The organism is Pseudomonas sp. IT-P395, from assembly GCF_949767675.1.
Lineage (GTDB): Bacteria > Pseudomonadota > Gammaproteobacteria > Pseudomonadales > Pseudomonadaceae > Aquipseudomonas.
In genome coordinates, this window is sequence record NZ_CATKPW010000005.1 from 115343 (window position 1) to 207642 (window position 92300).

Here is a 92300-nt window from a genome sequence, read left to right on the forward strand (position 1 = left end):
GACCTGCCGGCGATGGTCAAGGAACTGTCGAAGTGGAAGTTCAGCGGTTTCGTCGGTCTCAACACGCTGTTCGTGGCGCTGTGCAACAACGAAGGTTTCCGCAAGCTGGATTTCTCTGCGCTGAAAGTCACCTTGTCCGGCGGCATGGCCCTGCAACTGGCTGCTGCCGAGCGCTGGAAAGCGGTGACCGGTTGCGCTATCTGTGAAGGTTACGGCATGACCGAAACCAGTCCGGTGGCCACGGTCAACCCGATCCAGAACATCCAGATCGGCACCATCGGTATTCCGGTGCCATCGACACTGTGCAAAGTCATCGACGATGCCGGTGTCGAGCAGCCGTTGGGTGAAATCGGCGAGCTGTGCGTCAAAGGCCCGCAAGTGATGAAGGGTTACTGGCAGCGTCAGGAAGCCACCGATGAAATGCTCGACAGCGAAGGCTGGTTGAAGACCGGTGACATCGCGCTGATCCAGCCGGACGGCTACATGCGCATCGTCGATCGCAAGAAAGACATGATTCTGGTCTCCGGTTTCAACGTCTACCCGAACGAACTGGAAGACGTGCTGGCGACCCTGCCGGGCGTGTTGCAGTGCGCGGCCATCGGCGTGCCGGACGAGAAGTCGGGCGAGGCGATCAAGATCTTCATCGTTGCCAAGCCGGGCGTCACGCTGACCAAGGAAACGGTGATGGAGCACATGCGTGCCAACGTCACCGGCTACAAGGTGCCGCGTTCGGTGGAATTCCGCGATGCGCTGCCGACCACCAACGTCGGCAAGATCCTGCGCCGCGAGTTGCGTGATGAAGAGCTGAAGAAGATCAAGGCCAAGTCCGCCGCCTAAAACACGAAGCCCCGCAGATGCGGGGCTTTTTGTTGGGGCAGGCTGTAGATTTGCAGTGCTCGGTAAATCTACCCCCTCACCCCAACCCTCTCCCCCAGGGGGGGCGAGGGGGAAGGGAGCTGATCGGGGGCTTTTCAGAATCTGAGTTCGACTCGATATTTCAGGTCGGTGTACCTAGTCCAGACACCTAGGTCAGTTCCCTCTCCCTTGGGAGAGGGCTAGGGTGAGGGGAAAAGGGGACAGCACAAATCCTACTGACGGAACGGCGCAAAATTCACGTTAGTCCCCGCCGGACGCATGTCCTGCAGATACGAATCCTTGTCCGCACTCAATTCCAGGCTCAATGCCGCTTTACGCTTGCCTTCGTTGCGAATCACCAGCCCTTCAAGCTTTTCGCGCAGGAACACCGTCGGCACTTTCAGGTGCAGCAGTTCGTCAGTGGCCGGCGTGTGCATCAGCAAGTGAATCCACTCGTACTGACCGATGGCCAAACGCGACACTGGCAGGTCGAACCACCAGATGTTGCGGTTACGGTTCAGTTCGGCGAAATGGCAGTTGTTGGTGCCGAGCACGGCACCGCCCAGTTCCTTGTTGCGTCGGGCGATGGCCTGCGTTTTATCGAGTTTCATAACATTCCTGCGGGATCAGTTCCTGGCGCTTGGCGCCCATATGTTGCGCATTCTCGGGGCTACGCACGCAAACATAAAGCCCAACCTGCACGCCACGACGAAATGAACCCCTGAAAATAAATGAAACTTGGCGCAAACCCGGCCAGTCAATCATTACGTACTGACTTTTCCCCCTAATTGCACCAAGGAGAAACACCATGAGTAGCACAGGCGATAAAGTAAAAGGCATGGCCAACGAAGCGGTCGGCAACGTTAAGCAAGGCGTCGGTAAAGCCACCGACAACAGCAAGCTGCAGGCCGAAGGCAAGATTCAAGAGAAAAAAGGTGAGGCCCAGCAAGCGGTCGGCAAAGCCAAGGACGCGGTCAAAAAAGGCGTCGACAAGGCGTAATTCAGCCTTGAACGAAAGACAAGAACGGCCATCCAAGGATGGCCGTTTTTGTGTCGAAATTCTGCAGAGACCCGGCAAGGTTCGCCAAACAGGCTACCTTGATGTAAAAAACGGCCCCTGAGTCGCCACGACTTCAACCTGTATTGCGGCGAAAGGAGACGCGAATGATTTTTCCGGACATGAAAGGTCTGCCCCTGCACCGGGTGATGGTGCGCACGGTCACTGAATTCGTCGACGACGAGATGTCGACCTACGCCTCGGCACTGGCCTACCAGATGCTGTTCTCGCTGTTCCCGTTCATTCTGTTTCTGATTGCCCTGATCGGTTTCCTGCACCTGCCGGACTTCTTCTCCTGGCTGCGCCTGCAATCGGAACTGGTCCTGCCGCCACAGGCGCTGGAGCAGGTCAACCCGGTGATCGACCAGTTGCAGCAGTCCAAGGGTGGCTTGCTTTCAGTCGGTATCGTTATCGCCCTGTACACCGCTTCCGCGGGCGTGCGCTTGATGATGAGCGCGATGAACGCCGCGTACGACGTGGTCGAGGGCCGGCCGATCTGGAAGCGTTTCCCGCTGTCGATTGTCTACACCGTCGGCATTGCCGGCATGCTGCTGGTGGCCGCCGCGCTGATGGTGCTCGGGCCGCAAGTGATGGGCTGGATCGCCGCGCAGGTGGGTCTGGAAGACTTCATCGTCACCGTGTGGACGATTGCGCGCTGGCCGGTGATCGTGATTCTGATGATGGTCGCCGTGGCACTGATCTACTACGTCATGCCCGACGTCAAACAGGAGTTCCGCTTCATCACCCCCGGTTCGGTGCTGGCCGTGGTGGTGTGGATCATCGCCTCGTTGGGGTTCGCGTTCTACGTGAAAACCTTCGCCAACTACAACGCGATGTATGGCAGCATCGGGGCGATCATCGTGCTGTTGCTGTATTTCTACATTTCCGCCGCGGTGCTGTTGCTTGGCGCCGAGATGAATGCGGTGATCGAGCACATGTCCAGCGAGGGCAAGGATGCGGGTGAGAAAGTCCCCGGCGAACTCGATGAACATCCCAAACAACACGTCTCGGGCCTGGGCCGCGATCATTCGCTCAAGCCGGACACTGACGAAGTCTGATCATGATTCGTGAAATTCTGAAAATGGGCGACGAGCGCCTGCTGCGTATCGCCCCACCCGTGCCGGCCGAGATGTTCGACAGCCCTGAGCTGTGGCAACTGATCGACGACATGTTCCAGACCATGGAAAGCGTCGGTGGTGTCGGCCTGGCTGCGCCGCAGATCGGTGTCGATCTGCAACTGGTGATCTTTGGTTTCGAACACAGCGAACGTTACCCGGACGCTGAAGCGGTGCCGCAGACGATCCTGATCAATCCACTGATCACACCGTTGAGTCCGCTGACGGAAGAGGGCTTTGAAGGCTGTCTGTCGGTACCGGGGTTGCGCGGTGCGGTGGATCGTTATCAGCAGATTCGCTATGAAGGGTTTGATCCGAAGGGCGAGCCGATTGTGCGCACTGCGTCGGGCTTCCACGCACGGGTTGTGCAGCACGAATGCGATCACCTGATCGGTCGGTTGTACCCGTCGCGGATCACCGACTTCACTAAGTTCGGTTTTACCGAAGTGATGTTCCCGGACCTCGATCCCGCAGCAGACGACTAATCCCCCGAGAACACCACAATCCCCGTGTAGGAGTGAGCCTGCTCGCGATAGCGGTATGTCAGTCACCGAAAATGTCACTGACATACCGCTATCGCGAGCAGGCTCACTCCTACAGGGTTTTGCATCAGATTGACGGTCTCAGCTCCATCGCAATCATCGGCTTGCTCCGCGCATACCGGCTCAAGCGCTCCGCCATCGCCTGGGGCAGCGCCGGGTCGAAGGTGAACCCGCGCCGCTCATAAAACTCACGCAGATCCGGATGGCAGAACAGCCACACCGGCTCGCTCACATTCTGCACCGCCGCCGCGATCAACTGTGCGGCAATCCTCTGCTCACGACATCCCGGATCAACAAAAAGCCCGGTCAACCAGTGCCCGCCCGCGACCGGCCGCAAGCACAGCGCGGCAACAATTTCTCCCCGTCGCGCGACCCACAGCTGCGCATCGCGAACAGCTTTCATCGACGATTGATGGCTGCGGTAAAACTTGTTCATCAACGGCCATAACGACTCGTCGAGCAGGCTGTATTGGGTGTCGGGCATGGGATCGGACTGTCGGCGTTGAAAGCGGCGATTATAAAAGAACGCACGCAACAGGATAGGTGTATACCTGAGCCTACATCCCCTGTGAGTGGAGTACGCATCATGTCCAAAGGTATGGATTCAAAGAAAGCCGCGAAGAAGAAACCGGCCAAGACCGCGATTGAAAAACGCGCAGAGAAGAAAGCCAAAAAGGTCGACATCTTCGGTCACTGATCACGCCTTTCCGGAGCCCGGTTCTCGGGCTCCTGCCTGAACCCGAAAATAATCTGCAAGATTGCGCATCGTCGTTGCACAGAAGGGCAAGAATCCCGTTCCGAGCAATGCCATGCCCCATTACTTCGACGCCGCCCATCGTCAGCAGATCGAAACCCTGCGCCAACGCTTTACCGCCCGCACCGAATGGCCGACCTGGCTGTTGCTGATCGGCGTCTATGGCGCCTGGTTTGCCATTGTTCTCAATAGTCACTGGCTCGGTCGTGGCTTGAGCACGCTGTTGCTGATCCCGTTGCTGGTGCTGTGGCTGTCGTTGCAGCACGAGTTGCTGCACGGGCATCCGACGCGCTGGGTGCGCTTCAACAAGATCCTTGGCTACGCGCCGTTTGCCGTGTGGTATCCGTACACGCTGTATCGCGACAGCCATTTGTTGCATCACCGCGATGAGGATCTGACTGTGCCCGGCGTCGATCCGGAAAGCCGCTATCTGACCCGCGTTGGCTGGCAGCGCAGTTCGCTGTTCGAGCGCAGCTTGCATTGGTTGAACAAAACCGTGCTCGGACGCTTCCTGATTGGCGCCCCGCTAGCGCTGCTAGCGTTGGCCAAAGAACAGTTGCAGCAGCTGAAAAACGGCGAGCGCCAAGCCTGGTTGATGTGGTTGACTCATGGTGCGTTTACATTATTGATGCTGTGGTTTGTCGCCCGTGTCAGCGTGCTGCCGGTCTGGCATTACCTGCTGCTGATCAGCGTGCCGGCGTTGTCGATCGCGATGATCCGCTCCTACTATGAACACCGTCCCCACGCACAACCCGAACAGCGCACGGTGTTGAACGAAGCGGCTTGGCCGTGGCGCTGGTTATTTCTGAATCTGAATTTTCATCTGGTGCATCACGACTTGCCCAAGCTTGCGTGGTACGACTTGCCCAAGGTTTACCGGATGCATCGCGAGCAATGGATCGCGCGCAGTGGCGGGTTTCTCGTGCGCGGGTATGGCGAGTTCTGGCGACGCCATGTTTTGAAGCCAATCGACAGCCCCGAGCATCCTTACCACTAACCCAAGAACACCACAAAACCCTGTAGGAGTGAGCCTGCTCGCGATAGCGGTGTGTCAGGCGCCGAAGATGTCACTGATGCACCGCTTTCGCGAGCAGGCTCGCTCCCCCATTGGCTATTTGTAACTCGGAAAATATGTGTATGGCTCAACACCACACCGAACTCCTGATGTACATCGCCCCCGAGTCAATCCGCGTGGCGAATGAGCGCTGGATTGCGCGCATCCTTGAGCTGCTTGGCCACACTCGCCTGAGCGCTGAAGGCCTGTCGTTGCCCGAACTCTGGTTATCACCCGATCTGCTGCTCACGCAAACCTGCGGCTATCCGCTGATGACCGCTTTGCGCGGACAAGTGCGCATCGTCGGACGTCCTCGCTACGAACTCCCCGACGCCAGCGCCGGCTACCATTGCAGCCTGATCCTCAGCCGCGCTGATGACTCACGCAAAACGCTAGCGGACTTTCAAAACAGTCGAGGGGTAATAAACAGCGAAGATTCCAACAGTGGCATGAACCTGCTGCGTCAGCGTCTGGCGTCGTTGCAGCAAAACGGGCAGTTCTTCGCCTCGGTCGGCATCAGCGGCGGCCATCGCGAGAGCCTGCGCTGGCTGCGCGAAAACCGCGCTGATCTGGCTGCCATCGACAGCGTTACCTACGCCTACCTGGCGCAGCATGCGCCGCAAGAGGTCAGCGCCTTGCGGGTGATTGCGCGCAGCGCCCTGAGCCCGACCCTGCCGTTCATTACCGTCGCCAGCGCCACGGACGAGCAGGTTGAGACGTTGCGGCGGATGATGAATCTGACTTTGCGCGAACTGCCCGAGGTCGCGCAGACCTTGGGGTTGCCTGAGGTGCTTGCTGCCAGCGAAAGCGATTATCAGATCTTGCTCGACTATCAACGTGAGGCTGAAGAATGGGGCTATAGCCACTTACGCTAAAAGATCGCAGCCTTCGGCAGCTCCTACATCGAATGCGTACACCTGTAGGAGCTGCCAAAGGCTGCGATCTTTAGTTTTTATATTCTCGAATAGAATATAAAAATGAAATTTAAATATTATTAAAGAATAAGGCGCCTTGCTACGATCGCGCCACCGGAACACCGGACATTCAGCGACCCCTCATCAAGGAGCCCCTATGTCCGGCGCCGACCTTTCCCATCGTCACACCGTGGACGGCCTGTTTCGCGCCCACTATCGCTGGCTCTGTGCTTATCTGCACCGTCATCTGCATGACGCGGCCGGCAGCGAAGACATTGCCGCCGAAACCTTCGCCCAATTGCTCGAGGCCCCGGCACTGACGGCCATTCGTGAACCTCGCGCCTTGCTGACGACCATCGCCCAGCGTCTGCTGTATCAGCGCTGGCGACGTGCTGATCTGGAGCGTCGTCATCGCCAGTCAATCGACATTGATTACGCCGCCTCGCCTGAAGAATTCGTCCAGCAATCGCAAACGCTCACTCGACTCGACCACAGCTTGCAGCGCTTGCCCGGCAAAGTCCGCGCGACGTTTCTGCTCGCCCGCATCGACGGCCTGACCTACCCGCAAATCGCCACCGAACTGGGTATCTCCCAGCGCTCGGTCAGCGTTTACATGAACCGTTCCCAAGCGTTGTGCGATCGCCACAGCGCCAACCAATTCCTGCAAGACAAGAGGTCCGCATGAGATCGATCAAAACCCTGCTCGGCACGTCGTTGCTGGCTCTGAGCCTCAGCGTTGGTGCTGTTTCGGCTACGGAAAAAACCACGCCGATCCACTTCGGCGACATCACCTGGGAGAGCGGCAGTTTCATCACCGAAGTGCTGCGCCTGATCGTTGAAAAAGGCTATGGCTACCCGACCGACACGTTGCCCGGCAGTACGGTCAGCCTTGAGGCCGCATTGGCGAAAAACGATATCCAGGTGATTGGCGAAGAATGGGCCGGGCGTAGTCCGGCGTGGGTCAAGGCGGCCGCCGAAGGCAAGGTGTTCGGTTTGGGCGATACGGTCAAAGGCGCCACCGAAGGCTGGTGGGTACCTGAGTATGTGATCAAGGGCGACCCTGAGCGCGGGATCAAAGCGTTGGCGCCGGAGTTGAAGTCGGTGGCGGATCTGCCGCGCTACAAAGACGTGTTCCGCGACCCGGAAGATCCGTCGCGTGGGCGCTTCCTCAACAGCCCGACCGGCTGGACCTCGGAGATCGTCAACAGCCAGAAGCTCAAGGCTTATGCGCTAAATGACAGCTTCGTCAACTTCCGCACCGGTTCCGGCGCGGCGCTGGATGCCGAGGTGGCATCGTCGATCAAACGGGGCAAACCGGTGTTGTTCTACTACTGGTCACCGACGCCGCTGCTTGGCCGATTCAAACTGGTCAAACTGGAGGAACCGCCATTCGATGCCGAGGCCTGGAAGACCCTGGCCGATGCCAACAATCCCAACCCCAAGGGCACCCGCTCAATGCCGGCGAGCCTGGCGATTGGCGTATCGGCGCCGTTCAAGGCGCAGTATCCGGAGTTGGTGACGTTTTTTGAAAAGGTTGATTTGCCGATCGATCTGTTGAATCAGACCCTGGCCGGGATGAGTGAAAAACGTTTGCAGCCGAGGGTGGTAGCGCAGGCGTTTTTGCGTGATCAGCCGCAGGTCTGGAAGCCTTGGGTGCCTGCAGAGGTGGCGACCAAGGTGACTGGAAGTCTGTAAGTCGTTTCTGTCGTTTTTGTAGTGTTTGTAATGGCCTCATCGCTGGCAAGCCAGCTCCCACAGAAATTGCGCTGATTTGCAGAAGCGCAGAATCCTGTGGGAGCTGGCTTGCCAGCGAAAGCGTCTGCCCCGCCAGCAATTCTCCCCGCGCTGAACCGTTTCTTGTGCAAAAAGTGCCAGATACTGGCCGACTAGTGGCCTTGCGCAGGTCTTTGCACTGGCTATGCTTCCCGTAACTAACTATGTCGACCGTCATGTCAAAACTTGCCGGACGCACAGCGTTAGTCCGTGAATTCATGCTGCCAGAGTGCGCAACCCAAGGCACCGACACTGAACCAACAAGGAGCGTCGCTTACATGGAAGTTCTTCAACGCGTTAGGGCTGGCCCGCGTGCGGGCTATCAAGAGAAGGATGTCTTGATTAGAGCGTCGCTGCATGGACGCTCCGATTGATCATCATTTATCACCTGACAACTTCCTCCCGTGGAGGAATGCGTGTGCCTGTTCTGTGGAACGTAGTGGTGGATCGTGAAAGAACTGAACTTTCATCAAATCAAAAGTCCGCGCGGAAGGTGATACAACCATGTTCAACCTACATCACAAGGCTGACCTGCAGGAAATCGAGCGCTTCAGCTGCGCCCTGACCGAGGCCAACGCCAAGTTGGCGGCGATCAGCCGCTCGATGGCAATGATCGAGTTCAGCCCTGACGGCATCGTTCTGGATGCCAATGAAAACTTCTGCAAGACCATGGGCTACAGCGCCGATGAAGTGCGTGGCAAACATCATCGGGTGTTTTGTGAAGAGACTTTCTATCGCAGCGAGGAGTACGCCAAATTATGGCGTGACCTGGCTCGCGGTGAGCCGATCAGCGGCACTTTCCTGCGCTTGAACAAGGCCGGCAGGGAAGTCTGGCTCGAAGCCAGTTACATGCCGGTGTATGGCCCGGACAAGCAAGTCCACAGCGTGATCAAAGTGGCTGCCGACATCACCGCTCGGGTGAATAAAGAGCACGAAGAAGAAAGCATGCTGGCGGCGATCAGCCGTTCCATGGCGGTGATCGAGTTCACCCCGGAAGGCAATGTCATTGCCGCCAATGACAACTTCCTCAAGACCATGCAGTACTCGCTCAACGAAATCGTCGGTCATCACCACAGCCTGTTCTGCCATCGTGCCGAAGCCGAGTCTGCGCAGTACAAGGCATTCTGGGCCTCGCTCAACCGTGGCGAATATCACTCGCACCGTTTCGAGCGCAAGAACAAATCCGGGCACATGGTTTATCTCGAAGCGTCTTACAACCCGTTGTTCGACGCCAAGGGCCGCTTGTACAAAGTGGTCAAGTTCGCCAGCGACATCACCCATCAGATGACCACGCTGCAGAACGCCGCCGAATCGGCCCACAGCACCTCGGTACAAAACGACGCCTGCGCGCAAAAAGGCTCACAGGTCGTACAGCAAACCGTGCAGATCATTCAGGACATTTCCCACGATCTCAACGAAGCCGCCGCCAGCATCGATGCAGTGAGCAAACAGTCGGACATCATCGGCACCATCGTTCAGACCATTCGCGGCATTGCCGATCAGACCAACTTGCTGGCGCTCAACGCGGCAATTGAAGCGGCGCGGGCCGGGGAGCATGGGCGCGGATTTGCGGTAGTGGCGGATGAGGTGCGTAGCCTCGCGGCGCGCACCAGTCAGGCGACGCTGGAGATTGTCGAGGTAGTGCGCAAAAACCATGACCTGTCGCTGAGTGCGGTGTCGAGCATGCAATCAAGTCTCAGCCGCACCGGGCTAGGGGTTGAGCTGGCGAATGAGGCGGGGGAGGTGATTCTGGAAATTCAGCAGGGCTCGCGGCATGTGGTGGATGCGATCAGTCAGTTCAATGAAACCCTGCAATTGAACTGATTCCACAAAGTGGCCTGTAGGAGCTGTCGAGTGGAACGAGGCTGCGATCTTTTGATTCGTTGTTGGAAGCAAGATCAAAAGATCGCAGCCTTCGGCAGCTCCTACAGGGATACCGTGCGGTAGCCTGGAATCCGTGGTCTCAGAGCGCAGCGAGAAACTTGCCCGCCTGCTTGTCGCTGTCCTTCACATCGTTGTCTTTCTCCGCCTGCGCCAACTTCATCTTGTCCTGCAAGCGCTCGGCGATCTCTTTGCCGATGGCCAGTTGTTTCTCCGGCGGCATGGCTTTGATGTCGTCTTCGGTCAGCCCCATCGACTGCAGGATACTGTCGCGCAGACGCTGTTCCGGCGTCTTGCTCATGTAATCCTTGAACTCGTCGGTGGCGGACTTTGCCGAGGTTGTGGTGGCATCGGTGGCTTGCAGGTTGACGCGGGTCTTGGCGAACGCTTCGTCGACGTTGTCGCTGATGCGCGTGGCTTCGCTGACTTGCTGAGTGGCAATCTGCGTGGCCGAGTCCTGCACCTTGGCGGTGGCTTCGGCGGTTTGTGCCTGGGTCTGGTTTTGCAGGGTTTGCAGCATGGCGCCGTGCAGACCACCCTGCAGACCGGCGGCAGCAGTGGACGTCGCATCGTCATTCAGCGCTTTGGGCAGATGAATGATTTGCTGTTGTTTGGCACTGATCAACATGATGTGTGGACCTGAAGGTAATTGCTGACTGGCGTATCGGAGCAATTACCGTGCCTTCTAAGTAAGTCCTTTTATTTCAACAAGTTGACCATTGGCCAGGTGTGCGTGGCGGTCATCCCTTGCCGATAAGCGGCAGAGGATGACCGTTGCCACCCTCAGCGATGGGCAATGTTCTCCAGCGCCAGATTGCGTGTACGCGGGCCGAACCAGCCGATGGTTACCATCACGATCAGCATGCTGCTGACGATGAATGCCAATACCCCCGGCGTACCGAAGTTGTCGAGAAACAGGCCGATCAACAGACTGCTGAACACCGTCGACAAACGACTGAACGAATAGCAGAAACCCACAGCGCGGGCGCGGATGTTGGTGGGGAACAGTTCGCTCTGGTACGAGTGATAACTGAAGCTCAACCAGGCATTGCAGAAGGTGATCATCACCCCGCAGAAGATCAGCCCGAACGCGCTGGTCTGCAGGGCGAACAGGGTGCCAAAGGTCATCGCGCCGAGGGCCGAGCCGACGATCTGCCATTTGTTTTCGAAACGATTGGCGACCTTCACGAACAGCAGCGGCCCGAGCGGGTAGGCGAGGGTGATGATGAACGCATACATCAAACTGTGGGTGACACTGACACCCTGACCGGACAGCAGCGCCGGCAGCCAGTTGCCGAAACCGAAGAACCCAATGGCCTGGAAGATGTGGAAGACAATCAGCATCAACGCGCGGCGGCGATACGGCGGCTGCCAGATGTCGGCGAAGCGACCCTTGCCTTCGACGTCGACCGGAACGGTTTCCGGCGTATCCAGCGGTTTACCGTGATCCTTCTCGCATCGTGCTTCGATGCCATCGAGAATCCGCTTGGCTTCATCAAAGCGGCCATGTTGCGCGAGCCAGCGCGGCGATTCCGGCAGACGCTTGCGCAGCCACCAGATAAACAGCGCAAACACCGCGCTCGCCAACACCACCCACCGCCAGCCGGACACGCCGAATGGCGCCTGCGGCACCAGCCACCATGACATCAACGCCACCGCGGGCACCGACAGAAACTGCACGAAAAACGCAAAAGCAAATGCCGAACTGCGCATGCGTTTGGGCACCAGTTCCGAGAGGTAAGCGTCGATGGTCACCAGCTCGATACCCAAACCGATGCCAACCAGAAAGCGCATGCAAATGATGCCCAGCGCCGAGCTCTGAATGCCCATCAACACCGTCGCCACCGTGTACCAGACCAGCGCGAAGGTGAAGATCGCGCGACGACCAAAACGATCAGCCAAAGGGCTGAGCAGGCTGGCGCCGAGGAACAGACCGAGGAACGTCGCCGAGGCGAACGCCGCCTGATCGGAGAAGCCGAACACGCCCTGATTACCGGTGGCGAAGATGCCATCGCGGATCAGACCGGGGCTGATGTAGGCGGTCTGAAACAGATCGTAGAGTTCGAAGAAACCACCGATTGACAGCAGCGCCACCAAGCGCCAAATCGTCGCGACCGCCGGGAGGCGATCGATGCGGGCGGACACCTGAGCGGCGCGGATCGGGTCGATGCCGTCGCTTTGCGCGGCGGCGGGGGCGTGTGCAGTCATGGGCTGATCCATTTTTTATTGATGGAAAAGCTTAGCCTGCTATCGGAGTTAACGGATTGTGATTATCGGCGGTTTAACCGGGTAAACCGCTGATTCCTCGCAATATCTGTTTACGAATTAACGATTTATGCCGCAGCCGCCGAATCTGGCAACGCCGAGGCCGGCAAGCCGAAGATCCGGTCGAACAGCCAGTTGAAGGCAAACGTGTAGCACGGGATGAAAATGATCAGCGCCAGATCCAGCAGAAACGCCTGCACCAGACTGATGTTCATCCACCAGGCGATCAACGGAATCAGGAACACGATCAGCGTCAGTTGAAAGCCGACGGCGTGAGCAATGCGTCGTTTCACCGTGCGGGTGCGCGATTGCTGGCGGCTTTCCCAGTGCTCGAACATCGAGGTGTAAATGAAATTCCAGGTGACGGCGATGGTGGTGATGATCACCGCCAGCGGCCCGGTGCTGCCCGGGGAGGTGCCGGACAACAGCGCCAGACCAAGGGCGGAGAAGGTCATGCCGATCACTTCGTAGAGCGACACATAGACCAGTTTGCGTTTGACGCCTTGCATGGGGATTTGCCTCTTTCTTGCCGTTTGTTGGCCAGTGGGACTGGCGAAGGCGGCGAAAGATAGCTTCAATAGGGCTGACAGAAAAAGTCAGCTACTTTCAGTTCTATTGATAGGTGTTCAGGGTGAATTTCAACAGCGACAGTATCGAGCTGTTTCTTGCGGTGATTGAGCGCGGCTCGTTTTCAGCGGCGGCTCGCGCATTAGGTCGGGTGCCTTCCGCCGTCAGCATGAGCATTGGCAACCTTGAAGCCGAACTGGGTTATCTGCTGTTCGACCGCAGCCATCGCGAACCGCAACCCACGGCGATGGCGTTGTCGCTGGTGCCACACGCGCGGCTGATTGCCGAGCAGCTCAAGCAACTGCAAGTGCACGCGGTGGAGTTGTCGTTGGGGCTGGAGAGCAAGTTGTCGATCGGCGTGGTCGCGGACATCGACCGCCGTCGTTTGCTGGCGGCAATCAAGGAGATCGCCGAACGGCATCCGCTGCTGGATATCGAAGTGCTGACCGCGCCGCAAGATGACGTGCTGGCGATGCTGCACAGCGGCCGGGTCAGCGTGTGCCTGGCGTTCGCCGGGCTGAGCATGAATGTGCTGGAGCGTTTTCAGTTTGTCGGCAGCGAGCGGATGATCGCCACGCTGGCGGCGGACAGTCCGCTGTTGCAGGGGCAGGATGTGTTTCTTGAAGATCTGGTGCATGTGCGGCAGATCATCGTCGCCAGTCGCGACTTGCCGATCAGTGAGACGCGACCGTTGGTGGCGGAGTCGTATTGGCGCACGGACAGCCTTGAGACGGCGATGGAAATGGTCGAGGCGGGATTGGGTTGGGGTAACTTTCCGCTGTCGGTGGTGCAGCCGCGGATCGACTCCGGGCGACTGAAACGGCTGAATTTTCGCAACATCGAAAACGGTCTGGTGATGCCGGTGCACGCGGTGTGGCTCAAGAGCCAGCCATTGCAGAAGGGCGCGCATGCCCTCGTCGAATTGTTGGGCGGTTGATCGTTCCCACGCTATGCGTGGGAATGCAGCCCGGGACGCTCTGCGTCCCATCAAAAGCCGAACGCGGAGCGTCCGTTGAGGCATTCCCACGCAGAGCGTGGGAACGATCGGTGAAGGGTTGTGTTTCAACTCAGCGTTTGTGAAGGGTCAGGTGCTTTCGCGGATCTTCAGTTCAAAGCCCATGTCTTCAACCGGGCGCGCGACGCTGTTACCGGCCATCAACGTCAGCATCTGCTCCGCCGCGCGCCGGCCAATCGCTTCACGCGGGGTGTTGATGCTGCTCAAGCGCGGCACCATGTGTTCGGACATCGGCAAGTCGTTGAAACCAAGAATCGCCACTTGCTCAGGAATCTTGATGCCATTGCGCAGCGCTTCCAGCAAAGCGCCCTGGGCCAAATCGTCGTTACCAAAGAAGATCGCATCGACATCCGGGTGCGCCGCGAGCAACTGCAAAAACAGTTCCCCGCCCAAGCCCACCGATGAAGAGCGAGGCGTCAGCACTTCCAGATCCGGGTCATAACGCCCGGCCTTCTGCAACGCTTTGCGAAAGCCTTCGCCACGCAACAACGTGCGCTGATCGAGTTGCGCGCCAATGTAAGCCAGACGTTTGCGCCCACGGGAGAGCAAATGCTCGGCCGCCGTTTCACCGGCACTCAGTTGCGAAAATCCGACGCAATTCACCCCGGCGGCGCTGTCCAGTTCCATCATGTACACGCAGGGAATGTTGCTGGCCTCGATCATCCGTCGCGAACTTTCGGTGCGGTCAAACCCGGTCAACAAGAAACCGCGCGGCTGATAGGCCATGTAGTTGCGCAGCAGGTTTTCTTCTTCATCGCGTGAATAGTGGAAGTTGCCGATCAGCACTTCGAAGCCTTTGGGCGTGAGCACCCGATGAATGGCTTCCAGCGTGTCGATAAACAAAAGGTTGGACAGCGACGGTACCAACACCACCACCGAATGGCTCTGCGCCGAGGCTAAAGCGCGGGCGGCCGGGTTGACCACATAGTTGAGTTCGAGGGCGGCTTTCTGCACTTTTTCCACTAGTTCTGTGGCCACGGTGCTGACCCCGCGCAAGGCGCGAGAAGCGGTAATCGGGCTGACACCGGCGAGGCGGGCAACTTCATTGAGGGTGGGACGGCCGGTGGTGCGGGTATTTTTATCGTTTTTAGGGGTGGTCATCGACGGCTTGCCAAACAAAAATCAAGGCACTAAGGTAGCGCTGTCCTGATGCAGCTGTAAATGCGTAAGCGAGGTCCTGCCTGATCTTCGCTTTTTGGTGTTGGGAACAAACCTGCTGCAACCCAAAAAAACGACAAGAAGGCGTCGGCAACTTCTGCCTGTGCACTAGAGTCATAGCTAGCAAAGGTAGCGCTGTCTGCGCGCTGAGGTGTTATATGAGTCATCCCATCACCGCCCTGGTCATCATGGGCGTTGCCGGTTGCGGCAAGACGTGCGTCAGCGAGGCCCTGTGCCAATTGAGCGGCGCCACTGCCATTGAAGGCGATACTTTCCATCCGGCCGCGAACATCGAAAAGATGAGCGCGGGGATCCCCCTGAACGACGACGACCGTGCCGGCTGGCTCGACAGCCTGTGCGATGAACTGCGTCGCGTCGATGCATCGGGCAAACGTCCGGTGCTGACCTGCTCGGCCCTTAAACACAGTTATCGCGAAGTGTTGCGCAGTGCCTTGCCGGGCCTGGGCTTCGTGTTTCTCGAATTGACCCCTGAAGTTGCCGCTGAGCGTGTGTCCCATCGTCCGGGCCACTTCATGCCGGCCACGCTGATCGAAAGCCAGTTCGCCACCCTCGAGTCGCCCAAGGGCGAACCGTTGACGTTGGCCCTGAATGCCTCGATCCACAGCGTTGAAGAACTGGCGTCCCAGGCTCACGTCTGGTGGCAGGCCCACGGTCTGAAACAGGCGGTATGAGTGTGTTGAAAGAGATAGCGCTGTCCTCCCGACTTCTGTTTAACCCGCTTTAATAACAACAACAATCCAGGAGACACCCCCAATGTTTGGCATGTCCCACGACGCCTACCTGCTGCTCGATGCAGTGGTCACGGTAATCGGCCTGATTATCCTGATCACCAAATTCAAGATTCACCCATTTATCTCCCTGACCATCGCTGCTGCGTTCCTCGGTCTGACCTCCGGTATGCCGATCGGCACCATCATCAAGGCGTTCCAGGACGGCTTCGGTGGCGTCCTCGGTTTCGTCGGTATCATCCTTGCGCTGGGCACCATGCTCGGCAAAATGATGGCCGAGTCGGGCGGGGCGGATCAAATCGCCCAGACCCTGATCCGTGCGTTCGGCAAAGACAAAGTCCAGTGGGCGATGATGTTCGCCGCGTTCCTGGTGGGCATCCCGCTGTTCTTCGAAATCGGCTTCGTGCTCCTGATTCCGTTGGTGTTCATCGTTGCCCGTCGCACTGGTGTGTCGATCATCAAGATCGGTATTCCGCTGCTCGCCGGCCTGTCCGCCGTGCACGGTCTGGTGCCGCCGCACCCGGGCCCGCTGCTGGCCATCGGCGTGTTCGGTGCTGACATCGGCAAGACCATTCTTTACGGTCTGATCGTTGCGCTGCCGACGGCAATCATTGCCGGTCCGATCTTCGGTACGTTTATCGCCAAGCACATTCCGGGTCACCCGAATCAGGAACTGGTCGATCAACTGGCCCGTGAAAGCGACGACTCGACCAAGCTGCCAAGCTTCAGCATCACCCTGATCACCGTGCTGTTGCCGGTGTTCCTGATGCTGCTGAAAACCTTCGCTGACGTGGCGTTGCCGGACGGTCACTTCTTCCGCACCTGGATGGACATGATCGGTCACCCGATCTCGGCACTGTTGCTGGCGTTGCTGCTGTCGCTGTACACCTTCGGGCACAAGCAGGGCATCGGTTCCCAGCAAATGCTCAAGTGGCTCGACGCAAGCCTGGCGCCAACCGCGGCGATCATCCTGATCATCGGTGCTGGTGGCGGCTTCAAGCAGATGCTGGTCACCAGCGGCGTGGGCGACGTGATCGGCCACATGGCCGTTAGTGCGCAGATCTCGCCGATCCTGCTGGCGTGGCTGGTGGCGGCGGTGATCCGTATCGCGACCGGTTCGGCCACGGTGGCGACCATTACCGGCGCGGGCATTGTGGTGCCGGTGGTGGGGATGATTCCGGGTGTGAACCGTGAGCTGCTGGTACTCGCTACCGGTGCCGGTTCGTTGATTCTGTCGCACGTGAACGACGCCGGTTTCTGGCTGGTGAAGCAGTACTTCAACATGACCGTGGCCGAGACGTTCAAGACCTGGACGGCGATGGAAACCATCCTGTCCATCGTCGCGTTGGGCTTTATCCTGCTGTTGTCGCTGTTCGTTTAAGCGGCTTCTCGCAGACACAAAAAAACCGCAGCGATGCGGTTTTTTTGTGGGTGATCGTTCCCACGCTCTGCGTGGGAATGCCTCAATGGACGCTCTGCGTCCGCTTTGGGACGCGGAGCGTCCCGGGCTGCATTCCCACGCGGAGCGTGGGAACGATCAGATAGGTGTCAGGCAGTGGTTTTCGGGGCCAGGCCATCCGCCCGGAACATCCCGCGAATCCCGCGCACCGCCTGACGAATCCGGTCCTGGTTTTCGATCAGCGCAAAGCGCACGTGATCATCGCCATACTCACCAAAACCAACCCCCGGCGAGACGCAAACTTTAGCCTCGGCCAGCAATTTCTTGGCGAATTCCAGCGAACCCAGATGCGCGTACTGCTCGGGAATCTTCGCCCAGACATACATCGACGCCTTCGGGTTCTCGACCATCCAGCCCAGTTCATGCAGACCTTTGACCAGTACGTTGCGACGCTGGCGATACTGCTCGGCGATGTCGCGCACGCATTGCTGATCGCCTTCCAGCGCAGCAATCGCCGCCACCTGCAGCGGAGTGAAAGTGCCGTAGTCGTGGTAGCTCTTGATCCGCGCCAGCGCGTTGACCAGTTCCGGGTTGCCGACCATGAAACCGATGCGCCAGCCGGCCATGTTGTAGCTCTTGGACAGGGTGAAAAACTCCACCGCGATGTCCTTGGCGCCCGGTACTTGCATGATCGACGGGGCTTTCCAGCCGTCGTAGACGATGTCGGCGTAAGCCAGATCGTGAATCACCAGTACGTCGTACTGCTTGGCGAGGGCGATCACCCGTTCGAAGAAATCCAGCTCCACGCACTGCGCGGTCGGGTTCGACGGGAAGCCGAGGATCATCATTTTCGGCTTCGGAATCGAGCCACGAATCGCTCGTTCCAGTTCATCGAAGAAGTCCACGCCCGGCACCAGCGGCACCGAACGCACCTGGGCGCCGGCAATCACCGCACCGTAGATGTGAATCGGGTAGCTCGGGTTCGGCACCAGCACAGTGTCGCCTTGATCGAGGGTCGCCAGCATCAAATGCGCCAGGCCTTCCTTGGAACCGATGGTGACAATGGCTTCGCTTTCCGGGTCGATATCGACCTCGTAGCGCTGCTTGTACCAATTGGAAATCGCCCGGCGCAGGCGTGGAATGCCCTTGGATGTGGAGTAACGGTGGGTGTCTTCGCGTTGCGCAACTTGCACGAGTTTTTCGACAATGTGCGGCGGCGTGGCGCCGTCGGGGTTGCCCATGCTCAAGTCGATGATGTCTTCACCACGACGACGCGCGGCCATCTTCAGCTCGGCGGTGATGTTGAAAACGTAAGGGGGGAGTCGATCTATGCGCGCAAAGCGGCGCGGCGAACCTTGTTCAGCCATTGTTGCCTCGGATAACGTAAGCGCCCGGAACCGTCCGAGCGACGCTGGTCACTGCGGTGACCTGTGGCGGAAGATAAGGTCAGTGATGGCATACTGTCCAGCCCGTTTGTAAACAATTTTGTCCCAAGGAAATCGGTAGATGGAATTCACCAGCGGCTTCTTGCTGAGCCTTTCGCTGTGCCTGGATATCGGCGTGGCCAACATCGCGATGATCACCCTGGCGATGCAGCGCGGTTACTTTCAGGGCTTCGCGCTGGGCCTCGGTACCTGTGTCGGCGACCTGATTTACGCGGTGCTGGCGCTGGCCGGCATGACGGTTTTGCTGCAATACGAAACAGTGCGCTGGGTGCTGTGGATTGGTGGTTCGGCGCTGCTGATCTACTTTGCAGCGAAGATGATTTACTCGGCGATTCACCACGAGGCGCAGTTGGCGGCCACGGCGGAAGTGGGGCAGAACTCCCATCGCAAGGAGTTCTTCCGGGGGATATTTCTCGCGATGTCGTCGCCGAGCGCGATTCTCTGGTTCGCTGCTGTTGGCGGTACGTTGATCGCCCGTTCCGGTGGCGGTGGGCCGGTGAGTTCGGCGCTGTTCCTTGGCGGATTCCTTTGCGCCGGGCTGCTGTGGTCGGCGGGTTTATGCTTTGCCGCGAGCCATGGTGGCAAGCTGTTGGGCGATAAGCTGTTGCGCTATTCCTACCTGGCATCTGCAGCGATCTTCTGCTATTTCGCAGTGTACGTGATCGTATCTGGCTATAACGAATTTGTCGGTTCCGGCGCCGTCGAGCAGTTGCACGCGCTGTAAACGTGCGAATCGGCTTTGGCTTTCTATACTCCCAGCCGAACCCCTCTTTTGTTCCAGGAGTCGAGTCATGGATGAGCAAAAACGCGTCGAAGTGGCTGAACCTCGCTTCGAACATGGACACTTCCTGCTGATTGCAGGTTTTCGCGGTCGATTTACCCAAGACACAGCCAAAGACATTCCGGCGCTGTGGGAAAAGTTCTTGCCGCACCTGGGAAAGATCCAAGGGCAAAAGAACGAAGTGACCTACGGTGTTTGCTGCAATTTCGACGGCAAGGGTGGCTTCGATTACATCGCCGGGGTGGAAATCAGCAAGCTTGATGACCTCGATCAGAAGGTCTATCAGTGGGTGGAAGTGCTGCCCCGGCAATACGCGGTGTTCGAGCACAAGGGACCGCTCGATCAATTGCCGCAAACCCTGCAATACATCTACAAAACCTGGTTGCCGAGCTCTCACTACGTGGAGCTCAACGCCCCGGAACTCGAGCGTTACAGCGCCGACTTCAACCCGAAGGAGCACACCGGCAAACTGGAAATCTGCGTGCCTGTCGATACCAAGGTTTGAGCGGACAAGCATGAGGCGGATCCATGTCCGCCTCATGCTTTCAACGCTGTTTACGTCGCGCCCGCAACAGGTCGATGCCCAAGGTGATAAAGCCGAAAGTACTGATGCCCAACACCATCAACAGGCCGATTTCAACGCTGCTCATAAGCGGTTTCCCCCAAGGGTGATCAGAGACACACCGCAGAAATAGCCCGCTCCGACCGCGAAGAAAAGCGCTTATACGCAAGCTTTACGCCGCCCGTGCGCATCGATATGCAGGCCTTATTCCTTTATGCTTTCGGCACTTTCTTCAGCTGATTTCCGAGCCGCCATGAACACCCTCATCCGCAACGTCACCGCCGCCGACCTGGACCGCTGCTACGCCATCGAAACCGTTGCCTATGAAGGCGACGAAGCGGCGACCCGCGAGAAGATCGCCACGCGCATCGCCACCTGGCCGGAAGGCTTCGTGGTGGCCGAAGTGGATGGCGTCGTCGCAGGCTTCGTCAATTCCGGCGCGGCGTTTGATGTGCAGATGTCGGACGAGGCGTTCAAGGAACTGATCGGCCACGACCCGAAAGGGCCGAACGTGGTGATCATGTCGGTGGTGGTGCACCCGGATTATCAGGGGCAGGGCTTGGCCAAACGCTTGATGGGCGAGTTCATTGAACGTATGCGCGGGATGGAAAAAGCGACGATTCATTTGATGTGCAAGGAACAGCACATTCCGTTGTATGCCGGGTTTGGCTTTGCCTACATCAAACCGTCGGAGTCGGATCACGGCGGCATGGCGTGGCACGAGATGATCCTGACCCTCTAACCCATTTCTTCCTGTCAATGATCGTTCCCATGCTCCGCGTGGGAATGCAGCCGGGGACGCTCTGCGTCCCAAAATCGTGACGCAGAGCGTCACAAGAGGCATTCCCACGCAGAGCGTGGGAACGATCATTCACGGGAGGGTCAGTAAAGGGTGTCGCTTACCCGTTTCGGCGCTTCGCGGTCGTAGGTCTCGGCATCGAACTGGCCATCGTTCAGGCGCTTGTGGAAGGCGCCAGCAGAGGGCAGGGCCGAGCGCGGCAAGTGCGTTTCCGGGTTCCACGCATCGGAGCGGACGAAGGCTTTCGAGCAATGAAAGAACGCCGCCTCCACTGTCACCAGCAACACCGTTTTCGCCGGTTTTCCATTCACCGCAAAGCTTTCCAGCAACTGTGAATCTGCACTGATCGTCGCTGTGCCATTGACCCGCAACGTTTCACCAATCCCCGGAATGATGAACAGCAACGACACCCGCGAATCCTGCAGCACATTGCGCAAGGTATCGATGCGGTTATTGCCCGGGCGATCCGGCAGCGCGAGCGTGCGCTCATCAATGATCCGCACAAACCCGGCTTTGTCACCGCGCGGCGAATTATCCAGGCCATCGGCGCCCACCGAGCTGACGATCACCAGCGGCGAAACCCGCACCATCGCCTGATAATCCTCGTTGAGAAAACCGATCTGCTTGCGCACCGCCCGCTCGTGGGGCAATCCGTAAATAGCTTCCAGTGCTTCGATTGAATCGATCATCGTGCTTCCCTCGATGACTTAGAAAAACAGCCCCATGCGCCGCTCATAACCGATTCGGCCCTTGTACGCTTCGCCGCTGTCGACGTAACCATGTTTGGCGTACAGCGCGATCGCCGCGTCGTTATCGGCATCCACTGACAACTCTAACCCTTTGATCTCCGGCCACGCCTGACGCGCAACCTCGGGCAGTGCTTGCAGACACGCCTTGCCGAAACCCTTGCCCTGCGCCCTGCGATCAACCTGCAACGCATGCAAGGTGGCGCTGTGTTCATTGGCCCAGGCCGGCAACACCGGCGGGCGTTTGAGCAGCAGAAACGCCACCGGCACTTCATCCGCCAACAGGGCAAAACCCTTCACGCCGGGGCCGGGCTTCGACAGCAGCGTGTGCAACGCACCATGAATATCGCCAGAGAACTTGATCTGCTCGGCATGGATTTCAATCGCCTCGACTTGCTCACGCTGCAAGGCGTTGAGGCTGTCGTACGGCACGAGTTGGGCTGACACGGGAATTTCCTTTTTCCTACAAAGATGAGCCTCGGATTCTAGCGATTTTGTCTTCTGTAGAATTTTTTTGTTTGCTCTGTCGATCTGCCGGTTCACCAAGCGACTAAGAGTGTCTTCACAACAAAAACCACGGAGAACACCATGAGCGCACAATCTGAAATCCAGACCCTGATCAACACCTACCGCGAAGCCGTCATGACCAAGGACGTGGAGAAAGTCATGGCGTTGTATGCCGACGACATCGTCTCCTTCGACGCGATCAAGGCCCTGCAATTCAAAGGCAAAGCCGCCTACCGCGCGCACTGGGTCGACTGCATGGAAATGTGCCCCGGCCCGCACATTTTCGAGTTCCACGAAATCGCCATCGAAAGCGCCGACAACATCGCCTTCGCGCACTGGGTGGCCAACTGCGGTGGCACCAATGAGAAAGGCGAAACCCAGAGCTGCTGGATGCGCGTCACCGCCTGCTATCGGCAGGTTGGCGGGGCTTGGAAAATCGTCCACGAACACTGGTCGGCGCCGTTCGATCCGATGAGCGGCGCGACCCTGTTTGATGTGCAGCCCTGATCTTCAGCCATAGTTGAACCGTCCGCTTCAGGAGAACGCCATGAAGTATTTATGCCTGGTCTATAGCGATGAGCACCTGCTGCATTCGTCGCCCGACAGCCCGAAAGACGCTGAGTGCTGGGCGTACGCCGAGTCGATTCAGGGCAGCGGGCGGATGGTTGCTGCCGAGGCGCTGGAGTCGGTGCAGACCGCCACCACGGTGCGCATGCGCAACGGCAAACTGTCGATCACCGACGGCCCGTTCGCCGAAACCAAGGAGCAACTGGCCGGTTTCTACCTGATCGACGCCAAGGACCTCAACGAAGCGCTCCAGGTCGCCGGCAACATTCCGGCGGCGCGGGTCGGCAGCGTTGAAGTACGCCCGGTTCGACAGTTGAATGTCTGAGGTTCGGGCGCGGGTCGAGCAGGTCTATCGCGAAGACTCGCGGCGGATTCTGGCGACACTGATTCGCCTGCTCGGCGATTTCGACCTCGCCGAAGAAGCCTTGCACGAGGCGTTCTTCGTCGCGGTCGAACGCTGGCAGCGCGACGGCGTACCGGACAATCCGCGCACCTGGCTGGTGTCGACCGGGCGCTTCAAGGCGATTGATGTGTTGCGTCGACGTGCACGCTTCAAAGCTTCACAGCCCTTGCTGTTGGCGCAGTTGGAAGAACTCGAGCAGGCCGACTGGAGTGGCGAGGACGTGGAAGACGATCGTCTGCGGCTGATCTTCACCTGTTGTCACCCGGCGCTGGCGGCGGATGCGCAAGTGCCGCTGACCTTGCGCGAAGTCTGCGACCTGACCACCGAGGAAATCGCTCGCGCCTTTCTCTGTGCACCAGCGGCGATTGCCCAGCGCATCGTGCGGGCGAAAGCCAAGATCCGTGATGCGAAAATCCCTTATCAAGTACCGAGCCTGAGCGAATTGCCCGAACGCCTCGACAGCGTGTTGCGGGTGATTTATCTGGTGTTCAACGAGGGGTATTCGGCGTCGATTGGCGCGGAGTTGATCCGTGAGGATCTGACGCGTGAGGCGATCAGGCTGGGGCGGTTGTTGATGGAGTTGCTGCCGGAGCCGGAGGTCATGGGGTTGTTGGCGATGATGCTGTTGCACGAATCACGGCGACCGGCGCGGACTTCGCCGAGTGGTGAACTGGTGCTGCTGGATGATCAGGATCGTGCCTTGTGGGATGCCGGGTTGATTGCCGAAGGGTGTGCGCTGGTTGAGCGTGCGCTGACCACGCGGCGGTTTGGGCCGTATTGTTTGCAGGCAGCGATCGCGGCGGTGCATGCCGAGGCGCCGTCAGCGGCGGAGACGGATTGGGCGCAGATCGTCGGGCTGTATGACGTACTACTGCGCGCGGTGCCCTCGCCAGTGATTGAATTGAATCGAGCGGTCGCGGTGGCCAAGCGCGACGGGGCGCTATCCGGGTTGAGTTTGATTGAAGAAATTTTGGCGCGCGGCGAATTGCAGGATTACCACTTGGCGCATTCGGCGCGGGCGGAGTTTTGTCGGCAGTTGGGCCGGGTGGAGGAGGCGCGGGCGGCGTATTTGCGCGCCTTGGAGCTGACCCGGCAAGAGCCGGAGCGGCGGTTTATTGAAGGGCGGCTTTCGGCGCTGGAATTGCCCTCACCCTAGCCCTCTCCCAGAGGGAGAGGGGACTGATTGGGGGATATTGGAGAATTTCACCGACTTGAACGATCGGTATTGAATCCAGAATCGAGGTGTATACCGTAGCTATACATCCATAATCGACTCGGTCTTTCAGGTCGATGTCTGACGCAAGACACCTCGGTCGGCTCCCTCTCCCTCCGGGAGAGGGCTGGGGTGAGGGGCTTTTGACTTCAGGCTTGCCAGCGATTGGCAGCGCCGCTATTCCAGCATCTTGCTCAACAACCAGCTCCCCGCCGGCCCCGGTGGATAAAGCCGCGACCACAACGCATCAACAAACACCGGCTTAGGCCAGCCGCGCACTTTCAACTCCACCAGCAAATCATTGCCATAACGCTGCGCCAGCCAACGCGGCAGCGGCGCCCAGCCAAAACCCTTTTCGGCCATTTCCAGCAGCATCAGATAACTTGGTGCCGACCACACGCGACCTTTGCCACGGCTGTCATACGGATTGACGATGGTCGCCAGGCGCAATTCACGGTGCTGTTCCAGGATCTGCTGATCAATGTGACCAAGCCTGGCCAGCGCATGGTCGCGATTGACGAACAAGGCGATTTCCGTGCGCTCGGCCACTGTCGACGTCACCAGATCCGGCGGGTAGTTCTCTTGCATCTCAGCGAAGGCCAAGTGCGCGCGACCGCGTTGCACCAGCTCAATCAAGTCATCGCATTCGGCAATCAGGCATTCCAGTTCCAGATCCGGATAACGCTGCTCAAACCCGACCAGCGCCGCTTCAAAACGGTACGACTGATACGTGTCGGAAATCGCCACCGTCAGCTTCGGTTCGACGCCTTGGGACAACTGTCGTGCGGTCATTTCCAGGCGACTGCTGGCCGCCAGAATCGCCTCGGCGCGTTGCAGCATCACATGCCCGGCCGGGGTCAGCGTCGGTTTACGACTGCTGCGATCGAACAACTGCAGGTCCAGATCGATCTCAAGACTGGCCACTGCCGCGCTGATGGTCGACTGACTGCGCCCGAGTTTGCGTGCCGCTGCGGAAAACGAGCCTTGGGTGGCTGCCTGGACAAATGCCAACAGCACTTCTTGCGAAATCATCAACTATCGCCTTGATCGATGGTTATTGGTTATGAAGTATCGATGCGAGCATAGATCATGGCAACCATCTTCACTCAAGGACTCAGGCCATGACTGCCCACAAATCCATCTCTGAACGTATTTTCCAAGCCGTTGGTTTCGAACTGCTGGCCATCCTGATCTGCACACCGTTGCTGGCGTGGATCATGCAAAAACCGATGCTGGAAATGGGCGCGGTGACGGTGTTGATCGCCCTGTTGGCGCTGGGTTGGAACGTGGTGTTCAACCGCTTCTTTGATCGTATGCTTGCGCGCATGAACGTTGCGCACAATGCTTGGGTGCGAGTGGTACACGCGCTGCTGTTCGAGGGTGGTTTGATCGTAATGGGCGTGCCACTGATTGCCTGGTGGTTGTCGGTCAGCCTGTGGCAGGCGTTTTTGCTCGACATCGGCGTGTTGCTGTTCTTTCTGCCGTACACCTACGTGTATCACTGGGGCTATGACGTAGTGCGCGAGCGCTTCATGACCCGTAATGCCTGCCAGAACTAATCTCGATCCCCGTGTAGGAGCCTTCGGCAGCTCCTACATGTGAAGGTGTTCCAGCGTTGGTTAGAGGAACATGCCGCCGGATGCCTCAACCCGCTGGCCATTGATCCACTGTCCACCCGGCGACAGCAGCAACGCCAACGCCCCGCCAATATCGTCCGGTTGCCCGGCACGGCCCAGCGCGGTGTTGCTGGCGACCATCGCATTCACTGCTGAGTTGTCGCGTACTGCGCCACCACCGAAGTCCGTTTCAATCGCCCCCGGCGCAAGAATGTTCACGCCAATCTGCCGCGCACCCAGCTCTTTGGCCTGATAACGGGTCAGCACTTCCATCGCGCCTTTCATCGCCGCATAAGCGCCATAACCCGGCAGGCTGAAACGGGTCAGGCCGCTGGAAATATTGATGATCCGGCCGCCGTCGTTAATCAGTGGCAGCAATTGCTGGGTCAGGAAGAACGGCCCTTTCAACTGGATGTTCATCAGCAGATCGAACTGCTCCGGCGTGGTTTCGGCAAACAGGGCATGCACGCCGATCCCGGCGTTGTTGATCAGGAAATCAAAACGCTGACGGTCGAACGTCTGCTGCAATGCCTGCTCAACACGTATAGCAAAATCGGCAAAGGTTTCGCTGCGGCCGACGTCCAGTTGCAGCATCACGGCTTTCGCGCCGAGTGCCTGCAGTTCGGTTACCATTGCCTGGGCTTCATCGGCGCGGCTGTTGTAGGTACCGATGATGTCGATGCCTTGAGCGGCAAGATGCAATGCGGCGTTTTTACCGAGGCCACGGCTGGCGCCGGTGATCAATGCGATTTTACGGTTCATAGGGACTTCCTCGATTGCAGTGATTGGTGATGGGCTCAGTTTATTTATCCGTCCTGAGGTGATAAACAGAGTGAATCCGGAATCACTGATCGGCTCAGCCGAACAATCTACGAGTGGCCCATGAACAAACTGGAACTGCTGCGCACCTTCGTCAGGGTCAGCGAGCTGTCGAGTTTCACCCTCGCTGGCGAGAGCTTGGGCTTACCGCGCTCGACCGTGTCCGAACACGTGCAAGCGCTCGAAGCACTGCTCGGTACACGCCTGCTGCAACGCACCACGCGCAAGGTTCAGGCGACGCAGGACGGTTTGGTGTTGTACGAACGCAGCAAGGACCTGCTCTCGCACATGGACGAGATCGAAGGCCTGTTTCGCCAGGACGAAGCGTCGTTGACCGGGCGCATTCGGGTCGACATGCCGAACATTCTCGCGCGGCGCCTGATCATGCCGCGCTTGCCGCAGTTCATGGAGCGTCACCCGAATCTGGAGCTGGAAATCAGCAGCACCGATCGCCGGGTTGATCTGCTCAGCGAAGGCTTCGATTGTGTGGTGAGGATTGGCGCACAGCCGGATCAATCGGTGGTGGCGCGGCACGTCGGTGACTTTCCCATGGTTAACTGCGCCAGCCCGGCCTACCTTGAGCGCTACGGTGTGCCGCAGACCCTGGAAGATCTCGCGCAGCATCGGCTGGTGCATTACGTCGGCGTGCTCGGCTCGCGTTCGGAAGGTTTTGTGTACGAGGAGGGCGGTCAGGTTAAACGCTTGCCGATGGCAGGCAGCATTACGGTCAACAGCACCGACGCTTACGAGTCGGCGTGCCTCGGTGGATTTGGTCTGACGCAGGTGCCGCGTACCGGCATGCAGCCGCATCTGGATAACGGCGAACTGGTGACTGTGTTGCCGCAATTCACCGCGCCGGCGATGGGGATTTCATTGTTGTATGCGCGGCAACGGCATTTGCCATTGCGGGTCAGGGTGTTTATGGATTGGCTCGGCGATCTGATTCGCTCCGCGCTCTGAACCTGATCACCGGTCAAAACTGTAGGAGTGAGCCTGCTCGCGATAGCGGTGTGTCAGTTTAATCAATGTTGACTGATACACCGCTATCGCGAGCAGGCTCACTCCTACAGGGGGTCTTCGTCCGTTAGAAAATTTGGGTGAACAGCCAGTAGAGGCTGCCTGACAGCAGGATCGCCGCCGGCAGCGTCAGCACCCACGCCATCAACAGATTGCGGATGGTCTTCATCTGCAACCCGCCGCCATTGGCGACCATGGTCCCGGCCACACCCGAGGACAAAACATGGGTCGTCGACACCGGCAAACCAAACATGTCCGCCGCACCGATGGTCAGCATCGCCACGGTTTCCGCCGAGGCGCCCTGCGCATAGGTCAGATGGGTCTTGCCGATCTTCTCGCCGACCGTCACCACAATCCGTTTCCAGCCAACCATGGTGCCCAACCCGAGCGCGATGGCCACGGCGATTTTCACCCACAGCGGAATAAACCGCGTGGCGTTGTCGATCTGCTGTTTGAACAACTGCAGTTTGCCGCTGGTGTCGGCGTCGAAATTGCCGACCTTGTTCTTGTCCATCAGGCGAATGCTTTCGCTGGCCAGGTACATGTCGTTACGCACGTTGCCCATGGCTTCGGCCGGGACTTTCGCCAGCGAGCCGTAGCCTTTGACTTCTTCACCAATATGCCCGGTGAGGGCGGCGAGGGCGGGGATCAGTTGCGGCGTGGCGTCCTTGTTGCGCACGTAATCGGAGAGCACTGCACGCGGATCGGCGGGCGTCGGCAGCGGTGCACTTTTCACCAGCGCTTGCTGGGTGACTTGCGCCACGGCGGCAAACTGCAGCGATTGTTCTTCCGGCATGGTGCGGTTCAAGGCGTAAGCCATCGGCAGCGTGCCGACCAGAATCAGCATGATCAGGCCCATGCCTTTCTGGCCGTCGTTGGAGCCGTGAGCGAAGGACACGCCGGTGCAGGTCAGAATCAGCAACCCGCGAATCCACCATGGCGGCGGGGTGTTGCCTTCCGGGGCCTTGTACAGCGAACGATTCTTCACGAATGCGCGTAGCGCCAACAGCAACAGCGCCGCACAACCGAAACCCACCAGCGGCGAGAGCAGCAAGGCGTAACCGATTTTGGTCGCCTGCGCCCAGTCGACACCGCTGGTGCCGTCACGGCCGTGCATCAAGGCATTCGCCACGCCGACGCCGATGATTGAACCGATCAAAGTGTGTGACGACGACGCCGGCAAACCCAGCCACCAGGTGCCGAGGTTCCACAGGATCGCCGCGATCAGCAGGGCGAAAATCATCGAGAAACCGGCGGAAGAACCGACCTGCAGAATCAATTCCACTGGCAGCAAAGCGATGATGCCGAACGCCACCGCGCCGCTCGAAAGCAGCACGCCGAGGAAGTTGAAGAAACCCGACCAGACCACCGCCACGTTCGGCGGCAGCGAGTGGGTGTAGATCACCGTCGCGACGGCGTTGGCGGTGTCGTGGAAACCATTGACGAACTCAAAGCCCAGGGCAATCAGCAACGCCACACCGAGCAACAGAAACGGCGTCCACGTGGTGACCACCGTGCCGAGTTCGTGCATGTCGTGCATCAGGCTGTAGGCGGTGAACAGCATCCCCATGGCCAACACGGCGAAAAAGATCACATAGGTGAACGGACCGGTTTTCTTGTCGAGGGCTGGCCTGCCACTGTGGGCGGACGTGGGGCTGACGGTCAGGGAGGGAGTAGCCATGGCAGGACAATCCTGAGCGAGGGAAGGAATGTCGCCCATGATCGTTGCAGAATGTTACAGAGAGACTGCGCCATGTCAGTGTTTGGCTGATTAGCCCAACCGTCGGTCTTCTGCTCGTTCCCACGCTCTACGTGGGAATGACGCCCGGGACGCTCCGCGTCCCTGTGACGCAGAGCGTCACTTGATGCATTCCCACGCAGAGCGTGGGAACGAGCGTTCAGGCGTCAGTAGTCTCCGCGCTTGCGAAACGCCCAACGCCCGGCAATCACGGTAAACGTCGCCACCAGTGCGACCAAAATCCAGAACCCTTCCGGATCCTGCGACAACGGCACCCCGCCCACATTCATCCCGAAAAAACCGGCAATGATGTTGATTGGCAACGCGAGCACAGTCACCACCGTCAAAGTAAACAGCGTGCGGTTGCTCTGTTCGTTGAGGTTGGCGGCGATCTCTTCCTGCAGCAGTTTGATCCGCTCACCCAGTGCAGTGAGGTCGTTGATGATCAGCGCAAACTCCTCGGTGGATTTACGCAGTTCCTTGACGTCCTCCTTCTGCAACCAGGGCGGCGGCCGATTGAGCAAACGCAATAACGAACCCGGCTCCAGCGCCAACAGCCGTTGCAGACGCACCAGCACCCGCCGGTTGGCACCGAGTTCGGCGCGATTGGTCGACAGCCGCGAGGAGAGCAATTCGTCCTCGACCTGATCGACGCTCATGCTGGTCTTGCGCACGATCTGCGTCAGCACTTCGCCTTGATCGCGCAGCAGATGCACAAGCAGTTCCGAGGGTGAACGAAAGCGCTCGCCGGCCTTCACCGACGAGCGCAGTTTGTCCACCGAATGCAGCGGTTGCAGACGCGCACTGACGATCAGTTTGCTGCGCACACAAACCCACAGCGTCGACACGTCCGAGGAGACCATGCTGCTGAGGTTGAACACCACATCGTTGACCACCGCCAGCAACGCCGAATCGACATGCTCGATGCGCGTCGAGCGCGAGCCTTCGTGCAGCGCCTCGAAAAACTCTTCGGGCAATTGCAGATGACTTTTCATCCAGCGCTCGCACGCCGCATGCGCCAGATTGAGGTGCAGCCAAAGGAATTCACCGCTGTCGCTGTCGTCCTGCAAACAGCGCAACGCTGTGGCCGAATCGACTTCGCGACCACGTTCGCCGGGCAGGAAGCGATAGCCGTAGAGCAGGCCAAACAGATCAGGATCGCGATGACTGATGTCGAGGCTGTGGTTCATGGAGGCTCGCTGCGAGGAGGGTGCGTCGGTACGCAAATGGCAGGTTCACTGAGCCGCATCATCGCAATGTCACATGACGTTTATGTGACAGCAAAGTGACGTCAAATCAGCGACTTACCGGTGGTCGGATTTTCTTCAAGAAGCGCTCTGGCGCGCCGATCACGCTTGGGTTTCGTTGCGCGCGCTTGGCCATGAGCCAAGGCGTGCCGACACGGATGTCCGGCAAAATTTTACGCTCTATCGGGCGTGCCTCATCCTTGTCCTGAGTATCTTTCGATGCTGCAAAAATCCCTGAGAACGCAAATTCTCGCCCTGCTGAGCGGCAGCCTGTTGGCGGTGCTGTTGATTGCCCTGGCCTGTTTTCATTTCCTGTCCAACGGCGTGCAGAGTTACAGCCAGTTGATCGCCGGTCCTTTGCACACGTCGCAATTGATCGATGAGGCCAACCTGCAATTCAAGGTGCAGGTGCAGGAATGGAAAAACGTGTTGTTGCGCGGCAAGCAGCCGGCGGATCTGGCCAAGTACTGGGGGCAGTTCGAAGACCGTCAGCGCGATGTGCAGAACATCCTCGGTGAACTGGCCGGCCAGAAAGGTCTCGAGCCGAGCCTGAAAAACCGCATCGAACGTTTGCGTGATGAGCATCGTCAGTTGGGTTCTGCCTATCAGAAGGGCCGCGATGCCTACGTGGCTGCCGGTGGTGATCCGACGGCAGGTGACGCGGCGGTCAAAGGCGTTGACCGTGCCGCCAGCGATCAGATGAGTGAACTGGTCGCCGAGTTGCACAAGCAAGGCACCGCGCAGTCGGCGCTGATCAGTGCCGAGGCTGATCGCACTGTGTGGCTGGGGCTGTTGGTGATGCTCGCGTCGGGTCTGCTGATCGGCCTGTTGAGCCTGTGGCTGGTCAACCGCAACCTGGTCGAGCCGATCCGCAAGCTCATCGATTACGTCACCCAATTGAGTCGCGGCAAACTGGCCGAACGTGTGGTCAGCGACCGTCAGGATGAACTGGGCAATCTCGCTGCTGCCGCCAACACCTTGCGTGATTTTCTCGCCGAAACCTTCACCCGTCTGCAGCGCAGCGCCAGTGATCTGGACAGCGCCAGCGGCGAGTTGAACGCGATCGCCACGACCATGGCTGGCGGCACCAACGAGCAGTTCAACCGCACCGATCAAGTCGCTACGGCCATGAACGAAATGTCCGCCACCGCGCAGGAAGTGGCGCGTCACGCCGCCGATGCCGCGCGTGCGGCCGACGATGCTGATCAGTCCGCCCAACAGGGTGAAAAGGTCATGCAGAGCACCATCCACTCGATCACGCAAATGCGCGGCGAAATCGCCAATACCGCCACGGTGATTCGTCGTCTGGAAGCCGACAGCGGCCGCATCGGCAAGGTGCTGGAGGTGATTCGCGGCATCGCCGAACAGACCAATCTGCTGGCGCTCAACGCCGCGATTGAAGCGGCGCGGGCCGGTGAGGCCGGGCGTGGTTTTGCGGTGGTTGCCGATGAAGTGCGCAACCTCGCACAGCGCACTGCGGAGTCGATCATCGAGATCAACCAGATCATTCAGAGCGTGCAGACCGGCGCGGTGGATGCGGCGCAAGCCATCGACAGCGGCCAGACGCGCAGTGATGAAAGCGTTGAGCAAGTGACCCAGGCTGGCGCGATGCTGGAGCGCATCACCCACGCGGTGGAAGCGATCCGCGACATGAACCGTCAGATCGCCACCGCTGCGGAAGAGCAGACCTCGGTGGCCGAGGACATCTCGCGCAACCTCACCGAGATCACCTCGATCGCCAGCACCAACCTCGACAATGTGCAGCGCACTGAAAGCGCCAGTCAGAACCTGCATAGCCTGTCGGGGCAGTTGAACGAAGTCACCGCGCGCCTCAGCGCCTGAGGTCATTGAACGTGTACCGATTCGGATACCGAGTCGGTACACAGTCGATCTCAAATTGATGCAGCCATGGTCGATGACCGGTTATCTATCACCGGCATTGGAGCCTTTCCATGGTCAGCATTACTTCAGTTTCGATCAATCAGACCGTCACGACACCCACCAGTAAAACCGCAATCAGCGACGTCGGTGACGAGACCTCGACCACGGCAGCCGCCAGCACTGGCGTGAAAGCGGACACCAGCAAAGTGGCTGCGGGCGGTGGTGCGGCACCCGCGGGTGACAGCGATTCCAGCAGTGAAGAATCGGATTCGGTGAAGGAACTGCGCAAGCAGATTGCCGAACTGCAGAAGCAATTGCAGGAGGAGCAGCAAGCGTTGCAAGCGGCGCAGGCGAAGCAGGAAAGTTCTGATGCCAAGGCGGCCGAAGTAGCCGCTGCACAGGCGCAGATCACCGCTACCTCCGCGTCCCTGTCCACTGCTACTGCCTCGTTGTTGCAGGCGTTGCAGGATTCTGACAGCAGCACTTCCGGTTCGCTGGTCAGCACCTCGGCGTGATGCCCTTCTCCCTCACCCTAGCCCTCTCCCAAGGGAGAGGGAACTGACCGTGGTGACTATTTGAGGTACGTCGACCTGAAATATCGAGGCGCATTCAGGTCTTGAGTAACCCCCGATCGGCTCCCTTTCCCCCTCGCCCCCTTGGGGGCGGTCCGACGTTTCGGGAGGGCTGGGGTGAGGGGGAGAAAATCTCACTGGCAACACATCAACCAAGCCAAACACCAGACACAAAAAAAGCCGCACGATCTTTCAATCGTGCGGCTCTTGGTGGTGCGTTCAATCAAGTGTCTTGCTTGTTGCTCAGCACTTTGCCGGTAGTTGCATCAAAGTCCACATCGAACTCTTTGCCATCAGCAGTTTTCAATTCAACTTCATACTCATAACCGTTGAAGTGGTTATCCAGGTCGGTGTCAGTAATCGTCGCACCCGGATGCAGTTTCAGCGCTTCGGCGTTCATCGACTCCAGCGACTTGATTTTGCCCGACTTAACCAGTTCAGGAATCTGGTCAACGCGAACATCAGCCTGGGCCAGGCCAGCGGTAAGAGTCAGGGCAGCGGCGGTAAACAGGGCAGTCAAAGTTTTCATCGGTTCGTTCCTTGGGGTGATTCGTTTAAGTGGCCTCAGATTAACCAGTGCAACTTAACTCACCCTTAAAATCCCAAAGCCAAACAAAACGGGCAAGCCATGCACCTGCACAGAACCTGTGGGAGCGTGGCTTGCCCGCGATGAAAGCGCCTTGATTTAAGATCAGAAGCCGTTGTTCTTCAGTACCTGATCAACGCTGCCGGCCGCCGGGCGTTTATAGAACTTCAACAGTTCGCTGGCACGGTTGGTGAAGATGCCGTCGACACCGGCCGCCATGACTTTCTCGAAGTCCACCGGCTCGTCGACGGTGTAGACGTGCACTAGCATGCCCTGGTCGTGGGTGTATTTATTCATCCACGGTTGCACCAGATCCGAATAGCTCTGATCGCCACCCTTGGTCAGCTTCGCCGACGGGCCGGTACCGATTGCGCCTTGGGCCTTGGCGTAATCCACCCATTGTTTGAATTCGGCTTCGGACTTCGGCTCTTGTTTGCCGTAGAAAACGTTTTTGTCTTTCTCGCCGGATTCGGCAAACGTCACTTTCGATTTTGGCTCGATGCTGCCTTCGCCCACCCACAACAGGAGGATTTTCGGCACTTGCGGCATTTCTTTTTCCAGCAGTTCGAGGCTGTTTTTCTCGAATGTTTGCAGAATCACTTTGCCTTTGCCCTGACCAACGCCCAGTGCGCTCTTCGCCAGTTTCGAACCGGCCGGGCTCAGCCAGCCGCGATCCTGCAGTTTCTCTTTCAGGTCTTTCTCGATCCCGGGAAACAGTTGCGGCTCTTTGGTCTCGATGTACAGGCCCGGCTTGTGTTGCGGATTGGCTTGGGCGATGTCGATGATTTCATCAAGGGTCAGAATTTTCAGCCCGGCGTAAGTCGGGCGCGCGCGATCCGGGTACTTGGTGTTGAACCAGCTGCCGGCGTCGAGTGTTTTCAGTTCGGCCATGGTGAACGCGGTGGCCGAGGCGTCCTTGCGATCCGGGAATTTGGTCGCAACGTCAGTGGTGCGTTGCAGGTTGTCGTCGTGCAGGGCGAACAGCACGCCGTCCTTGCTGCGCTGCAGGTCCATTTCCAGGTAATCGGCGCCAAGATCGCGGGCCAGTTTGTAGGACGCCGCAGTGGATTCCGGTGCATCGAAAGACGCGCCACGGTGGGCGATCACCGCCGGGTGCGGGATGCCGTTGGTGGCAGCGATCGCTTTCGGATCAGTCTGGCTGGCGGCGTGCGCCTGACCGAGGCCGAGCAGCAGGCTCAGGACCAGGGCGCTTTTGGTGAAAGTGGCGAGCATGTTCGAGTTCCTTTCGCAGGGCAATTTCAAAGACGTACCTTTTAACAACTGAAGCGCTCGGGTGCTATCGCAGGACCGACATAAACGTATTAAAAGCGATTTTTCCTGCACTTTTGTGGCGCGGTTTGCAGTACGCTTGCCCTCGGCAGACGTCCCGGCAGAGGGCGCGCCGCTCAGTTGCCCTGCGTGTAAACCATCGATCAACTTTCGTGAGGTTTACCATGCGCATCACCTCCCAACTCATCTGCCAGGCCGCCGACGATCTCAAGGGCTTTGTCGGACTCAACCGCAAAACCGGTCAGTACATCGTCAGATTCAGCGAAGATTCGTTCGGCATGGACGTGGCCGATGACGGCATTATTCCTGTGAACGAATTCGTCTGGGCGCCGGCGCCGGCGACAGCGCAGACCATGACGCTTAAACGCGAGTTGATTCAGTTGTTGCTGGATCAGCATATCGATGAGCGGATCAACATCACCGAGCCGTTGCGCGTTTATATGAGCAAAGTTGAAGTGCCGGAGATTGTCGCGGTGCGCAGTCTGGTGCGCGGCTGATATTTTTTAGTGGCTGTACCGGCCCCATCGCTGGCAAGCCAGCTCCCACAAATACGGTGTGATCTTCAGAACAGCGCATAACCTGTGGGAGCTGGCTTGCCAGCGATGAGGCCGGAGAGTTCACCACCAACATCACAGGCTGAACCGATACTCGCGTTCGACTTTGCACACCTGCGTATGAAACGCCGAATACCACTGCAGACGCCCACGCTCCTGTATCAGCCGATGCTCAGGGTTCTGCCGCCACGCCAGAATCGCCGCTTCGCTCTGCCAATACGACACCGTAATCCCGAAGCCATCCGCCCCTCGAACCGACTCCACCCCGAGAAACCCCGGCTGTTCGCGCACCAACAAATCCATGCGCTCAGCCGCCTCGGCATAGCCGTTGTCACCCTCGGTGCGAGTCGACGTAAAAATCACCGCAAAGCAGGCCGTCATCAACGTGCCTCCGCGCAAGCTTCAACAAACGCGTGCACCAGCGGCGGCATCAGCCCTTTGAGCGCCGCACGTTCCGGTTGAAACAACGTCGCGACAAAGAACCGGTGATCCTTGAGTTCTATCGCGCGTAAATCCCCTGACGAATCATGACCCACAGCTTGTAGCCGATCGTTCAACAGTTGCCGTTCGAACAGCGGATTCACACCGAAGCGGCAGCGATAGCCCTCACGAATTTGCGACGTTTCGTACGCACTGGCGATCAACGAACCGGGCACCAGGTGAATGCTGTCCACCGCTTCGACCAGCGAACAGGTCAACGGCGTGAGTACCGCGCGATCAGCGTCGGGCGATGTTTCACCGTGTTCCGCATCGACCCAACCCAACACGTTGCGGGAAAACTCCAGCACCGCATGCTGAAAACCGCCACAGGTACCGAGGAAAGGGCGCTGTTGTTCGCGGGCAAAACGGATCGCTCGCAGTGCGCCGGCTTCACTTTTGTAAGGGCTGGCGGGGACGCACCAGAAACCGTCGAACCGCTCGAGCGGCGTATCGGCTTGGATCCTGTCGGTGGGCAGCCATTCGAATTGCACGTTCCTGTTGAGGTGTTCGGCGGCCAGACCGAGGGCGACGGGAATGGCTTGGTGGGCGGTGACTTGCGGGTCGTGATCGCCAATCAGGGCGATACGGATGGCGCTGTTTTCCATGGGGGTTCCCTGCGCTTGTTGATTGATGGCACTCACTATAGATTGGCGTTCACGCACTCAATATGGGCGTTTAGCCAAGTGATTAATGCAGCGACGCACTATCAACTCGACTATCCCGATCTGGCCCTGATCCTCGCCTTGGTGCGCGGCGGCTCTCTGGCCCGGGCCGCGCAGTTGTTGAAAGTCGACGTGTCGACGGTATTCCGCGCCGTGCGTCGTCTCGAAGCCGCACTGGGTCAGCAGTTGTTCGAAAAAAGCCGCTCCGGCTATTTACCGACAACTCTCGCGCAGACGCTGGCCGAGCAAGCCGAACGCGCCGAACAGGCACTGGAAGCCGCACGTATCGGCGTGGAGCAGGGCGGGGAAGTGGTCAGCGGTACGGTGCGCCTGACCTGCACCGATTCGGTATTGCAGGGTTTGCTGCTGCCGGCGCTGGCGCAGTTCATGCCCAATTACCCAGCGCTGACCATAGAACTGAGCACCTCCAACGATTTCGCCAACCTCAGCCGCCGCGATGCCGACATCGCCCTGCGCCTGACGCGTACACCTCCGGAGCATCTGGTCGGACGGCAACTGGCGAAGATTTCCTACCGGGTCTGCGCCAGTGCGCGCTATCTGCAAAACGTCGATGCGACGGATCTGGCCGCGCTGAACTGGATCGCCCCGGATGACTTTTTGCCCGATCATCCGACCATCGCCTGGCGTCGCCAGCACTTGCCCGGCGTCACTCCGGGGTATCGCTGCAACAGTATGTTGTCGGTGACGGAGTTGGTTCGTGCTGGCCTCGGCGTGGCGGCGTTACCGGACTTTCTGATCACCGACGGTTTGCAACCATTGAGCGAGCCGTTGCACGGTTACGACACCGCGTTATGGCTGCTGACTCGCCCGGATTGCCGGGCGTTGCGCTCGGTGGTGACGTTGTTCGATGAGCTCGGGCGGGCGTTGCGGTTGCCGTGATCAGCGCTGCGGATTCTGGCGCATGTGATCGTGCAGCTCGCTGGTCAGGCTGGCGATGCGTTCGGTGAGGTTTTTGGTCATCTCGGTCAGGCGGGTGTTCTGCTCCAGCAGCTCAAGCAACTGCGCGGTGTTTTTCGCCGCTTGGGCCTGGCGCTCGGTATTGGCCTGTGCCAGGTCTTCACGATGTAGTGCGTCGGCATCGGCTTGCGCCTTGTCGCGCGCAGCCTGGCGTGTTTGTGCGAGCAGAATCAGCGGCGCGGCGTAGGCCGATTGCAGACTGAAGGCGAGGTTCAACAGGATGAACGGGTAAACGTCGAAAGTGGTCACGCCAAACACGTTCAGGCAGACCCACAACAGCACAATCAGGGTTTGCGCGCCGAGGAACATTGGCGTGCCGAAGAACCGCGCAAACGCCTCGGCGCGCAAGGCGAAGGTGTCGTTGCCGAAAGTCGTGTTGAGGTGGGCGTGGGGGCGGTGGAAGCGCAGGTGATCGACGGGAGCTGTAACAGGTGTGGCGGGTTTTTCAGTGGTCATGATGCACTCGGCAGGACTTGAGACTGAAGCTCACTATAGTCCTGCATTGCGGCTCATGACCTCTTCGCGAGCAGGCTCGCTCCCACATTGGAATGCATTTTCCCTGTGGGAGCGAGCTTGCTCGCTAAGCCCGCGACGCGGTCTACCTGCCTTGCACAAGCTTTAACCCTTTAACCCGGCACCCGCTCATTGGCAAACATGCTCACCGCATCCACCGCCTCACTGGCGCCATCACGAATCTGCAAGATGACCGTGCCCGCCTGATTCGCCAACTCGACCCCTTCAGCCGCGCGACCCCGGGTGCCTTCCATGCTCTTGATGGCCTGGCGAGTTTCGCTCTGGATCAAACCGATCATGGTGGATATCTCCGCCGTCGAGCCACTGGTACGTGCCGCCAGTTGGCGTACTTCATCGGCAACTACGGCAAATCCGCGACCCTGCTCACCGGCGCGCGCGGCCTCAATGGCGGCATTGAGCGCCAGCAGATTGGTCTGGTCGGCAATCGCGCGGATCGTGTTGACGATGGCGGTGATCTGCTCAGAGCGCTCGCCCAGTTGCGCAATCAACGTTGAAGATTGGGCAATGTCCTCGGCGATTTCACGCATTTCACTGGCCGCTTGCTGGATCACCTGCGTACCTTGCTCGGCGACTTTTCGCGTCGCCACCGAGATGTGATACGCCGCGCTGGCACTGCGCGCGTCCTGCTCGTGTCGCTCGACCCGGGCGGTGACGTCGGAGGCGAATTTCACCACTTTGCACAAGCGCCCGGCAGCGTCATAAACCGGGTTGTAATTGGCTTCGAGCCAGACGATTTGCCCGCGTTTATCCACGCGTTCGAACTGCCCCTGGAAAAGCTCGCCCTGATTCAAGCGCCGCCAGAAATCCTCATAGGCGCTGCTGTTGACCAGTTCCGGCGTGCAGAACAAACGGTGATGTTTGCCTTTCAGCTCGGCGAGGGTGTAACCCATGCGCGTCAGAAAATTCTGATTGGCCGTAAGAATGCTGCCGTCGAGGTTGAATTCGATGACCGCCATTGCTCGGTCAATCGCCTGCAACTTGGCGTTGGCCTCACTTTCCTGCTGCACCTTGGCGGTCACGTCCATGGCGTACTTGACCACTTTCACCACGCGACCCGAGGCATCCTTGATCGGGTTGTAGCTGGCTTCAAGCCAGATAGGCTGACCTTTGCTGTTGACGCGTTCAAATGTACCGGACTGAAACTGGCCGTTTTTCAGGCGTGACCACAAATCAGTGTATTGAGCGCTACGCCCGAATTCTGCTGTGCAAAAGCGCCGGTGCGGTTGGCCGATCGCTTGTTCGGCGGTGTAACCCATGGTCTGGAGAAAGTTGTCATTGGCACGCAACACCACGCCATCGAGGTCGAACTCGATCACCGCCATCGAGCGATTGATCGCATCGAGCAGGCCGGCTTGTTCGGTGAGGGTGCGCTGAAGATCGTCGACGACGGCTTTGTGGCGATTGAAGAACATGTTCGCAGTACTCTGGAAGTGGGGAAGATTGAGGATTCAGTCCCTATTTCCGCGCCGGCAGACCGAATGCGCGGACGGCATTCGGCGATGACTGCTCAATGCCAGCATTCCATAGCTGGCAGATGGCTACTTATACAAAACTTCATAAAGTTGTACAAGGAAGTAATTATTTGTAAGTTTGTATAACTTTTTAGGCGCTGGCGTTGTCTGTCGCGGCACGGCTCAAGGCCACGCTAATGGTGTTGCGACCCGTGTGTTTAGCGGTGTAGAGCGCTTTGTCGGCATCGTCCAGCCAGTCCAGTGGATCCTTGTACAAGGATTGATAGCGCGCCAAACCGATACTCAGGCCCACTCGCAACTCTGGCACGTGCGGATGACGATACTGCTGCAATGCCTCGCGCAATTGCTCCATCAGCGCCTCGGCCTTGTGCAGTGGCAGGGTCGGCAGGATTACGCAGAACTCGTCACCGCCGTAGCGCCCGGCCAATTCGTACTGATCCAGCAGGCGCTTGAGCTCTTTACTCAATTGCCGCAGCACCTCATCGCCGACGATGTGCCCGAAGCTGTCATTGATCTCCTTGAAATGGTCGATGTCGATCAATGCCAGCGTGGCTTGGGAGCTGTGTTGGCGGCACTGTTTGAATTTCAGGTGCAGCAGGTCTTTCCAGGCCCCGTGGTTGAGCAGGCCGGTGAGGCTGTCAGTACGGCTTAGGGCGCTCAGTGCGCGTTTGTGTTGGGAGAGTTTGATCGCCAGGCGATAACAGACCATGCCCAGCGCCAACGGATACAGGGTGAGCATCGGCAGGCAGGCCCAGACCTGAGGCTGCGTCATCGTCAGACTGAATTTGACGCCGAAAATCGCCCAGCCCAGCAGAACACCGGCGAGTTGCGCGAGGGCGCCGAACACGAACAGACGTTGGCCGCCGGCGGCAACATTGTTCATGGTCATCATCGACAGGATGGTCACGGTGGTTAGCGGGTTGAACTGAAAGCACGCCGCCCAGAAACCGCCGAACATCGAGTCGTATAACAAATTGCGCCGTTCAGCCTGATACGGGAACGCCGAGCGCGTGGAGATCTGGTAAGCGAAGTGCGGCCAGGCGAAACCGTTGAATAACAACAGCGCCCACAGCCAGCCGGGTATGTTCAGCGGATACAGCGCCGCAGCGACGCTGAAGAATCCCACGCCCAGACCAATGGCCCTGGGCAGGTAAATGCGCCGGGCGAATGACAAGCCTTTGCCGCGTTGGTTTTCCATGATGCCCTGCGCGAAATTCATCCTGAAATACTTTGCAGTATTTTCTCAGGCTAACCGTTCGTCGGTCGATTGTCGGACATTGTCATTTATTCCAACGGGAATAATCAGTGTCCTTCCGAGCCATTTAATCGGTGACTCGCGCAGGAGAAGGGCGTTTTAGAGCTGATAGCAGGCCAGAAACATCTCCAGCGCCGATTCGGCGACGGTGTTCTGCATATCGACATCGAGGGCGGCACGGCCCATCGACATCTGCGGCCAGAAGCCGAAGGTCTTGAGCAAGCCTTGTACTTGATGGGCGGCAAACTCCGGGTCGACCGGTTTCAATCGGCCGTCGGCCTGCGCGGCGCGAATCCATACGGTCAGGCCTTCCTCGCGCTCGCCCATGCGCTCGATCATGTTCTGCGCGCGCTCCGGCGAGTGAATGGTGGCGGCAATCGCCACCCGGGCCAGGGTCAGGAAATTCTCGTCAGCCATCAACTGCACTTTGGCCTGGAGCATCTGCCGTAATTGCTCGCGCAACGGCTGATCGCGGTTGTAGGTCACCGATTGCTCGGCGCTGATTCGTGCCCACAACTGGTTGAGAATTTCGGCGAACAACTCTTCTTTGCTGGGGAAATGGTTGTACACCGTACGCTTCGACACACCGGCGGTGGCAGCAATCTTGTCCATGCTGGTGATCTCGAAACCGTTCGCGCGGAATTCGGCAATTGCCGCCTGAATAATGGCTTCGCGTTTACGGTCGGTGAGGCGCTGTGGAGCTGTCATAAGTACGCTTCGGCAGAGAAAAGATGAAATTACACTTGGCAGTTTACTTGTCATCCGCTTTGATGCAACCTAGAAACTACACCGAGCAGTGTAATGTTGCGTTAATCCTCGCAATCTAAAAACCAGACAGTTCGGCCTATGCGTGCAGCTTTGGCCATTTATCGTCCCACCGAGGAAAACCGCGAATTGCGCGGTTTTTCTGGAGTCATTCAGTCATGGCCAATCCAGTTTCGATCCCGGATCACACATCCACGCCTGAAGCCTCGCGGCAGCATCAGGGGCTGTTTCGCAATCACGCACCCGTGCAACGCGAAGGTGTGCGCAAAATGCTGCGGATCATGTGGAACATGATTTTCCACAAACCGCGCAACACCCGGCCCGCAGCGCCGATCCCGGTGCAAGCGTTGACCCGGGAAGAACTGCTGGCAGCGCCCAATCACAGCGTCTATCGCCTCGGTCACTCGACCCTTTTGCTGAAGCTGCGCGACAAATTCTTCATCACCGACCCGGTCTTCGCCGAGCGCGCATCGCCGGTGCAGTGGGCCGGGCCGAAACGCTTCCATCAGCCACCGATCAGCATCGACCAGTTGCCGCCGATCGAAGCGGTGATTCTGTCGCACAACCATTACGACCACCTCGATTACCAGGCCGTGCTTAGACTGGCCGCCAAGACCAACCTGTTCCTGACCCCGCTCGGCGTCGGCGACACCCTGATCAAATGGGGCATCGATGCCAGCAAAGTCCGCCAGTACGATTGGTGGCAGGGCGCCGAGATTGCCGGCATCCGTTTCGTCGCCACACCGTCTCAGCACTTTTCCGGCCGTGGCCTGTTCGATGGCAACAGCTCCCTGTGGGCGTCCTGGGTGATGATCGACGGCGACACCCGGATCTTCTTCAGCGGCGACAGCGGCTACTTCGACGGCTTCAAACGCATCGGCGAACAGTACGGCCCGTTCGACCTGACCCTGATGGAAACCGGCGCCTACAACGTCGAATGGCCGCATGTGCACATGCAGCCCGAAGAAACCCTGCAAGCGCACATCGACCTCAAGGGCCGATGGCTCTTCCCGATCCACAACGGCACCTTCGACCTGGCGATGCACGCCTGGCACGAACCGTTCGACCGGATTCTGGCACTGGCGTGGGAACGCAGTATTTCCATTACCACGCCGCAGATGGGCGAGGCGTTTAACATCGCTCAACCGCAACGCGGGGAGGCGTGGTGGTTGACGGTTGAAGGGGAGAGTGAGGCGGTGGTGCAAAGCGCTTGATAGCTCGCCCAGTTCGCCCCTTCGGGGGCGATTGTCTTACTCAGCCATCGCAAAATCCCCACGCCCCGCCGATTCCAATGGCGCACCCTGAAAACTCGCACTACGCCCCGGCGTAAACCCGGGAAAGAACACCAGCCCCTGCGCCTCGAACCGGTAAGCCAACGCCAGTCGCGCCGCATCCGCGACATCCTGCTGCGCTTCAAAGCGTTGAATGTCTTCAACCGAAACCTCTGCCTCCCGCGATAGCTGGTCCACGCTCCAGCCCAGCATCGCTCGGGCCTGGACGCAGTGCGTCGGGGTGAACTGGAAAAGGGCAATGCGTTCGAGGATGTGGTTCATCGCAAGAGAGGCCATGGTGTGCTCCGGGCTCAAGAGTGCTGATTGAAAATGTACTGTGTTTTTGTACAGTTGTTTTCGGCCGGGATCAAACGCATTTTTTGATTTGCGCTAATTCGCCGCCTCCAACCAGACGGACGGTGCCTGCCCGAGGATCCGCCGGAACATCGTCGAGAACGCCGCCGGGCTTTCATAACCGAAGTCCAGGGCGATGCGTGTCACCGCTTCACCCGAGGCCAAGCGCGCCAGCGCCAGGACCACGCAAGCCTGCTGCCGCCATTGTCTGAAGCTCAGCCCGGTTTGTTGGCGAAACAGTCTGTTGAAGGTACGCAAGCTTATGTGTAATTGGTCAGCCCAATGCTGTGGCGATTGGTGGGCGTACGGCTGATGCAGAAAGTTCTGACACAGAGAGAGGAGCTTTCCGTCAGTCGGCAGCGGAATGTGCAACGGTAGCGGCGCACTGCGCGTCAATTCATGCAGCAACAGATCAATCAACACACCGTCGCGGCCACCCAAGTCATAGGTCAGCGGCACTTCCACCGCCTCCATCAACAAATGCCGCATCAACGGCGACACACTGATCACCTGGCAGCGCTCCCCCAAATCCACCGCACCGGGTTCGATGTACAAGCTGCGAGTGCTGACCCCAAGCATCAACACCTCATGCGCCACCCCCGGTGGAATCCACACCGCCCGCTGCGGCGGCACCACCCAGTTGCCGTCATGGGTGCTTACCTGCATCACACCAGTCGCGCCGTACAGCAACTGCGCCCGTCGATGCGTATGAAAAGGCAGCAAGTGACCGTGGGAATAATCCGTACCGATCGCCACCACCGCGCGCGGCGTTTCATCCAGCAGATTGATCGAAACATTGCGCAACAGGCGTTTCCCGGTGGTTGGCGTAAACGCAAACATTATTGGCTGACTTGCTGAAGCAGGCCAAGCGCTGCCGCTCTATCGTCGAGCGCTCTCCCTACACGGACGCCTCGACATGTTCTATTTATTGCTGACCCTCTTCGGCTGCCTGACCGGCATTACCGCCGTGCTGTTCGGCTTCGGCGGCGGCTTCGTCGTGGTGCCGCTGCTGTATCGTCTGCTCACCGCCAGCCACGGCGCCGATGACCCGATCGGCCAATCGGCAATGCACATCGCTGTCGCCACCTCGACCTGCGTGATGATCGTCAACGCCCTGATCGCCACCGACAAACATCGCCGCGCCGGCAACCTGATCCGTCATTACCTGTGGCCGTTGGGTGGGTTTATCGGAGTGGGTGCGGTCGTTGGCGCAATAGCGGCGGTTTGGGTCAGCGGCGAAGTGATTCGCTACGCGTTCATCGGCTACCTCGGCGTGACCATTGTCGATTGCCTGCTGCGACGCGGCTTTCTCACTCAGAACGCAGACGTCATCCCACGCCGACTTGGCGCTACGGAAACTTCCGCAGGTGGTGTAGGCATCGGCGCCATCGCGACGTTTCTCGGTGTAGGAGGCAGCGTCATGACCGTGCCGTTGTTGCGCCGCTGTGGACTGAGCATGTCGCAAGCGACGTCCATGGCCAATCCGTTGAGCGTGCCGGTGGCGTTGGCCGGGACGCTGACGTACATGGCGTTAGCCGGGTTCAGTCAGGCTGAGTTGGGGGCGTGGTTTGTCGGGTATGTGGATTTGCTGGCGTTTGCGCTGTTGACGGTTGGCTCGCTCATCGGGATTCGATTGGCCGCGCCATGGATTGGGCGGATCCCGGATCGGGTGCATGCCTGGGTCTATATCGGGTTGCTGATTATTGTGCTGCTGTGCATTTCGCTTAAATGAACCATTGCCAGGCTACAGCGGAAGAAATCAAAATCGGTAATTGAGCGCCGTCCTCCAGCAACTACGAGAGAACCCGGATGTTGATCTTCAATTGCACCGAAGCCGCCAGCAAATTCTTCAGCCGTGTCCACAAGGGCAAAAAGATCACGCCGGTGGATGCTAAACCGCCGTCCCCAATCATTGAAGATGATGAGTCGAACGGCGCTGACGAGCAGTGGCTGGTGCACGCGATAACGGTACAACGCAAGCATGTGTTGCTGGTCATTCACGTTCAAACCCGCTATTGCCTGATTTTCGCTGATGCGAAAAAGGCTGACACAGAAGACTTTGTTGATCGATTCGTGGATCGTTGGGTCAAGGGGATAGTGATCAACGCACATCATCATGACCTCGGGCAGTGGCTTAACCCTGAGTTGATGTTGGCGCGGCTGAAACAGACTTGTGAGCATCAACGGTTCTATCGACGTAGTCATCGCAGCGCGCAAAAACACATTGATGAGATTGCATGGATGTTTCAGGACAAGGTCGCCCATACGGGATCTTTGCCGCCGGATGAAATCACTGCGATGGTTTTTGACGAGCAAATGAATGACACCCCCAGGAACAGCAAGGGCGCCAAGTCTTACTACTTTCCGGATGAGGAAATGGCGCTTCACTGGCTGCGTCACTACTGCTTTCTCGATGACGTCCAGCTTCATGCTGCCAAGGAACGTCGCCAACAGATGGCTCGGGAAATTGCGGCCCTTGAGCACGAAGCCTGGCTTAAAAAGTACGAGCAAGAAAACTCGAATAGTTAAACCGTCCCCGCCATAATCCGCAGCGTATTTTTCAGCGCCGGCGCCTGTGTGCCGACGCGACCACCGACTCCTTCAAGGATTGATTCATGCTCAAGGGACTGATGCGCCTGGCGCCATATGCCGCGGCGCTGTTCACACTGATTTCCACTGCCCATGCTGAAGATGGCCGGCGCGTATTTACCGGCACATTGGGCAAGACGGCGATTGTTGTTGAACTCAACACCACACAGCAGGACGAAGTCACCGGCCGCTATTTCTACGAGAAATATCACCGCGACCTGGCACTCAGCGGTTCGCTGCAGGACAGCACGCTGAGCCTCGTCGAAGGCAATAACCGCTACGGTGACGACAAGCCGCTGCCGACCTTGAAGCTGGAAGAAACCCGCAGCGGCTGGCAGGGTGAATGGCAAAGTCCGCAGGGCAAAAAGCTGCCGGTGAAACTCACCGAGGCCAGACTTCCCGCGCCCACCTCAGCAACTCTGCCGTTCATTGCCGCACTGCCATACGGCGAGCCTTACGAGTATTTGCGCCTGCAGGGACTCAAGCTCAAACCGGCGAAGAAAGAAAACTTCATGGGCTATGACCTGCAGTGGTGGACGGAACCTGAGACAAAGATTTCGCTGTTCAGCGTGGAGTCCGGATTGTCGAAAGATGATCAGCAACGGGTTAACCAGCAGTTGCTCGGGCGCCTCTGGAATGAAGTCATCAGCTATCACGGCTGCCAATTACAGGGCGGGGAGAACGTGGAGTTCATGCAGCAGGCAGAACCGAAAATGATCTCGCCTGCCGTGGTCAGCCTGAACATCTCGACCAGCTATTACTGCGGCGGCGCGCATCCCGACTTCGGCGATTCACCCCTCAACATTGATGTAAAAACCGGTCACCCATTGTCACTCGAAGATGTCTTTTGGGTAGGTAAGGGCACGCCGATTTTGCATGCCGAGCGCGACAGCCTAGGCGACAAACCGCTGAGCGAGGCCGAAAGTAACGCGCGCTATCAGTACGTAAGCAAAGAGTTGGTACCTTGGGTGATCAAGCAATTCACCGCCCTGTACCCCACAGAAATGAAGAAACCGACGGGAGATGACGACTGCAACTTCCAGGATGAGAGCATCTGGGGCACTTCACCTTGGTACTTCACCGAGAAGGGCTTGTACCTCGGCGCCTACTTCGCTCGCGTGCAACGCTCCTGCGATAGACCCGACTGGTCGATCCTGCCGTACTCCCTCGTCAAACAACACCCCGGCGCCGTTAACCTGCAGCTGCCCCAAGGCTAATCGTCACTCCAGACCCGGCGCTTCACGAATAATGAAGTGATCCAGGTTCTCGATATTGGCATTGAAGACCTCGAAAGGCTTTTCGGGGTTCTTCTTGCCGGGCACCTGCTTCAACTCCGGCGTCACCCCATAGAAGAAACAGAACAACGCCTTGTCGCTATCCACCGCGTGCTTGATCTCCTCCAGAAACGCCTTGCGCTTGCGGTAGTTGTCGATCAGCTTCTTGTTCAGATAAACACTGACCGGATAAGGCTTCTTCTTGCTGTCTTCGGGCTTCTTGAACCAGACCTTGTCCTCGAAATCGATACGAAAACTGGCACTGTGGAAGTCCTCGATCTTCTTGATCCGCCCCCAGTAAATCAGCCCCTTGTTGTCCGTCAGATACTCAATCTTCTTGAAGAACGAACTGTACGGCGCCGAATGCTCGCCGACCTTCAACGGCATCCGCTTGAGCAACTCCTTGTCCGCGAAGTTCGACACAAAACACTCCACCGGATGCGCAAACACACTGGTCTTGTCCGGCGCCGACTCTTTACCACTGTCCGCCGCCGCCCGCACCGGATCATCGCGCAATACATCCGCCGCCCCCGCTGGCGCGACAGGCTTGCGCACATACTCACGCCGCGTCAGCAACAACTCGGATGGGAAGTGTTCCTCACGACCGTCATCCACCTCACCATCCGCCGTCTCAATGCCAGACGCTGAAGCCTTCAAACTCACATACGGACAACTCGCCACATGCTGCGTCGTGGGCAGATTCTTGAAATGCGGCGTGCGCACGTAATTCACGTTCTTGGCGTTGAACGTGCCCAGCTCGTTGGACGCCTCGAACGCCGAACGACAGGCATCGTTGGGGCACTGGAAGTGTTCCTTCGCCGAGTCAAACGCCACCGTCTCATCGAAATTGAGATCGCGAACATCATAGATCGACAACTTGTCGTCGAGGCTGAGGCAGTAGGCGAGATCGAATTTCATGGTGGGGCTCGGATCCTTGAGTGGGGGATGGGTATTAATAGCGGGAGGCGGCGCGGGTTGCACTGATTGTTTTCAATATGATGCGGGATTTGTGAGAGCCAGCCTGCTGGCGATTCTCGGCATCGACACAATGTCGAATCCAGACACCCGCCCGGCAGCAACACGTTTCAATTGTGGTGAGGGGATTTATCCCCGATGGGCAGCGGAGCTGCCCCAAGGACTTTTGGCCACAAAAAATCCGCTGCTTGAAAATTCAAACAGCGGATTCTGAAAACATCAGCTTCCACCCAACAATCGCGAAGCCTTACGCCACCAGGACTCATGACGATTAAACGGATCATTCGCCAACAAACAAGGCATATCCCGCAACCGAATCCACGGCTCATCCTGCCAGTGCAACGTACTCAGCGACATCTGTGGCCAACTCAAAACACTCAGCGTCGGCCGCTCGACAGAACGTGTCGGACGAGCATCACGCAGCGTTGGCACAACCTGAAGCGTCACCCACTCACGAAGCTGTCGGTACTCAGGGCAGTAGTGATAAATCAGTAAGGCATACACGCCGGACTCACTTACCATCCACTGTTCTTCCGTTTCGCCGAAAAGCTCCACGCACATCAACTGACGCTGATCAGCATCGAGTTTGCGCAGCTGGCGCTCATCAAGATGTTTACCCATCAACCGCCCTAGATCATGGACGCAGAACCACACCTGGTTCTCAACCAGAACGGCATGCAGGTGCGTTTTGTTGCGAGTAAATCGAGTCGGTAAAAGTGGCTCAGACATGGCGAGCCTCCGGGGTCGGAAGCGACGAGGGCGTTGTACGGGTACAGCGATTCACCTTCATCATGAAGGTTTGATATTCAGGCATTTCCATTTACCTCTGGCTGCTTTCTTAGGGCATTCGTTAGGGTGTCGGGAGCTAAGAAACCCACCAGAGACGGGCCGGACATATTCCCCTTTCGGGTCTTGTATTCGCCCACTCCCGACATAACGGGATTTTTCGCAGGCGTAGAGAAACCGCAGACGAAAAAAAGCCGCATGACTGTCGGGTGCGGAGAACCGCTCTGGTTTGTAGAGTTTCTTAGGCTCGGAGCTGAGGGTAGGGGCATCAGGGGTGGTCGTCAACCAGCGACTTTTCCTACCGTTCCCGAGGCGAAAGGAAACCTGGACAAAGACGCAGAGTAAATTATGCTGTGTATACATCCAGTATTTGATCGCCATTGAATCCCCCAGCACCCATATCCGTGTCGCCACTACCCATCTCACGGAATCCAGGAAATTTCATTTACTTTGAAGTTTTGCGGGCTAGAATGGTGACCATTCGTCACAGCTTTGACCCAGAGGAATTTCGGGCTCATGAATCTTTTTGAAACACCGTCTTTTGAATCCTTGAGCGAAGCAACCTCGGGTTCGTACGAGCCTGATACCCATCCCGTAACTGACCTGGCGCTACTGCACAAGCTGTTGGAGATCTACGACCAAGGGCAATTGGCCGAAATTCTCAACGATGTAAGTCCGAGTCATTGGTGCCGTGAAACCATCAATCGCTGGATCAAGGGAAAGGCCTCGCCGAAGCTCTCTCACATTGAATTTACTCGTCTGAAGGATCTGCTGCCCAAGCGCTTGAACCATAAACCTTCATTCACCTTTATCGATCTTTTTGCCGGCATTGGCGGTATCAGGAAAGGGTTTGAAGCCATCGGTGGTGAGTGCTTGTTCACATCCGAGTGGAACAAGTACGCCGTTAAAACGTACAAGGCGAACCACTACTGCGATCCAGCTCGTCATCGCTTCAATCTCGATATCCGCTCTGTCACGCTTTCAGACAAGCCCGAAATCAGTGACGAGGAAGCCTACAAGAACATTGATCGCGAAATTCCTGATCACGATGTCCTGTTGGCTGGTTTCCCCTGCCAGCCGTTTTCTCTTGCAGGTGTGTCCAAGAAGAACTCCTTGGGTCGTAAGCACGGTTTCGAGTGCGAGACCCAAGGCACTCTGTTTTTCGACGTGGCGCGGATTATCGCCGCGAAACGCCCGGCCGCATTCTTGCTGGAAAACGTGAAAAACCTGAAAAGCCATGACAAGGGCAATACGTTCCGGATCATCTGCGAAGCGTTGGATGAACTGGGCTACGAGGTTGCAGATGTAAATGCGCCAAAGGGATCAGATCCGAAGGTCATCGATGCCAGACACTTTGTGCCGCAACATCGTGAGCGAATCGTTCTGGTCGGTTTCCGGCGTGATCTCAATGTTCACCAAGGATTCACACTGAGTGAAATCAGCAAACTCATACCGAAGCAGCGACCTAGTTTCGGTGATCTGCTTGATAAGGAAGTGGACGAGAAATACATCCTTACTCCGAAGCTTTGGGATTACCTCTACCGCTACGCCGCTAAGCATCGTGAGAAGGGTAACGGCTTTGGTTTTGGCTTGACCCGTCCTAACGACGTTGCTCGCACCCTCTCCGCCAGATATCACAAAGACGGGTCGGAAATTCTGGTTGACCGTGGCTTTGTTGAAACGCTGGACTTCAACAGTGAGTTGAATCAGCTCAATCGTCCGCGTCGATTGACTCCGCATGAATGCTCGCGCCTGATGGGTTTTGACAAGCCTGGGGAAAGCAAGTTTGTGATTCCAGTGTCCGATACCCAAGCGTATCGCCAGTTTGGTAACTCCGTGGCGGTTCCTGTTTTTGAGGCTGTGGCTCGGCTGATGAAGGACCGCATTTTGGCGGCGAAGGAAAAGACTGCTGACAAGGAGCGTCCGCAGCTCGAGTTTGCTCTTCCAGAGTAATCAGGCGAACCGCCTTCGCTCTCGATGAATTGATTCGCAAAGACCTCACACCAACTGCAGGGCTTTGCGACATCACATTATCCCTCCGCTTGAGGCTTCTCTCAGAAAGGCAATTCTGCGAATCTGTCTGAAATACTTTCCTTTCGACTCCTCAATTGTTCAGCGGCCTTACCCATGACAAGCTTTTCCCAATGGATTGAAGACAAGAATCAAGATGAATGGTGGATATTCATAAAGCGGCTTTCAGCCAACGACACAGGCCTTACGGGGGGTAACGGCGTAGGTATTTATGTACCCAAGGCTGTTGTAGCGACAGCGCTACCGTCCATTTCAAGCACCTGTTGTCAGAATCCCGATTGCAGCCTGACTGCACAAATCACGTCACATGGTCTTCCCGAGCAAACGCTGAGGGGCATCTACTACAACAACCGTCATTTCGAAGGCCCTGGGTCACGCAACGAACATCGTTTGACGAGATGGAATACAGATTTTAGAAACAGTCCTGCCCAAGATCCTGAGAATACTGGTGCGTTAGCGATTTTTGCTTTTCATGTGCCTCATTTGGGCCGAGATTCCGAGTTTTTGGATATCTGGATCTGCAAAGGATTGGAAGAGGAGGAGTTCCTCGAGAGCAAGATTGGCGAAGTGATTCCCGGCAGTTCGCTTTTTGACAGAGGGGACCGGTTGTTTGCCGGCTTCGCTGCTGGTTCAGATAAAGAGCCTAGCCATGTTGTGATTCCTCCACTTTGGGAAGATAGATTCCCAAGTGGCGAAGAGATTATTGCCTATCTCCCCACGGTTTTTCGTTTCGGCAAAACAACGCCCGACGAGCTAATCATCGAGCGGCGTGACAACGAGTACAAACTGTTTCGCCAGATTGAAGAGCTTCATATTCTGCACCGGGTTCAGCAGGGGTTCGCTTCCGTTGACGAGTTTATGCAGGTGGCGAATTCGGTCAGCAATCGACGGAAATCGAGATCAGGAAGATCTTTGGAGATACATCTCGAGCATCTATTTCGGCAGTTCGGACTTGAACAGTTTAGTACCCAATGCAGAACTGAAGGTAACAAGCGGCCCGATTTTATCTTCCCTTCATGTGCTGACTATCATGACCCAGCGTACCCTGAGCAGAATCTGCGCATGCTGGCTGTAAAGACAACCTGCAAAGACCGCTGGCGTCAGGTTTTAAATGAAGCCAATAGAGTGGAGCAGATTCACCTTTTTACGCTTCAGGAGGGCGTTTCTCCTCATCAGTTTGCAGAGATGAAGGATGAGAATGTCAAACTAGTGGTTCCTAAACCACTGCATACGAAATACCCGGATGAAGTGCGTGGGCAGCTTATGACGCTGAATGACTTTATTGTGGAAGCCAAAGATATACGCTGACACACCTGATCAATGATGCATTCGAGAGGGGGGCTAGGCGGGCTCGTCCCACGCCTCTCCTCGACGCATAGGCTGAATAGCTGAGCCCTGCTTAGCAACGAGGTTTCTAGGTGGAGTTGTCATGGACATAGTTGACTCGGCAACTCGCTCCAGAATGATGTCCGGCATTCGTGGAAAGAATACTGCCCCGGAAATGTTGGTCAGAAGGTTCCTGCATGCGCGAGGCTATCGGTATCGGATCCATCGGAAAGACCTTCCTGGGAAGCCAGATCTTGTACTTCCCCGCCTGAAAGTCTGCATTTTCGTCCATGGTTGCTTCTGGCATCGTCATCCGGGTTGCGCCTACGCAACTACTCCCAAAACACGCCATGAATTCTGGGAGGAAAAATTTCAGAAAAATGTAAAGAGAGATTTAGCCAATATTGAGGCTCTTGAATCTGCCGGCTGGCACGTTCTGATAGTTTGGGAGTGCTGTCTTAAGAATGACCCCGATACTTTGGAGGGGCTGTATGAGAAATTGCGCGTGATTGCTTTACATCAGTCAGCTTAATGATGGGGTGGGCAGAGAGCGTTGGGTGAGTTCGAGAGAGCTGCTTATTCTGTAGCAAAAAAATCGGCTCTTCCTTGAGCCGATGCGATTAGCCCTTGGGTGGGAACGGGTCATCGCCGTAGGTGTTGCGCTCTCGAATTTGCCCATTCTGTCCGTGAATGAACATTTCGCTGCCTTGGTTCTTTGCGATTTCGCGCGCGAGCTGAATAGCCTCTGCTTGCGTGTTCACAACTTTTGTAGCCTTCGAGTTGCCCGCGCCTTTCACGGCCCAGTCGTCTCCATGTGGTACTACATGCTGATTTTTCTTGGACATGATAAGAATCCTATCAATGTGAATGTCTGAGCTTTGGCAAAATTGCCTAGCTTGCCGATTTACTATGAAAATAAGATTTCGTACGAAACCCAATCTCCGACGATCAGCCGTTGACACCGCTCAAAGGTCGTCCATAATCACGCCCCGCATTTCCCAAATGCTTTCGTGATTGTGGGTTCCCCCGATTACGGCCCGTACAAGTGGGCTTTGTTCACCAGTACGGTCAAGACTCACAGCATCCGCGCCAACGGTTGCTGTGGGTTCCTTGTTTTTATCCCCTGATCTTTTCCGCAATCTCTCGAAAGCAGACGCAGAGGCTACTTGTAGCTATTTCTGCGCTGAATGCTGAATGCTGAATGCTGAGCGGTTAGCAGCTATCCGCGAGATACATCAAACTGAAGCCGCTAATCGAAATGACAGCGGCTTCGCTCTGACCTAATTCAAATTCACAAAAAACACGAAGGGCTGACAGCCTCGTCGATGTTTCAGGCTGCGCACTCAGAAATCAATCCCAGCTCAACGCACCACCAGTTTGGTATTCGATCACGCGCGTCTCAAAGAAATTCTTCTCTTTCTTCAAGTCCATAATCTCGCTCATCCAAGGGAACGGGTTAGTCGTCCCTGGATATTCCTCTTTAAGGCCGATCTGCGACAAACGACGGTTAGCGATGAACTTCAGGTAGTCCTCCATCATCGCCGCGTTCATACCCAACACCCCGCGTGGCATGGTGTCACGCGCGTATTCGATCTCCAGCTGCGTACCCTGCAGAATCATCTGGGTCGCTTCTTCCTTCATCTCAGCATCCCACAAATGTGGGTTTTCGATTTTGATCTGGTTGATCACGTCGATGCCGAAGTTCAGGTGCATGGATTCGTCGCGCAGGATGTATTGGAACTGCTCGGCGACGCCGGTCATTTTATTGCGGCGGCCCATGGAGAGGATTTGGGTGAAGCCGCAGTAGAAGAAGATGCCTTCCAGAACGCAGTAGTAGGCGATCAGGTTGCGCAGCAACTCTTTGTCGGTGTCCGGGGTGCCGGTTTCGAACTTCGGATCGGAGATCGAACGGGTGTATTTCAGGCCCCAGGCGGCTTTTTTAGCGACCGATGGGATCTCGTGGTACATGTTGAAGATCTCGCCTTCATCCATGGCCAGCGATTCGATGCAGTACTGGTAGGCGTGGGTGTGGATCGCTTCTTCGAAAGCCTGGCGCAGGATGTACTGGCGGCATTCCGGGTTGGTGATCAGGCGGTACACGGCCAGTACCAGGTTGTTGGCAACCAGGGAGTCGGCGGTGGAGAAGAAGCCGAGGTTGCGCATGACGATGCGGCGCTCGTCGTCGGTCAGGCCTTCCGGGTTTTTCCAGAGGGCGATGTCGGCGGTCATGTTGACTTCTTGCGGCATCCAGTGGTTTGCGCAACCGTCCAGGTACTTCTGCCAGGCCCAGTCGTACTTGAATGGCACGAGTTGGTTGAGGTCGGCGCGGCAGTTGATCATGCGCTTTTCGTCAACGGCGACACGGGCGGAGGCGCCTTCGAGTTCGGCGAGGCCTTCGGCGACGTCGAGGGAGTTCAGTGCAGCCTTGGCGCGAGCGACAGCGGCCGAGTCGTCGGCGGTAACGGCGCGGGCTTCCAGCGCTGCGGCGCCGCCGGCGTTGTCGAGGCGGTCCATGTTGGCTTCAGTAGCGTGGCCGGCGTTGGCGCCTTTCACTGCTGCTACTTCACTGTCTTCTTTGTCGAATTCGTCCCAGCTCAGCATGACGTGTCGTCTCCTGCGTGAGGGCCTGTCGCCCGTGTGAAACCTGATTGGTTGGTTTTTCACACGGTCGTACAGACCGCGTTGGATCTTAAGGAATCGTTTTTTGCAGCAGCTAAGGCAGGCAATAAAACAGAATTTTGTACGGGTTTCCGAGAGCCTCTGACGGGCGCAGATCACGTTTAACGCGACTGCGGGGCTTCAGAATGGCTTTGATCCCTGTAAGGGAATATTGCTGACCCGATTAGGGCGGCATTATAGGGAAAAAAACACGCGCGTGGGGGAGGCGAATCAGCACAGGGCGGTCGATCAGGAGGGGTATTTCAGTCGGAGCGAGGGTTTACAGGGCTTTCGCGGATGTTGGCCGGTGAGAATTTTTTTTGATTAATTTTTTCGTCGGGCTTTGGTTGCTCAAGAAATGAGCAAAAAACCGCGTTTTTCACTATATCTTGTGTTTTGCAACCCTTTTCAACGACTCCAGACACAACTGAGCCCGACCGAAGTCGGGCTGGAATCGACCCTCAATGAAGCGCTGAGAGATCCAATTCGGTGCAGTCTCAAATCATCAATTGGTGCAGCCGTTGCCCATGATGCTGTAACGCAGGATGTGACGCTGACCTTTGGAGTCGTCGTATTCCATTTTGGCCGGAACCACTTCGCAGACATTCGGAACTTCGCTCATGGAAACAACTTTGGCGATGTCCAAGTGCGTGGAGTAAGTGTATTCCTCGATAACCGGTTGTTGCTGCGCGACATCAGTCGGAACCTCATCTGCCATGGCGGTTGCGCACAGACTGCTGAGGGCCAGAACCAATAAAGCTTTCATTCGGATTTACCTTTTTGAGGTCGAGTGGGGTCACGCAACCTTTTTAGGGTTGCGTGTGGAGCTTAATCATTTGCGGTTATTACTTGAGAGCTGGATTAACGGCCTTCGTGGGGGCTGTAACGTTGTTAATCGCGTTTGCCTTGTCGGCGAGGTGAATTTTAGGGAGATGGGGCGGGGGTAAACAGAGCGGGTTTTGATAAACACCTTTGGCAGATTTGGTAACAATCCCTTGAGATGGGGTAGAGGCTGGATTGGTAACCGGGTGTTTTGTCTGCGGGACCGAGTTGTCTGAATCGCTGGCAAGCCAGCTCCCACAGGGTTTGGGGGTGTTTTAGAGGTTGGTGTCTGGCTTGCAAACGGGGTAGGTGGAGGATTTGTAGGGGCTTGTTACTACCATCGTCGAATGGTTCTATGGCCCCCGCCCCGTTACAACAGGGTCATACAAAAACAACTATTACACCGAGGTAGGAAAGATGAGTGCGGCTTCTCTGTATCCCGTTCGTCCCGAGGTTCTGGCTAACACGCTGACTGACGAGGCGACCTACAAAGCCATGTACCAGCAGTCGGTCGTCAACCCTGACGGCTTCTGGCGCGAGCAAGCCAAGCGTCTCGACTGGATCAAGCCTTTCACCACGGTGAAGCAGACGTCGTTCGACGATCACCATGTCGACATCAAGTGGTTTGCCGATGGCACCCTGAACGTTTCCTACAACTGCCTCGACCGTCACCTGGCCGAGCGCGGCGATCAAGTCGCGATCATCTGGGAAGGCGACGATCCTTCCGAAAGCCGCAACATCACCTACCGCGAACTGCACGAACAAGTCTGCAAACTGGCCAACGCCCTGCGTGGTCAGGACGTGCACCGCGGCGACGTGGTGACCATTTATATGCCGATGATTCCCGAAGCCGTGGTCGCCATGCTGGCCTGCACCCGGATCGGCGCGATTCACTCGGTGGTGTTCGGCGGTTTCTCGCCGGAAGCCTTGGCCGGTCGCATCATCGACTGCAAATCGAAAGTGGTGATCACCGCTGACGAAGGCATCCGCGCCGGCAAGAAGATTTCCCTGAAAGCCAACGTCGACGACGCGCTGACCAACCCGGAAACCAGCAGCATCCAGAAAGTCATCGTGTGCAAGCGCACCGGTGGCGACATCAAGTGGAACCAGCATCGCGACATCTGGTACGAAGACCTGATGAAAGTGGCGGGCACTGTTTGCGCGCCGAAAGAGATGGGCGCCGAAGAAGCGCTGTTCATCCTTTATACCTCCGGTTCGACCGGCAAGCCGAAGGGCGTGCAACACACCACTGGCGGTTATCTGCTGTACGCGGCGATGACCCATGAGCGCGTGTTCGACTACCGTCCGGGCGAAGTCTACTGGTGCACCGCCGACGTCGGCTGGGTCACCGGCCACAGCTACATCGTCTACGGCCCGCTGGCCAATGGCGCGACTACGCTGTTGTTCGAAGGCGTGCCGAACTATCCGGACATCACCCGGGTGGCGAAGATCGTCGACAAGCACAAGGTCAACATCCTCTACACCGCACCGACCGCGATTCGCGCGATGATGGCCTCGGGTCAGGCAGCGGTTGAGGGCGCTGATGGCAGCAGCCTGCGTCTGCTCGGTTCGGTCGGTGAGCCGATCAACCCGGAAGCTTGGGACTGGTACTACAAGAATGTCGGCAAGTCGCGTTGCCCGATCGTCGATACCTGGTGGCAGACCGAAACCGGCGGCAACATGATGAGCCCGCTGCCGGGTGCGCACGCGCTGAAGCCGGGTTCGGCAGCGCGTCCGTTCTTTGGTGTGGTGCCGGCGCTGGTCGACAACCTCGGTAACATTATCGAGGGTGAGGCTGAAGGCAATCTGGTGATTCTCGATTCGTGGCCAGGTCAGGCGCGCACGCTGTACGGCGATCACGATCGTTTCGTTGATACCTACTTCAAGACCTTCCGTGGCATGTACTTCACCGGTGACGGTGCGCGTCGTGATGCCGACGGTTACTACTGGATCACCGGGCGTGTCGATGACGTGCTCAATGTGTCCGGTCACCGTATGGGCACGGCGGAGATCGAGAGCGCGATGGTTGCGCATCCGAAAGTCGCTGAAGCAGCGGTGGTCGGTGTGCCGCATGACATCAAGGGGCAGGGCATCTATGTCTATGTCACGTTGAAGAATGGCGAAGAGCCGACCGAGCAACTGCGTCTGGAACTGAAGAACTGGGTGCGCAAGGAGATTGGGCCGATTGCTTCGCCGGATGTGATTCAGTGGGCGCCGGGGCTGCCGAAGACGCGTTCGGGCAAGATCATGCGCCGGATTCTGCGCAAGATTGCCACGGCGGAATATGACGGGTTGGGGGATATCTCGACCTTGGCAGATCCGGGTGTGGTGCAGCATTTGATTGATACGCACAAGACCATGAATGTTGCTTAAGTAGTAGATTGATGTGCTGAAAAGCCCTGTTCGGTGTAGGCCGGACAGGGCTTTTTTGTGTCTGCAGGTTTTGTGATGGTAGGACTGGCCTAATCGCTGGCAAGCCAGCTCCCACAGGTTTTGTGGTGTGTTGGAGATTTTGGTTTCAGCGCATATTGGGGGTGGCTGCTCTGGCCTAATCGCTGGCAAGCCAGCTCCCACAGGTTTTGTGGTGTGTTGGAAATTTTGGTTTCAGCGCATATTGGGGGTGGCTGCTCTGGCCTAATCGCTGGCAAGCCAGCTCCCACAGGTTTTGTGGTGTGTTGGAGATTTTGGTTCCGGCGCATATTGGGGGTGGCTGCTCTGGCCTAATCGCTGGCAAGCCAGCTCCCACAGAGTTTGTGGTGTGTCGGAAATTTCAGCTTCGCCGCATATCCCTGTGGGAGCTGGCTTGCCAGCGATAGCAATCTGTCAGGCAACTGTGTAGTCCATTGTCGGAACACAAGAACACCCGACCAATAATTATCGATCTGCGCCGTAAGACATTTCCCGCTGTTACCCGCCGCCTTCCACGTAACCGAATGTGTAACCGCCCGCCCCGGAGCGGGGCAAAGGGAAACGCATCGCCCCGTTTTAGAGCCTCGAAACCCCCGGTGAAAAATAAGACACAACGCTGCGCTTGCCGGATTAGAAGGGTTTGCGAATAATAGGCCCGCAATTTGCAGCATAGATCGGTTCACTGTCTTTCGCTCTTGCATGAAATCGCAGGGCTGTCAATGTGCCAAAGTCGCTTTCTCTGTGCATCTGTAATTAGTTGTCGCATTGAAGAAATATCGGCTTCGGGCCTGTCGTTAGAATGCCGATCACTCGCTCATCGTGGCTGACGTTGAAATCTCTGACGGTTTCAATGGGAAATTTCCCACCGATGCAGCAACCGATTTCCCGATTCACCCATTCGCATATTGGGCTGTCGCTCACTCTGCCGTTTTTGCCCTTTACCGATGGAGTCCCAAGATGAAGAAACTTGTGCTGCTTGGCGCCCTGGCACTGTCCGTGCTGTCGATGAATGCCTTCGCTGACGAAAAACCTCTGAAGATCGGTATCGAAGCGGCTTACCCTCCGTTCGCTTCGAAAGCACCGGATGGCAGCATCGTCGGTTTCGACTACGACATCGGCAACGCTCTGTGCGAGCAGATGCAGGTCAAGTGTGTGTGGGTCGAGCAAGAGTTCGACGGTCTGATTCCGGCACTGAAAGTGCGCAAGATCGACGCGATTCTGTCGTCGATGTCGATCACTGAAGATCGCAAGAAGTCGGTCGACTTCACCAACAAGTACTACAACACCCCGGCACGTCTGGTCATGAAGTCCGGTACTCAGGTCAGCGAAGGTCTGGCTGAGCTGAAGGGCAAGAACATCGGCGTACAACGTGGTTCGATCCACGAGCGTTTCGCTCGTGAAGTCCTGGCGCCACTGGGTGCCGAGATCAAGCCGTACGGCTCGCAGAACGAAATCTACCTCGACGTGGCTGCCGGTCGCCTCGACGGTACCGTGGCTGACGCCACCCTGCTGCAAGATGGCTTCCTCAACACCGACGCCGGCAAAGGCTTCGCGTTCGCAGGCCCGGCGTTCACCGACGTCAAATACTTCGGCGACGGCGTAGGCATCGCAGTTCGTAAGGGCGACGCCCTGAAAGACAAGATCAACGCTGCCATCGCGGCCATCCGCGAGAACGGCAAATACAAAGCAATCCAGGACAAGTACTTCGCCTTCGATATCTACGGCAAGTAACACGTCTCTGCGACAAGTCCGAAATGGCGCAAGCAACAGGATCTCTGCGGTTTGCGCCATTTTTTCATCCCAACTTTCGAGGACCTGAATCATGTTGAAAGGCTACGGGGCTGTCATCCTCGATGGCGCATGGCTGACGCTTCAGCTCGCCTTGTCGTCCATGGCTCTGGCCATCGTTCTCGGGCTGATCGGTGTCGCGTTGCGCCTGTCGCCGGTGCGCTGGCTGGCCTGGCTGGGCGATCTGTATTCCACGGTGATCCGCGGGATTCCCGATCTGGTGCTGATCCTGCTGATCTTCTACGGCGGCCAGGACTTGCTCAACCGCGTTGCGCCGATGCTCGGCTACGACGACTACATCGACCTGAATCCACTGGCCGCCGGTATCGGCACCCTCGGTTTCATTTTCGGTGCGTACCTGTCGGAAACCTTCCGTGGCGCGTTCATGGCCATTCCCAAAGGTCAGGCCGAAGCCGGCATGGCGTACGGCATGAGCAGTTTTCAGGTGTTCTTCCGGGTGATGGTGCCGCAGATGATTCGCCTGGCGATTCCGGGCTTCACCAACAACTGGCTGGTATTGACCAAGGCTACCGCGCTGATCTCCGTGGTCGGTCTGCAAGACATGATGTTCAAGGCCAAGCAGGCGGCAGATGCCACTCGCGAGCCTTTCACCTTCTTCCTCGCAGTGGCGGCGATGTACCTGGTGATCACCAGTGTTTCGTTGCTGATCCTGCGTCAACTTGAGAAGCGCTACTCGGTAGGCGTAAGGGCGGCTGATCTATGATCTTCGACTACAACGTCATTTGGGAGGCCATGCCGCTGTACCTCGGCGGCCTGCTGACCACCCTCAAACTGCTCGCGCTGTCGCTGTTTTTCGGTCTGCTCGCGGCCCTGCCGCTGGGGCTGATGCGCGTCTCGAAGAACCCGGTCGTCAACGGCGCCGCGTGGCTGTACACCTACGTGATCCGGGGCACGCCGATGCTGGTGCAACTGTTCCTGATCTACTACGGTCTGGCGCAGTTCGAAGCAGTACGCGAAAGCTTCTTGTGGCCGTGGCTGTCCAGCGCAACGTTCTGCGCGTGTCTGGCGTTTGCGGTCAACACCAGCGCCTACACCGCTGAAATCATCGCTGGCAGCCTCAAGGCTACGCCGAACGGTGAGATCGAAGCGGCCAAGGCCATGGGCATGTCGCGCTTTAAACTGTACAAGCGCATCCTGCTGCCATCGGCCCTGCGCCGGGCACTGCCGCAGTACAGCAACGAAGTGATCATGATGCTGCAGACCACCAGTCTGGCCTCCATCGTCACTTTGATCGACATCACTGGCGCGGCGCGTACCGTCAACGCGCAGTTCTATCTGCCGTTCGAGGCGTACATCACCGCCGGCGTGTTCTACCTGTGCCTGACGTTCATTCTGGTCAAGCTGTTCAAACTGGCCGAGCGTCGCTGGTTGAGCTACCTGGCCCCGCGGAAGCACTGATATGGAACGCATCGACCACGTATTGCCGTGGAGCCATTTAGGCAGCGAGCGCAAGATTTCGGTGTTCCGCTTTGGCCACGGCGAGCGCAAGGCCTACATTCAGGCCAGCCTGCACGCTGACGAATTGCCGGGCATGCGCACCGCCTGGGAGCTGAAAAAGCGCCTCGGCGAACTCGAAGCCAAAGGCTTGCTCAACGGTGTCATCGAGCTGGTGCCGGTCGCTAACCCGTTGGGTCTTGGTCAGTTGCTGCAAGGCAATCACCAAGGCCGTTTCGAGGCCGGTAGCGGCAAGAATTTCAACCGTGATTTCGTCGAGCTCAGCGCGCCGGTTGCAGCCGCTTTGGCCGACAGCCTCGGTGATGATCCGCACGCTAATGTGCGTCTGATCCGTCAGGCCATGGCCGATCATCTGGCGGCATTGCCAGAGGCGAGCAGCCAGTTGCAAGGCATGCAGCGGGTGTTGCTCAGCCACGCTTGCACCGCTGATGTGGTGCTTGATTTGCACTGCGATGCTGAAGCCGCGCTGCACATGTACGCGTTGCCGCAACACTGGCCGCAGTGGCGTTCGCTGGCGGCGCACCTGAATGTGAAGGTCGGATTGCTGGCGGAAGACTCCGGCGGCAGCTCGTTCGATGAAGCCTGTTCGTTGCCGTGGTTGCGCCTGTCGCGGCAGTTCCCTGATGCGCAGATTCCGCTGGCGTGTCTGGCGACGACCATTGAGCTGGGCGGTCAGGCCGATACCGGTCGCGCCGAAGCGCAGGCGTATGCTGAAGGCATTCTTGCGTTCCTCGCCGAGCAAGGTTTGCTCACCGGCGAGTGGCCGAACCCAGCACACGAAGCCTGTGAAGGCATGCCGTTCGAAGGCACCGAGTTGCTGTTCGCACCGCATCCGGGCGTCGTGAGTTTTCTGCGCAAGCCCGGCGAATGGGTCGAGCCCGGCGACGAGATTTTTGAAGTGATTGATCCTCTGTCCGATCGGGTCAGCACGGTATGTGCTGGTACCTCCGGGGTGCTGTTTGCCATTGAACGGCTGCGTTATGCCCAACCCGGTTTCTGGCTGGCCAAGGTGGCGGGGCGCGAAGCGCTGCGTCACGGGCGCTTGCTCAACGACTGACTGACTGTTTTTGTGAGAACCGACCGCATGTACAAACTTGAAGTCCAAGACCTGCATAAACGCTATGGCAGTCACGAAGTGCTCAAGGGCGTGTCCCTGAAAGCGGCAGCCGGCGATGTGATCAGCATCATCGGCTCCAGTGGCTCCGGCAAAAGTACTTTCCTGCGCTGCATCAACCTGCTCGAGCAGCCGCACGCGGGCAAGATTCTGCTCAACAACGAAGAGCTGAAACTGGTGGCGAACAAGGACGGCGCGCTGAAAGCCGCTGATCCGAAGCAGCTGCAACGCATGCGTTCGCGCCTGTCGATGGTGTTCCAGCATTTCAACCTGTGGTCGCACATGACCGCGATTGAAAACATCATGGAAGCGCCGGTTCACGTGCTCGGCGTACCCAAGTACGAAGCGCGCGAAAAAGCCGAGTACTACCTGAACAAGGTCGGCGTGGCCCATCGTAAAGATGCGTTCCCGGGGCACATGTCCGGTGGCGAGCAGCAGCGCGTGGCGATTGCCCGTGCGCTGGCGATGGAGCCTGAAGTGATGCTGTTCGACGAACCGACTTCGGCCCTCGACCCGGAACTGGTGGGCGACGTGCTGAAAGTCATGCAAGCGCTGGCGCAGGAAGGTCGCACCATGGTTGTGGTTACGCACGAAATGGGTTTTGCCCGTGAAGTGTCGAACCAGTTGGTGTTCCTGCACAAAGGTGTGGTGGAAGAGAGCGGCAACCCGCGCGAAGTGCTGGTGAATCCGCAATCGGAACGTTTGCAGCAATTCCTCTCGGGCAGCCTCAAGTAATCGCTGCCGTTATGCACCAAATCAGGTCATGCTTCGCGACCTGAAGGTTGGCTCCAATCCACTGTAGGAGCTGCCGAAGGCTGCGATCTTTTGATCTGTTTTTGAAGATCAAAAGATCGCAGCCTCGTTCCACTCGACAGCTCCTACATGGGAATGGCATTCCAGTCCCGATGGTGGATCTGCGTCAGGCTCAAGATTTGTGTTCATTTACGGGCTAGCATTGGCCCATGCCTTCATCACTGTTCCTCGTTTCGGATTGCCCGCCCATGACTGCCCATCGAATTGGTTTCCTGATTTGGCCCAGCACTAAAGCGTTGACGCTGGCGCTGGCGGAGGAAGCCTTGCGTGTTGCTCAGCGGGTGCACCCGGATGTGGTTTACGAACTGTCGTTCCTGCAAGCCGAGCCACCCGCCGAAGGTGCCTGGCAATTACCCGGCGAAGCGTGGGCCGGCAAACTCGAAAATTTCCAGAAACTGTTCCTGCTCGCTGACGAGCCACCGACCACGTTGGCGCCGGCTCTCAGCAGTGCACTGAAGCAATTGGTGCGTGCCGGCACGGTCATCGGCGGTCTGTCCGCGGGTGTGTACCCGCTGGCGCAACTCGGTTTGCTCGACGGTTATCGCGCTGCCGTGCACTGGCGCTGGCAGGACGATTTCGCCGAGCGTTTTCCGAAAGTCATCGCCACCAGTCACTTGTTCGACTGGGATCGCGATCGCCTGACCGCCTGCGGTGGCATGTCCGTGCTCGATCTGTTGCTGGCGGTGCTGGCCCGCGATCACGGTGCGGAATTGGCCGGTGCAGTCTCGGAAGAACTGGTGGTTGAACGCATTCGTGAAGGCGGCGAGCGCCAGCGCATCCCGCTGCAGAACCGTCTCGGCTCCAGCCATCCGAAGCTCACTCAAGCGGTGTTGCTGATGGAAGCCAACATCGAAGAGCCGCTGACCACCGACGAAATCGCCCAACACGTGTGCGTGTCGCGTCGCCAACTGGAGCGCATCTTCAAGCAATACCTCAACCGTGTGCCGAGCCAGTACTACCTGGAATTGCGCCTGAACAAGGCCCGGCAGATGTTGATGCAAACCAGCAAGTCGATCATCCAGATCGGCCTTTCGTGTGGCTTCTCCTCGGGGCCGCATTTCTCCAGCGCCTATCGCAACTTCTTCGGCGCCACGCCGCGGGAAGATCGCAACCAGCGGCGCAGCAGCAGTCCGTTCGAATTGTCGTCAGTGCCGCCAGAGCGCGGTTAGGTCTCGGCGTACGTCTGGCTCAATCGGAAAACGACATATCCCTGAAGTTGTCCAGCGCTTGGTAAGCGCTGGCCAGCCATTCTCGCTCCTCCTGCAGTCGCGTTTCGTTGGTCGCATTGTAAATAGTCAAACGCTGCTGACTCTCCAGGCTTAGTGGATTGTTGCTGAAGTCATAGGTGGCACCTCTACCGTCAGCAGGAGAGGGCAGTGGGTCGGGGAGTTCGATGATGGCGTTGGCGGAAAGATCTGCATACGTCAGTTGCGGCATCGCAAAAAGGCCGGCCGGTACGTCGGTCAGTCCCGTGTTGCTCAATCGCAGAGAGTGACACGCGTTGAAGTTTCTCAGGTCGGGTGTCAGCCCCAACGGATTGTGGCTCAAGTCAAGAATGCGCAGGTTTTCCATCGCCGCCAGTGCATTCACGGTTTGCTCAGTCAGTACGATGCGGCAATGGGGCAGTTCCAGGCTGGTCAGATTGCTCATGCGCAAGATTGAGGCGGGAATCTCGTTGAGTTGATAGGCGCGAATATCCAGTTTTTTGAGTGACGGGAACAGCTCAAGCAATCGGTCAACCCGAGGGTGCACGTTGGCAGTACTTGTCAGTGTCAGTTTGCTGGTCTGCTCGAAACGCCCGCTCAGTTTCGGCAACTCGCCATGGAAAGACAGATCAAGGGCTACCTCAGAAGAGGCCAGGCCTCCCGGCGCTACGCGCAAGCTTTGTTCCAGGCCATCCCTGAACCAGCTGCGTCTGGCGTTTTCCTGGCGTAGTGCTTCGTCGCCCATGTTAGCGCCTGTGAGCGGATCACGCGGAACCTCCCGCGCCCACACCTCAAGCTCGCGCAGTAGCGTGGCGAGGTCGCTCTGGCGACGCAGCAATTCGATGCGTCCTTCGGCCATTGTCCCGGGTAGGCCATAGACCAGATGATTGGCATCGGCTTCACTGATGGCGGGATACAGGTCTCGCGCCAGGGCAATGTCAGCCTGCTCAGCCAAAACCCCCAGGTTCTGATAACTGAGTTGGTAGAAGGCCTTTATCCGGTTTTTTGAGGCTGTGGACAGTGGATTGGCCCTCAGGACAACCCCGTTGGTGCCAAAGCCAGTCAAGTCTTCCGGCAATTCGACAATGGCGTTTTCGCTGAGGAACGTGTCACGCAGGCGAGGTAACTGCCCCACGCCGGCGGGCACCTGAGTAATACCGGTGCGGGAAAGATCCAGGGCCGACAGCGCGCGTAATGCTCCGACATCCGGCGCAGTGCCCAGAGGGTTGTTGTACAAGTCCAGTCCTTTCAACCCGCTCATCGCGCTAAGCGTGGCCTGGCCCATGGCGTCGAGTACCACACCACAACTGTTCAGCATCAGTGTTTCGAGGGACGGCATGAGTGCCAGCGCCCGTGGCATGCGGCCCAGCTTGAAGCCGCGCAGCTCCATGGCTTGCAATCCCTTGAAGCACATCAGGAAACTGTCCGGGGCATTTAGCGTTTCATTACCCTGAATGGACAAGCGGACGACGTGGCTGAAGTCGGCAGACAGCGACGGCAGTTCCCCCGCAAAGTGAGCAACGATATCTAGCGTATTGAGCCTCAGTTCGGGCTTGTCGGTGTTTCTGGCGCGCCAGAACTGTTCCAGATTTTGACTGAACTCTCTCCTCTTGAATTGTTCTTCCACGCGCTCAGGTACGCTCAGGATTTCGCCGGTCATGGGATTGCGCAACGGTATGCGTTCGGACCAAGCGCTCAAGTCGCTGATCATCTGTCTGATTTCCGCTTCCCAGCGCAGCAGTTGCTCAGTGCCCGCCCGCAGCGTGCCGGGCAAGTGATAGATCATGTGACTGGCATCGTCGATGTCCATCCATGGATACAACCTTTGTGCGCTGGCCAGGTCGCCTACATCCGGCATCACGTCAAAATGGCGTCCGTGCTCGACATAGTAGGTTTTGATGCGCTCGCGAGTGGGCAGGGACAGTGGATTGCTGGCCAGATTGGTGCCGTCGGCGAGGTCCAGATCGAGGCTGAAAAAAGTTTCGGGCAGATTGGTGATGCGGTTGCCGTTCAACAAGGCGTTTTTCAGGTTCGGGTGATCGGCGAAGCCATTGGGCAGTGCCGTAATGCCGGAGTTCGAAAGCAGAATGTCACGCATGGCAGGCAGCGGCTGCAGGTCGGGTATCGCCGCCAGTGGATTGTGACTCAGGTCCAGCAGTTCAAGGTCGCTCAGTGTCGCGAGGGTGTTCTGGTCGGCGGGGCTGAGTGTCACGCCGCAGTCTCTCAATGTCAGTTCCGTGAGCTTCGGCAGGTGGGTCACGGACTGCGGTATTTCACCCAGTGGAAACTGTTGCAGGTCCAGCTCGCGTGTGTTGACGAACAAATCGATGAACGCGTCGGGGGCACCGATAGCGGCATTGCCCTTGAGCTTCACACCAACGACATGAGAGAAATCCGTTGTCAGTTGCGGCAGGTCACCGATGAACCTCAAGTCGGACTCAAAAAAATCCGCACGCATGCCTGATTCGACCGATCGGCGACGCCAGAAGCGTTCCAGCTGTTGGCCAAATTCGGAGCGGGCGGCGTATTGGTCAAACAGTTCAATGGCCGTGAGAACTTCACCCGTCAAGGGATGAACGCTGGGAACTTGCGGTGCCCAAGCGGTCAGGTCCGAAGTCAGCTGATTAAGCTCGGCCCGCCACCTGACGAGCTGAATCCTGCTATCGGCCAGGGTTCCGGGCAAGTCGTAGATCACATCGCTGGCCTCCTGTTCATCCAGGGACGGAAACAGATCTCGCATGAGGGCGATATCGCTGGTCTCTGCGCGCACATCGAAGTCTTGTCCGGTGCGTCTGTAATAGGTTTTCACTTTGTTGCGTGTGGCCACCGACAGCGGGTTGTCGGAAAAGTCGAAGCCGTCACTCTGATTGGCCGACAGCTCGAACACCGCATCGGGGATTTCGCTGATGCGGTTACCGCTGATAATTGCAGTGCGCAGATTCGGATGACTGGCCAGCCCGTCAGGCGTCACGTTGAGGCCGCAGTTGGACAAGTCGAGGTAGGTCAGTTCGGGGAGCAGGTTCAGCTCGGGGAAAGTCCCCAGGGGATTGTTGCTCAGGTCCAGCGTATGCAGGTTGTTCAGGGAAACCAGTGTCGCCTGATTTTCAGGGGTCAGCACCACGCCGCAATCGTTGAGTTCCAATACGCTGAGGCGGGGCATCCTGATCTGCGAAAGGGCAATCGGCTCCAGGTCGAAGGCGTGCAATTCCAGTGTGGTCAGATTCTCAAAGCGCTGAATGAACGGCAGTACTGCCGTGAGGTTTTTATTGCCCGTCAGTGTCAGTCGCGAGACATGCTCGAAATTGGCACTCAAGGCCGGCAGGTCGCCCATGAAATCAAGCGTTGCGGTCAGCTCGCTTTCTCTGAGAGACGCTGATCGGGTGCGCCAGAAACGCTCCAGTTTTTGCCGAAACTCATCCCGTGCACTGCGCTCCAGTGCTTGCTCATCCAGCGTCAAAGGTCGATTGAAAACGGGGTCGAGCGCAGGTGTCTGGTTGGCCCATTCGCCGAGTTCAGTCTTCAACGTTGCGAACTCGGCCTCCCAACTGGCGAGCTGAGCCTGGCTGTCAGTCAATGTGCCGGGAAGCCGATACAACAATTCACTGGCCTGGTCGGCATTCAGATCAGGAAACAACGTGGTGGTGCGCAAAATATCGGCTGGATCCGGGCGTACTCCGAAATGTTTGCCTGTGTGGTTATAGTACGTTTTCACTTTCTCTCGGGTGGCGGCCGACAGCGGGTTGTCGGCAAAACCGAAGCCGTCACTGAGTGAGCTGGTCAGGTTGAAAAAAACGTCCGGTATGTCGCTGATCTGGTTGCCATCGAAATTGCCGGTGATCAGTCTCGGGTGATCGAGCAGGTTGGCCGGCAGTGAGGAGATGTCTGTCTTGGTCAGATTGAGATAACGCAACGAAGGCATCGCGCTGACGTCGGGAGGCGTGCCCAATGGATTGCCCCGCAGATCCAGCAGCGAAAGGTTGGGTAACGATGCAAGCACTGCCTGATTGGTTGCCGAGTGGGTGATGCCGCAGTCGCGCAAGATCAACTGGCGCAGGTTGGGCATTGCAGTGAACGATTGGGGCAGGCTCGGCAGATCGAGGTTTTGCGCATCCAGATACAGCAGACCTGTGAAGCGTTGCATAAAGGTGTCCACTGCCCTGGTATTGGCGCTGCCATTGATGGAGAGCATGACGACGTGGCTGAAGTCCGCTTCCAGTGCGGGTAGTTCCCCCAGTACGGGTTGCGCAATCTGCAACATGTACCCAGCGGGACCCCGGGTTTGCCTGCGCCAGCAACGCAGTAGCGCTTCTCGGAACTGCGCGCGATTCTGCAGGGCTGCCCGGCGTTCGATATAGGTCAACGGCAGGCCGCTGACAGGGTCATTGGCGGGGACGTCGATTTCCCAGTTACGCAGGTCATTACTGAGCTTGAAGTATTCGTTGCGGCGCCTGGCCAGTTCCGCGTTGAACTCAACCGTGTTGTTCTGGAAAACCGCAACGAAATTACGCGCCTCTTCGTTGGACATGCCTCGATAGATCGCCTGCACGCGCTCCTCGGGACTAACGATTCGCTGGCCTGTGGTCACCAGGTTGTCCTGGTTTTCGATGCCGATCGCACCGAGTTCACCCGCTTCAAAAAAATCGGCATTTTCAAGGCTTCTGGGTGCGTTCAGTCGATCATTGCCGAAGCCTGCCAGGCGCAGCGTGTCCACGGCCGGTTGGCTGATCGGCGCTTCGAACAGCACGGTGCGTAGCTCCTCGCGTTCAAGTGATCGTTGACGAACTGCGGCACTCAACGCGTCGCCCTGGCCGATCTGCAGGTTCAGATTCTGACGTTCGCCGTCCGGTAATGCGTACAACAGACTGGAGTAAAAATCCGTGGCCGAATGCAGCTCCTGGCCGCGGTCGTCGTAAGGTTGATAGCGGCCGTCCTGTTGGCGAACCAGTACTTTCCGAGCGGGCGCATCTTCGCGTCCGATGCTGTCGAGTACCGCGCCTTCGTAACGTCCGTCGCGGATTTCGAGGCGCACATCGCCGCTCCAGCCTGGCAGCAGCTTGAGGCTGTGCAGCGCAAGGGAATCGGAATCGGCATTGCTCAAGGCGTTCAGTTCCAGGCCTTCGTAAGCGCGGGTAACACGCACTTCCTGATTGGCCAGTTGCATGAATTCCTGTTGGCGCGGCGGCAGTTCTCCGTTGCTTATCTGTATCAATTCACTACCGCTGGCGCTGTCGAGCAGTTCACGGACGAGGCTGGCCGGCAGTGTCGGATCGTGGTCGATGATTGTTTGGGCCAATGGATCGTCAATGTGCTGAAGGACCTGATAGCGCGAGTCGAACAGCGAGCTTCGGTGGCGTCGGGCGAGATGGGCCAGTTGCTTGCGCAGCATCTGACTGCGAACTTCCAGCGAGGGCGTCGGCCCGCTGAAAGGTTCTGCGAGCAACGCTTTGATTTGCTGCTCGTCGAGAGAAGCCAGCAAGGTCTTGAGCAGGTCGCCATCGATCAGGCTGTCCTGGCGAAGCTCGGTCAGTGGCAAGGTTGCGTCCGCCGAGGATTGCCAGAGCAGTTCGCCTCGTTGATCAACCAGACGCAGGCGTTGGCTGCTCGGCCAGCGGCCGTGTTGCGTCAGCAGTTGCAGTTGTGTCGCCGGATCGGCACGCAGGTATTGCTCAGCCACGTTGCTGTCGAGTTGATCGATAAAGCGTTGCAGTTGTTGATCGATCTTGAAGCGCTGAATGCTGTCGGCCAACAGGGGAGGTGGAGTTTGTTGATCGACATGCATCTTGCGTACGGCATCTTCATTGACGCCACTGACACGCAGGATCGTCTCGCGCTCTGGAGGCGAGAATGTCTCGATGGAAGGATTGATTCGCCGCAGCGCCGTGTCGGTGTCCCATTCCAGTGGTTGTTCCAGTTCGGTGTGCCAGGCACCGGCGCCATTGTGGCGCACCGTCGGTTGGTAGGCGTCGGGCCGAGTGGGATGTTCGATCGTGTATTGGCCGGGAATCGCACCTTCGCTCACGGCAAAATGAGCGTCTTCCAGTGGCAGCAGTTGCTTGCCTTGATGCGGGTACAGGCCCAGTTCATTGGGCGTTGAACCGGCATCGGGCACTGCCGTGTGCTGGTAGCGGGCCAGATCGGGATCCCAGTAGCGGGTTTTGCCATTGGCCAGTTGTACAGGCTTGAAGCGGTCGATGAAGGCGACCACTTCCTTGGGCAAGACCTTGCGAAACTCGCCGGCACCAATCGCGCCGCCCATGCCGAAGATACCCAGTTGGATCAGCGATTCGACGGTGCCCATCAGGTGTTCGAACGCTTCGCTCGTGCGTCCCTGTCCCCATTCGATGATGCCCTCGAAAGCTTCATCGAGCATTTGATACGCCATGTACGCCATCATCGCTTCACCCAGGACCGGCACGAACGGCGCGACGATCAGCGCGGCGGCCTGGACGATGCTCGAGATGATGTTGCTCACCGAATCCCAGAAAGCCCAGCGTGCTTTTTGGTCCACCATGGCGGTGGGCACGGCGATCACCCGGGCATCGTTGAAGATCTTGTTCAGTTTCGATTGATAGAGGTGTTGCCACAGATCGACCTGGAACGGTGTCAGTGTGGTTTGCAGATCCGGTCGTTCTACAGGTGTTTCGCGCCAAGCGGGCAGTGAGCTGCCGGACTCCGGCGGATGCCATGTCATTTGGCTCAAGCGGCTGTTGAGGGTGCTGAAGAAAAAGCCGCGATGTTCGTGGTTCACGAAGCGGCTGAAAAACTGCTGATAGTCTTTCGAACGCAGCTGGCGCGTCAGTTCGACAAACAGTTCGTAGGTCGATGCGTATTCCTTGAAAGGGTGCTCGGGATCATCCGGGACGTAGGCCACCACCCGCGCCGGGGTGCGCGATGCATACAGGTCGGGGGCAAAGACGACGATACCGGTGAGCGGCGCGCACAGCATCCCCATGTCATGGCACCGCACGGGCGCGCCACCGACATACAGCCCTCTCATGCCGTCGAGCACGGCGTCGATCAAGCGAAAATAACTTTCCGACACATCGCGGTTCATCCGCGCCCATTGCAGGGCCGCTTTCATCGCGGCCTTCTGACTGTCGTCCAGTTTGCTGCGCAGTACGGACGCCACCATCGGATCGGTATAGCCGAGGTTGTCTTCGAGATGGGCTTTGTACTGAGCACCGAGATCCAGCCTTCGGCACAGCTGGGTGAAGGCGGCAATGCTCAGTTTGGCCTTGATCGACGGCAGGGTCATGAACTGGCCGGTGGTGGAGGGCCGGGTGACGAAGGTCGAGTCAACGTCGAAGGCGTCGTCACGGGTTTCCGCTTCCTCGAAGTTGTGCAGCGCGGCTTCCAGTAACGAGACCGTCCAGGCGCGCGTGCCCGTTCTGATCGGGAGCCACGGGGTGGTTGCGGGGATGTACAGGCGCACAAAGGTATTGCGCACATCCAGATCCAGTCCGAAGGATTTGTTCAGTTCCTGTTTGAGCAAGGGCTCGGCAAAGGCGCTGGCGTCTTGCAGGTGTTCGAGGCTTTGGTCGACTTGGCTTTGCGCGGCCCAGTGCGCGGCGTTGAGGGTTTTCATCTGTTGATGCTGTTCGGCGGGGACCGATTGGAGTGAAGTGGACAGACGGGGCAGGCTGTCCTGGAGCGCCTGGCGGCGGGTCGATGAAGTGTTGCCGAGCCAGTCGGGTACGGCGTTTTTCAGTGGCAGGTAGTGGTCGTCGTGATGCTGCGCGTCGCTCGCGGCAGTCGAGACTGGCGGTGGTGGCTGAGTCAGGTGCATGGGCCAATCCTTGGCGTTGAAAAGAACGCGCAGCAAATCAGGAACGGACCACCTTTGTGCGGTACATATTTATATCTTTGTCGCGGGGTGGAGTTGGTATTCTCTGCAGCCTGCCGCAAATCGGCGGCGCCCGTTAAACTGCGCCTTTGCGACGCTATATGTCGCATTGCCGTAAACCCGTGAAAATCCGGGGTTTGCGCTATAAGAAGTTGTCGCTTGGCGACAAGGCCGGGCTGAAAACTGTCCTTACAATCCTCACCAAGCTCGCCAGTTTCAGGCGAGTGTTTCTCATCAGGAGACTCCGATGTCCGTTGAGCACGCTGCGGTACAACGCGCCGATTTCGACCAGGTAATGGTTCCCAACTACGCGCCTGCCGCTTTCATTCCAGTGCGTGGCGCCGGTTCCCGCGTCTGGGATCAGGCCGGCCGCGAGCTGATCGACTTCGCCGGCGGCATCGCCGTCAACGTATTGGGCCACGCGCACCCGGCGCTGGTCGGTGCACTGACCGAGCAAGCGAACAAGCTGTGGCACGTGTCCAACGTGTTCACCAACGAGCCAGCCCTGCGCCTGGCGCACAAGCTGATCGATGCCACGTTCGCCGAGCGCGTGTTCTTCTGCAACTCCGGTGCCGAGGCCAACGAAGCCGCGTTCAAGCTGGCCCGTCGTGTGGCGTTCGACCGTTTCGGCTCTGAGAAGTACGAAATCATCGCCGCGCTGAACAGCTTCCACGGCCGTACCCTGTTCACCGTCAACGTCGGTGGCCAGTCGAAGTACTCCGACGGTTTCGGCCCGAAAATCACCGGCATTACCCACGTCCCTTACAACGATCTGGCCGCGCTGAAAGCGGCGGTGTCCGACAAGACCTGTGCGGTCGTGCTGGAACCGATCCAGGGCGAGGGCGGCGTGCTGCCAGCCGAACTGGCTTACCTGCAAGGTGCCCGCGAACTGTGCGACGCGAACAACGCGCTGCTGGTGTTCGACGAAGTGCAGACCGGCATGGGCCGCAGCGGCAAGCTGTTCGCCTACCAGCATTACGGCGTGACTCCGGACATCCTCACTAGCGCCAAGAGCCTGGGCGGCGGTTTCCCGATCGCGGCCATGCTGACCACCGAAGCGCTGGCCAAACATCTGGTCGTCGGTACTCACGGCACCACTTACGGCGGCAACCCGCTGGCGTGCGCGGTCGCGGAAGCGGTGATCGACGTGATCAACACGCCAGAAGTGCTGAACGGCGTGAACGCCAAGCACGACAAATTCAAGGCGCGCCTTGAGCAGATCGGCGAGAAGTACGGCCTGTTCACTCAGGTGCGTGGCCTCGGTCTGTTGATCGGTTGCGTGCTGAGCGATGCCTGGAAAGGCAAGGCCAAAGACATCTTCAACGCCGCTGAAAAAGAAGGCCTGATGATTCTGCAAGCCGGCCCGGACGTGATCCGTTTCGCGCCGAGCCTGGTGGTGGAAGACGCCGATATCGATGCCGGTCTCGACCGCTTCGAACGCGCTGCCGCAGCACTGACGCAAGCCTGATAGACCCTTCGACGCCTGGAGCTTTTCAGGCGTCGATCAAAATTTTATGCCGGACCAGATCAACTGTAGGAGTGAGCCTGCTCGCGATTGCGGTCTGTCAGTCGACTCATTGGTTTCTGACAGACCGCAATCGCGAGCAGGCTCACTCCTACATTGATCTCCATGTAGGCCCGGTTATTTTTTCTGTGAATTTATAAGAGAAAGGAGTGACACCATGCTGGTGATGCGCCCCGCGCAAATGGCTGATCTGGGCGAGGTACAGCGTCTGGCTGCGGACAGCCCGATTGGTGTCACTTCCTTGCCGGATGACGTGGAACGTCTGAGCGACAAGATCGCCGCGAGCGAAGCTTCGTTCGCTGCCGAAGTGAGCTTCAACGGTGAAGAAAGCTATTTCTTCGTCCTCGAAGACTCCACCACCGGCAAGCTGGTCGGCTGCTCGGCCATCGTCGCTTCGGCCGGTTATTCGGAGCCGTTCTACAGCTTCCGTAACGAGACCTTCGTGCACGCCTCGCGCGAGTTGAAGATCCACAACAAGATCCACGTGCTCTCGCAGTGCCACGACCTGACCGGCAACAGTTTGTTGACCAGTTTCTACGTGCAGCGCGAGCTGGTCGGTTCACCGTGGTCCGAGCTCAACTCCCGCGGCCGTCTGTTGTTCGTTGCCAGCCACCCGGAGCGTTTCGCCGATTCGGTGGTGACCGAGATCGTCGGTTACAGCGACGAGAACGGCGACTCGCCATTCTGGGACGCGATCGGTCGCAACTTCTTCGACCTCAACTACGCCGAAGCCGAGCGTCTGTGCGGGCTGAAAAGCCGTACGTTCCTCGCCGAGCTGATGCCGCATTACCCGATCTACGTGCCGCTGCTGCCGGATTCCGCCCAAGAGGCGATGGGCCAGGTGCACCCGCGTGCGCAGATCACCTTCGACATCCTGATGCGCGAAGGCTTCGAAACCGATCATTACATCGATATTTTCGACGGTGGCCCGACCCTGCATGCGCGTGTTTCGGGGATCCGTTCGATCGCCCAGAGTCGTGTGGTGCCAGTGAAGATCGGCGAGCCGGTGAAAGGTGTGGGGCGCCAGTATCTGGTGGCCAACGCGCAGTTGCAGGATTACCGCGCGGTGCTGCTGGAGCTGGATTACGCGCCTGGCAAACCGGTGACTCTGGATCTGGAAGCGGCCGAAGCCCTGGGCGTCGGTGAAGGTGCCAGCGTGCGCCTGGTGGCGGTTTAACGCCTTAGCGAGTTTCACGGGTGGCGAAGGCGGCCCGTTTGAGGAGATAGCATGATTGTTCGTCCCGTACGCAGCAGCGATTTAGCCGCGCTGATCGACCTGGCCCGCAGCACCGGCACCGGCCTGACCACATTGCCGGCCAACGAAGAACGTCTGGCCCATCGGGTTGGCTGGGCCGAGAAGACCTTTCGCGGCGAAGCTGGCCGTGGTGATGCGGACTACTTGTTCGTGCTCGAAGACGATGACGGTCGCGTGGTGGGGATTTCCGCGATTGCTGGCGCCGTTGGTATGCGTGAGCCTTGGTACAACTTCCGTGTCGGTCTGACCGTCAGTGCTTCGCAAGAGCTGAACATCTACCGCGAGATTCCGACGCTGTTCCTCGCTAACGACCTGACCGGTAATTCCGAGCTGTGCTCGTTGTTCCTGCACGCCGATTACCGCAGCGGTCTTAACGGTCGCATGCTGTCGAAGGCGCGGATGCTGTTCATTGCTGAGTTCCCGGAATTGTTCGGCAACAAGATCATTGCCGAAATGCGCGGTGTCTCCGATGACGCCGGCCGTTCACCGTTCTGGGAGAGCCTCGGTCGTCACTTCTTCAAAATGGAGTTCAGCCAGGCCGATTACCTGACCGGTGTCGGCAATAAGGCTTTCATCGCCGAGCTGATGCCGAAATTTCCGCTGTACACCTGCTTCCTGTCCGAAGGCGCACGTAACGTCATCGGTCAGGTGCACCCGGACACCGAGCCGGCCCTGGCGATGCTCAAGGGCGAAGGGTTCAGCTATCAGGGTTACGTCGACATCTTCGACGCCGGCCCGGCCATCGAATGCGAAACCGGCAAGATCCGCGCGGTGCGTGACAGTGAAGCGCTGGTGCTCGCCGTCGGTACGCCGGGCGACGACGCCACGCCGTTCATCATCCATAACCGCAAACGCGAAGACTGCCGCATCACTGCTGCGCCGGCGCGTCTGGCTGCCGGCACCCTGGTGGTCGATCCGCAGACCGCCAAACGTCTTCAACTCAACGCTGGCGATCAAGTGCGCGCCGTGGCGTTGTCCGCTGCACGGGAGTCGAAATAATGAATTCGCTATACATCGCAGGTGAGTGGCTGGCCGGTCAGGGCGAAGCTTTTCAATCGCTGAACCCGGTGACCCAGCAAGTGCTGTGGTCGGGGGAGGGCGCAACCACCGCTCAAGTCGAGTCGGCGGTGCAGGCTGCACGTCAGGCGTTTCCGGGCTGGGCGCGGCGTTCGCTGGACGAGCGCATCACTGTGCTGGAGGCGTTCGCCGCCGCGCTGAAAAGCCACGCTGACGAACTGGCCCGCACCATCGGTGAGGAAACCGGTAAGCCGCTGTGGGAAGCTGCGACCGAAGTCACCAGCATGGTCAACAAGATCGCGATCTCGGTGCAGAGCTACCGCGAGCGTACCGGCGAGAAGAGCGGCCCGTTGGGCGACGCCACCGCCGTACTGCGCCACAAGCCGCACGGTGTGGTGGCGGTGTTCGGTCCTTACAACTTCCCCGGTCACCTGCCGAACGGTCACATCGTTCCGGCGCTGCTGGCGGGTAACAGCGTGCTGTTCAAGCCAAGCGAACTGACCCCGAAAGTCGCCGAGCTGACAGTCAAGTGCTGGATCGAAGCCGGTCTCCCGGCAGGCGTTTTGAACCTGCTGCAAGGCGCTCGCGAAACCGGTATCGCGCTGGCGGCGAATCCGGGCATCGATGGTCTGTTTTTCACCGGTTCGAGCCGCACCGGCAATCATCTGCATCAGCAATTTGCCGGGCGTCCGGACAAGATTCTGGCGTTGGAAATGGGCGGCAACAACCCGTTGGTGGTCGACCAGGTCGCCGATCTCGATGCGGCTGTTTACACGATCATTCAGTCGGCGTTCATTTCTGCCGGTCAGCGTTGCACGTGTGCGCGCCGCTTGCTGGTACCGCAAGGCGCCTGGGGCGACAGCCTGCTCAAGCGTTTGGTTGAAGTCAGCTCGACGATTGAGGTCGGTGCATTCGATCAGCAACCGGCGCCGTTCATGGGCTCAGTGATTTCCCTCGGCGCGGCGAAAGCGCTGATGGACGCTCAAGAACATCTGTTGGCTAACGGCGCCGTGTCGTTGCTGGCGATGACGCAGCCGCAGGCACAAGCCGCGCTGCTCACGCCGGGCATTCTCGATGTGAGCGCTGTTGCCGAGCGTCCGGACGAAGAATTGTTCGGCCCGTTGTTGCAAGTGATTCGCTACGTTGATTTTGAAGCGGCGATCGCTGAGGCGAATGACACTGCCTATGGTCTGGCCGCCGGTTTGCTGTCGGATTCCGAAGCACGTTATCAGCAGTTCTGGCTGGAAAGCCGTGCCGGTATCGTCAACTGGAACAAACAACTGACCGGTGCGGCGAGCAGCGCGCCGTTTGGCGGTGTCGGTGCCTCGGGCAACCATCGCGCCAGCGCCTATTACGCAGCGGATTACTGCGCGTATCCGGTGGCGTCGCTGGAAACCCCAAGTCTGGTGTTGCCTGCCGCCCTGACGCCTGGCGTGAAAATGGCGTGATGCCCAATCGCTGGCAAGCCAGCTCCCACAGGGGCGGAGGCGTCCACACATTTTGTGTACGACGCGGTTACTGTGGGAGCTGGCTTGCCAGCGATGGCCGCACCGCGGTGTTAAAGAATAGTTACTGAAGCCTATAACAACAGATTCTCGTGGAGCCTCGCTGATGAAATCCTATGAAGTCAATTTTGACGGTCTAGTGGGGCCGACCCATAACTACGGTGGTCTGTCCTACGGCAACGTTGCCTCCCAGAGCAACAGCCAGCAATCTTCGAACCCGAAGGAAGCGGCGCTGCAAGGTCTGGCGAAGATGAAAGCGCTGATGGAAATGGGCTTTCAGCAAGGCGTGCTGGCGCCACAGGAACGTCCGGACGTGGCCGCTTTGCGCCGTCTGGGTTTCAGCGGCACTGACGCGCAAGTGATCGAGCGCGCCGCCAAGGAAGCCATGCCGCTGCTGGTCGCCAGTTGCTCGGCATCGAGCATGTGGGTGGCCAACGCTGCCACCGTCAGCCCGAGCGCCGACACCGCAGACGGTCGCGTGCATTTCACCGCCGCCAACCTCAACTGCAAATACCACCGCAGCATCGAGCACCCGACCACCAGCCGCGTGCTCGGTGCGATGTTCGCCAATCAGCAGCACTTCGCTCATCACGCCGCTCTGCCGGCGGTGGCACAGTTCGGTGACGAGGGCGCGGCCAACCACACGCGTTTCTGCCGTGAGTATGGCGAGGCCGGCGTCGAGTTCTTCGTATTCGGTCGCAGCGCGTTCGACAACCGTTTCCCGGCGCCGCAGAAGTACCCGGCCCGTCAAACCCTCGAAGCGTCGCAAGCGGTTGCGCGTCTGCACGGGCTGCGTGACGAAGGCGTGGTCTACGCCCAACAGAACCCGAACGTGATCGATCAGGGCGTGTTCCATAACGACGTGATCGCGGTGGGTAACGGTGAGGTGTTGTTCTATCACGAGGACGCGTTCCTCGACACCGACTCGATGCTGGCCGAGCTGCAAAGCAAACTCGCCAAAGCCGGCGGCAACTTCCAGTCCGTGTGTGTGCCGCGTTCGGCGGTCACCGTAGATGACGCGGTGCGCTCGTACCTGTTCAACAGCCAGTTGCTGTCGCGTCCTGATGGCTCGATGTTGCTGATCGTGCCGCAAGAGTGCCAGGCCAACGAACGCGTCTGGGCTTATCTGCAAAGCCTGACCAGCTCCGGCGGTCTGATCCGCGAAGTAAAAGTTTTCGATCTCAAGCAAAGCATGCAAAACGGTGGTGGCCCGGCGTGCCTGCGACTGCGCGTCGCGCTTAACGAAACCGAACTGGCAGCCGTCAACCCAGGGGTTATCATGACGCCACCGTTGTACGGTTCGTTGACCGCATGGGTTGAAAAGCACTACCGCGACCGCCTGAGCGAAACCGATCTGGCGGATCCGCAATTGCTGCTTGAATGCCGGACGGCACTGGATGAACTGACGCAAATCCTTAAACTGGGCGCGGTTTATCCATTCCAGATCAATTGATGGCCGGCGCGTCGCCTGAACGCGGCGCGCGGCTTGTCTCCCCAAGAGAGTAAAAACATGAGCGATTCCCTGCAGCTGATCCTTGAAGACACCGACGGCACGCAACTGGAGACCTCCTGCACCCGCGTCGCGGTCATGTGGCAAGGCAAAGAGCTGTGGATCCAGCAGGACGGCCGTGGCCAACTGCTGATCGGCGTGGACGTTGAAGAAGGTGACGCCGAGTACGCCAACCTGCTGCTGCGCCCATTGGCGACTAATCTGGTAAGTCTGCAACTGGAAATGGAACCGGCTGACGTCGGCGACGACGAAGACCACGTGCACGGCCCGGATTGCAACCACGATCACTAAGGAAACCGCTCTATGCTCGCCCTCGGCAAACTGCTTGAACTGACCCTCGCCGGCCGCGAACCGGCGGAGAAGACTCAACTGACTGTCGAAGGCGTGCGTATGCGCTGGTTGAGCGAAGGTGCGCTGGAAGTCCGGCCACCGGAAGCGCGCGACAATGGCCTGGACCTGCTGCTGTCGGCAGGCATCCACGGCAACGAAACAGCGCCGATCGAGTTGCTTGATCGGCTGCTGCACGACATCGCACGCGGCGATCTGAAGCCGCGCGCACGCATTCTGTTCCTGTTTGGCAACCCGGAAGCGATTCGCAAAGGCGAGCGTTTCGTCGAGCAGGACGTCAATCGGCTGTTCAACGGCCGTCATGAACAAAGCAGTGGCAGCGAAGCACTGCGTGCCTGTGAGCTGGAGCGTCTGGCAGCGAGCTTTTTCAGCAAACCGGATCGCCAGCGTCTGCACTACGACCTGCACACCGCTATTCGCGGTTCGAAGATCGAGCAGTTTGCCTTGTATCCGTGGAAGGAAGGTCGCCAGCATTCGCGTCTTGAGCTGGCACGTCTGCGCGCTGCGGGCATGGAAGCGGTGCTGTTGCAGAACAAACCGTCGATCGTGTTCAGCTCGTACACCTACGACAAGCTCGGTGCCGAGGCTTTCACGCTGGAACTGGGCAAGGCGCGGCCGTTCGGGCAGAACGACGGGGTTAACGTCTCGCTGCTGGAAACTCGTTTGAAGCAGATTATCGAAGGCACTGAGCCACAGATGGCTGAAGCGCAGCTGGATGGTTTGCAGCTTTTCAGCGTGGCGCGGGAAATCATCAAGCACAGCGATGCCTTTCGCTTGAACCTGCCGCAGGACATCGAAAATTTTTCCGAGTTGGAGATGGGTTACGTGTTGGCCGAAGACTTGGCCAATACCCGCTGGATCATCGAGGAAGAGGGCGCACGGATCATCTTCCCCAATCCCAAGGTCAAGAACGGCTTGCGCGCGGGTATCCTGATCGTCCCGACCACCGACGAAAACCTCGCCTGACCCTGCGCAAAAACCCTGTAGGAGTGAGCCTGCTCGCGATTGCAATGTATCAGTCACTACAGTGGTCGACTGACACTCCGCTATCGCGAGCAGGCTCACTCCTACAGTTTTGGTTCTGTGTTTACACGGCTACAGCATGCGGCTCTGTACGACGCAGTGCGCGAACCTTGCGCAGCGTATCCGCGCAAGTCCGCGCTGCTTCCTGACCCTTGTGCACAAAGTGCTCGAAGAAGAACTTCTGATGCTCGTCACCGGCATGGAAGTGATGCGGGGTCAGCGACACCGAGAATACCGGCACTTCGGTTTCCAGTTGCACCTGCATCAGGCCGCTGACCACCGACTGGGCGACGAACTCGTGACGGTAGATGCCGCCGTCAACCACCAGAGCAGCGGCGACGATGCCGGCATAACGGCCGGTTTTGGCCAGCAACTTGGCGTGCAGGGGCATTTCAAAGGCGCCGCCGACTTCGAAGATATCGATGTCCGACTCCTGATAACCCAGGGCAATCATTTCGGCGACGAAGCCTTTTCGGCTCTGGTCGACGATTTCCTTGTGCCAGCAGGCCTGGATGAACGCGACGCGCTCGCCGTGAGGGTGTTTGCTTTTGCTGTCGATAGCGGTGGGTTGCATGTTCTGACTCCTGTTTGTGTGAAAAACAGGGCGTTATGAATCGAAAGGGATTCAAGGGTGCGCACACGCACAACATCATCGTGCGGACGGCCCTTTGGCGTTAATCCCGTTCTCTCTTCATCCGGACTATGACCGTCGGCCCCGGAATCACACCGGGTCTGCTGACCTTGCCGCCGATCTCAACCGAAGTCGTGTTCGTCGCCAAGCGCTCGCGGGCTATGCGCATTGCGCGCAATTACCGCCGGTGGGGAATTGCACCCCGCCCTGAGAACGTTTTTGCCGCCCTTTCTGGGGCGGCGCAGCGTTTTTAACACAGATTGTGTGTCTGTGCATTGCGCCTTTCTGATGATTGTCATCGAATTTTTTGCAGGCTCGAAACGACTTTTCCTTGCCCAAGGCTTGATTAATCCACGCGATGACCGCAGTAATTCCACTTCGTAAAGGGATTTCCCCTGCTGATTTGAGGCCAGGTTCATGAGCGTTATCGATCTTCGCAGCGACACTGTCACCCAACCGACTCCCGCCATGCTCGACGCGATGACTGCGGCGGACACCGGTGATGACGTGTACGGCGAAGATCCGACGGTCAATCGCCTGGAAACCGAATTGGCCCAACGCTTGGGTTTTACCGCCGCTTTATTTGTGCCGACCGGCACCATGAGCAACCTGCTGGGTTTGATGGCGCACTGCGAGCGCGGCGACGAATACGTCGTTGGCCAGCAGGCGCACACCTACAAATACGAGGGCGGTGGCGCGGCGGTGCTCGGTTCGATCCAGCCGCAGCCGCTGGAAGTGCAAGCCGATGGTTCACTGGATCTGGATCAAGTCGCCGCCGCGATCAAACCGGACGACTTCCATTTCGCCCGGACTCGTTTGCTGGCGCTGGAAAACACCATGCAGGGCAAAGTGCTGCCGCTGGAGTACCTGGCCCGCGCACGCCGCTTCACTCAGGAAAAAGGCTTGCAACTGCACCTCGACGGCGCGCGCCTGTACAACGCGGCGGTCAAGCTGGGTGTTGATGCCCGGGAAATCACCCAGCATTTCGACTCAGTGTCGGTGTGCTTGTCCAAAGGCCTCGGCGCGCCGGTGGGTTCGGTGTTGTGCGGTTCGGCCGAGTTGATCGGCAAGGCTCGCCGTCTGCGCAAAATGGTCGGCGGTGGCATGCGTCAGTCCGGGTTGCTGGCAGCGGCGGGGCTGTACGCGCTGGATCACAACGTCGAGCGTCTGGCCGACGACCACGCCAATGCGCAACTGCTGGCCGACGGTCTGCGTGAAGCAGGTTTCATCGTCGAACCGGTGCAAACCAACATGGTTTATGTGCAAATGGGCGACAAAGCCGAAGCGATCAAGGCCTTTGCTGCCGAACGCGGGATCAAGTTGAGCGCCGCCGCACGCCTGCGTATGGTCACGCACATGGACGTCAATCGCTCGCAAATCGAGCAAGTGATCGCGACATTCGTCGAGTTTTCGCGCAAGTGACAGCGTTAGCCGTCCAATTGACCGTTTCTATCGTATAAACACGCTGTACCCCGCGCGCAGGGCCGATATAATGCGGCCCTTTGCCGTCGCTTCGTCTGTTGACGTTTCGAACAGGCCTTTGGCCGCAGCCTCCGTGGAAGAACCTAATGAAAAGCGCAGAAATCCGTGAAGCCTTCCTTCGCTTCTTCGAAGAGCAAGGCCACACCCGTGTAGCCTCCAGCTCTTTGATTCCGGGCAACGACCCAACCCTGCTGTTCACTAACGCGGGGATGAACCAGTTCAAGGACTGCTTCCTGGGCCAGGAAAAACGTGCGTACACCCGTGCGACCAGCAGCCAGAAGTGCGTGCGTGCCGGTGGCAAGAACAGCGACCTGGAAAACGTCGGTTATACCGCTCGTCACCACACATTCTTTGAAATGCTCGGTAACTTCAGCTTCGGTGACTATTTCAAGAAGGACGCGATTACCTACGCGTGGACCTTCCTGACCGGCGTTCTGCAACTGCCGAAGGAAAAACTCTGGGTCACCGTCTACGCCTCCGACGACGAAGCGTATGACATCTGGACCAAAGAAATCGGTGTGCCGGTCGAGCGCATGATCCGCATCGGCGACAACAAAGGCGCGCCGTACGCTTCCGACAACTTCTGGACCATGGGCGATACCGGCCCGTGCGGCCCGTGCACCGAGATTTTCTACGATCACGGCGACCACATCTGGGGCGGCCCACCGGGCTCGCCGGAAGAAGACGGTGACCGTTACATCGAAATCTGGAACAACGTGTTCATGCAGTTCAACCGCACCGCCGATGGCGTGTTGCATCCGTTGCCAGCGCCGTCGGTCGACACCGGCATGGGTCTGGAGCGGATCAGTGCGGTGATGCAGCACGTCAATTCCAACTACGACATTGACCTGTTCAAGAACCTGCTGAAGGCCTCGGCTGAAGCGATCGGTTGCGAAAACGGCGATCAGTCGTCGCTGAAAGTAGTGTCCGACCACATTCGTTCGTGCGGCTTCCTGATCGCCGACGGCGTGCTGCCGTCCAACGAGGGTCGCGGTTATGTGCTGCGCCGGATCATCCGTCGCGCCTGCCGTCACGGTAACAAGCTGGGCGCCACCGGCAGCTTCTTCTACAAGATCGTCGCGGCGCTGGTTGCCGAGATGGGCGAAGCCTTCCCGGAACTGAAGAAGCAGCAGAGCAACATTGAGCGCGTGCTCAAGGCCGAGGAAGAGCAGTTCTCCAAGACGCTTGAGCACGGCCTGAAGATTCTCGAGCAGGATCTGCTGGAACTCAAAGGCACCGTGGTGCCGGGCGACGTAGTCTTCAAACTCTACGACACCTACGGTTTCCCGATGGACCTGACCGCCGACATCGCCCGCGAGCGCAGCCTGACAGTCGACGAAGCCGGTTTTGAGCGTGAGATGGAAGCCCAGCGTGTTCGTGCGCGTTCGGCCAGCTCGTTCGGTCTGGACTACAACACCTTGGTCAAGGTTGATGTGGCCACCGAGTTCACCGGTTACAAAGACACCAGCGGTTCGGCAAAAATCGTTGCTATCTATAAAGATGGCCAGTCGGTCGACGTCTTGAATGAAGGCGAAGAGGCGGTGATCGTGCTGAACCAGACGCCGTTCTACGCTGAATCCGGCGGCCAGATCGGCGACTGCGGTTATCTGCAGGCGGGCAGCGCACGTTTCGACGTTCGCGACACCACCAAGACTGGCGGCGCATTCCTGCACCACGGTGTACTGGATTCGGGCAGCCTGACCATCGGCGCGCCAGTGGAAACTCATGTCGATGCCGAGGTGCGTCACGCTACCTCGCTGAACCACTCGGCCACGCACTTGCTGCACGCTGCTTTGCGTCAGGTGCTGGGCGAGCACGTTCAGCAGAAAGGTTCGTTGGTGGATAGCCAGCGTCTGCGTTTCGACTTCAGCCACTTTGAAGCGATCAAGCCTGAGCAAATTAAAGCGCTGGAAGACATCGTCAACGCCGAAATTCGCAAGAACTCCGCCGTTGAAACCGAAGAAACCGACATCGAAACCGCCAAGAACAAGGGCGCGATGGCGCTGTTCGGCGAGAAGTACGGCGACAACGTACGTGTGTTGAGCATGGGCGGCGATTTCTCCGTCGAGCTGTGCGGCGGTATCCACGCCAACCGTACCGGCGACATCGGCCTGCTGAAAATCATCAGCGAAGGCGGTGTGGCTTCGGGTGTGCGTCGTATCGAGGCAGTTACCGGTGCTGCGGCACTGGCTTACTTGAACGCGGCAGAAGAACAACTCAAGGAAGCGGCCAGCCTGGTCAAGGGCAGCCGCGACAACCTGATCGACAAGCTGTCGGCTGTGCTGGAGCGCAATCGCCAACTGGAGAAGCAACTCGAGCAGTTGCAAGCCAAGGCTGCCAGTGCTGCGGGCGACGATCTGTCTTCCTCGGCGCTGGACGTCAAAGGCGTGAAGGTTCTGGCTGCACGTCTGGATGGTCAGGACGCCAAGGCGCTGCTGGCGCTGGTTGATCAGTTGAAGAACAAACTCGGTCGCGCAGTGATCCTGCTCGGCAGTGTCCATGAGGAAAAGGTCGTACTGGTTGCAGGTGTAACCAAGGACCTGACTGGCCAACTCAAAGCCGGTGATTTGATGAAGCAGGCTGCTGCGGCAGTGGGCGGGAAGGGCGGTGGTCGTCCGGATATGGCGCAGGGCGGCGGTGTCGACGCCGGCGCACTGGATGGCGCACTGGCGCTGACCGTTCCATTCGTCGAGCAGGGTTTATAAGACGGCCCGTCGGGCCCGCAGTCTAGTGGCGGGCCCGGCGGCTGTTCGAGTGATTATTGGGCGCCCTTCATGGGCAGAGGCGGCTTTGAAATGGCTTTGATCGTACAGAAATTTGGAGGCACCTCGGTCGGTACCGTCGAGAGAATCGAGCAGGTCGCCGACAAGGTTAAGAAATTCCGCGATGCCGGCGATGACCTGGTGGTTGTGCTGTCTGCAATGAGCGGCGAAACCAACCGTCTGATCGATCTGGCCAAGCAAATCAGTGGCGACACGCAACCGGTTCCGCGTGAGCTGGACGTGATTGTTTCCACCGGTGAGCAGGTGACGATTGCTCTGCTGGCGATGGCGTTGATCAAGCGCGGTGTGCCGGCGGTGTCGTACACCGGTAATCAGGTGCGGATCCTGACCGACAGTGCGCACAATAAAGCGCGTATCTTGCAGATTGATGACCAAAAGATTCGCGGTGATCTGAAAGCAGGTCGCGTGGTGGTTGTCGCCGGTTTCCAGGGCGTCGACGAGCACGGCAACATCACCACCCTTGGTCGTGGCGGTTCCGACACGACCGGCGTGGCTTTGGCTGCCGCGTTGAAGGCTGACGAGTGCCAGATCTACACCGACGTGGATGGTGTCTACACCACCGACCCGCGCGTTGTGCCGGTCGCTCAGCGTCTGGACAAGATTACCTTTGAAGAGATGCTGGAAATGGCCAGTCTCGGTTCCAAGGTGTTGCAGATCCGTGCGGTGGAATTCGCCGGCAAGTACAACGTTCCGCTGCGCGTACTGCACAGCTTCAAGGAGGGTCCGGGCACCCTCATTACTATTGATGAAGAGGAAACCATGGAACAGCCGATCATTTCCGGCATCGCTTTCAACCGCGATGAAGCCAAGCTGACCATCCGTGGCGTGCCAGACACCCCGGGCGTGGCGTTCAAGATTCTCGGCCCGATCAGTGCCGCGAACATCGAAGTCGACATGATCGTGCAGAACGTTGCGCACGATAACACCACCGACTTCACCTTCACCGTGCACCGCAACGACTACCAGGCCGCACAGACCGTGCTGGAAAACACCGCTCGCGAGATCGGTGCCCGTGAAGTGGTTGGCGACACCAAGATTGCCAAGGTCTCGATCGTCGGCGTCGGCATGCGTTCCCACGCAGGCGTGGCCAGCCGCATGTTCGAATCCCTGGCGAAAGAAAGCATCAACATCCAGATGATCTCGACTTCGGAAATCAAGGTTTCCGTGGTGATTGAAGAGAAGTACCTGGAACTGGCCGTGCGCGCCCTGCACACGGCTTTCGAACTGGATGCGCCTGCCCGTCAAGGCGAGTAATTCCGTTTCTTGAAGGGCGCGGTCTGACCGCGCCCTTTATTTTTTGAATGGCGCGAGCCCTGAACTGTTCTTTTGCTCGCGCTGGTCAATACTCAGGCATGTAGGGCTACGATCGCTCCGGTTGTAGGTCGGGTGCCTTTTTTTTGCAGACTGTTGTCCCTGAACTGAATTGCGTAAGGAGAAAGGTATGCTGATTCTGACTCGTCGGTGCGCAGAAAGCCTGATTATCGGTGATGGCGAAATCACCGTGACCGTGCTCGGCGTTAAAGGAAATCAAGTGCGTATCGGCGTCAATGCCCCGAAAGAGGTTGCCGTGCACCGTGAGGAAATTTACCTGCGTATAAAGAAAGAGAAGGACGAAGAACCAAGCCATTAATTTTTATCGATTTTTATGTTTGCAAACGGGGAAAAGGTTGGTTAAGATACGCCCCGTGTTGCGGAGAGCTGGCCGAGTGGCCGAAGGCGCTCCCCTGCTAAGGGAGTACACCTCAAAAGGGTGTCGGGGGTTCGAATCCCCCGTTCTCCGCCATTATTTGCTTAGTACGTCGTAATCTGGCTTTTTCTGTAAGTTGTTGAAATTAATAGAAAAAGTGGTTGGAATAGAGATTAGACGGGCTATAATGCGGCGCAACAAATGCACTCGTAGCTCAGCTGGATAGAGTACTCGGCTACGAACCGAGCGGTCACAGGTTCGAATCCTGTCGAGTGCACCATTTAAGAGTTAGTTACAGCAATGTAAATAGCTCGGCTTCAACCAGATGTGATCTGGTATAAAAACACAAATGCACTCGTAGCTCAGCTGGATAGAGTACTCGGCTACGAACCGAGCGGTCACAGGTTCGAATCCTGTCGAGTGCACCATTTAAGAGTTAGTTGCAGCGATGTGAATAACTTGGTTTCAGCCAGTTGTGGTCTGGTCTAAAAACACAAATTGCACTCGTAGCTCAGCTGGATAGAGTACTCGGCTACGAACCGAGCGGTCACAGGTTCGAATCCTGTCGAGTGCACCATATACCGAAAAGCCCGCGTTTAACGCGGGCTTTTTGCTGTCCGGGATTTGGTTTTTGCCTTCACGCATCCCCTCTCATCAAAATCTATTTGAGCCGAACGGCCTCGCTTGAGGTCATAGCGATAGCTGGTCGCCGATGTTCGAATATTCACCTTGTCCGGTTTGCCTAACGCGCTTTCGACGTCTTGCTGACTCATGCCGGCAATGACTCGGCGATTGATGATCGCTTCGCGACGTTGCCTGGCGTCGATCAGATTCCCGCATTTGTCTTCAGTGTGGCCAACGATGCCCGGTTCTCGGCCTGCGGTTGTCATGCCGAAGGTTTCTTTATGGTTGTGTTCTGGCATCACGGCCACAACTGATCCGGGCGAGTAGGGGTGAACTTCCTGTGCCGAGCGCCGTTCACCTTGCGCACAGCTCATCGAGGTGAAGGTGATGCTGCCATCGGCGGCTTCGCAGCGATGGAGGGTCAGGGCGGCCCCGGTCGGCGGCAGGCAGAACAGGCTGGTGAGTACAAGGTGGGATGGTTTCAATGGCATTCGACGTCCTCCATGACGATCTACGCTCAAGGGTAGTCGCTACATTTTCCAGTGCCGGTGTGTTTTCTTTTCAGGATGAGTCGTCGCATGTGCAGGGATCAGGACAGTGCTCAGGATTGTTTCGCAAGCGCTTGTTTCGACCGCGATTTTTTAACGTTTTAAACCGTCAGGCGGTGTATCATTGCGCCCGTCAGCCCCGCCGGGGCTTGTGGAAAACCTCCATGGACTTACCCAGTAGTTACTCAGTACCCCGTTTCACCAATCATGAATTGACTGATTGATCCTTCCGGCGTGCCCCGCTGCTGGGAGTGGAGTTCGCCTATGTCTGAAATCGAAGTAAAGAAAACACAAGAAAGCCTGCAGGATCGCCTGGCTCAGGTTGTCGAGTTGCTGCAGCGTCAGCGCGTCGTCGAAGACCTGACTCATCGCCAGGAAGGCGCGCATCACGATCGCGTCGAAAACCTGGTTCATCGACAAAATCTCGTCGAGCTGCAACGCAAGCTTGATGATCTGCACTCTGCCGACGTCGCCTACATCCTTGAAGCCTTGCCGCTGGACGATCGTCTGACGCTCTGGCAATTGGTCAAGGCTGATCGCGACGGCGATATCCTTCTCGAAGTATCCGACTCTGTTCGTGAAACGCTGATCGCCGACATGGACGATCACGAGCTCCTGGCCGCGGCCAAGGACATGGACGCCGACGAACTTGCTGACCTGGCTTCCGAGCTGCCGCGAGACGTCGTCCACGAGCTGATGGAGAGTCTGGATAACCAGCAACGTGAACGCGTGCGGTCGGCCCTGTCTTACGACGAGGAGCAGGTCGGTGCGTTGATGGACTTCGAGATGGTGACTATCCGTGAGGATGTCAGTCTCGAAGTGGTTCTGCGCTATCTGCGTCGCCTCAAAGAGCTTCCAGGTCATACCGACAAGCTCTTTGTCGTTGATTACGATGGTGTGCTCAAGGGTGTACTGCCGATCAAGCGCCTTTTGGTCAATGACCCGGACAAACAAGTTGCCGAGGTGATGGCCAGTGATCCGGTGAGCTTCCACCCGGACGAAGATGCCTACGACGCCGCACAGGCCTTCGAGCGTTACGACTTGATCTCCGCCCCGGTAGTCGATAAGAACGGCAAGTTGATCGGCCGTCTGACGATCGACGAAATGGTCGATCTGATTCGTGAGGAAAGCGAGAACGAAGTCCTCAACATGGCCGGTCTGCGTGAAGAGGAGGATATCTTCGCTTCGGTATGGAAGTCTCTGCGTAACCGTTGGGCGTGGCTGGCGATCAACTTGATCACTGCGTTTGTCGCGTCGCGAGTGATCGGTCTGTTCGAGGGTTCGATCGAGAAGCTGGTAGCACTGGCGGCACTCATGCCGATCGTGGCGGGTATTGGTGGTAATTCCGGTAACCAGACGATCACCATGATCGTTCGCGCCATGGCGCTCGATCAGGTCAGTACCGGTAATACTTCGCGCCTGATGCGCAAGGAGTTGGCGGTAGGCTTGATCAATGGCTTGGTCTGGGGAGGTGTGATCGGTGTTGTTGCCTATCTGCTCTACGGGAGTTGGTCCCTGGGCGTGGTAATGACCGCGGCAATGACACTTAACCTGTTACTGGCTGCATTGATGGGCGTTTTGATCCCTATGACCCTGGCGAAGATGGGGCGAGATCCGGCAATGGGAGCCAGCGTGATGATCACTGCGATGACCGACAGTGGTGGCTTCTTCATATTCCTGGGGTTGGCGACAATCTTCCTGCTCTAACCGGCAGCATTGAAACAGCCCGCCAATTAGCGGGCTTTTTTGTGCCTGCGATTACCCAAAATCCGCGCGAAAAAAAGCCAGCAATTAAGCTGGCTTGAGATGTTCGGTATGGCTCAGGACGCGTCTGCTGCCATTTCTGCATCGTGGGCAATCAAGGACACCAGAGCATTTTGTTGACGGTGAGACAGCTGGCGGAAACGTTGCAACAGCTCGCGCTCGTGCAACGACAGCTCCGGGCTGTCCAGGCGCATGCTCAGCTCTTCGCCCAGTGCACCTTCCTGAATAAGACTCTGCTCAAGGCGCGCAATGATTTCGGAGTTCATGCTGCGATGATGATTGCGAGCCACCTCGGCAATGCGTTCCCGCATTCCGTCTGGCAGACGTACGACGAACTTGTCAGCCGTACGGCTGGAATAAATTGCCTGTTTCAATGGGCGCATATATTTAACCGGTTAGTTCAGGGGAGCGGTTCTCGGGATTGGCCGCAGGATGTGTGGTAGGACAAGCATCCGCGCCAAATGGTTCAACCTGAATTGTTAAGAGGCCCGCATCATGCCTCAAAATTGCCAGATCATTGGCGTCAATTCTGTGACAAATATTGAGCTGGGTAAAGGCGTAATGCCAGCACCAATTATCAGAAATGCGGACTGGTTTGAAATCTTCGCCACTGTCCGCATCCTTGCTCGGTTCCTGCCGCACATCAATTGATGTCCGAAGGCATCAGAACGTGCATTCTATGCGGGTTCTAAATCCTTGTTCCTTACCTGTACAGGATAGTGGCAAATTGCCGATTTACTAGTGGCATACCCTGCTGGAGGGTGTTTTCAGGATGGATGGCAAGCTAATTTATTTGATGGGGCCGTCCGGTTCGGGAAAGGACAGTTTGATTGAAGCTGCGCGGGTGCCATTGCGTGCGTTGAACTGCGAGGTGATGCGTCGGGTGATCACGCGATCCGCTGAATCGGTAGGAGAGGATGCCATTGGGGTGACACCGGAGGAGTTCGAGCGACGCGAGCGCGCTGGCGACTTCTCGCTGGCCTGGCGCGCCAATGGTCTTGCCTATGGAATTACGGTGGAAATGGATCAGCGACTGAAAGCTGGTCAGCATGTGTTGGTCAACGGTTCCCGCGCCAATCTGCGCCAGGCATTGGAGCGCTATCCGGCGCTGCTGCCGGTTTTGCTTACGGTCAGGAATGAAGTTTTGCGAGAACGTCTGCTCAGACGTGGTCGAGAGACGCTTGAGCAGATTGAAGAAAGACTGGCTCGCAATGCGTTGTTCAAGGATCGGAGGTCAAGTGATGGGCCGGTATATCACATCGATAATTCCGGAAATCTGGCGGAGGCCGTCAATGATCTTCTGCGCCTGATCGGGATCAACGTAAAACCGGATCAAATTTGATTTTCCGTCCGGCAGCCATTGCAAGCACAAACAGCACTGTAAACACACCGCAGCCAATCAGTGGCAGGGTGATTTCGGTACCCTCGAACAACGATAAATGCACAACGCCGCTCAATAAAGCGAGGATCAGAAATCCTGCAGCTGATTTGGACATTTTGTACTCCTGAAGATATTTCAAAAAACCAGATGTTCTGAAGTCAGTGCTGGCAGCGTCTGCCCGGAAATACTGACGGCTTGTGAGGTGGGGTTGACCTGATCGCTCAGCACCGCCAGTTGCGGCGTTCTCTGTACCTGCAGGTAATGTGGCATACGCAGAACCAATGGCTCTGGTGCGGAACTCTCGGGGATAAATTGGGAGCTCACCAAAACCACTAGAGCAATTGCGTTTGCAAGCAAAAGAGTGCTGTTCATGGGGCGTGGCTCCGAATGTTCTTCTATAGAACAGATAAAGCAGCCGTCGTGCCAACAGTTTAACCTCTGTTAAGTCCTTTAAAAACAAGCATTTGAGAGGCTTTTACGGCTTGCTTGGATTGCAATCTGCAATGAAGGCGTTAGGGAGGGGTGCAAAATGCACGGTAATTCTTCCCGCGATATGGCAGGGCGGTTGCCTACACTTAAAAAGCCCTACGGACGACATGACAAATCCGGGTGCGGTGGTTAACATGCACGCCGTCCGTCATGCAGCGTCTGCTGCGACAAGCGTGTGTCCCAGTAGCTCAATTGGATAGAGCATCCCCCTCCTAAGGGGAAGGTTGGCAGTTCGAACCTGCCCTGGGACACCATCTATTTGTTGAAACTCTCTCCTTTGATATTCGCTGACCTCGTGCTCAAGCTTTGCTACGAGCCAGGGTGGGTTTGCCTATGCTTTCTGGCTGAAGGCTTGATTCCAGGTAAGGCTTAGGTGAGCGCCTCTATATAGAAGGCTTTTCCTTGCT

Annotated in this window: 84 protein-coding genes, 5 tRNA genes, 3 pseudogenes and 1 riboswitch (1 of these 93 cut by a window edge); of the genes and pseudogenes, 57 read left to right on the forward strand and 35 right to left on the reverse strand. The window is 57.9% G+C overall.

The window, feature by feature from the left end; translation table 11 throughout:
• On the forward strand, positions 1 to 837 hold the 3' portion of the coding sequence (fadD1, locus tag ACM6IN_RS04855) for a long-chain-fatty-acid--CoA ligase FadD1 (RefSeq protein ID WP_007917844.1). The gene continues 861 nt to the left of window position 1, outside the view; 837 of the gene's 1698 nt are visible here — the last part of the coding sequence; its start codon lies off the left edge, out of view; the stop codon is at positions 835 to 837.
• 251 nt (positions 838 to 1088) lie between these two features.
• On the opposite strand, the gene ACM6IN_RS04860 is transcribed toward fadD1, so the two are convergent.
• Positions 1089 to 1466, reverse strand: coding sequence for a hypothetical protein (locus tag ACM6IN_RS04860; RefSeq protein ID WP_007917843.1), 378 nt, complete (start codon positions 1464 to 1466; stop codon positions 1089 to 1091).
• 197 nt (positions 1467 to 1663) lie between these two features.
• On the opposite strand from ACM6IN_RS04860, the gene ACM6IN_RS04865 reads away from it, so the two are divergent.
• From ACM6IN_RS04865 to def, 3 genes are all read left to right on the forward strand, one after another.
• Positions 1664 to 1855: a CsbD family protein gene (locus ACM6IN_RS04865; RefSeq protein WP_007917841.1), complete on the forward strand. Its 192-nt coding sequence runs from the start codon at positions 1664 to 1666 to the stop codon at positions 1853 to 1855.
• Between the two features lie 164 nt (positions 1856 to 2019).
• Entirely contained in the window at positions 2020 to 2970 is a 951-nt protein-coding gene (locus ACM6IN_RS04870; RefSeq protein ID WP_007917840.1) for a YihY/virulence factor BrkB family protein, read from the forward strand.
• 2 nt (positions 2971 to 2972) lie between these two features.
• Positions 2973 to 3512, forward strand: a complete 540-nt coding sequence (def, locus tag ACM6IN_RS04875; protein WP_414915512.1) for a peptide deformylase — start codon at positions 2973 to 2975, stop codon at positions 3510 to 3512.
• A 124-nt stretch (positions 3513 to 3636) separates the two neighbouring features.
• Here the strand turns inward: def and ACM6IN_RS04880 are convergent, their stop codons facing one another.
• Complete coding sequence (locus tag ACM6IN_RS04880) at positions 3637 to 4053, reverse strand: GNAT family N-acetyltransferase (protein WP_414915513.1); 417 nt, start codon at positions 4051 to 4053, stop codon at positions 3637 to 3639.
• A 325-nt stretch (positions 4054 to 4378) separates the two neighbouring features.
• Here ACM6IN_RS04880 and ACM6IN_RS04885 point away from each other — a divergent pair, with 325 nt between their 5' ends.
• From ACM6IN_RS04885 to ACM6IN_RS04910, 6 genes and pseudogenes are all read left to right on the forward strand, one after another.
• Positions 4379 to 5320: a fatty acid desaturase gene (locus ACM6IN_RS04885; RefSeq protein WP_123376439.1), complete on the forward strand. Its 942-nt coding sequence runs from the start codon at positions 4379 to 4381 to the stop codon at positions 5318 to 5320.
• 140 nt (positions 5321 to 5460) lie between these two features.
• A complete protein-coding gene (locus ACM6IN_RS04890; RefSeq protein WP_414915514.1) occupies positions 5461 to 6252 on the forward strand; it encodes a phosphate/phosphite/phosphonate ABC transporter substrate-binding protein in 792 nt (263 codons plus the stop codon).
• Positions 6253 to 6448: 196 nt separating this feature from the next.
• Entirely contained in the window at positions 6449 to 6976 is a 528-nt protein-coding gene (locus ACM6IN_RS04895) for a sigma-70 family RNA polymerase sigma factor (RefSeq protein ID WP_095112251.1), read from the forward strand.
• The gene (locus ACM6IN_RS04900) at positions 6973 to 7986 is read left to right on the forward strand and encodes an ABC transporter substrate-binding protein (RefSeq protein WP_007917822.1); all 1014 of its coding nucleotides are present in this window, start codon (positions 6973 to 6975) and stop codon (positions 7984 to 7986) included. The genes ACM6IN_RS04895 and ACM6IN_RS04900 overlap by 4 nt, the downstream gene beginning before the upstream one ends.
• A gap of 582 nt (positions 7987 to 8568) precedes the next feature.
• Positions 8569 to 9345, forward strand: a pseudogene (locus ACM6IN_RS04905) (PAS domain-containing protein); the annotation flags it as partial.
• A 114-nt stretch (positions 9346 to 9459) separates the two neighbouring features.
• Positions 9460 to 9888, forward strand: a pseudogene (locus tag ACM6IN_RS04910) (methyl-accepting chemotaxis protein); the annotation flags it as partial.
• A gap of 139 nt (positions 9889 to 10027) precedes the next feature.
• Here ACM6IN_RS04910 and ACM6IN_RS04915 read toward each other — a convergent pair.
• The 3 genes from ACM6IN_RS04915 to ACM6IN_RS04925 form a co-directional block, all read right to left on the reverse strand.
• Entirely contained in the window at positions 10028 to 10573 is a 546-nt protein-coding gene (locus ACM6IN_RS04915; protein WP_007917816.1) for a hypothetical protein, read from the reverse strand.
• Between the two features lie 155 nt (positions 10574 to 10728).
• The gene (locus ACM6IN_RS04920; RefSeq protein ID WP_414915515.1) at positions 10729 to 12153 is read right to left on the reverse strand and encodes an MFS transporter; all 1425 of its coding nucleotides are present in this window, start codon (positions 12151 to 12153) and stop codon (positions 10729 to 10731) included.
• A 125-nt stretch (positions 12154 to 12278) separates the two neighbouring features.
• Positions 12279 to 12719, reverse strand: a complete 441-nt coding sequence (locus tag ACM6IN_RS04925; RefSeq protein WP_095112248.1) for a PACE efflux transporter — start codon at positions 12717 to 12719, stop codon at positions 12279 to 12281.
• Between the two features lie 122 nt (positions 12720 to 12841).
• Between ACM6IN_RS04925 and ACM6IN_RS04930 the strand changes: the two genes are divergently transcribed.
• Positions 12842 to 13714 carry a LysR family transcriptional regulator gene (locus ACM6IN_RS04930; RefSeq protein ID WP_095112247.1) on the forward strand — a complete coding sequence of 291 codons (873 nt, stop codon included), beginning with the start codon at positions 12842 to 12844 and terminating at the stop codon, positions 13712 to 13714.
• Between the two features lie 147 nt (positions 13715 to 13861).
• Here ACM6IN_RS04930 and ACM6IN_RS04935 read toward each other — a convergent pair whose 3' ends face one another.
• The gene (locus ACM6IN_RS04935) at positions 13862 to 14893 is read right to left on the reverse strand and encodes a LacI family DNA-binding transcriptional regulator (protein ID WP_007917805.1); all 1032 of its coding nucleotides are present in this window, start codon (positions 14891 to 14893) and stop codon (positions 13862 to 13864) included.
• Between the two features lie 215 nt (positions 14894 to 15108).
• On the opposite strand from ACM6IN_RS04935, the gene ACM6IN_RS04940 reads away from it, so the two are divergent.
• Both ACM6IN_RS04940 and ACM6IN_RS04945 read left to right on the forward strand, forming a co-directional pair.
• Positions 15109 to 15642: a gluconokinase gene (locus ACM6IN_RS04940; RefSeq protein WP_007917804.1), complete on the forward strand. Its 534-nt coding sequence runs from the start codon at positions 15109 to 15111 to the stop codon at positions 15640 to 15642.
• A gap of 82 nt (positions 15643 to 15724) precedes the next feature.
• Positions 15725 to 17080, forward strand: a complete 1356-nt coding sequence (locus ACM6IN_RS04945; protein WP_095112245.1) for a GntP family permease — start codon at positions 15725 to 15727, stop codon at positions 17078 to 17080.
• A 167-nt stretch (positions 17081 to 17247) separates the two neighbouring features.
• Here the strand turns inward: ACM6IN_RS04945 and alaC are convergent, their stop codons facing one another.
• Positions 17248 to 18465: an alanine transaminase gene (alaC, locus tag ACM6IN_RS04950; protein ID WP_414915516.1), complete on the reverse strand. Its 1218-nt coding sequence runs from the start codon at positions 18463 to 18465 to the stop codon at positions 17248 to 17250.
• Between the two features lie 139 nt (positions 18466 to 18604).
• Here alaC and ACM6IN_RS04955 point away from each other — a divergent pair, with 139 nt between their 5' ends.
• The 3 genes from ACM6IN_RS04955 to ACM6IN_RS04965 all read left to right on the forward strand — a co-directional run bounded on the left by ACM6IN_RS04955 (position 18605) and on the right by ACM6IN_RS04965 (position 20628).
• On the forward strand, positions 18605 to 19267 hold the full coding sequence (locus ACM6IN_RS04955) for a LysE family translocator (RefSeq protein WP_007917797.1): 663 nt from the start codon (positions 18605 to 18607) through the stop codon (positions 19265 to 19267).
• Positions 19268 to 19334: 67 nt separating this feature from the next.
• Positions 19335 to 19829: a GyrI-like domain-containing protein gene (locus tag ACM6IN_RS04960; RefSeq protein WP_007917791.1), complete on the forward strand. Its 495-nt coding sequence runs from the start codon at positions 19335 to 19337 to the stop codon at positions 19827 to 19829.
• A gap of 310 nt (positions 19830 to 20139) precedes the next feature.
• Positions 20140 to 20628 (forward strand): GNAT family N-acetyltransferase, encoded by a 489-nt coding sequence (locus ACM6IN_RS04965; protein ID WP_414915517.1) that lies wholly within the window; start codon positions 20140 to 20142, stop codon positions 20626 to 20628.
• A gap of 140 nt (positions 20629 to 20768) precedes the next feature.
• On the opposite strand, the gene ACM6IN_RS04970 is transcribed toward ACM6IN_RS04965, so the two are convergent.
• The gene (locus ACM6IN_RS04970) at positions 20769 to 21374 is read right to left on the reverse strand and encodes a pyridoxamine 5'-phosphate oxidase family protein (RefSeq protein WP_414915518.1); all 606 of its coding nucleotides are present in this window, start codon (positions 21372 to 21374) and stop codon (positions 20769 to 20771) included.
• A gap of 18 nt (positions 21375 to 21392) precedes the next feature.
• Positions 21393 to 21878, reverse strand: a complete 486-nt coding sequence (locus ACM6IN_RS04975) for a GNAT family N-acetyltransferase (protein ID WP_007917784.1) — start codon at positions 21876 to 21878, stop codon at positions 21393 to 21395.
• Positions 21879 to 22019: 141 nt separating this feature from the next.
• Here ACM6IN_RS04975 and ACM6IN_RS04980 point away from each other — a divergent pair, with 141 nt between their 5' ends.
• Genes ACM6IN_RS04980 through ACM6IN_RS04990 form a run of 3 tightly spaced genes read left to right on the forward strand, consistent with a single transcriptional unit; the run spans position 22020 to position 24064 of the window.
• Positions 22020 to 22445 (forward strand): YybH family protein, encoded by a 426-nt coding sequence (locus ACM6IN_RS04980; RefSeq protein WP_007917780.1) that lies wholly within the window; start codon positions 22020 to 22022, stop codon positions 22443 to 22445.
• A gap of 40 nt (positions 22446 to 22485) precedes the next feature.
• Positions 22486 to 22830, forward strand: a complete 345-nt coding sequence (locus ACM6IN_RS04985) for a YciI family protein (protein WP_095112241.1) — start codon at positions 22486 to 22488, stop codon at positions 22828 to 22830.
• The gene (locus tag ACM6IN_RS04990) at positions 22823 to 24064 is read left to right on the forward strand and encodes an RNA polymerase sigma factor (protein WP_123376433.1); all 1242 of its coding nucleotides are present in this window, start codon (positions 22823 to 22825) and stop codon (positions 24062 to 24064) included. Before ACM6IN_RS04985 ends, ACM6IN_RS04990 begins: the two co-directional genes overlap by 8 nt.
• A 234-nt stretch (positions 24065 to 24298) precedes the next feature.
• Here the strand turns inward: ACM6IN_RS04990 and ACM6IN_RS04995 are convergent, their stop codons facing one another.
• The gene (locus ACM6IN_RS04995) at positions 24299 to 25153 is read right to left on the reverse strand and encodes a LysR family transcriptional regulator (RefSeq protein ID WP_414894730.1); all 855 of its coding nucleotides are present in this window, start codon (positions 25151 to 25153) and stop codon (positions 24299 to 24301) included.
• 89 nt (positions 25154 to 25242) lie between these two features.
• Here ACM6IN_RS04995 and ACM6IN_RS05000 point away from each other — a divergent pair, with 89 nt between their 5' ends.
• Positions 25243 to 25680: a multidrug/biocide efflux PACE transporter gene (locus ACM6IN_RS05000; protein WP_095112238.1), complete on the forward strand. Its 438-nt coding sequence runs from the start codon at positions 25243 to 25245 to the stop codon at positions 25678 to 25680.
• 60 nt (positions 25681 to 25740) lie between these two features.
• Here the strand turns inward: ACM6IN_RS05000 and ACM6IN_RS05005 are convergent, their stop codons facing one another.
• Positions 25741 to 26499 (reverse strand): SDR family NAD(P)-dependent oxidoreductase, encoded by a 759-nt coding sequence (locus ACM6IN_RS05005; protein WP_414915519.1) that lies wholly within the window; start codon positions 26497 to 26499, stop codon positions 25741 to 25743.
• Between the two features lie 120 nt (positions 26500 to 26619).
• On the opposite strand from ACM6IN_RS05005, the gene ACM6IN_RS05010 reads away from it, so the two are divergent.
• Positions 26620 to 27516, forward strand: a complete 897-nt coding sequence (locus ACM6IN_RS05010) for a LysR family transcriptional regulator (RefSeq protein ID WP_414915520.1) — start codon at positions 26620 to 26622, stop codon at positions 27514 to 27516.
• 124 nt (positions 27517 to 27640) lie between these two features.
• Here the strand turns inward: ACM6IN_RS05010 and ACM6IN_RS05015 are convergent, their stop codons facing one another.
• Complete coding sequence (locus ACM6IN_RS05015) at positions 27641 to 29254, reverse strand: inorganic phosphate transporter (RefSeq protein WP_414915521.1); 1614 nt, start codon at positions 29252 to 29254, stop codon at positions 27641 to 27643.
• A gap of 224 nt (positions 29255 to 29478) precedes the next feature.
• Positions 29479 to 30501 (reverse strand): transporter, encoded by a 1023-nt coding sequence (locus ACM6IN_RS05020; protein ID WP_007917764.1) that lies wholly within the window; start codon positions 30499 to 30501, stop codon positions 29479 to 29481.
• Positions 30502 to 30777: 276 nt separating this feature from the next.
• Here ACM6IN_RS05020 and ACM6IN_RS05025 point away from each other — a divergent pair, with 276 nt between their 5' ends.
• Both ACM6IN_RS05025 and ACM6IN_RS05030 read left to right on the forward strand, forming a co-directional pair.
• A complete protein-coding gene (locus tag ACM6IN_RS05025; RefSeq protein ID WP_414915522.1) occupies positions 30778 to 32400 on the forward strand; it encodes a methyl-accepting chemotaxis protein in 1623 nt (540 codons plus the stop codon).
• A gap of 110 nt (positions 32401 to 32510) precedes the next feature.
• The gene (locus ACM6IN_RS05030) at positions 32511 to 32954 is read left to right on the forward strand and encodes a hypothetical protein (RefSeq protein ID WP_007917761.1); all 444 of its coding nucleotides are present in this window, start codon (positions 32511 to 32513) and stop codon (positions 32952 to 32954) included.
• 280 nt (positions 32955 to 33234) lie between these two features.
• Here the strand turns inward: ACM6IN_RS05030 and ACM6IN_RS05035 are convergent, their stop codons facing one another.
• Both ACM6IN_RS05035 and ACM6IN_RS05040 read right to left on the reverse strand, forming a co-directional pair.
• The gene (locus tag ACM6IN_RS05035; RefSeq protein ID WP_007917758.1) at positions 33235 to 33540 is read right to left on the reverse strand and encodes a PepSY domain-containing protein; all 306 of its coding nucleotides are present in this window, start codon (positions 33538 to 33540) and stop codon (positions 33235 to 33237) included.
• 162 nt (positions 33541 to 33702) lie between these two features.
• Positions 33703 to 34830 carry a glycerophosphodiester phosphodiesterase gene (locus ACM6IN_RS05040; protein WP_414915523.1) on the reverse strand — a complete coding sequence of 376 codons (1128 nt, stop codon included), beginning with the start codon at positions 34828 to 34830 and terminating at the stop codon, positions 33703 to 33705.
• Positions 34831 to 35051: 221 nt separating this feature from the next.
• Here ACM6IN_RS05040 and ACM6IN_RS05045 point away from each other — a divergent pair, with 221 nt between their 5' ends.
• Entirely contained in the window at positions 35052 to 35384 is a 333-nt protein-coding gene (locus tag ACM6IN_RS05045) for a DUF2025 family protein (RefSeq protein ID WP_414915524.1), read from the forward strand.
• Between the two features lie 132 nt (positions 35385 to 35516).
• On the opposite strand, the gene ACM6IN_RS05050 is transcribed toward ACM6IN_RS05045, so the two are convergent.
• Together ACM6IN_RS05050 and ACM6IN_RS05055 are read right to left on the reverse strand one after the other, a co-directional pair.
• On the reverse strand, positions 35517 to 35822 hold the full coding sequence (locus ACM6IN_RS05050; RefSeq protein WP_414915525.1) for an antibiotic biosynthesis monooxygenase family protein: 306 nt from the start codon (positions 35820 to 35822) through the stop codon (positions 35517 to 35519).
• On the reverse strand, positions 35822 to 36526 hold the full coding sequence (locus tag ACM6IN_RS05055) for a CTP synthase (RefSeq protein ID WP_414915526.1): 705 nt from the start codon (positions 36524 to 36526) through the stop codon (positions 35822 to 35824). Before ACM6IN_RS05055 ends, ACM6IN_RS05050 begins: the two co-directional genes overlap by 1 nt.
• A gap of 15 nt (positions 36527 to 36541) precedes the next feature.
• Here ACM6IN_RS05055 and ACM6IN_RS05060 point away from each other — a divergent pair, with 15 nt between their 5' ends.
• Positions 36542 to 37483: a LysR family transcriptional regulator gene (locus ACM6IN_RS05060; protein WP_095112231.1), complete on the forward strand. Its 942-nt coding sequence runs from the start codon at positions 36542 to 36544 to the stop codon at positions 37481 to 37483.
• On the opposite strand, the gene ACM6IN_RS05065 is transcribed toward ACM6IN_RS05060, so the two are convergent.
• The 5 genes and pseudogenes from ACM6IN_RS05065 to ACM6IN_RS05085 all read right to left on the reverse strand — a co-directional run bounded on the left by ACM6IN_RS05065 (position 37484) and on the right by ACM6IN_RS05085 (position 41530).
• Complete coding sequence (locus ACM6IN_RS05065; protein ID WP_414915527.1) at positions 37484 to 38017, reverse strand: DUF1003 domain-containing protein; 534 nt, start codon at positions 38015 to 38017, stop codon at positions 37484 to 37486.
• A gap of 170 nt (positions 38018 to 38187) precedes the next feature.
• Positions 38188 to 38682 (reverse strand): methyl-accepting chemotaxis protein, encoded by a 495-nt coding sequence (locus tag ACM6IN_RS05070; RefSeq protein WP_414915542.1) that lies wholly within the window; start codon positions 38680 to 38682, stop codon positions 38188 to 38190.
• A 51-nt stretch (positions 38683 to 38733) separates the two neighbouring features.
• A pseudogene (locus ACM6IN_RS05075) lies at positions 38734 to 39507 on the reverse strand (PAS domain-containing protein); the annotation flags it as partial.
• A 190-nt stretch (positions 39508 to 39697) separates the two neighbouring features.
• Positions 39698 to 40765, reverse strand: coding sequence for a diguanylate cyclase (locus ACM6IN_RS05080; protein WP_414915543.1), 1068 nt, complete (start codon positions 40763 to 40765; stop codon positions 39698 to 39700).
• 156 nt (positions 40766 to 40921) lie between these two features.
• Positions 40922 to 41530: a TetR/AcrR family transcriptional regulator gene (locus tag ACM6IN_RS05085; protein ID WP_007912664.1), complete on the reverse strand. Its 609-nt coding sequence runs from the start codon at positions 41528 to 41530 to the stop codon at positions 40922 to 40924.
• Positions 41531 to 41745: 215 nt separating this feature from the next.
• On the opposite strand from ACM6IN_RS05085, the gene ACM6IN_RS05090 reads away from it, so the two are divergent.
• A complete protein-coding gene (locus ACM6IN_RS05090; RefSeq protein ID WP_123376425.1) occupies positions 41746 to 42801 on the forward strand; it encodes an MBL fold metallo-hydrolase in 1056 nt (351 codons plus the stop codon).
• Positions 42802 to 42837: 36 nt separating this feature from the next.
• Here ACM6IN_RS05090 and ACM6IN_RS05095 read toward each other — a convergent pair whose 3' ends face one another.
• Positions 42838 to 43155 (reverse strand): hypothetical protein, encoded by a 318-nt coding sequence (locus tag ACM6IN_RS05095; RefSeq protein ID WP_007912671.1) that lies wholly within the window; start codon positions 43153 to 43155, stop codon positions 42838 to 42840.
• 93 nt (positions 43156 to 43248) lie between these two features.
• Positions 43249 to 44016, reverse strand: a complete 768-nt coding sequence (locus ACM6IN_RS05100) for an AraC family transcriptional regulator (protein WP_095112225.1) — start codon at positions 44014 to 44016, stop codon at positions 43249 to 43251.
• A 112-nt stretch (positions 44017 to 44128) separates the two neighbouring features.
• Here ACM6IN_RS05100 and ACM6IN_RS05105 point away from each other — a divergent pair, with 112 nt between their 5' ends.
• The 3 genes from ACM6IN_RS05105 (at position 44129) to ACM6IN_RS05115 (ending at position 47018) form a co-directional block, all read left to right on the forward strand.
• The gene (locus ACM6IN_RS05105; protein ID WP_414915528.1) at positions 44129 to 44944 is read left to right on the forward strand and encodes a sulfite exporter TauE/SafE family protein; all 816 of its coding nucleotides are present in this window, start codon (positions 44129 to 44131) and stop codon (positions 44942 to 44944) included.
• A gap of 77 nt (positions 44945 to 45021) precedes the next feature.
• The gene (locus ACM6IN_RS05110; RefSeq protein WP_414893929.1) at positions 45022 to 45741 is read left to right on the forward strand and encodes a DUF6933 domain-containing protein; all 720 of its coding nucleotides are present in this window, start codon (positions 45022 to 45024) and stop codon (positions 45739 to 45741) included.
• Between the two features lie 86 nt (positions 45742 to 45827).
• On the forward strand, positions 45828 to 47018 hold the full coding sequence (locus ACM6IN_RS05115) for a hypothetical protein (protein WP_123376421.1): 1191 nt from the start codon (positions 45828 to 45830) through the stop codon (positions 47016 to 47018).
• A gap of 3 nt (positions 47019 to 47021) precedes the next feature.
• Here the strand turns inward: ACM6IN_RS05115 and ACM6IN_RS05120 are convergent, their stop codons facing one another.
• Together ACM6IN_RS05120 and ACM6IN_RS05125 are read right to left on the reverse strand one after the other, a co-directional pair.
• Positions 47022 to 47993 (reverse strand): hypothetical protein, encoded by a 972-nt coding sequence (locus tag ACM6IN_RS05120; protein ID WP_414915529.1) that lies wholly within the window; start codon positions 47991 to 47993, stop codon positions 47022 to 47024.
• 276 nt (positions 47994 to 48269) lie between these two features.
• Positions 48270 to 48779 carry a Bro-N domain-containing protein gene (locus tag ACM6IN_RS05125; RefSeq protein WP_414915530.1) on the reverse strand — a complete coding sequence of 170 codons (510 nt, stop codon included), beginning with the start codon at positions 48777 to 48779 and terminating at the stop codon, positions 48270 to 48272.
• 573 nt (positions 48780 to 49352) lie between these two features.
• Between ACM6IN_RS05125 and dcm the strand changes: the two genes are divergently transcribed.
• The 3 genes from dcm to ACM6IN_RS05140 all read left to right on the forward strand — a co-directional run bounded on the left by dcm (position 49353) and on the right by ACM6IN_RS05140 (position 52725).
• Complete coding sequence (dcm, locus tag ACM6IN_RS05130) at positions 49353 to 50789, forward strand: DNA (cytosine-5-)-methyltransferase (protein ID WP_414915531.1); 1437 nt, start codon at positions 49353 to 49355, stop codon at positions 50787 to 50789.
• A 174-nt stretch (positions 50790 to 50963) separates the two neighbouring features.
• A complete protein-coding gene (locus tag ACM6IN_RS05135; protein WP_414915532.1) occupies positions 50964 to 52175 on the forward strand; it encodes a type II restriction endonuclease in 1212 nt (403 codons plus the stop codon).
• Positions 52176 to 52296: 121 nt separating this feature from the next.
• Entirely contained in the window at positions 52297 to 52725 is a 429-nt protein-coding gene (locus ACM6IN_RS05140) for a very short patch repair endonuclease (RefSeq protein ID WP_102900863.1), read from the forward strand.
• An 88-nt stretch (positions 52726 to 52813) separates the two neighbouring features.
• On the opposite strand, the gene ACM6IN_RS05145 is transcribed toward ACM6IN_RS05140, so the two are convergent.
• The 3 genes from ACM6IN_RS05145 to ACM6IN_RS05155 form a co-directional block, all read right to left on the reverse strand.
• Positions 52814 to 53038, reverse strand: coding sequence for a DUF2188 domain-containing protein (locus tag ACM6IN_RS05145; RefSeq protein WP_038369622.1), 225 nt, complete (start codon positions 53036 to 53038; stop codon positions 52814 to 52816).
• A 505-nt stretch (positions 53039 to 53543) separates the two neighbouring features.
• The gene (locus tag ACM6IN_RS05150; RefSeq protein WP_047599662.1) at positions 53544 to 54794 is read right to left on the reverse strand and encodes a ribonucleotide-diphosphate reductase subunit beta; all 1251 of its coding nucleotides are present in this window, start codon (positions 54792 to 54794) and stop codon (positions 53544 to 53546) included.
• A 562-nt stretch (positions 54795 to 55356) separates the two neighbouring features.
• Positions 55357 to 55617 carry a DUF2790 domain-containing protein gene (locus ACM6IN_RS05155; RefSeq protein ID WP_007912695.1) on the reverse strand — a complete coding sequence of 87 codons (261 nt, stop codon included), beginning with the start codon at positions 55615 to 55617 and terminating at the stop codon, positions 55357 to 55359.
• Between the two features lie 473 nt (positions 55618 to 56090).
• Here ACM6IN_RS05155 and acs point away from each other — a divergent pair, with 473 nt between their 5' ends.
• The 7 genes from acs (at position 56091) to argR (ending at position 64442) form a co-directional block, all read left to right on the forward strand.
• The gene (gene acs / locus ACM6IN_RS05160; protein WP_007912698.1) at positions 56091 to 58046 is read left to right on the forward strand and encodes an acetate--CoA ligase; all 1956 of its coding nucleotides are present in this window, start codon (positions 56091 to 56093) and stop codon (positions 58044 to 58046) included.
• Positions 58047 to 59039: 993 nt separating this feature from the next.
• A complete protein-coding gene (locus ACM6IN_RS05165) occupies positions 59040 to 59813 on the forward strand; it encodes an ABC transporter substrate-binding protein (RefSeq protein ID WP_007912701.1) in 774 nt (257 codons plus the stop codon).
• 91 nt (positions 59814 to 59904) lie between these two features.
• Positions 59905 to 60594: an ABC transporter permease gene (locus ACM6IN_RS05170; protein ID WP_007912702.1), complete on the forward strand. Its 690-nt coding sequence runs from the start codon at positions 59905 to 59907 to the stop codon at positions 60592 to 60594.
• Positions 60591 to 61289: an ABC transporter permease gene (locus ACM6IN_RS05175; protein ID WP_007912703.1), complete on the forward strand. Its 699-nt coding sequence runs from the start codon at positions 60591 to 60593 to the stop codon at positions 61287 to 61289. The genes ACM6IN_RS05170 and ACM6IN_RS05175 overlap by 4 nt, the downstream gene beginning before the upstream one ends.
• A gap of 1 nt (position 61290) precedes the next feature.
• Positions 61291 to 62403 (forward strand): M14 family metallopeptidase, encoded by a 1113-nt coding sequence (locus ACM6IN_RS05180; RefSeq protein WP_414915533.1) that lies wholly within the window; start codon positions 61291 to 61293, stop codon positions 62401 to 62403.
• Positions 62404 to 62430: 27 nt separating this feature from the next.
• Positions 62431 to 63195 carry an ABC transporter ATP-binding protein gene (locus tag ACM6IN_RS05185; RefSeq protein ID WP_007912705.1) on the forward strand — a complete coding sequence of 255 codons (765 nt, stop codon included), beginning with the start codon at positions 62431 to 62433 and terminating at the stop codon, positions 63193 to 63195.
• Positions 63196 to 63461: 266 nt separating this feature from the next.
• Complete coding sequence (argR, locus tag ACM6IN_RS05190) at positions 63462 to 64442, forward strand: transcriptional regulator ArgR (RefSeq protein ID WP_007912706.1); 981 nt, start codon at positions 63462 to 63464, stop codon at positions 64440 to 64442.
• Positions 64443 to 64461: 19 nt separating this feature from the next.
• Here argR and ACM6IN_RS05195 read toward each other — a convergent pair whose 3' ends face one another.
• Positions 64462 to 72264, reverse strand: a complete 7803-nt coding sequence (locus tag ACM6IN_RS05195) for a dermonecrotic toxin domain-containing protein (RefSeq protein WP_414915534.1) — start codon at positions 72262 to 72264, stop codon at positions 64462 to 64464.
• A 304-nt stretch (positions 72265 to 72568) separates the two neighbouring features.
• Between ACM6IN_RS05195 and ACM6IN_RS05200 the strand changes: the two genes are divergently transcribed.
• From ACM6IN_RS05200 to astE, 7 genes are all read left to right on the forward strand, one after another.
• Entirely contained in the window at positions 72569 to 73789 is a 1221-nt protein-coding gene (locus ACM6IN_RS05200) for an aspartate aminotransferase family protein (protein WP_007912711.1), read from the forward strand.
• Between the two features lie 214 nt (positions 73790 to 74003).
• Positions 74004 to 75023: an arginine/ornithine succinyltransferase subunit alpha gene (gene aruF / locus ACM6IN_RS05205; RefSeq protein WP_414915535.1), complete on the forward strand. Its 1020-nt coding sequence runs from the start codon at positions 74004 to 74006 to the stop codon at positions 75021 to 75023.
• A 51-nt stretch (positions 75024 to 75074) separates the two neighbouring features.
• Complete coding sequence (gene astA, locus ACM6IN_RS05210; protein ID WP_160041483.1) at positions 75075 to 76100, forward strand: arginine N-succinyltransferase; 1026 nt, start codon at positions 75075 to 75077, stop codon at positions 76098 to 76100.
• Positions 76097 to 77566: a succinylglutamate-semialdehyde dehydrogenase gene (astD, locus tag ACM6IN_RS05215; RefSeq protein WP_176472305.1), complete on the forward strand. Its 1470-nt coding sequence runs from the start codon at positions 76097 to 76099 to the stop codon at positions 77564 to 77566. Before astA ends, astD begins: the two co-directional genes overlap by 4 nt.
• Before the next feature lie 163 nt (positions 77567 to 77729).
• On the forward strand, positions 77730 to 79076 hold the full coding sequence (gene astB, locus ACM6IN_RS05220) for an N-succinylarginine dihydrolase (RefSeq protein ID WP_414915536.1): 1347 nt from the start codon (positions 77730 to 77732) through the stop codon (positions 79074 to 79076).
• Positions 79077 to 79133: 57 nt separating this feature from the next.
• Positions 79134 to 79424, forward strand: coding sequence for a hypothetical protein (locus ACM6IN_RS05225; RefSeq protein ID WP_007919345.1), 291 nt, complete (start codon positions 79134 to 79136; stop codon positions 79422 to 79424).
• Positions 79425 to 79436: 12 nt separating this feature from the next.
• Positions 79437 to 80447, forward strand: coding sequence for a succinylglutamate desuccinylase (astE, locus tag ACM6IN_RS05230; RefSeq protein ID WP_414915537.1), 1011 nt, complete (start codon positions 79437 to 79439; stop codon positions 80445 to 80447).
• 121 nt (positions 80448 to 80568) lie between these two features.
• On the opposite strand, the gene ACM6IN_RS05235 is transcribed toward astE, so the two are convergent.
• The gene (locus ACM6IN_RS05235; RefSeq protein WP_007919335.1) at positions 80569 to 81078 is read right to left on the reverse strand and encodes a 6,7-dimethyl-8-ribityllumazine synthase; all 510 of its coding nucleotides are present in this window, start codon (positions 81076 to 81078) and stop codon (positions 80569 to 80571) included.
• 104 nt (positions 81079 to 81182) lie between these two features.
• A riboswitch (FMN riboswitch) is annotated at positions 81183 to 81354 on the reverse strand.
• A 198-nt stretch (positions 81355 to 81552) separates the two neighbouring features.
• On the opposite strand from ACM6IN_RS05235, the gene ltaE reads away from it, so the two are divergent.
• The 8 genes from ltaE to ACM6IN_RS05275 all read left to right on the forward strand — a co-directional run bounded on the left by ltaE (position 81553) and on the right by ACM6IN_RS05275 (position 87664).
• Complete coding sequence (gene ltaE, locus ACM6IN_RS05240; protein WP_007919334.1) at positions 81553 to 82557, forward strand: low-specificity L-threonine aldolase; 1005 nt, start codon at positions 81553 to 81555, stop codon at positions 82555 to 82557.
• A 146-nt stretch (positions 82558 to 82703) separates the two neighbouring features.
• Positions 82704 to 85322 (forward strand): alanine--tRNA ligase, encoded by a 2619-nt coding sequence (alaS, locus tag ACM6IN_RS05245; protein ID WP_038366539.1) that lies wholly within the window; start codon positions 82704 to 82706, stop codon positions 85320 to 85322.
• 90 nt (positions 85323 to 85412) lie between these two features.
• A complete protein-coding gene (locus tag ACM6IN_RS05250; protein WP_007919332.1) occupies positions 85413 to 86654 on the forward strand; it encodes an aspartate kinase in 1242 nt (413 codons plus the stop codon).
• Positions 86655 to 86841: 187 nt separating this feature from the next.
• Positions 86842 to 87030, forward strand: coding sequence for a carbon storage regulator CsrA (gene csrA / locus ACM6IN_RS05255; RefSeq protein WP_002554426.1), 189 nt, complete (start codon positions 86842 to 86844; stop codon positions 87028 to 87030).
• Positions 87031 to 87092: 62 nt separating this feature from the next.
• Positions 87093 to 87183: transfer RNA gene (locus tag ACM6IN_RS05260), tRNA-Ser, on the forward strand.
• A gap of 107 nt (positions 87184 to 87290) precedes the next feature.
• Positions 87291 to 87367: transfer RNA gene (locus ACM6IN_RS05265), tRNA-Arg, on the forward strand.
• Between the two features lie 71 nt (positions 87368 to 87438).
• Positions 87439 to 87515, forward strand: a tRNA-Arg gene (locus ACM6IN_RS05270).
• 72 nt (positions 87516 to 87587) lie between these two features.
• A tRNA-Arg gene (locus ACM6IN_RS05275) sits at positions 87588 to 87664 on the forward strand.
• Positions 87665 to 87683: 19 nt separating this feature from the next.
• On the opposite strand, the gene ACM6IN_RS05280 is transcribed toward ACM6IN_RS05275, so the two are convergent.
• A complete protein-coding gene (locus ACM6IN_RS05280) occupies positions 87684 to 88202 on the reverse strand; it encodes a cell envelope protein SmpA (protein WP_414915538.1) in 519 nt (172 codons plus the stop codon).
• Positions 88203 to 88523: 321 nt separating this feature from the next.
• Between ACM6IN_RS05280 and mgtE the strand changes: the two genes are divergently transcribed.
• Positions 88524 to 89966 carry a magnesium transporter gene (gene mgtE / locus ACM6IN_RS05285; RefSeq protein ID WP_007919330.1) on the forward strand — a complete coding sequence of 481 codons (1443 nt, stop codon included), beginning with the start codon at positions 88524 to 88526 and terminating at the stop codon, positions 89964 to 89966.
• A 113-nt stretch (positions 89967 to 90079) separates the two neighbouring features.
• Here the strand turns inward: mgtE and ACM6IN_RS05290 are convergent, their stop codons facing one another.
• Complete coding sequence (locus ACM6IN_RS05290) at positions 90080 to 90406, reverse strand: Arc family DNA-binding protein (RefSeq protein ID WP_003178899.1); 327 nt, start codon at positions 90404 to 90406, stop codon at positions 90080 to 90082.
• Between the two features lie 389 nt (positions 90407 to 90795).
• On the opposite strand from ACM6IN_RS05290, the gene phnN reads away from it, so the two are divergent.
• Positions 90796 to 91365 (forward strand): phosphonate metabolism protein/1,5-bisphosphokinase (PRPP-forming) PhnN, encoded by a 570-nt coding sequence (gene phnN / locus ACM6IN_RS05295; RefSeq protein ID WP_095112209.1) that lies wholly within the window; start codon positions 90796 to 90798, stop codon positions 91363 to 91365.
• On the opposite strand, the gene ACM6IN_RS05300 is transcribed toward phnN, so the two are convergent.
• Together ACM6IN_RS05300 and ACM6IN_RS05305 are read right to left on the reverse strand one after the other, a co-directional pair.
• Complete coding sequence (locus ACM6IN_RS05300; RefSeq protein ID WP_095112208.1) at positions 91340 to 91519, reverse strand: PA3371 family protein; 180 nt, start codon at positions 91517 to 91519, stop codon at positions 91340 to 91342. The genes phnN and ACM6IN_RS05300 overlap by 26 nt on opposite strands.
• A gap of 20 nt (positions 91520 to 91539) precedes the next feature.
• On the reverse strand, positions 91540 to 91776 hold the full coding sequence (locus tag ACM6IN_RS05305; protein ID WP_414915539.1) for a hypothetical protein: 237 nt from the start codon (positions 91774 to 91776) through the stop codon (positions 91540 to 91542).
• A 294-nt stretch (positions 91777 to 92070) separates the two neighbouring features.
• Here ACM6IN_RS05305 and ACM6IN_RS05310 point away from each other — a divergent pair.
• Positions 92071 to 92147 (forward strand) — tRNA-Arg (locus ACM6IN_RS05310).
• Positions 92148 to 92300: the final 153 nt, after the last annotated feature.

What these genes read in the sequence shown, in the direction of transcription:
- ACM6IN_RS05135 (WP_414915532.1), top strand. Translation starts at nt 50,964, where the DNA reads ATGACAAGCTTTTCCCAATGGATTGAAGACAAGAATCAAGATGAATGG.
- phnN (WP_095112209.1), top strand. Translation starts at nt 90,796, where the DNA reads ATGGATGGCAAGCTAATTTATTTGATGGGGCCGTCCGGTTCGGGAAAG.
- ACM6IN_RS04945 (WP_095112245.1), top strand. Translation starts at nt 15,725, where the DNA reads ATGTTTGGCATGTCCCACGACGCCTACCTGCTGCTCGATGCAGTGGTC.
- ltaE (WP_007919334.1), top strand. Translation starts at nt 81,553, where the DNA reads ATGAGCGTTATCGATCTTCGCAGCGACACTGTCACCCAACCGACTCCC.
- ACM6IN_RS05115 (WP_123376421.1), top strand. Translation starts at nt 45,828, where the DNA reads ATGCTCAAGGGACTGATGCGCCTGGCGCCATATGCCGCGGCGCTGTTC.
- astA (WP_160041483.1), top strand. Translation starts at nt 75,075, where the DNA reads ATGATTGTTCGTCCCGTACGCAGCAGCGATTTAGCCGCGCTGATCGAC.
- ACM6IN_RS05110 (WP_414893929.1), top strand. Translation starts at nt 45,022, where the DNA reads ATGTTGATCTTCAATTGCACCGAAGCCGCCAGCAAATTCTTCAGCCGT.
- ACM6IN_RS04890 (WP_414915514.1), top strand. Translation starts at nt 5,461, where the DNA reads ATGGCTCAACACCACACCGAACTCCTGATGTACATCGCCCCCGAGTCA.
- ACM6IN_RS05150 (WP_047599662.1), bottom strand. Translation starts at nt 54,794, where the DNA reads ATGCTGAGCTGGGACGAATTCGACAAAGAAGACAGTGAAGTAGCAGCA.
- ACM6IN_RS05010 (WP_414915520.1), top strand. Translation starts at nt 26,620, where the DNA reads ATGAACAAACTGGAACTGCTGCGCACCTTCGTCAGGGTCAGCGAGCTG.
- ACM6IN_RS04965 (WP_414915517.1), top strand. Translation starts at nt 20,140, where the DNA reads ATGAACACCCTCATCCGCAACGTCACCGCCGCCGACCTGGACCGCTGC.
- ACM6IN_RS05080 (WP_414915543.1), bottom strand. Translation starts at nt 40,765, where the DNA reads ATGGAAAACCAACGCGGCAAAGGCTTGTCATTCGCCCGGCGCATTTAC.
- alaS (WP_038366539.1), top strand. Translation starts at nt 82,704, where the DNA reads ATGAAAAGCGCAGAAATCCGTGAAGCCTTCCTTCGCTTCTTCGAAGAG.
- ACM6IN_RS04865 (WP_007917841.1), top strand. Translation starts at nt 1,664, where the DNA reads ATGAGTAGCACAGGCGATAAAGTAAAAGGCATGGCCAACGAAGCGGTC.
- ACM6IN_RS05195 (WP_414915534.1), bottom strand. Translation starts at nt 72,264, where the DNA reads ATGCACCTGACTCAGCCACCACCGCCAGTCTCGACTGCCGCGAGCGAC.
- ACM6IN_RS04885 (WP_123376439.1), top strand. Translation starts at nt 4,379, where the DNA reads ATGCCCCATTACTTCGACGCCGCCCATCGTCAGCAGATCGAAACCCTG.
- acs (WP_007912698.1), top strand. Translation starts at nt 56,091, where the DNA reads ATGAGTGCGGCTTCTCTGTATCCCGTTCGTCCCGAGGTTCTGGCTAAC.
- ACM6IN_RS05000 (WP_095112238.1), top strand. Translation starts at nt 25,243, where the DNA reads ATGACTGCCCACAAATCCATCTCTGAACGTATTTTCCAAGCCGTTGGT.
- ACM6IN_RS05175 (WP_007912703.1), top strand. Translation starts at nt 60,591, where the DNA reads ATGATCTTCGACTACAACGTCATTTGGGAGGCCATGCCGCTGTACCTC.
- ACM6IN_RS04870 (WP_007917840.1), top strand. Translation starts at nt 2,020, where the DNA reads ATGATTTTTCCGGACATGAAAGGTCTGCCCCTGCACCGGGTGATGGTG.
- ACM6IN_RS05120 (WP_414915529.1), bottom strand. Translation starts at nt 47,993, where the DNA reads ATGAAATTCGATCTCGCCTACTGCCTCAGCCTCGACGACAAGTTGTCG.
- ACM6IN_RS05035 (WP_007917758.1), bottom strand. Translation starts at nt 33,540, where the DNA reads ATGAAAACTTTGACTGCCCTGTTTACCGCCGCTGCCCTGACTCTTACC.
- ACM6IN_RS05095 (WP_007912671.1), bottom strand. Translation starts at nt 43,155, where the DNA reads ATGGCCTCTCTTGCGATGAACCACATCCTCGAACGCATTGCCCTTTTC.
- ACM6IN_RS05200 (WP_007912711.1), top strand. Translation starts at nt 72,569, where the DNA reads ATGTCCGTTGAGCACGCTGCGGTACAACGCGCCGATTTCGACCAGGTA.
- ACM6IN_RS05125 (WP_414915530.1), bottom strand. Translation starts at nt 48,779, where the DNA reads ATGTCTGAGCCACTTTTACCGACTCGATTTACTCGCAACAAAACGCAC.
- dcm (WP_414915531.1), top strand. Translation starts at nt 49,353, where the DNA reads ATGAATCTTTTTGAAACACCGTCTTTTGAATCCTTGAGCGAAGCAACC.
- ACM6IN_RS05040 (WP_414915523.1), bottom strand. Translation starts at nt 34,830, where the DNA reads ATGCTCGCCACTTTCACCAAAAGCGCCCTGGTCCTGAGCCTGCTGCTC.
- ACM6IN_RS05055 (WP_414915526.1), bottom strand. Translation starts at nt 36,526, where the DNA reads ATGGAAAACAGCGCCATCCGTATCGCCCTGATTGGCGATCACGACCCG.
- ACM6IN_RS05170 (WP_007912702.1), top strand. Translation starts at nt 59,905, where the DNA reads ATGTTGAAAGGCTACGGGGCTGTCATCCTCGATGGCGCATGGCTGACG.
- aruF (WP_414915535.1), top strand. Translation starts at nt 74,004, where the DNA reads ATGCTGGTGATGCGCCCCGCGCAAATGGCTGATCTGGGCGAGGTACAG.
- ACM6IN_RS05305 (WP_414915539.1), bottom strand. Translation starts at nt 91,776, where the DNA reads ATGAACAGCACTCTTTTGCTTGCAAACGCAATTGCTCTAGTGGTTTTG.
- ACM6IN_RS04970 (WP_414915518.1), bottom strand. Translation starts at nt 21,374, where the DNA reads ATGATCGATTCAATCGAAGCACTGGAAGCTATTTACGGATTGCCCCAC.
- ACM6IN_RS05015 (WP_414915521.1), bottom strand. Translation starts at nt 29,254, where the DNA reads ATGGCTACTCCCTCCCTGACCGTCAGCCCCACGTCCGCCCACAGTGGC.
- ACM6IN_RS05225 (WP_007919345.1), top strand. Translation starts at nt 79,134, where the DNA reads ATGAGCGATTCCCTGCAGCTGATCCTTGAAGACACCGACGGCACGCAA.
- ACM6IN_RS05290 (WP_003178899.1), bottom strand. Translation starts at nt 90,406, where the DNA reads ATGCGCCCATTGAAACAGGCAATTTATTCCAGCCGTACGGCTGACAAG.
- ACM6IN_RS04940 (WP_007917804.1), top strand. Translation starts at nt 15,109, where the DNA reads ATGAGTCATCCCATCACCGCCCTGGTCATCATGGGCGTTGCCGGTTGC.
- ACM6IN_RS05155 (WP_007912695.1), bottom strand. Translation starts at nt 55,617, where the DNA reads ATGAAAGCTTTATTGGTTCTGGCCCTCAGCAGTCTGTGCGCAACCGCC.
- ACM6IN_RS05235 (WP_007919335.1), bottom strand. Translation starts at nt 81,078, where the DNA reads ATGCAACCCACCGCTATCGACAGCAAAAGCAAACACCCTCACGGCGAG.
- ACM6IN_RS04995 (WP_414894730.1), bottom strand. Translation starts at nt 25,153, where the DNA reads ATGATTTCGCAAGAAGTGCTGTTGGCATTTGTCCAGGCAGCCACCCAA.
- ACM6IN_RS04880 (WP_414915513.1), bottom strand. Translation starts at nt 4,053, where the DNA reads ATGCCCGACACCCAATACAGCCTGCTCGACGAGTCGTTATGGCCGTTG.
- ACM6IN_RS05025 (WP_414915522.1), top strand. Translation starts at nt 30,778, where the DNA reads ATGCTGCAAAAATCCCTGAGAACGCAAATTCTCGCCCTGCTGAGCGGC.
- ACM6IN_RS04920 (WP_414915515.1), bottom strand. Translation starts at nt 12,153, where the DNA reads ATGACTGCACACGCCCCCGCCGCCGCGCAAAGCGACGGCATCGACCCG.
- argR (WP_007912706.1), top strand. Translation starts at nt 63,462, where the DNA reads ATGACTGCCCATCGAATTGGTTTCCTGATTTGGCCCAGCACTAAAGCG.
- ACM6IN_RS04895 (WP_095112251.1), top strand. Translation starts at nt 6,449, where the DNA reads ATGTCCGGCGCCGACCTTTCCCATCGTCACACCGTGGACGGCCTGTTT.
- ACM6IN_RS05145 (WP_038369622.1), bottom strand. Translation starts at nt 53,038, where the DNA reads ATGTCCAAGAAAAATCAGCATGTAGTACCACATGGAGACGACTGGGCC.
- ACM6IN_RS05045 (WP_414915524.1), top strand. Translation starts at nt 35,052, where the DNA reads ATGCGCATCACCTCCCAACTCATCTGCCAGGCCGCCGACGATCTCAAG.
- ACM6IN_RS05140 (WP_102900863.1), top strand. Translation starts at nt 52,297, where the DNA reads ATGGACATAGTTGACTCGGCAACTCGCTCCAGAATGATGTCCGGCATT.
- ACM6IN_RS04860 (WP_007917843.1), bottom strand. Translation starts at nt 1,466, where the DNA reads ATGAAACTCGATAAAACGCAGGCCATCGCCCGACGCAACAAGGAACTG.
- ACM6IN_RS04915 (WP_007917816.1), bottom strand. Translation starts at nt 10,573, where the DNA reads ATGTTGATCAGTGCCAAACAACAGCAAATCATTCATCTGCCCAAAGCG.
- ACM6IN_RS05090 (WP_123376425.1), top strand. Translation starts at nt 41,746, where the DNA reads ATGGCCAATCCAGTTTCGATCCCGGATCACACATCCACGCCTGAAGCC.
- ACM6IN_RS05280 (WP_414915538.1), bottom strand. Translation starts at nt 88,202, where the DNA reads ATGCCATTGAAACCATCCCACCTTGTACTCACCAGCCTGTTCTGCCTG.
- ACM6IN_RS05165 (WP_007912701.1), top strand. Translation starts at nt 59,040, where the DNA reads ATGAAGAAACTTGTGCTGCTTGGCGCCCTGGCACTGTCCGTGCTGTCG.
- ACM6IN_RS04935 (WP_007917805.1), bottom strand. Translation starts at nt 14,893, where the DNA reads ATGACCACCCCTAAAAACGATAAAAATACCCGCACCACCGGCCGTCCC.
- ACM6IN_RS05185 (WP_007912705.1), top strand. Translation starts at nt 62,431, where the DNA reads ATGTACAAACTTGAAGTCCAAGACCTGCATAAACGCTATGGCAGTCAC.
- def (WP_414915512.1), top strand. Translation starts at nt 2,973, where the DNA reads ATGATTCGTGAAATTCTGAAAATGGGCGACGAGCGCCTGCTGCGTATC.
- astE (WP_414915537.1), top strand. Translation starts at nt 79,437, where the DNA reads ATGCTCGCCCTCGGCAAACTGCTTGAACTGACCCTCGCCGGCCGCGAA.
- mgtE (WP_007919330.1), top strand. Translation starts at nt 88,524, where the DNA reads ATGTCTGAAATCGAAGTAAAGAAAACACAAGAAAGCCTGCAGGATCGC.
- ACM6IN_RS05065 (WP_414915527.1), bottom strand. Translation starts at nt 38,017, where the DNA reads ATGACCACTGAAAAACCCGCCACACCTGTTACAGCTCCCGTCGATCAC.
- ACM6IN_RS04960 (WP_007917791.1), top strand. Translation starts at nt 19,335, where the DNA reads ATGGATGAGCAAAAACGCGTCGAAGTGGCTGAACCTCGCTTCGAACAT.
- ACM6IN_RS05050 (WP_414915525.1), bottom strand. Translation starts at nt 35,822, where the DNA reads ATGACGGCCTGCTTTGCGGTGATTTTTACGTCGACTCGCACCGAGGGT.
- ACM6IN_RS04985 (WP_095112241.1), top strand. Translation starts at nt 22,486, where the DNA reads ATGAAGTATTTATGCCTGGTCTATAGCGATGAGCACCTGCTGCATTCG.
- astB (WP_414915536.1), top strand. Translation starts at nt 77,730, where the DNA reads ATGAAATCCTATGAAGTCAATTTTGACGGTCTAGTGGGGCCGACCCAT.
- ACM6IN_RS05300 (WP_095112208.1), bottom strand. Translation starts at nt 91,519, where the DNA reads ATGTCCAAATCAGCTGCAGGATTTCTGATCCTCGCTTTATTGAGCGGC.
- ACM6IN_RS05250 (WP_007919332.1), top strand. Translation starts at nt 85,413, where the DNA reads ATGGCTTTGATCGTACAGAAATTTGGAGGCACCTCGGTCGGTACCGTC.
- ACM6IN_RS04980 (WP_007917780.1), top strand. Translation starts at nt 22,020, where the DNA reads ATGAGCGCACAATCTGAAATCCAGACCCTGATCAACACCTACCGCGAA.
- ACM6IN_RS04900 (WP_007917822.1), top strand. Translation starts at nt 6,973, where the DNA reads ATGAGATCGATCAAAACCCTGCTCGGCACGTCGTTGCTGGCTCTGAGC.
- ACM6IN_RS05180 (WP_414915533.1), top strand. Translation starts at nt 61,291, where the DNA reads ATGGAACGCATCGACCACGTATTGCCGTGGAGCCATTTAGGCAGCGAG.
- ACM6IN_RS04990 (WP_123376433.1), top strand. Translation starts at nt 22,823, where the DNA reads ATGTCTGAGGTTCGGGCGCGGGTCGAGCAGGTCTATCGCGAAGACTCG.
- ACM6IN_RS05085 (WP_007912664.1), bottom strand. Translation starts at nt 41,530, where the DNA reads ATGACAGCTCCACAGCGCCTCACCGACCGTAAACGCGAAGCCATTATT.
- ACM6IN_RS05030 (WP_007917761.1), top strand. Translation starts at nt 32,511, where the DNA reads ATGGTCAGCATTACTTCAGTTTCGATCAATCAGACCGTCACGACACCC.
- csrA (WP_002554426.1), top strand. Translation starts at nt 86,842, where the DNA reads ATGCTGATTCTGACTCGTCGGTGCGCAGAAAGCCTGATTATCGGTGAT.
- ACM6IN_RS05005 (WP_414915519.1), bottom strand. Translation starts at nt 26,499, where the DNA reads ATGAACCGTAAAATCGCATTGATCACCGGCGCCAGCCGTGGCCTCGGT.
- ACM6IN_RS05105 (WP_414915528.1), top strand. Translation starts at nt 44,129, where the DNA reads ATGTTCTATTTATTGCTGACCCTCTTCGGCTGCCTGACCGGCATTACC.
- alaC (WP_414915516.1), bottom strand. Translation starts at nt 18,465, where the DNA reads ATGGCTGAACAAGGTTCGCCGCGCCGCTTTGCGCGCATAGATCGACTC.
- ACM6IN_RS04925 (WP_095112248.1), bottom strand. Translation starts at nt 12,719, where the DNA reads ATGCAAGGCGTCAAACGCAAACTGGTCTATGTGTCGCTCTACGAAGTG.
- ACM6IN_RS04955 (WP_007917797.1), top strand. Translation starts at nt 18,605, where the DNA reads ATGGAATTCACCAGCGGCTTCTTGCTGAGCCTTTCGCTGTGCCTGGAT.
- ACM6IN_RS05020 (WP_007917764.1), bottom strand. Translation starts at nt 30,501, where the DNA reads ATGAACCACAGCCTCGACATCAGTCATCGCGATCCTGATCTGTTTGGC.